The organism is Pseudomonas fluorescens (genome assembly GCF_018614655.1).
Taxonomy (GTDB): domain Bacteria; phylum Pseudomonadota; class Gammaproteobacteria; order Pseudomonadales; family Pseudomonadaceae; genus Aquipseudomonas; species Aquipseudomonas fluorescens_BX.
The window spans coordinates 56,923-172,265 of sequence record NZ_JAGGOG010000004.1; the positions used below are offsets into that span (position 1 = coordinate 56,923).

Here is a 115,343-nt window from a genome sequence, read left to right on the forward strand (position 1 = left end):
GCACTTGCTGGGTGAAGCAAAAACACTCGGTCTTGTGGAAGTACATCGCCGCTTCTGCGGGCGAAATGCTCGGTATCGCCTGGGCGGTCATCGGCTTGTCGGTGGGGTTGTAGGCCACGAACAGCATCTCGTTGACCGCGCCTGGGTTGACCACGATCTCGTCAGCCTTGGAGTGAAACTCCCAGACCATGTCGATGGCATTGGTGGAAAGAAACTGCACCCGCACCTGGCGTGACGGATCAACGATCTGCTCACCCTCGTACTGCCCGGCAGTCTTGCCGTTGATGCCGAACGCCTTGCACATCACGTCGTAGATCGGCACCAAGGCAAAGCCGAAGGCGAACATCGCCATCACCAGGATCAGCAAGCGGGTGACCAGGCGCTTGATAGGCACCGACTCAGACATGGCGCTCACCCGAAACGAACGCGGTAAGTGTGGGAGCGGGCTTGCTCGCGAAAGCGGTTTCACAGCCAATGAAAATATTGACTGACACACCATCTTCGCGAGCAAGCCCGCTCCCACACTTACCGCGTTCCAACCGCAATAACGTATTCATTTGACCTCCGGCGGGGTCGTGAAGGTGTGATACGGCGCAGGCGAAGGAATGCTCCACTCCAGCCCGTCGGCCCCATCCCATGGTTTGGCCGGCGCGGGTTTGCCGCCACGGATGCACTTGATGACGATGAACAGGAAGAAAATCTGCGTCGCACCAAAGGTGAAGGCACCGATGGAGGAGACCATGTTGAAATCAGCAAACTGTAGGTTGTAGTCCGGCACCCGGCGCGGCATGCCGGCCAAGCCGACGAAGTGCATCGGGAAGAAGGCCATGTTCATCCCCACGAACGACAGCCAGAAATGCAGCTTGCCCAGGGTTTCGTCGTACATGTGGCCGGTCCATTTCGGCAGCCAGTAGTACGCCGAGGCGAAGATCCCGAAGATCGCCCCAGGCACCAGTACGTAATGGAAATGCGCCACCACAAAGTAGGTGTCGTGGTACTGGAAGTCCGCCGGGGCAATGGCCAGCATCAGCCCGGAGAAGCCGCCAATGGTGAACAGAATCACGAAGGCCACGGCAAACAGCATCGGCGTCTCGAAGGTCAGAGAGCCTTGCCACATGGTACTGACCCAGTTGAACACCTTCACCCCGGTGGGCACAGCGATCAGCAGCGTGGCGTACATGAAGAACAGCTCGCCCACCAGCGGAATGCCCACCACGAACATGTGGTGCGCCCACACGATAAACGACAGGAAGGCGATGCTCGCCGTGGCATAAACCATCGAGGTATAGCCAAAGAGAGGCTTGCGCGAGAAAGTCGGAATGATCGAGCTGACGGCACCGAAGGCCGGCAGGATCATGATGTACACCTCGGGATGACCGAAGAACCAGAACACATGCTGGAACAAGACCGGGTCACCGCCACCGGCAGCACTGAAGAAGCTGGTACCGAAGTGGATGTCCATCAGCATCATCGTCACGCAACCCGCCAACACCGGCATCACCGCAATCAGCAGGAACGCGGTGATCAGCCAGGTCCAGACGAACAGCGGCATCTTCATCAGGGTCATGCCGGGTGCGCGCAGGTTGAGGATGGTGGCGATCACGTTGATCGCGCCCATGATCGAACTGATACCCATCAAGTGGATGGCAAAGATGAAGAAGGTCACGCTTTCCGGCGCATAGGTGGTGGAGAGCGGGGCGTAGAAGGTCCAACCGAAGTTCGGCCCACCGCCCGGCATGAACAGGGTGGAGACCAACATCAGGAACGCCGCCGGCAGTAGCCAGAAGCTGAAGTTGTTCATCCGCGGCAAAGCCATGTCCGGCGCGCCGATCATCAACGGGATCATCCAGTTGGCGAGGCCGACAAACGCTGGCATCACCGCACCGAAGACCATCACCAGGCCGTGCATGGTGGTCATCTGGTTGAAGAACGCCGGCTCAACGATCTGCAAGCCAGGCTGGAACAGCTCGGCCCGAATCACCATGGCGAACGAGCCACCGAGTAGGAACATGGCAAAGCTGAACCACAGATACATGGTTCCGATGTCTTTGTGGTTGGTGGTCAGCACCCAACGCATCAGGCCTTTGGCAGGGCCGTGAGCGTGGTCACCGGCATGACCGTGGTCATCGATCACAGCGCTCATGGCCTTTCTCCTGCAAACGAGTGGGCGGGACGGTTCAGGGAATACGCAATGAAGGAGGTCATTTGCTTTGCGCCTGTTTCAGAGCCAGCACATCTTTGGGAGTGACCATGTCGCCCTTGTTGTTGCCCCACGCGTTGCGTTCGTAGGTCACGACCGCCGCGATATCAACTTCCGAGAGCTGCTTGCCGAAAGCGGCCATGGCGGTGCCTGGCTTGCCGAAGTACACGCGATGCAGGTGATCCTCTTTGGCGCCGATGGCAATCGGCGAGCCCTTGAGCGCCGGGAACATCGGCGGCAAGCCCTGGCCTTCGGCCTGGTGACAGGCCACGCAGGTGGTGTGGTAGACCTTGTCACCACGGGCCACTAACTCTTCAAGGGTCCACTCCTTGGAGGTCAGCTCCTTGAGCTGGGCGGCTTCGGCTTTACGCTCGCCGAGCCAGGTGTCGTAGTCGGCCCTGGATTTGACGTCGACCACAATCGGCATGAAGCCATGGTCCTTGCCGCACAGCTCAGCGCACTGACCACGATAAATGCCGGGCTTCTCGACCCGGGTCCAGGCCTCGTTGACGAAGCCGGGGATGGCGTCGCGCTTGACCGCAAAGGCCGGTACCCACCAGGAATGGATCACGTCGGCAGCCGTCACCAAAAAGCGCACCTTGGCGCCCACCGGCAGTACCAGCGGCTGGTCGACTTCCAACAGGTAATGTTCGCCTTTGACGGCCTGGTTATGGATCTGCTCGGCAGGCGTAGCCAGGTTGCTGAAAAACTCGACGTCTTGCCCCAGGTATTTGTAATGCCACTTCCACTGATAGCCGGTGACCTGGATATCAATATCCGATTCAGTGCTGTCGTAGATGTTAATCAGGGTCTTGGTGGCCGGAATAGCCATCGCCACCAGAATCAGAAAAGGCACCACCGTCCAGAGAATCTCGACCGTTGTGCTCTCGTGAAACTTGGCCGCCACCTGACCGGTTGAACGTCGATGAACGATCATCGACCAGAACATCGCGCCAAACACGATGATGCCGATCACCACACAGATCCAGAAAATGGTCATGTGCAGGTCGAACACAGCGTGACTGACTTCAGTGGCCCCTGGCGCCATATTCACTGTCCAGGCGGCCTGCGCCTGGCTGAATACTGACCACAAGAGTAAGCCCATCCAAACATGTGGATGTCGCGTCATTGCGGGTTCCCCTTATCGTTCTTGTTATCCCGCCGGTTTGCACCTGCGGCCAAGGGAGCGGCTTCCAAATTGCAAACACACCGCCAAGCCTTGCCTGCTTATGCAGTCTGGCGTCATCAGCTAATTGCGTACAAACCCGAGTATAGACACCGACCGCCACCCCGCAATGTGAGGGGGCAAATGAGCGAAAATGGACGAACGGAGCCAGCAAACCGGCAGATGGCGGGGGTTATCCGACGAACGATGGCATTTCGATATAACACCGGCGCATAACCATGAAATAATTATGCCAAATGCGTCTTAGCCGCTCGTATAAACGAGCTACCTTATCATCTCCCTTTTCCTACCCCTGTATTCCCGGAGCTTTCATGAACACCGCCGCATTGCGCGAGCAGATTTCCCGTGCCCATCAACACGAAGCCAGCACTGGCCAGCTTGCTCAACAGCTGGAGGTCCAGTTACCCCATCTGCACCCCGCGATTTCCCTGCCCGATGTTGACGCCAAGGGTGTGATGACGCGTTTTGTCACCGCCTATATCGACCAAGTCCCAGAGTTGCTCGACGCAGCCAACGATGTGGCCCGTGAAGCCGGTATTGAAAGCCAGATCAAGCCGGTGCTGAAAATCGCCGAGCAGTTCTTCCTTCAGCCGCTGGCGATCCTGGATGGCCACGAAGGCCTGGACGGCTTGCTGGACGAAGCTTACCTGGCTCATCGCCTGGTGGAAGAGGTTAACGATCTGTATATCAAGCATTTCGGCCAACCGCTGATTCCGCTGGATACCACCGTGGCCAATCTGATTGCCCACCAATTGATCGGTGAAACATTCGCCAACCAATTGGATGAAGCCGTGCACCATGCGGTGGACGAGATGCTCAATGAAGACAGCTTCGCCCTGGAGTCGGTCGAAGCCTACCGCGACAAGCTCAAGAGCCCGGACACCGAAGCAGCCTGGAAGCGCTGGCCGTCCCTGTCACGGCAGTTGGGCGTGGAGCTGGAGTTGGATCAGCCGGCGTAAACTTACGACTGGCAAAGATCAAAAGTGGGAACCGGGTTTGCCCGGCTCCCACAGCGTTCAAGCAGCAGCCGACCCTATTCCCCTCGTCGTGCGCACCCGCCCTTCCAACCGACGTTTCAACCCCCGCGCCTCAATCACCAGCCTGGAGCCCTTGGCCGCATTGGCACGCCCCCATTCCTCGAGCAGTTCAAGGCAGGAATGATCGATGTAACTCAGGTTATTGAGCGGTACATGCACGGTGGTACCCGCGGGTATCGTCGATAACACCTGAGTCAACGCCGGCACCTTGAGAAAGGTCGCGGCACCGGTCAGTCGCAGCTCCATTTCGCCGTCTTGAGGCAAGTCGATCAAGCCTATCTTCAGTCGAGAAGCTTTCCATGCCAGTTTGACCAAGGTCAGACCGAAGCCCACCAACACACCGGTCAGCAAGTCCGTGAAGATGATCGCCAAGGCCGTGGCGGCGTAGGTGAACATCGGCATCCGACCATAGCGGCCCAAGCCACGAAAAGCCTTGATGTCCACCAGCTTGATGCCGGTGTACACCAACACACCCGCCAGGCTCGCCACCGGAATGCTTTGCAGCACACTGGACAGCAGCAACACAAAAGCCAGCAACCACACACCGTGGAACATCGCCGACAAGCGCGTGGTGGCACCTGCCTGCACGTTGGCCGAGCTGCGCACGATCACCCCGGTCATGGGCAGCGCGCCCACCAGGCCACAGAGCATGTTGCCTACGCCTTGCGCCGACAGTTCCTTATCAAAATCGGAACGCTGACCGTTATGCATACGGTCGACGGCCGCCGCCGAAAGCAGGGTTTCGGCGCTGGCGATAAAGGCTACGGCGAAAGCTGCAATCAACAAACTGGGATCCGCCAGGTTCAGGAGGTCGCTGGGGCGTAGCCAATCGATGGCGTCTGCCAGGTTGTCCGGCACTTCCACACGCTTGACCCGCAAGGCCAGCACCAGGCTGGTTACCGTCGCCAAGCCCACGCCCAAGAGGGCACCGGGCACGAAACGCAGCTTTTGTGGACGGAATTTGTCCCACAGCCACATCACCAGAATCGTCGATAACCCAAGCAAACCGGCCTGCCAGCCAAGCCCACCGCCCAAGGTCGGAATGGCCTGAACCAGAGCCGCCGGGAAGCCGACAAGATTATCCAGGCCGGACGGTTTCGGCACGCCGTCGAACATCACATGGACTTGTGAAAGGACGATCAGTACCCCGATCCCTGCCAGCATCCCATACACCACCGCCGGGGCGGTCACACGGAACCAGCAACCCAGGCGCAAACGCCCGGCCACCAACTGCAGGAAGCCCGCCAGCAACAGGATCGGCCCGAGCATGGCCATGCCATGCTGTCGCACCAGTTCGAATACCAGCACCGCCAATCCGGCCGCCGGACCACTGACTTGCAATGGCGAACCGGCCAGCCAACCCACTACCAGGCCACCAATAATCCCGGTAATCAAACCTTTGGCCGGTGGCATACCGGAGGCGATGGCGATCCCCATGCACAAGGGCAGGGCGACCAGAAACACAACCACGGACGCCAGCAGCTCCCGTGGCAGCACAGCTTTTAGTTGAGCAGCACGCATAATGACTCTCCCGAGGCATTCGCCGGGCATGACAAGGCCTGGCTGCACAAATGGCAGCCATCGCGTTACCCGGCAGGGGAATGTTTTAGAAGCGCGCTTTAGGCGTCGCCGAAGGAATCGGTAGGGTACCGTTCAACGGAAGGAACGCCGCTTGGTCCGCATCGTAGGCTCTGATTTCGCTGGTCTCGATGTCATAGACCCAACCATGGATAAACAAATGACCGTTGGCCATGCGCGAGGCCACCGACGGATGTGTACGCAGGTGCTGCAACTGGGCGATGACGTTTTCTTCGGTCAACACATGCATGCTTTCGTTTTCGTTGGCACAATCACAGTTGTCCTGGACCATGGTCTTGGCGACCTCGGCATGCCGCAGCCAGGCTTTGACCGTGGGCATCTTTTCCAGGCTCTGGGGGTTGAGTACCGCGCGCATGGCGCCGCAATCGGAGTGGCCGCAGATAATGATGTGCTGCACGCCAAGGGCCAGTACCGCGTACTCGATGGCCGTGGAAACACCACCGTTCATCTGCCCATAGGGCGGCACAACGTTACCCACGTTACGGGTCACGAACAAATCACCCGGGGAGCTTTGGGTAATCAATTCCGGAACGATGCGCGAGTCGGCGCAGGTAATGAACATCGCTCGTGGGCTCTGGGCCGTGGCAAGCTTCTTGAAGAGTTCTTCCTGCTGAGGAAAGATCTCGTGATGGAAGTGCAAAAATCCTTCAACAATGTGCTGCAGCGCTGCATCGGCGGATTCCGCCTCGTAAGGGGCTGAAGCCGACGCAGCCAACGGCTGTTTATCCTTGTCACTCATGATTCATCCTCTTGATTGGAGTAGGGCCGTTTTCCAGTGCGGTTCAGCGCCGAACCCGCAGCGCCGACTCACTAGTCACTCGATGAACACCGTACCCGCCGAAACTTAACTCAAACTGAATGAACCGCTCTAGGTCGCGGGTTTCAGTGATGTCAAAACGCGACTATTCCTACACGGAAGTTCACTTTCACCTGGTAGTTTACAACAATGCCATCTGCCTGCCCGGAGGACAAAACGCCGTGCAATCCAGATTAAAGCCTTCCCTGCGATTGAGCCCCAACCGTTTGATCGCCTTGGCAAAACGTTGCGCCAGTAGATCGGCAAATGGCCCTTCACCGCGCATCCGTACTCCGAAGCGACTGTCATAGACCTCACCGCCCCGCACCTGCCGCACCAGGCTCATCACGTGGGCCGCCCGCTGCGGATAATGCGCCGCCAGCCACTCCTCGAACAGCGGTGCCACTTCCAGGGGCAGGCGCAACATCATGTAGGCCGCACTTTGCGCCCCGGCGGCATGGGCCTCGGCCAACAGGCTTTCCAATTCACTGTCATTGATCATCGGGATCATGGGTGAACACAGCACACCCACCGGAATCCCCGCCTCACGCATCACTCTGATCGCGCGCAACCTGGCCTTGGGCGCCGCCGTACGCGGCTCGAGGATGCGCTTGAGCTCGTCGTCCAGGCTGGTGAGGCTGATCATCACCGCCACCAACCGCTGGCGGGCCAACTCGGTCAACAGGTCGAGGTCGCGCAGGATCAGCGACCCCTTGGTGATGATCGTCACCGGGTGGCGATAGCGCAGCAGTACTTCCAGGGTTTGCCGGGTGATCTTGTATTCACGTTCGATGGGTTGATACGGGTCGGTATTGGACCCCAGGTTGATCGGCGCACAGGTGTAGCCCGGTTTCGACAGTTGCTGTTCCAACACGTCGGCGGCATTGGTCTTGGCGATCAGTTTGGTTTCGAAATCCAACCCCGGTGACAGGTCCCAATACGCATGACTGGGCCGGGCGTAGCAGTAGATACAGCCATGCTCGCAGCCTCGGTATGGATTGATGGACCGATCAAACGGCAAATCTGGCGAGTTGTTGCGGGTAATGATGGTTTTCGCCATCTCGAGGCGGACTTCGGTGCCCTGGGTCTGCGGCACTTCCTGAAACCAGCCGTCGTCCTCAGCCACGCTGACGGTGGGCGCAAAGCGATTGTGCAGGTTGGTGGCAGTGCCGCGCCCGCGGGGTGGCAACGCAGTGGACATGAAAACGCCTCTATACTGTTTTTATATACAGTATAGAGGCGCGATGCTTCTGACCAGTGCCGTTGGGCGGCAAGGGTTGAATCAGTGCTTCTGTGTCACCTGGCCCAGATCATCACCCGACGTGGTCTGCATGTCGTTCTTGCGCAATCCCGCCACTTCGCTGGCTTTCACCGGAGCGCCTTTGTTGCCCCAACTGCCGCGAATGAAACTGACCACGTCCGCCACTTCCTGATCCGACAACCGCCAGGCAAATGCCGGCATGGTGAAAGTCGAAGGCGCGGTGTGAGTCGCCGGCAACGTCCCGCCATTCAACACGATGTTGATCAGCGATGTGGCATCTGCCGTCTGCAATACCGGATTGCCTGCCAGCGCCGGGAATACCCGGGTGTAGCCATGGCCATCGGTGCGGTGACACGCCGCGCAGTTGTCGATATAGACCGACGCCCCAGGCTTGCTGTCATCCCCCTTCCACAGTGCGTCCGCTACCTGCTTGTCGTACTGATGCGGCTGATCCTTGGGATCAACGGCCGGCAAGCTCTTGAGATAACGGGCGATAGCCGTCAGGTCTTCTTCCGACATGTACTGCATGCTGTGGACCACAACGTCGCTCATGCCGCCGAATACCGCGCTGCGATCGCTGCGACCGGTCTTGAGGAATTGCACCAGTTGCTCTTCGCTCCAACTGCCCAGGCCGTCCTTGTGATCGCCACGCAAGCTTTTAGCGATCCAGCCTTCCAATGGCGCGCTGCCAGAGAGAAAGGCACTGCCTTCAGAGGCGCTCAAGGCTTTTTCCTGCATGGTCAGCGCCCGTGGCGTATGGCATGCACCGCAGTGGCCAAGGCCCTCAACAAGGTATGCACCGCGGCTGATCACCGGATCGGCAGCGGCCTGACCCTGAGCGTCAGAGACAGCGGGGGCAAACATCCAGCGCCAGGCCGCCAAAGGCCAACGCATGCTCAGGGGCCAGGGAATATCACTGTCCTTGTTCTCTTGCGCGACCGGTTCAACGCCCTTCATGAAGTACGCATACAACGCCTGCATGTCGCTTTCGCTGACCCGCGCATAAGACGGGTAGGGCATTGCCGGGTAAAGAGTACTACCGCTTTTGGCGACACCATGGCGCACGGCCTTGTCGAAGTCTTCGAAGCTGTAGTCACTCAGGCCGGTTTTGTCCGGGGTGATGTTGGTGGAATAAATCACGCCAATCGGGGTTTCCATCGGCAGGCCACCGGCAAAGGGTTTGCCACCCTTGGCGGTATGACAGGCCACGCAGTCACCGGCACGGGCCAGGTACTCGCCCTGTTTGATCAAGTCGGTTTCAGCCGCGCTCACCGAATAGCTGCTGAACAGCGCCAGGGAGGCGATAACGAATGCTTTCATGGTCATCGCTCCTTATGCCTGAACCAGTGGGCCGGGGTTTTTCAGGTACTGCTCGCGAATCGCCCGCGCCGACCAATAGGTCAGAGCAGCCACCAGGCCTGTAGGGTTGTAGCCCAAGCCTTGTGGGAATGCAGATGCACCAGGGACAAACACGTTGTGCACATCCCAGCACTGCAGGTAGCGGTTCAAGGCGCTGGTTTTCGGATCGGTGCCCATGATCGCGCCACCGTTGAGGTGGGTAGTCTGGTAGGCCGCCGTATTGAAGTGCTCACCGACTTTCTTGCCCAACAAAGCAATCGCCTTGGGGTTCATCGCTTCGGCGATCTTGCTCATTTTATCGACCATGAAGCGGTTCATCTTGATGTCGTTTTCCTGCCAATCGAAGGTCATGCGCAGCAGCGGCAAGCCGTAGGCATCGCGGTAAACCGGGTCCAGATCAAGGTAGTTACCGCGGTAGGATTGATGAGCACCGTGGGCATCCATCGACACCTGATGGGTGTAGTAATCGGCAGTGGCACGCTTCCATGCACTGCCCCAGGCCGGTGTGCCAGGCGGGTTGGACGTACCGGCAATCGGCCGGCTGCCCGCCTGGTTGACCCACATCGGTGAGCCACCGACGAAGCCGTGGGGCCCGTGGTCGAAGTTGTCGGCGTTGAAGTCATCCACCGCCACACCGTTGCCACCGGCGCCGATGAAGTTGTTGGTGTGCACGTCCTTGTCGAAGAATGCCTTGATGGTGGCCATGTTCTGGTAGGCGAAGTTCTTGCCCACCACGCCCTCACCGGAAATCGGATCGTAGGGTTTACCGATGCCCGACAGCAGCATCAATCGTACGTTATGAAACTGGAAGGCACCGAGGATCACCAGGTCCGCCGGCTGCTCGATCTCACGCCCCTGGGCGTCGATATAGGTCACGCCGGTGGCCTTGCTCTTGGTGCTGTCGAGATTGACCTTCAGCACATGGGAATTAGGCCGCAGTTCAAAGTTAGGCACCTGCTTCAAGGCCGGCAGGATGTTCACGTTCGGCGAGGCCTTGGAATACATGTAGCAGACATAACCACTGCAGAAACCGCAGAAGTTGCACGGCCCCATCTGCGCGCCATAAGGGTTGGTGTAAGGCCCCGAGGTATTGGCGGACGGCAGGTTGTAGGGCTTGTAACCGACGGCATTGGCGGCCTGCTGGAACAGCTGCGCCGAGTAGGTATTTTTCTGCGATTCCAGTGGGAAAGCATTCGAACGATCGGGCGCATAGGGGTTGCCGCCCTTACCTTCACCCACTAATTGCCCCTTCACCGTCCAAGCCTGGCCGGAGGTCCCGAAGACCTTTTCCGCATAGTCAAAAAACGGCTCCAACTCTTCATAGCTGACGCCGAAGTCCTGGATGGTCATGTCCTTGGGAATGAAACTTTTCCCGTAGCGCTCTTCGTAATGGCTGCGCATGCGCAATTCGATAGGGTCGACGCGAAAGTGCACGCCCGACCAGTGCAAGCCGGCGCCGCCCACACCGTTACCCGGCAGGAAAGCGCCCAGTTGGCGATTGGGCAAGGCAACGTCATTCACACTATGGCGAATGGTCACCGTCTCTTTGGAGATGTCCTGAAAGAGCTTTTTGCGAACGCTGTAGGTCAGTTCGTCGATGACCTGGGGATAGTTGCCGTCCGGGTAAGTGTCCTGCATCGGCCCACGCTCAAGCGCAACGACGTGCAAACCCGCTTCGGTCAGTTCCTTGGCCATGATCGCGCCCGTCCAGCCAAAGCCTACGATGACCGCATCCACTTTCTTCATGATGGTTGCCATGCTTTACGCCCTCTCGCCACGGATAGAAACAGCCGGGAAGGGGTATTGCTCGTTGCGTTCAACCCAATCCATGAAGTCGGCGCGTGCGCCGGGGAAGCCGATCATGGTCCAGCCGACCATGCCTTTGTTGCCACCGTGGATCGGGTCGCAGAAGAACCCTTCCTTGGTGTTTTGCAGCAACAGGTTGAAGAAAATCTTTGGTGGCACCGTGTCGAAATGCGCAGCCATTTCAGCGCCGCCAGCCTCCAGACGCTTGAGCATATCGTCCTGGGTAGCGCTGTCTTGTCCAGCAAATACTTTACCGTTGAACGCCTTCGACCACTTATCCGTCGCGGCAATACCCAGGCGATAGATCTCCTTGGGTACCAATTTGCTTTGCCAGCCCATCTCAGGCGCAGCGTCGGCGTTAAACGGGCCCTGCATGAACCACAGAGCACCACTGGCATAAGGGGTATTCATCTGGCGGTCGATGTATTCCGGCGCGCCAGCTTCCAGCGCACCTGGGCCTTGGGCATCCGCCGGGATCAGCCGTGCAACAGCCGCATTGATAAACGCCCACTCTTCGGCCGTGAAATAGCTCGGCTCGTAGGCCTTGCTGCTGACAGGAGCCTTGGGCTCGCTGGCTCGAGCGGGTTCGGAAGACGCCATCAGCACCGAACCACCCAGGCCCGTACTGGCAACGGTGACCACAGGGATCAAGGTCAAGGATTTGCGCAAAAACTCACGCCGGGGGTTGTCTCGATCTTGATCAGACATGGTGGCACCTCATCATGTGGTCACGGGGTTATCAGCCGCTTCAAGGAGCGGCTTGTCTTTTTGGCAGTAAATGGGATCCAGCCGACCCCGAAAAATAGAACACTGCAGCAATCAATCGTTACAAATGATAGCAGCCTAAGGATCAAGAGGAATCGATTCAGCCTGGAAATCTTACCGATCCACGGTAAAAACATTCGCATCAGCACGGATATTCATGATTCTTTGACGAGCACCTCACACGACGTTGACCCCCCATAGGCGAACCTGAACTCCATCAGCCATTTCCCTATTCGGTTACGCCGCGCATGTTCAAGAATCATTTGCTGCCTGCACTTTGCCTGTCGTTCATGACACTGTTTGCGGCAGTTCACGCCCGAGCCGACGACGCGCCCCCCACCCGCCCGGCGGAATGGGCTCAGCCTGTGGCCAAGCAATACAACCTGTATCAAATGTCTCCCACGCTCTACCGCAGTGCTTTGCCCGACAGCACTGCCCTTCCCGTATTGGAAAGCCTCAAGATCGGAACGGTGATCAACTTCCTGCCGGAATCAGACGACAGTTGGCTGAAAAAGCCTGATATCAAACAGGTGCAATTGCCTTATCGCACCAACCATGTCGACGATGCCGACATCCTGGCGGCCCTGCGTGCCATCCAAACCGCAGAGGCCAACAGCCCGGTCTTGATGCACTGCAAGCATGGTTCGGACCGCACAGGATTGATTTCGGCGATGTACCGAGTGGTGGTGCAGGGCTGGAGCAAAGAAGATGCCCTGAACGAAATGACCTTGGGTGGTTTCGGCGACAGCTCCCACTTCAAGGATGGCGTTCGCTACATGATGAAGGCCGATATCGACAAACTGCGCACGGCGCTGGCCAATGGTGATTGCAGCACCAGCGCGTTTGCGCTGTGCTCGATGAAGAGTTGGATTAATACGGCGAGCAGTGGCTCCTGACCCTAAACCAAGGTGTCCGGCATCACACCAAGAAATGCCTGCAATGAATCACGCAGTGATCGCGAATTCCCCGGAGCCAATACGGCCTCGCGCAAGCCACGTCCCGTTTTCGGGTTGAACAACCCCTCGCGTTGGAACCGTTGAAAAGCTTCTTTTGCGAGAACACCTGACCATCGGTAGGAATATAGGCTGGCCGCATAACCTTGCATGATGTGAGTCAGTTGATTGGCCGGTCGCAAGCCAGACAACTCGGTGAGATGGCCGACGCGCGCAGCCGCATCATCGAGCACCTGCTTGACGCTGCGCCCATCGCCCCATGTCCTGTGCAACTCGAAATCGAATAGGGCACTGATCAACAACTCGGCCGTGTCCCAGCTGCGTTGAATAGTGATATGGGCCAGCTGTTTATCTGCCAGGTCGTTCGGCAGGCGCTCGCCTGTCTGATAGTGACGGGACAGCCAGATGAGTACTTCTGGATGGAAACACCACTGCTCCAGAAACTCGCCAATAAACTCCGAAGTATCACGCCCATAACCCGACAAACTCGAAATCTCCCGGGATTCGGCACTTGTCAGCACTTGTTGCAAGCAGTGCCCAAACTCATGGAACAGAATTCTAAGCTGCGTGTGATCAAGCAAATAGGGAAGGTCAGGCGGCCCTTGCATGAAGTTGCACTGCAAGACCGCAATCGGACGCGTCAGTAAACCCTCTGCGTCTTTGTGTCGATCACGCAATGCAACCGTGTTTGGAACCTGATCTGACCCTTCGCGCCAAAAAGGCTCGAAGAACACATAGCCGATGACCTCGTTATATTCCCTCACCTCGAACAGGCGAACCGACGCAGCCCACGTGTCAGAATCCGTGCGCTCAACGATCTGCACGCCAAACAATTGTTGGAGGAGCCCACATAAACGAAAGAGCGTGTCATCCAACGTAAAATATTCACGTAACTGTTCCGGCGAAACACCCGCAACTTGCTGGCGAATCCTTTCCGAGAAAAAAGCGTAGTCCCACAGCTTCAGGTCGAAGACGCCATAGGTAGCGGCAATAGCCTGTAGTTGCAGGCGCTCACTGGCAAAGGCGGATTGCTCGTTCGCCAGCTGTTTCTGGAAGAAACCCAATACTTGGTCGGTGGACTCAACCATCTGATTTTCAAGCGCCAACTGGGCAAAGTTGTCGTAACCCAGCAATTTGGCTATCTCATGACGCCCTTCCATCACCACCACCAGGTGGTCGCTGTTATCGTACAGCCCCGCGTGGGGTCCGATATCAGACGCTCGGCTAAAAAAAGCTTCACACACTTGCTGGCGCAACGTCCGGTTCTGGGCGTCAGTGATCAAACGCCGAACCGTCTCGGCCTCCAGTGTGACCAGCCATCCCGTCAATCCTTGCGCACGAGCCTTGGTCGCCATCGAGTCCTTGATTCTTGTTGGCACGCCCTCGAGCAATGCCTCATCCTCGACATGCTTGCTCCACGCAGCGGTCGCTTGAATGAGCCGTTCGGAAAAATCGCTTTCAAGCTGTGCATTGGTCGCCGTCAAGTAAGTCAAACGGTCACGGTCAGTTGCCGGCAACGTGACACCTGATTGCCGATACCGCGACAGAGTTTTCTTCAGTATGCGTTGACGTGACGGATCGAAAAGCGCCGCTATCGGGCTCTCATCAAGGCGTACGTACAGAGCATACAGCTGCGCATTGACGGCCAGTTCGGCTCTATAACCGTTCATCTGCCCATGAAAGTCGCTGGCAGCGCTCTTCCAGCCACTGTCGACAGTAGAGCCCAGTACAGTGACCATGTTTTGGGCAACATCGAGACGAGCGTAAATGTCATCCATGGCCAGCACCAAGTCATCCCATGTAGGGATCAGGGCCTGGGTTTGGATGATTTCGCCCACCTGACGGCGGCTGTCGGCAATCAGCGCCTGCGCTGCCCAAGCAAGATGTTCAGTGCGAACCTGCGAGAAAGATGGCAGGTCAGAGACCTGTAACAACGGATTATGGTCGGGCATGGGTTCGATCCTTATCATCCTTGGACTGGAACTCAAAAGTCTAAGAAGAACGAACCCGGGCAAAGCAGTATCTATGTACATCGCCTTGCGCCTCGGAGGGGCGAAAGACGATGGGTATTTCAGTCAGTCTTTTTTCAGCTTCGGATTGGGGAAAAACTGCACCGCCTGCACCTTGGGATCCGGCACCTTCAACGCCGACGTATTGACCCGCGTGCCCAATTCCTTGGGCACCGAAAGACCTTGTTCATTGAGCGTGTCGGAATAACCGCAGGCCACGCATTCGCGGTGCGGCACGTCGTCCTCGCTCCACATCATCAACTTGTCCGGCTCGCTGCACGCCGGGCAGACTGCCCCGGCGATAAAGCGCTTTTTAGTTTTCACAGGTCCTTCACTCATGCTGCTGCGTCCTCGGTCAGGCCGCTGTGGCGCAAGAGTGCGTCAATCGACGGCGCACGTCCGCGGAAGTCGACGAACAGCACCATCGGCGCCTGAGAACCACCACGAGCCAGGATCGCTTCACGGAAGGCACGGCCGGTTTCGGCGTTGAGCACACCGTCTTCCTCAAACTTGGAGAACGCATCCGCCGACAGCACTTCCGCCCACTTGTAGCTGTAGTAACCCGCGGCATAACCGCCGGCGAAGATATGGGCGAAGCTGTTAGGGAAACGGTTGTAGGCCGGCGGACGCATCACCGAGACTTCGTCACGTACGCCCTCAAGCACTTGCAACACGCTGCGCCCATCGCCGTGGGTGGCGTGCAGTTCGAAGTCGAACAGGGAGAATTCCAACTGACGAACCATCATCAGGCCGGACTGGAAATTCTTCGCCGCGAGCATTTTTTCCAGCAGGTCCTGAGGCAGCGGTTCACCGGTTTCGTAGTGACCGGAAATCAGCGCCAGGCCTTCCGGCTCCCAGCACCAGTTCTCCATGAACTGGCTCGGCAACTCCACCGCATCCCAGGCCACACCGTTGATACCGGACACACCCGCGTGTTCAACACGGGTCAACAGGTGATGCAGGCCGTGGCCGAATTCGTGGAACAGCGTAGTCACTTCATCGTGAGTCAGCAGGGCAGGCTTGCCACTGTCGGCCGGGGTGAAGTTGCACACCAGGTTAGCCACCGGGCTTTGCAATACGCCATCGAGGGTGCGGCGGCGATCGCGGGCACCGTCCATCCAGGCGCCACCACGCTTGTTGGCGCGGGCGTACAGATCGAAGAAGAAGCGGCCAACGTGCTGGCCGTTTTCCTTGATTTCGAACAGGCGAACGTCCGGGTGCCAGGTGTCGAAGCCTTTCTGCTCGGCGATCTCGATGCCGTACAGGCGTTGGACAATAGCGAACAAGCCGCCCAGCACCTTGTCGATGGGGAAGTAGGCGCGCAAGGCTTCCTGGGAAACGCTGTAACGCTGTTCACGCAGTTTTTCACCGTAGAAACCGCTGTCCCAACTTTGCAGGTCCGGACAGCCTTGTTCGGCGGCGTAGGCCTTGAGCTGTTGCAGATCCAGGGTGGCGAACGGCTTGCTACGCTTGGCCAGGTCCCGCAGGAAGCTCAACACCTGGTCGCTGGACTCGGCCATTTTGGTGGCCAGGCTCAGTTCGGAGAAAGACGCAAAGCCCAGCAGTTGAGCCAGTTCCTGACGCAAGTCGAGGATCTGCTCCATCACCGGGCCGTTATCGTTCTGACCGGCATTCGGGCCTTGGTCCGACGCTCGAGTGCAGTAGGCTGCATAGACTTCTTCGCGCAGGGCGCGGTCGTGAGCGTAGGTCATCACCGCGTAGTAGCTGGGGAATTCCAGGGTGATCAGCCAACCATCAAGGCCCTTGGCCTGGGCAGCGGCGGCCATTTGTGCCTTGGCCGAATCGGTCAGGCCGGCGAGGGTGGCTTCGTCGGTGACGTGCTTGGTCCAGGCTTGGGTAGCGTCCAGCAATTGATTGGAGAAGCGGCTGCCCAACTCCGACAGCTTGCTCTGTACTTCGGCGTAACGTTTTTGCTGAGCTTCAGGCAGGTCGATACCCGACAGACGGAAGTCCCGCAGCGAGTGTTCCAGAATGGTTTTTTGCGCCACATCGAAATCGGCAGCTTCCGGGCTATTGGCCAGGGCTTCGAAGGCCTGGAACAGCTCGCGGTTCTGGCCCATCTCGGTGGAATAGGCGCTCAATGCCGGCAGGCAGGCCTCGTAGGCTTCGCGCAGTTCGGCGCTGTTGCACACGGCGTTGAGGTGGCTGACCGGGCTCCAGGCCGCGCCCAGGCGGTCATTGAGTTCGTCCATGGCCAGGATCAGCCCGGCCCAGGTCGGATTTTTACCCTGGCTTTGCAGGATGCCTTCGATGGCGACACGGTTGTCGGCCAGGATCTGTTCGATGGCCGGTTGCACGTGCTCGGCACGGATCGCCGAGAACGGCGGCAGGTCGTAGGACTGCAGAAGAGGGTTGTTCGCGCTCACGGTGGGCACCTTGGCTGAAGAAACATGTATGAACAAAGATGGGGCCATCTTAATTACAATCAATGTCCACCGCAGCTATCAGCAGAAGAGAGAGAGCCTATCGTGACCCTTCGCACCTACCAGAACCACACGCCGGCCTTGAGTGCCGGGGCTTTTGTCGATGCATCGGCGGTGGTGATCGGCGATGTCGAAATCGGCGCCGACAGCTCGGTCTGGCCGCTGACGGTGATTCGCGGCGACATGCACCGTATCCGTATCGGTGCACGCACCAGCGTCCAGGACGGCTGCGTGCTGCACATTACCCACGCCGGCCCCTTCAATCCTGACGGCTTCCCGCTGCTGATCGGCGACGACGTGACCATCGCCCACAAGGTCATGCTGCATGGCTGCACGGTGGGCAGCCGGATCCTGATCGGCATGGGCAGCATCGTGATGGACGGCGCGGTGGTGGAAGACGATGTGATCATCGGCGCCGGCAGCCTGGTGCCGCCGGGCAAGAAACTCGAGAGCGGCTTTTTGTATGTCGGCAGCCCGGTGAAACAGATCCGGCCGTTGACTGACAAGGAGCGCGCCTTTTTCACCTACAGTGCCGCGAACTACGTGAAGCTCAAAGACCTGCACCTGGCCGAAGGCTTCGACCAATGTTAAGGACACCCATGCATTACCAAACCGTTTTGTTCGACCTGGATGGCACCCTGACCGACCCTCGGGAAGGCATCACCCGCTCGATCCAATACGCCCTCGCTAAACTGGGGATCGATGAGCCGGACCTGACCAAGCTGGAACACTTCATCGGCCCGCCGCTGCTGCAGGCGTTCATGCAGTTTTACGGCTTCGATGAGGCCAAGGCCTGGGAGGCGGTGAATTTTTACCGCGAGCGTTTCAAGGTCACCGGGCTGTATGAAAACCGCGTGTTCGAGGGTGTCATGCCGCTACTTGAGGCGTTGAACGGCCAGGGCCGGCAGCTGTATGTCGCCACCTCCAAACCCTGGGAGTTTGCCCGTGAAATCGCCCGGCATTTTGATTTCGCCAAGCACTTCAAAGTGATCTACGGCAGCGAGCTGGACGGCACGCGGACCAACAAGGTCGAGCTGATTGCCCACCTGATGGCCGAAGAAGGCCTGGACCCAGCCAGCACCCTGATGATCGGCGACCGCAAACACGACCTGATCGGCGCCCACCACAATGGGCTGGATGCGGCGGCCGTGGGGTATGGGTTTGGCAGCCGTGAGGAGTTGAGCGCAGAGTCGCCGGCCTGGCATTTTGAAACCTTGGCCGAGCTGCATCAGGCGTTTATGAAGAAAGATTTTTCGTAGCAGCACTTCAGCCTTCCAATTGGCTCAGCGCCACCTTGCGCTTATCCACCGGCAATCCACCCAGCTTCTCCACCGCCGCATAAAACTTCAGCCAGTCCCCGCCCGACTGCCGAAACAGTGCTGCAAACGCTGGCACCCACCGGTCATACAAGCCGAACGGCAACAGCCGTGCATTGTTCATCGGCGCATTAACCCAGGTGTCGTAGCGCTTATCACCGCGCCATTGCCCATCGCGCATCTGCCGGTAGTCGCTGCGAAAGCGCTCAAACTCAGCGGCTTTGGCGAGACGCATGTTGTCTGCTGACAATGGCTGCAGATACACGCGCTCCAGTCGCCCGCGGGTGTCGAGAATCAGCTGGATAAACTGATCCCGCTGTTTCAACGCCGACTCACTGGCCGGTGGCAACCCGCGAGCAGCACGCCACTGGCGCGTACCTTCCTGCTCGACGAAGGTGGCAAACGACTCGTTGAACTCGGTGTCATCCCTCACATAAAACCGCTGATGCGCCAACTCATGAAAGATCAATGTGGCCAGGCGCTCATCGCCCCAGCTCATCATCGAACTCATGATCGGGTCATTGAACCAGCCCAAGGTCGAATAGGCTTCGACACCACCCACCGACACGTCCATGCCTTGCTGCTGCAGCAACGCCGCCTCGCCACGGGCGGCGCCCTGGCTGTAATAACCCCGGTAGGCCACACAACCGGCAATCGGAAAACAGTGAGTCTGTGGCAATAAGGAAAATTCGGACGTGGCGAAGACATTCCAGACGACAAAGGGCCGGCCAATATCAGCGTAGAGGCGGTAGCTTCGGTTGTCCGGCAAGTGCAGGTGCTGACTGGCGAAAGTGCGGGCCTTCTGCGATTGGGCCAGGTGAGCGCGCAGGAGCTGTGGCCGCGAGGGGTCCGCGATTACTTGGGCTACTGGCTCCCGGGCACGCAACAGTTGCCATTGGCCGCTCGCCAACTGGCCGTAGTAACCCACGCTCGAACAACCGTTGAGCAGCCAAAGCATGAGACCCGGAAACAAAAACCGGAAATGACGATCAAGTAACCCATGACGTGAACACCAACGCCCAACCATTACCACCACCTCGGAGAGTCTGCCCGCCAGACTATCTCGCTTGCACGGAGTTTTGCCATGCGCATGTTCATGTTGACCGGTAGTGTGCTGATCCTGACCGGTTGCGTCGGGTTACCGGACCCCGATCCGGCCCAGGCCTGGATTGACCTCGACAGCGGCCAAGAAGCGGCGCTGCACGCGCTGGAAGTCGATGACAAGACCACCACTGATAAACGTTATTTCGAAGTGCCACCAGGCCGCCATGAGTTAACCGTGCGTTATCAATTCCCCGTCGAGGCCAGCAACATAGGCCCCGATGCGCAGCGCCTGTGGCGTGATTGCCGGCTCAACCTGACGTTCAAGGATTTCAGCGCGGGCGAGCGCTACCAGGTGCAGGCCGGTAGCACCGGTTTCAGGGCTTGGGCAAAACTGTATGACCAGGATCACAAGGTCATCAGCCAAGCCAAACCCGCGGGCTGCCAACAGAGTTGATCGGCGCTATGCTGGGGCTATTCCTAGCGTCGAGTGCTTACCATGCGTCAGCTTTTGCTTTCAATTGCCGCGATTTTTCTAAGCGCCTGCACGTCGACGCCCATCCCGCCGGTCGACCCACAGCAAGCCTGGATCGACTTCGCCACCCCGACACCCGGGGCCAAGTTGGTAATGGCTCAACGTCTGGATGGAAAAACTCTGAGCGACGGGCGCTTCTTCCAGGTCCCGCCCGGCAGCCACGAATTGATGGTGCGCTTTGATTTCGAAGTGCCTACCGGCGGCAGCTTCGGCGGGCTGGGGCAAATGGGTGAGCGGACCTGCTTCATTACCGTGCAATACGACCATTTCGAAGCCGGCCAGCGGTACCGCCTGGAAGGACGGTCGTTGGCCTATACCCCGAACATCCGGCTGTACAACGCGGCGCGCCAGTTGCTGGCTGAGGAACGCAGCGTCAACTGCCTCTGATCAGTCGTTGTTCCTTTGATAAACAATGGCTTTGGTGCCGTTTTCACAGGTACCAACGACCATGGCGCTATCGTGCTTATCCGCTTCTTCCTTGCTGACGATTTCCAGGGTGTAGGACGGAACGGCATTGGCCTGGATCTTGACTTCGATCTCTTTGCGAAGCTCTTCACAGTCCTTTGGCGCGGCCAGGGCCGAAGTCGCCAATGCACCGCAGATAATCGCCAAGGCAAAACGTTTCATGAGTGAAGCTCCCTAAATGCATTGCGCACGAGTGTGCGCTCACGCTGCAGTCATCTATTCGACCACATTTGCATAGGCAGGAGCGAGGGGGACGCCTAGTTCTTGCTCGCTCCTGCAAGGGGCTTGGATCAACTAACCAGGGTGCCATCCAATGTGATCTTGGCATTCAACACCTTGGACACCGGGCAACCTTCCTTGGCCTTCTTGCTCAGCTCATCGAACTGCGCCTGGCTGGCCCCGGGGATTTTCGCCTTGAGGGTCAGATGCACCGCCGTGATCGCAAAGCCGCCATCCACCTGGTCCAGGGTGACTTCGGCCTCGGTGTCGATGCTGTCGGCCTTGAGCCCGGCATCCCCGAGAATCATGGAAAAGGCCATGGAGAAACACCCCGCATGGGCAGCCCCGATCAGTTCTTCAGGGTTGGTACCCTTGCCGCCTTCGAAACGTGCCTTGAAGCCGTAGGGCGCTTCACGGAGTACGCCGGTCTCCGTAGAAATCGAACCGATGCCGGTTTTCAGATCACCTTCCCAATGAGCCGATGCTTTTTTCTGGATACTCATAGCTGTCTCCTCAACTGTGGTTTTGCGTCTGTAAGGGTTCTGAGGATAGAAGCTCTGGCAAAGTTCATCTTGTCGGACAGACCCACTTATCGAGTAGGCAAATTCGTATCAGCTATTGAATCTCGGGTATATGCCCTCATTGCATAGAGCATGCACATGAAGCGGCAGGTTTTGGCTCATCAAAAAAGCCTGCGCACCCCTTGGAGAAGCAGGCTTATGAAACCGCTGTCCGACGTGAAGTTCTCAACCCTCGACCTGGTGCCCGTGCGGGCCAACGGCAGTCCGGCGCAATCACTGCGCAATTCCCTGGACCTGGCCCAGCATGTGGAGAAGTTCGGCTACAACCGCTTCTGGGTGGCCGAACACCACAACATGGACGGCATCGCCAGCTCGGCGACCTCGGTATTGCTGGGCTATCTGGCCGGCGGCACCTCGACCATCCGGGTCGGCTCCGGCGGTGTGATGCTGCCCAACCACGCGCCGCTGGTGATCGCCGAACAATTCGGCACCCTGGAAAGCCTCTACCCGGGCCGTATCGACCTGGGCCTGGGCCGCGCGCCCGGCTCCGACCAGATGACCGCCCGCGCCCTGCGCCGCGAACGCTCCGGCAGCGCCGATGACTTCCCGGAAGATGTGACAGAACTGATGGCGTACCTGGGCCCGCGCACTCCGGACCAACGGGTGATTGCTGTACCAGGCACCGGCACCAACGTGCCCGTATGGCTATTGGGTTCGAGCCTGTTCAGCGCGCAACTGGCGGGCGAGCGCGGTTTGCCCTACGCCTTCGCCTCCCATTTCGCACCACGCCTGATGCACGAGGCGATTCGCGTCTATCGCAACCACTTCAAGCCTTCGGCGGTGTTGGATAAGCCCTACGTGATGCTCGGCATCCCGCTGGTAGCCGCCGACACCGATGAGCAGGCCGATTACCTGGCCACCTCGGTTTACCAGCGAATCCTCGCCTTGATGCGTGGGCAAAGCCTGGTGCAGCGCCCACCGGTGAAAACCATGGACGGTCTGTGGTTGCCTCATGAGAAAGACGCCGTAGGCAGCTTCCTCGGACTGGCGATGGTGGGCAGCCCGGCGAAAATTCGCGCCAAGCTGGAAGTGTTGATCGAGCAAACCGGCGCCGATGAACTGATCTTTACCTGCGACTTGTACGAGCACGCTGACCGGATTCATTCCTACGAGCTGCTGTCGCAGGTGATGAAGGGTTAAGCGCGAGGCATAAAAAAACCGACGCACCTGCGTCGGTTTTTATGTCTGAAACACGGGATCACCCGCGTTTGTAGACGATTTCCTTGGTGTCACCGTCGCAGGTGCCAACGACCTTGCCGTCAGCCGCAGCGCCTTTATCGACTACTTCCAGGGAATACCCTGTAGCACCTTTGGCATCGATTTTCGCTGCAATTTCGCTTTTCAGCTCTTCACAGGGTTTGGCCGCCAGAGCGGTGCCCGCACCTAACAAACCTATCGCCAAACCTGTTACCAAAAAGAAATTTTTCATCCGTTACTTTCCTTGCGCTGGTTGAAAAGAGCGCACCGACACGTAGCGCATCGGCCCCCTATGGTTGTAGCGCTGCTTATGGCAATCGGCCAGCGCGCAAGTTCAACCCACGCAATCAACTATTGGCAATGCGGAAACCCACCTTGAGGGTGACTTGGAAATGCGCCGCCTTGCCATCCTTGATGTGGCCACGGGTTTCGGTCACTTCAAACCACTCCAGATGCTTGATGCTCTTGCTGGCCTCGGCCAGGGCATTGTTGATGGCGTCTTCAATGCTGGTAGGGGACGAGCCCACCAATTCGACTTTCTTGTAGGTGTGATGATCAGTCATGGCAGTTTCTCCTTTAGTCGTTAATCAAGCCTAGCAGTGATTCCTCGTACTGCTTCTGGCGACCGTTCCCACTCGAAAGTTCAGATTTACTGCACTTTCTGAAACCGCCGCAGTCGGAATCAACACACGCCACTCAATCACTCCTGGAGAGCCCACATGGCCAACACCTCGTTACGCAAAGCGTCATTGGAAAGCATGGAAGCCGAGATTTCGAGCCTGCTCAAATCCCTCGAGAGCCTCAAGGACGATGCGTCCGACGAGTCGCGCAAAACTTTGAAGGCTCTGAAAAGCAATGCCGAGAACGCCCTCAAGCACTCGCGTCATCTGATCAGCGATGCTTATGAAGAAAGCAAAGTTAAAATCCGTGAAACCGGTGTCGCCACCCGGGACTACGCCCAAGAACACCCATGGACTACTGCAGGCGTCGCCATCGGTGCGCTGGGCCTGCTGGCTGCTTACCTGCTGTGCAAACGCGGCGACTAAACGTCTTGCCGCGCCAGCTCAGCCTTGAGCCATTGCGCCAGTTGCCGAGCGCGCCCGTCAGCGGCGCGCTTGGGTAGCCACAACGCCAGTTGCGCCGGGGTTTCACTGAAACCCCATGGCGCAACCAGGCGCCCCGCCCGCACGTCTTCCGCCACCAGCGGCTCAGGGGCAATCGCCACACCCAGGCCGGCCACGGCGGCTTCCAGCAAATAATACAAATGCTCGAAACCCTGCCCGTACTTCAACGCGCCGGACTCGATCCCGTGGTGCTGCGCCCAACTGGGCCAGGCTTGCGGACGCGAGGTGGTGTGCAGCAGGGGTTCGCCCAGCAGCGACTCGGCAGGCGCCTGGCGCAGACGCTCATAATGAACAAAACGCGGGCTCATCACCGGGCCGATACGCTCACGGGCTAATTCGTAGACCTGCATATCAGCAGGCCATGGCGGTTCGGCAAACACCAGCAGCGCGTCCAGCCCCGGGCGCCGGGGATCGAGATCGCCTTCACCGGCCGACAGGTGCAGACGCAAATCCGGCAGCTCGGCGTTCAGGCGCCCCAATCGGGGAATGAACCAGCGGGCCAGCAAACTTCCTGAACAACCCAGCACAAACGGCGCGTCCGCACTGCTTTGCGTGAGTTCTGCACACACCTCCCTCAAGCGCTCAAACGCCTCAAAACTGGCGTCTCGCAACCGGATGCCTGCATCTGTGAGTTTAAGGCCGCGTCCATCCTTGACGAACAAGCTGACGCCCAGGTGTGCTTCCAACACTTTCAGCTGTCGGCTGACCGCACCATGGGTCACATGCAACTGCTCAGCGGCCTGACTGACGCTGTTGAGCCGGGCAGTGGCCTCGAACGCGCGCAGAGCGTTGAGTGGCGGAAGGTCTCGATTCATCTGTGAGTTTTCCTGACAGGTTACGGCGATCTTATCGGTTTTCACCGCAAAGCGTCAGGGGTAGAGTGGCCGTCATTGTTTTCTTATTCCTCTTTTCAAATAGCAGCCCTGGAGCGTCCCCATGACTCAGACCCAGACCGATTTACGCAACGGCCCTGACGCCAATGGCCTGTTTGGCGCGTTCGGCGGCCGCTACGTGGCGGAAACCCTGATGCCGTTGATTCTCGACCTGGCCCGCGAATACGAAGCGGCAAAGATCGATCCGGCCTTCAACGAAGAACTGGCCTACTTCCAGCGCGACTACGTCGGACGTCCAAGCCCGCTGTACTTCGCCGAACGCCTGACCGAGTTCTGCGGCGGCGCCAAGATTTACCTCAAGCGCGAAGAGCTGAACCACACCGGCGCTCACAAGATCAACAACTGCATCGGCCAGATCCTGCTGGCGCGGCGCATGGGCAAGAAACGCATCATCGCCGAGACCGGCGCCGGCATGCACGGTGTAGCCACTGCCACCGTCGCCGCGCGCTTTGGCCTGCAATGCGTGATCTACATGGGCACCACCGACATCGAGCGCCAACAGGCCAACGTGTTCCGCATGAAGCTGCTGGGCGCCGAAGTGATCCCCGTGGTTGCTGGCACCGGCACCCTCAAAGATGCAATGAATGAAGCCCTGCGTGACTGGGTAACCAACGTCGACAGCACCTTCTACCTGATCGGTACCGTGGCCGGTCCACACCCGTATCCGGCCATGGTCCGCGACTTCCAGGCGGTGATCGGCAAGGAAACCCGTGACCAGTTGCAAGCCCAGGAAGGCCGTCTGCCCGACAGCCTGGTGGCATGCATCGGCGGCGGCTCCAACGCCATGGGCCTGTTCCACCCGTTCCTGGATGACACCCGCGTGGAAATCATCGGCGTCGAAGCGGCTGGCCATGGCATCGAAACCGGCAAACACGCCGCCAGCCTCAACGGCGGCGTACCGGGCGTGCTCCACGGCAACCGTACCTTCCTGCTGCAGGACGACGACGGCCAGATCATCGACGCCCACTCGATTTCCGCCGGCCTGGATTACCCCGGCATCGGCCCTGAACACGCCTGGTTGCATGACATCGGCCGTGTTCAGTACACCTCGGTGACTGATAACGAAGCCCTCGACGCCTTTCACAAATGCTGCCGCCTGGAAGGGATTATTCCTGCACTGGAAAGCGCCCACGCCCTGGCCGAAGTCTTCAAGCGCGCACCGACCCTGCCCAAGGATCACCTGATGGTGGTCAACCTGTCCGGCCGTGGCGACAAAGACATGCAAACCGTGATGCACCACATGGAACAGTCTCAGCAGGAGAAACACTCATGAGCCGCCTGCAAACACGTTTTGCGCAACTGAAAGAACAAAACCGCGCCGCCCTGGTGACCTTCGTCACCGCCGGCGACCCGGGTTATGACACTTCACTGGCAATCCTCAAGGGCCTGCCGGCGGCCGGTGCCGACGTGATCGAGCTAGGCATGCCCTTCACCGACCCGATGGCCGACGGCCCGGCCATTCAACTGGCTAACATCCGTGCGCTGACTGCCAAGCAGAACCTGGTGAAAACCCTGCAGATGGTCCGCGAGTTCCGCAAGGACAACAGCGACACACCGCTGGTGCTGATGGGCTACTTCAACCCGATTCACATGTACGGCGTGCCGCGCTTCATCAGCGATGCCAAGGAAGCGGGTGTTGATGGCCTGATTGTGGTCGACATGCCGCCGGAACATAACGGCGAGCTGTGCGACCCAGCCCAGGCTGCCGGTATCGACTTTATCCGCCTGACCACGCCGACCACCGACGATGTGCGCCTGCCGACCGTGCTCAACGGCAGCTCCGGCTTTGTGTACTACGTGTCGGTTGCCGGTGTGACGGGTGCCGGCGCTGCCACTCTGGAGCATGTTGAAGAAGCCGTTACGCGTTTGCGTCGCCATACCGACCTGCCCATCAGCATCGGTTTTGGTATCCGCACCCCGGAGCAGGCCGCAGCCATCGCGCGCCTGGCGGACGGTGTGGTGGTAGGTTCGGCACTGATCGACCACATCGCCAATGCCAGCAATGACCAGCAGGCGATCGATGGGGTTTTGAGCCTGTGTGCCGCGCTGTCGGAAGGTGTTCGCAACGCTCGCAAGTAAGCGGCCTGTAAGCGGTAGGTAAAGTTCCTGATACAGAGGAATCATGCCGCTAAATCACGGCCTAAGCAGCAAGACCAAGGGATTTCGAACCTCGTTTGAAATCCCTTTTTGTTGTTCGCGCCGTGAGGAATACCCAATGAAGATGCCCAAACGTTTGATTGTCGGTGCAGGCGTGCTGATGCTCGGTGCCAGTGCCTTGGTGCAAGCGGCACCACCTGACCAACGCGGCGGCCCTGATCACGGTGGCCCCCAAGGCCAATATGAGCAACGGGGCGACGATCATCGTGGCCCCCAGGACAACCACCGTGGCGGCCCACCCCAGGACTTCGGTCCCGTGCGACAAGTCATCCGCGACAACCACAACGATTTCCGCCGAGGCGCACCGCCGCCTCCCGGTGTTCGTCTGGTCAGAGGCCAGCCACTGCCGCGTAACTACTACGGCGAACGCCTGGACAATCGTGCGCTGGCGCGCCTGCCGCAATACCCCGGCTACGAATGGCGGCGCTCAGGTGGGGATGTCGTGTTGATCGCGATTGGCACCAGCATCGTCTATCAGATTCTGGACGGTGCTCTGTACTAGAACCCATCTGGAGAACAAACGGCCGAGGGGTTGCTTAAACCCTCGGCCGTTTCATTTTCTGCGCTAGGCTCAATAGGCGGGCTTCATAGGTATCCGGGCCCGTAACGCACTTCATGCCTATTGCTATCTAACTGCCCCGCAAGCTCGCACCTGCATTTCTTGCCATTTCGGTCGTTAAGTTTAGTCGCATCAGAAGTCATTCTGACTCTTTGGAGTACATCATGGCATTTGATCTCATCACCCCCTCGGACCGTCGCCACTCCACCCTGCAGAAAGGTTTCAACCTGCGCTGGCCCATAGGCAATGTGCAGGGAGAATCGTCACCCAATGGCGCGGAACGTATCTATGTCTGCCACGACGAACAAGGCATTGTCGACGCTGCCGCCCAAGCCTTGGCCATTCCTGGTGGGCGCGTTACCGTACGCAGCGGTGGCCATTGCTATGAAGGGTTTGTCTCCAACCGAATGCCCGACGATCCCGCCGAAGTGCTGTCGATTCTCGACATCGGGCCGTTGAACGCCATGGCTTATCAGGCCGACGGGCAAGTCGGCTCCGTGCTTGTACCGAATGCACCTTATCGCTATCAGTTTCGCCTCGCGGCCGGCAGCCAGAACTGGGATGCCTATGTCGCGCTGTACAAAACGGCTGGTAAAACCCTTCCCGGCGGTTCGTGTTATTCCGTTGGTGCAGGCGGCCATATCTGTGGCGGCGGATACGGTTTTCTGTCACGCAAGCACGGCCTGAGTTGCGACTGGTTGTCCGGCGTCGATCTTCTGGTGCCAAACCCGCAAGGCACTGGGCTGCAGCCCATCCACGTATCCCGGGAAAGCACGAACCCCGACGAGCTGGATCTGTTTGCTGCCTGCTGCGGTGCCGGTGGTGGTCAGTTCGGGATTATTACCAGTTATTATTTCAAGACATTGCCGGAAGCCCCCAAAGAGGTTTACTGGCTGGTGCTGGAGTGGGACTGGGCCGACCTGACTCCCTACGTTCTCAATCGCCTGCTGGCAGCCTATCAAGCCTGGTTCGTCGACAACCAGGCAAACCCCGACACCTGGGGTCTGGCGACCAAACTGGAGATGCGTCATCAGCACACTGGCAACGTGACATTGGGCATTCACTATGTGGACAAGAATGGACTGCTTGAGGACATGGCGCCCTTCGATGATTTCGTCAGCCGCCTGCTCGCCGCCGCCGGGATAAGGGCGACCGAATCCATCACACCGTTCTACGTTGTTCACCTGCCGCGGGGCAGCCAGGCCGGACGCACGATCGACTCACTGGAGGTGGCGCATCAAGTGGCCAGGCGCATGGATTGGCTGGCCTTCACCCAATCGGTCAACGGCTCCGGCGACAACCAACGAGGCCGCTACAAGTCGGCCTACCAGAAAGGTATTTTTACGCCTCAGGTGCTCACCGCGATCTGGGCGACCCTGACCCGACCAGACCCAGAGAACTTCCTGACCCAGAGCCTGATCCAGATCCAGTCCTTTGGCGGTCGCATCAATGAAATGGATGGCCCGGTACGAGCGCAGACCTCGGCGGCCCAACGCTCGTCCTACCTCAAGTGGCAACCGCAATGTTACTGGCGTGACGCGTCTGCCGAGTCGGACCAGGCCCACGCAGGGTAGATCCGTGGACTCTATTTCCAGGCCTTCTCCGACACTTCGGGCGTACCCGTCAATGATCAGTTCGAGGGGTGTTACATCAACTATCCAGACTTGGACATGATGTTCCTGGGAGGCGATCCGGCCAACGGGAAAAACGACCAGTGGTACCGGATCTTTTTCCCGAACACCATCATTGAAAGCCGCCTGCGCCGCACCAAGAAACGCTGGGACCCTCACAATATCTTCCGTAACGAAATGTCGGTCCCGATAGCGCCGTAACCTGGATAAAACGGGCGACCTCAGGTCGCCCGCTCGTCCTTCAATTCAATACGTTCAACCTTGCCCACCAGCAGCACATAGGACAACGCACCCAGCAGCGCGAGTACTGAGATGTACGTGATAGCCGGTGCAAACGAATCCCCGCTGGCCAGAAAGCCGATAACAATCGGCGTGGTAATCGCCGCGAGGTTGCCAATGAAATTGAACACGCCGCCCGTTAACCCCAGCAACCGCGCAGGCGCCAGGGTCGACACCAATGACCAGGTGATCGACGCCAGACCATTGCCGAAGAATGCCACTGCCAAGAACGCAATCACCCAACCTGTCGAGTCGACAAAGTTGGCCCCAATGATCGCCGTGGAAATCAACAGTCCGCTAATAATCGGCAGCTTACGGGCAAAACCCACCGAAGCGCCGCGACGAATCAGCCAGTCGGAAAACAAGCCGGAACACAGTACGCCGACAAACGCCGCCAGGAAGGGCAGGGACGCCAGCAGGCCAGACTTGATGAAGTCCATACCGCGATATTTCACCAGGTAGGTGGGGAACCACGTCAGGAAGAACCACAGCGTGGAGTTCAGGCAGAACTGCCCCAGGTAAATGCCCCAGAGTTTGCGTTTGCTCAACACAATCCCCAGATCAACCCAACTGAAGGAGGCCTTGCGTTTGGCCGTTTGCGAAGACAGATCCACCAGTCCGCCGCCTTCGCGGATCAATTCGATTTCAGCGCTGTTAACCCCCTTGAAATCCCGGGGCTCACGGTACACCGCGTACCAGATCAACGCCCAGAGAATACCCACGGCCCCGGTGCTGAAAAACACTACTTGCCAGCCATAGTGATGCTGCATCCAGGCCAGTACCGGTGTCAGGAACGCCAGCCCGACAAACTGCCCGGAGGTATAGAAACCAATGGCCGTGGCGCGCTCACGCTCGGGAAACCAGCTGGTGACCACGCGGCTGTTGATGGGATAAGCCGGGGCCTCCAGAGCACCCACCGCCATGCGCAAAACGAACAGCGCAATGAAGCTCGCGGCAAAGCCAAGCATGACGGTGGCAATAGACCATAGCAACAAGGCCACGGTGTACAGAATACGTGGTGGAACCCGGTCCACCAGCCACCCACCAGGAATTTGCATGGCGGCGTAGGTCCAGCCGAAGGCGGAGAAGATCAACCCCACATGCACCGGGTCGATACCCAGGTCAGAGGTCAGGGCTGGGGCGGCAATCGACAGGTTGCTGCGGTCCAGGTAGTTGATCACCACGGTGATAAACAGCAGGACCATGATGAAATAGCGCTTTCGGCTGGGCGTGACCAGCTTCGCCTGCCCTGTGAAGGATTCAGGTTGCATGGGGGGTGCCTCTTTTTATGTTTATTGAGGGACTTATTGGAGAAACCGAGTCAAAGGTGGTGCGGGCTTGCTGTAGCCGCTGCCGAGGTACGAGGCTGCGATGCGTGTCCGCAGGACCGCCCAAAGGGCCGCTACGTCGGAATGCCGCACCAAACCCATCGCAGCCTCGTGCCTCGGCAGCGGCTACAGCAAGCCCACACCGACCCGTTCCTTCAGATGACTCGCGCGGGGTTTACCACTCCGCAAAACTGCCATCGGCGTGGCGCCAGATCGGGTTGCGCCAACGATGACCGATGGCGGCGCGCTCGATCACGTACTCCTCGTTGATCTCGATACCCAGGCCTGGCCCGTTAGGGATTTTCACGAAGCCCTGGTCGTAGTCGAAAACCCCCGGATCGCGGACGTAATCAAGCAGGTCATTGCTCTCGTTGTAGTGAATGCCCAGGCTCTGCTCCTGGATGAATGCGTTGTAGCAAACCGCGTCCAGTTGCAGGCATGCCGCCAGGGCAATCGGGCCCAGCGGGCAGTGCAGGGCCAGGGCCACATCGTAGGCTTCGGCCATGTTGGCGATCTTGCGGGTTTCGGTGATGCCGCCGGCGTGGGAGGCATCCGGCTGGATGATGTCGACGTAGCCTTCGCTGAGCACTCGCTTGAAATCCCAACGGGAAAACAGCCGCTCGCCGAGGGCTATCGGGGTGCTGGTCAGGGGCGCCAGTTCTTTCAGCGCTTCGTAGTTTTCGCTGAGCACCGGCTCTTCGATAAACATCAGTTTGTAAGGGTCCAACTCCTTCATCAGCACCTTGGCCATGGGCTTGTGCACTCGGCCATGGAAGTCCACACCGATACCGACGTTAGGCCCCACCGCATCACGTACGGCGGCAACGTTGGCCAGGGCCTGGTCGACTTTTTCAAAACTGTCGAGAAATTGCAGCTCTTCGGTACCGTTCATTTTCACGGCGGTAAAACCGCGAGCGACAGCCTCTTTCGCGGCACGGGCGGTATCCGCAGGGCGGTCGCCACCGATCCAGGAATAGACACGGATCTTGTCCCGCACCTGACCACCCAGCAGGTCACTGACCGACACCCCGAGGGCTTTGCCCTTGATGTCCCACAGCGCCTGGTCGATACCGGCCAACGCACTCATGTGAATCGCGCCGCCACGGTAGAAGCCGCCGCGATAGAGCACGGTCCAGATGTCTTCAATGTTGCGTGGGTCTTTGCCGATCAAGTAGTCGGAAAGCTCTTCCACAGCGGCGGCCACGGTATGGGCACGGCCCTCGACCACGGGTTCGCCCCAACCGGTCACGCCCTGGTCGGTTTCTATCTTGAGGAAGCACCAGCGCGGCGGGACGATGAAGGTCGTCAGTTTGGTGATTTTCATCTTCTTATCGCTCTTGTAGATGGAGAAAGGTAATCAGCCCAAGGCGTTCCAGGCCGAGACGTAGGCTTGGGCGCGGCTCGCCACTTGATCGGCGCTCATGCCCGGCTTGAATAACCCGGAGCCCAGGCCGAAACCTTTGACGCCCGCGTCGAAAAACACCTGCATGTTCTCTGGTGTAATTCCGCCTACCGGCAGCAACACCGTGCCGGCCGGCAATACCGCGAGCCAGGCCTTGACCACCGCCGGGCCCATTTGCTCGGCAGGGAACAGCTTCAATACATCGGCGCCTTCAGCCAGCGCGGCGAAGGCTTCAGTGGGCGTGGCGACCCCGGGTGACAGGTACAAACCTGCCGCTTTGGCCGCCCGCAATACCTTGGCATCGCTGTGGGGCATGACGATCACTTGACCGCCGGCGGCTTTCACCTGCGTCACCTGTTCGGGGGTCAACACGGTACCGGCACCGATCAGGCAATCAGCCGGCAAGGTATCGCGCAGGGTGCGAATGCTGGTGTACGGATCCGGTGAGTTGAGTGGCACTTCGATCACCCGAAAGCCGGCTTGGTACAGCACCTGGCCGATGCCCGCGGCCTCTTCAGGACGCACGCCCCGCAGGATCGCGATCAAACCGTTATGTGTCAGTGCTTGCTTGAGCATGTCGAGCCTCTAGTCAGGTTGAACGGATGCAGGAACCAGCCCGGCGGCGACCGCCAGCTGCCACAAACCGCGCTCGGTGGCCTCTTGTGCCAGGGTCACGTGGGTGAAACCGCAAAGTGCGAGCGCACGCTGGTAGCGGGTGCACAGTTGAGTGTTGCCCACCAGAACGATATCGGGCTGCGGGTCGCTATTGAGTGCCAGCAATTCATGACCAATCAGCAGCCCGGACAAATAGTCCGCTTGCTCACGGCCCGCCAGCTCACCGGTCAACCCCAGCGTGCGCGCACTGAACAGGGTCGATAGCGGCCCACGTTGGCCATCCGCCGACAACACGACCTGCACGCCTCGATCAAATGCCTCGGCCTGAAACTGCGCGGACGGCTGCTGGGTACGTCCCAGAATGCTGTGCTGGCTAAGCACGGCGAACAGCTCGCCGGTCATGAAGGTGTCGAAATGGGTGATACAGCCTTCCACCACCTCGACCCATTTTGAATGGCTGCCCGGCAGGCCGATCAACCGTCGGTTGGTCAGGTCGAGCGGCAGGCTTTGCAACACCCCCAACACCTGGGTTTCCTCGCCACGCATTACGTTAGGCAAACTGCCGCGCTGGATCACACCGGGCACGATATGCACATCGACGCCCCGCAGGCTGCGCACAACGTGCAACGCCTGGCCGAGGGTGGCGACATCGGCCGGCGTGTCGCGATAAGCCGCCTCACTCCAGCCCTGCGCGCTACCCACCATGCCGCAGGCGATGACAGGAAGCGTGGGCAGCTCATCCAGCCAATCGCCACACGCGGCGTCAAATGCCAATTCGAAACCATTGCTGCACAAAACCCCGGCGATCTGCCGAGGCTCGGTAGGCAGGTGCATGATCCCTGACGCCAATGCGCGTCGTTCGAGGACAACGCCTGCGGGGCCGAGCTTATAAGCACGAAGGGAACTGGTTCCCCAATCGAGCGCGATCAATTGCGCCTGCATCGCTTCACCTGAAGTGTTCTGAGCGGATGAGGCGAATATAAACCCAAGACCGACAACTTCTCAATATATAAATATCAATCCCATATATAGGGAGAAAACTTAAAATATCGACAAATCCAATGTCCGCATAGCCCCCATCCAGATCGCATGCTCGGTATGGTCCTTCAAGTCATCACCTGTATCCGGATGCAGAAACACCACCAGACCATTGCGATTGAGCGCCAGCCACGGCAACACCACCCCGATGTATTCCGGCTCGAACGCCAACTGGCAACTCCAATCCGGGTGCGGCCCCACCGGGCGTTCATGCACTCGGCCCATGCGCAGCGGGAACAATTGCGCGGCCTCTTCGCAGAGCTTGCGCGCCTGTTCGATCGTGCTGGCGTCGAAATAGATATGGGCGTGGTAGCCCTTGATACGTTGCATGACAGCCTCCGGACTCAATGATCGGTAAATCCTAGACCGCAATGGAAGGCAGGGCCAAGCCGGTCAGGGATTGGGCGCTGCGGGCCTGTTCCGCCACCAGCCAGTCAACGAAGCGCTCGATCAACTGGCCCCGGCGTTTGCGCTGGGGGAGCACCACGTAATAACCAAAGCGCGAGACCACGGTGTCGCCAATCGGCCGGCACAGCCACTTCTGTTCCAGCAAGTTATCCACCAGGTGCCGCCAGCCGATGGCCACACCCTGGCCGGCAATCGCCGCCTGGATCAACAGCGTGTAGTTATCGAAGCGTAGTTGGCCAGGCGTGGGCGCGGCGGTGATGCCCAGTTCGCGGAACACGCCGCTCCAGTCGAACCACTGGCTGTTGTTTTCCTGGCGCAGATGCAGCAAGGGAAACGCCTGCAAGCTTTGCACGGTCAACGGGGTAGCGTGGTCCTTGAGCAACTGCGGGCTGCACACCGGAAACACTTCCTCGTTGAACAGCCACAGGCTCTCACCCTGCTTGAAACGGCCGTCGCCAAACAACACGGCCACATCGATATCGCTGCGCAACGTAGCGTGATTGCGCTCGCTGGTGACCAGGCTCACATCCACCTGCGGGTTGGCTTCATGAAAGCGATGCAGACGCGGCATCAGCCAGTAGGCGGCGAAGGCAAAGTCGGTCGCCACTTGCAGCACTTCGTGCTGGTCCTGTTGGATGATGGTGCTCAGGCCCTGGTTAATGTTCTGCAAGCCGGCCTGCACATGCTCGAACAGCAACGCACCGGCATCCGTCAGTTCAATACCACGGTAGATGCGATCAAACAGGCGCACCGCCAGTTGTTCTTCCAGGCGCTTGATCTGCTGGCTGATGGCAGGCTGGGTAGTGCCCAGTTCCATCGCCGCCGCCGTAAAACTGCGTTGCCGCGCTGCCGCTTCAAAGGCGCGCAGCAGATCCAGTGACAGGTTGCCGAGGGATTCATACATAAGCTGTGCTTATCCTAGACATTGCTTTTCATGGGCTTTACCACGTTTTACATGGCCTGCATGCTCAATCGCATAAACATTGACTATGGAATGCCGCGAAACCATGAAGCGCAAGAACATTCTTTTCATCATGGCCGATCAAATGGCCGCGCCGATGCTTCCGTTCTACGGTCCTTCGCCTATCAAACTGCCGAACCTGAGCCGCCTCGCCGCCGAAGGTGTGGTGTTCGACGCCGCCTATTGCAACAGCCCACTGTGTGCACCCTCGCGCTTTACCCTGGTGAGCGGGCAATTGCCGAGCAAGATCGGCGCCTACGACAACGCGGCGGATTTCCCTGCCGACGTACCGACCTATGCCCACTACCTGCGCCGCCTCGGCTACCGCACTGCGCTGTCGGGCAAGATGCATTTCTGTGGCCCTGACCAACTTCATGGCTATGAAGAGCGCCTGACCAGCGACATCTACCCGGCCGACTATGGCTGGGCGGTGAACTGGGATGAACCGGACGTGCGCCCCACCTGGTATCACAACATGTCGTCGGTGCTGCAAGCCGGGCCGTGCGTGCGCACCAACCAGCTGGATTTCGACGAAGAAGTGGTATTCAGGGCTCAGCAATACCTGTTCGACCATATTCGTGAGGATGGCGACCAGCCGTTCTGCCTGACCGTGTCTATGACCCACCCACACGACCCGTACACCATTCCCAAGCCGTTCTGGGACCTGTACGACGACAACGACATCCCATTGCCTGCAACCCCGCCACAGGCTGATCTCGACCCTCACTCCCAGCGCCTGCTCAAGGTCTATGACCTGTGGGACAAACCGCTGCCCGTGAACAAGATCCGCGATGCCCGCCGCGCCTACTTCGGCGCCTGCAGCTACATCGACAGCAACGTCGGCAAGCTGCTGCAAACCCTGGAAGACACCGGCCTGCCAGAAGACACCATCATCATCTTCTCCGGCGACCACGGCGACATGCTCGGCGAACGAGGGCTCTGGTACAAAATGCACTGGTTTGAAATGGCCGCCCGGGTGCCGCTGCTGATCAGTGCGCCAGGGCAATTCAAGGCAGGTCGCGTGACAGCAGCGGTCTCCACCGCCGACCTGCTGCCGACCCTGGTGCAACTGGCCGGTGGCGAGCTGGAAGCCAACCTGCCGCTGGATGGCCGCTCACTGGTCCCGCACTTGCAAGGGCAGGGCGGGCATGACGAAGTGTTCGGCGAATACATGGCCGAAGGCACCATCGGGCCGCTGATGATGATCCGTCGGGGCGCTTACAAGTTCATCTACAGCGAAGACGATCCGTGTCTATTGTTCGATGTACACAATGACCCACGCGAGCTGGAGGAACTCAGCCAGTCACCGGAACACCGGGCGCGGTTCGATGCATTCCTTAATGAAGCGCGGGCCAAATGGGACATCCCGGCGATCCACCAGCAGGTGCTCGCCAGCCAACGCCGTCGTCGCCTGGTCAGCCAGGCGCTGACCCAGGGCAAGCTGAAGAGCTGGGACCACCAGCCACTGGTAGATGCCAGTCAGCAATACATGCGCAACCATATCGACCTTGACGATCTGGAGCGTAAAGCACGTTACCCACAACCCTGCCAAAACCAATAAAACCAAAGGGAAGGCCATGATGAAGTTATCCACAGCACTGGGCGTCGGACTGCTGGCATTCAGCAGTGCCAACGCTTACGCGGACTCGAGTTGCGAGACGGTGAAAATGGCCGATCCAGGCTGGAGTGATATCGCCGCGACCAATGCCATTACCGGATTTTTACTGACCGGCATGGGCTACAAGACCAAGGTCGATACCCTCGCGGTACCGATCACCTTTGGCGGGCTCAAGGACGGCCAGGTGGATGTGTTCATGGGTAACTGGATGCCCGCGCAGCAAGGCTTCTACGACAAGTTCGTGGCCAATGGCGATGTGGTGCAACTGGCGAAGAACCTCGAGGGCACCGAGTTCACCCTCGCCGTGCCGGACTATGTGTGGGACGCCGGGGTGCATGACTTTGCCGACCTCAACAAATTTGCCGACAAGTTCGGCAAGAAGATCTACGGCATCGGCTCGGGTGCGCCGGCGAATATTTCGCTGCAAGAGATCATCAAGAAGAATGACTTCGACCTGGGTCAGTGGAAGCTGATCGAATCCAGCGAACAGGCGATGCTCGCCGAAGTGTCCCGGGCGGTGAAGAAACAGCGCTTCGTGACCTTCCTCGGCTGGACGCCGCACCCGATGAACGTGCAGTTGAAGATGCGTTACCTCAAGGGTGGGGAGAAGTACTTTGGCGATACAGGCAGCGTGTATACGTTGACGCGCAAGGGTTATGCACAGGCTTGCCCCAACGTGGGGAAACTGCTGACCAACCTGAGTTTCACCCAGGAGATGGAGAACAGCATCATGGCCGAAGTAGTAAACAAGAAAGTCAGCAATGCTGATGCGGCGAAGGCGTGGATCAAGGCGAATCCGGCGGTGCTGGATAAGTGGTTGGACGGGGTTAAAACCGTGGATGGCCAGGACGCGTTGACGGCGGTAAAAGCCAAGCTCTAACGCCCGTCCCCTATCAGTAGGTGAACCCGACGTAGCAGCTGTCGAGCCTAGGCGAGGCTGCGTCTGCGGTGTGTCAGATACACTGCGAACGCAGCCTCGCCTAGGCTCGACAGCTGCTACGCAGAGCCAACTGATACCCTGATTCAACCCTTTTCAACCTGAGCACCCCATGCCCCGGCCCAACCGCCATACCCTCTTCCCGTTCCTGAGCTGGCTCCCGCGCCAGACCCGCGCCAGTGTCGGACGAGATGCCATCGTCGGGCTCAGCGGCGCAGTCCTGGCGTTACCGCAATCCATTGCCTACGCACTGATCGCCGGCCTCCCACCGGAATATGGGCTCTACGCCGCCATCATCCCAGTGTTGATCGCCTGCCTATGGGGCTCATCCTGGCATTTGATCTGCGGCCCGACAGCGGCGATCTCCATCGTGCTCTATGCCAGCATCAGCCCGCTGGCAGTACCCGGCTCTCAGGACTACATCACCTTGATCCTGCTGCTGACCCTCCTCGCCGGGGTGTTTCAGTGGTTGCTGGGCATGCTGCGCTTCGGCGCGCTGGTGAATTTCGTTTCGCACTCCGTGGTGCTGGGCTTCACCCTCGGCGCCGCGGTGGTGATTGCCTTGGGGCAGTTGCCCAATCTGCTGGGCCTGGACCTGCCGAGCGAGGCCACGGCGGTCAACAGCCTGCTGGCGCTGATCAACCATGCGGGGGAGTGGGATCGTCCCTCGCTCGTGCTCGGGCTGGGCACCTTGGCCGTGGGTGTATTGCTCAAGTTAGTGGTGCCGCGCTGGCCGACCTTGTTGATTGCCCTGGCCCTGGGCAGCCTGGTGGCCTGGCTGTGGCCGGCGATGTTCGGGCACGTCGCGCTGGTCAGCGCCTTCGTTGGCAAACTGCCGCCGTTCAGCCCGCTGCCGATGGATCTGGACATGGTCCTGCGTCTGCTGCCCAGTGCCGTGGCGGTGGGTATGCTGGGGTTGGTAACCAGCCTGTCGATTGCTCGCTCGTTGTCGGCGCGTTCGCAACAATTGCTCGACGCCAATCAGGAAGTCCGCGCCCAGGGACTGTCGAACATCGTGGGCGGATTTTTCTCCGGGTATCTGTCAGCCGGCTCCTTCACCCGTTCGGGCCTCAGTTACGAGGCGGGCGCCTGTTCGCCATTGGCGGGCGTATTTTCTGCGCTGTGGGTCGCGTTGTTTGCGTTGTTCGGCGCCGCGCTGATCGCCCACATCCCGATCCCGAGCATGGCCGCCAGCATCTTGCTGATTTGTTGGGGGCTGGTGGACCATCGGGGCATTCGGGCGTTGTTCCGGGTCAGCCGTGCGGAGTTTGTGGTGATGAGCCTGACCTGCATCGCCACGCTGCTGCTGGAGTTGCAGACGGCGATCTACGCCGGGGTATTGGCGTCGCTGTTTTTCTACCTCAAACGCACGTCGCAGCCACGGGTCCAGCAATGGCGTGATGGCGAGGAAGATGTGTTGCGGGTGGGTGGGTCGATCTTTTTTGGAGCCAGCCACTACCTGCAAGTACGCCTGCAAAGCTTGCAGGGCCAGCGGGTCGTGATCGAGGCGCAGCAGATCAACTTTATCGACTATTCCGGCGTGGAAATGCTGCACCAGGAAGCGCGGCGACTGAAGGGGCTGGGGCGCAGCCTGACGTTGCGTCGGGCCAGGCCGCAGGTGGTGGAAGAGCTCAAGAAGCTGGACGGGGCCGATAAATGCCCCCTCCACTTTGAAGACTGAACACGGTTAAAAATGTGGGAGCGGGCTTGCTCGCGAAAGCGGTGGGTCAGTTGATAAAAATTTGACTGACCCACCGCTTTCGCGAGCAAGCCCGCTCCCACATTTAGATTTGTGTCAGGCCAACTGCCGCCGCAACTCAGCCAGCACTGGCGCCGACTCCGGTCGCACGCCGCGCCACAGGAAGAACGCTTCGGCGGCCTGTTCCACCAACATGCCCAAGCCATCCATCGCCTGCGCAGCACCATTTTCACTGGCCCAGCGGCAGAACGCCGTAGGCTCCTTGGCGTACATCATGTCGTAGCAAAAGGTCCTGCCCGGTTCGATCAAGCTGCCGGCAATCAGCGGAACATCACCCGACAGGCTGGCCGAGGTGGCGTTGATGATCACGTCCACGGGCTCGCGCAACCAGTCAAAACCACTGGCGGATACGGGACCAAGATAATCAAACAACGCCGCCAGCAATTCGGCCTTTTCCACAGTACGGTTGGCAATGATCAACGAGGCCGGCAGTTCAGCCAGCAACGGTTCCAGCGCACCACGCACCGCGCCGCCCGCGCCCAGCAGCAAGATGCGCTTACCTTGCAGGCTCAAGCCCGCGTTGACAGTCAGGTCCCGCACCAGGCCGGCACCGTCGGTGTTGTCGCCCAACAGGCTGCCATCTGCGAGTTTACTTAGGGTGTTTACCGCGCCGGCGCGTTGGGCACGTTCTGTCAGGGTGTTGGCCAGGCGATAGGCTTCTTCCTTGAACGGCACGGTGACGTTGGCACCACGGCCTTGCTGGAAAAACTCACGGGCACAGCCAGTGAAATCCTCCAGCGGCGCCAGCAAGGTGCTGTAGTCCAGCTGTTCGCCGGTCTGCTCAGCGAACAGGCGATGAATCAGCGGCGACTTGCTGTGACCGATAGGGTTACCAAAGACGACATAGCGATCCATCAGACCGCTGCCTTGGGCGCAACAACACCCAGCCAGTCGCGGTCCTGCAGGAAGTAGTCGGTCAGGCGTGCCTCTTCGCTGCCGGCCTCTGCTTTCCAGTCATAGCTCCAGCGCACTTGCGGCGGCAGGGACATCAGGATCGACTCGGTGCGGCCACCCGATTGCAGGCCAAACAGCGTGCCACGGTCATAGACCAGGTTGAATTCGACGTAGCGGCCACGGCGGAATTCCTGGAATTCGCGCTGCTGTTCGGTATAGGCCGTGGCTTGGCGGCGCTGAACGATCGGCAGGTAAGCGTCGATGTAGGCATCGCCAATGGCGCGTATGAAGGCGAAGCAGGTGTCGAAGTCCCACTCGTTCAAATCATCGAAGAACAGGCCGCCGATGCCCCGGGGCTCGTTGCGGTGCTTGATGTGGAAGTAGCTGTCGCACCAGGCCTTGTAGCGCGAATAAACGTCCGGGCCGAAGGGTGCACAGGCCTGCTCGGCCACACGGTGCCAGTGGATGCAGTCTTCTTCGTTGCCGTAGTAGGGCGTCAGGTCGAAGCCGCCACCGAACCACCACACCGACTCTTCACCTTCTTTTTCAGCAATGAAAAAGCGCACGTTGGCGTGGGAAGTCGGCACGTGAGGGTTATGGGGGTGAATCACCAACGACACGCCGAGGGCCTCAAAACCACGGCCGGCGAGTTCCGGGCGGTGGGCACTGGCGGACGGCGGCAGGCCGCTGCCGAAGACGTGGGAAAAGTTGACGCCGCCTTTTTCGATCACCGAACCGTTTTCGATCACACGGGTACGACCGCCACCGCCGGCAGGCCGGGTCCAGGCGTCTTCGATAAAGCGAGTGTCCGTCTCGAAGGTTTCCAGGGCGCTGCAAATGCGGTCTTGCAGGTCGAGCAGGTAGGCTTTAACAGCCTCGGTGCGAGTAGTCATGGCATCACCTTGAATCGGGCAAAGCTACGCGAGGCCATTGGGCGTCGGCGGCAAATGGGCGCACAGGATACCACCGCACCGGGTTGCACCGCAGTTGACGAAGATCAAGCTTAGGAGTCCGATAGGAGCCCTTCGCGACATTGACTTGAGGAGAGTGCAGATGGCCAAACGTATCCAGTTCCGTGCCCATGGCGGCCCCGAAGTGCTTGAGTATGTCGACTACACGCCGGCAGAGCCGGGCCCGCTGCAGGTTCGGGTAAGCAACAAGGCCATTGGCCTGAACTTCATCGACACTTATTTTCGCAGTGGTCTGTACGCACCACCGGCGTTGCCATCCGGCCTGGGCGCGGAAGGCGCCGGGGTGGTGGATGCGGTGGGCAGTGAAGTGACTCAATTCAAGGTCGGTGACCGTGTGGCCTATGGCAGCGGCCCGTTGGGCGCCTACAGCGAGCTGCATGTGTTGCCGGCTGCCAACCTGGTGCACCTGCCGGACGACATCAGCTTCGAACAGGCCGCAGGCGCCATGCTCAAGGGCCTGACCGTGCAGTACCTGCTGCGCCAGACCTATGAGTTGAAAGGTGGCGAAACCATCTTGTTCCACGCCGCTGCCGGTGGCGTCGGTTCCCTGGCCTGCCAGTGGGCCAAGGCCCTGGGCGTGAAGCTGATCGGTACCGTCAGCTCACCGGAAAAAGCCGCGCAGGCCAAATCCCTCGGCGCCTGGGAAACCATCGACTACAGCAAGGAAAACGTCGCACAACGTGTGCTGGAGCTGACCGACGGCAAGAAATGCCCGGTGGTGTACGACGGCGTGGGCAAAGACACTTGGCTGACCTCGCTGGACAGCGTGGCGCCACGGGGCCTGGTGGTCAGTTTTGGTAATGCGTCGGGCGCGGTGGATGGGGTTAACCTGGGGATTCTCGCGGCCAAGGGCTCGCTGTACGTGACCCGGCCGACACTGGCGACCTATGCGAGTAATCCAAAGGATTTACAGGTGATGGCGGATGATCTGTTTTCGATGATCAAGAGCGGCAAGGTGCGCATTGATATCAATCAGCGGTATTCGCTGGCGGATGCGGCGAAGGCGCAGACGGAGTTGTCGGCGCGGCGGACTACGGGGTCGACCATTCTCTTGCCTTGATACTTTAGATTTTCAGTGGCTCTGAGGGCCTCTTCGCGAGCAAGTCGAATCGTCGCACCGCCGCTCCCACATTTGACCGCATTCCAAAGATGGAGCTCGGTCAAATGTGGGAGCGGCGGTGCGACGATTCGACTTGCTCGCGAAGGCCGCGCATCGGTCTCAAGACGGGCGCACAATCTCACCACTCGCCAGATCCCGAATCAGGCTCGGGTTCTTGCGCCCACCCAGATTCCCACCCAGCACCAGATCCACCTGCCCACGGAAATACTGCTCCACGCGAATCCGCGTGCGCGCCGCCGGGCGGCCCTGAGGGTTGGCCGAGGTGGAGATCAGCGGCCCAACCAGCGAGCACAAATCCCGCACCAGTGGATGATCACTGACCCGCAACGCCACCGTGTCATGCACCCCGGTGATCCACTCAGGCAGCAAGTCCTGATGAGGCACCAGCCAGGTATTGGGACCCGGCCAGGTGCTGGCCATACGATCTATCCACAGGTCAGGGAAGTCTTCGAAGAGAAAATCGAACTGGCGGATGTTATCGGCAATCAGGATCAGGCCCTTATCCACTGAACGGCCCTTGATCGCCAGCAAGCGATCCACCGCTTCCTCGTTCCAAGGGTCGCAGCCCAGGCCCCAGACCGCCTCGGTTGGATAGGCAATTACCGCGCCTGCACGAATTTCTCGCGCGGCTTCCCGCACACGCCACCTGTTGACCATTGCTCACTCTCCGAACTAAAGCTCTGCGCAGTTTACCGATCTTCGTTACAAAACCTAGCTGCGCGCAAGCCAGCGACCGCTTTCACAGATAACCCGGCCCTCCAGTTCCAATTCCGTGAGAGTCGCCAGCACATGGGACAGCGCTTGGCCGCTGGCAACCGCCAAGGCTTCGCTGGTGTGGGGAGCGGCATGCAGCAGCGCCACCAATGGATGAGTCACCGCGATCGGCGCCGGGCGGGACAACGCCTGCCAGCCCCGCAGGCCCTCAAGAATGTGTTCGATGGTCTCCACCAGCATTGCGCCATCGCGAATCAACTGGTGACAACCCTTGGCGCCCGGATGGTGGATGGAACCGGGGATCGCATACACCTCGCGCCCTTGCTCTGCCGCCAGCCGAGCGGTGATCAGCGAACCACTGGCGACGCTGGCCTCCACCACCAATACCCCCAGGGACAAACCGCTGATGATGCGATTGCGCCGTGGGAAGTTGCCTGCCTGAGGAGCGGCGTCCAAGGGGAACTCGGAAACCACCGCGCTGCCCTGGGCAATCATCGCCGCAGCCAGACGTCGATGGCGCTGTGGATAAAAATTTTCCAGCCCGGTGCCCAACACGCCGATTGTCTGCCCACCGACATCCAATGCCGCCTGGTGCGCCGCGCCGTCTATTCCCAGCGCCAAGCCGCTGGTGATGACAAAACCGGCACTTGCCAGGCTGCGGGAAAACGCCGCCGCAGTGTCCATGCCAGGCCAGGATGCGCGACGGCTGCCCACCATGGCCAATTGCGGCTTTTCCAGGATGGTGGGGTCGCCGGCGACAAATAACAGCGGTGGTGCATCTGCAATTTCTGCCAGTAGTGCGGGGTAGTCCGGCAGGTCCCACATCAGCAAATGCTGGGCCGGACGCTCAAGCCAGGCCAACGCGGCACTGGCGCCATCGCGAACTTCCTGGCTACGCCGGGCCTCGCTGCAAACCATCGGTAAACCCAGGGAGCGCCAGGCGCTGGCTGGCGCGCTGATGGCTTTCGAGGCCGAGCCAAAGGCCTCGATCAACTTTTTGAAACGTTTTGGCCCAAGCTCCGGCAGCCGGTGCAAACGCAAGCGTGCTTCCAGTTCTGCCGGGGAAAGGGTACGGGTATCGGTCGATGACATGTGATCATCCTTGATCGCAACAAGCTGTGGATAACTCTGTTGGTAACTTATTTAGCAGGCTAATTATTGTGTTTGTTCAGGACTCTCGAAACGGTCCATCACTGCCAGTGAGCGTGAGGCGCTAAGGACCAGTCCGTAACTGAGTTTTTCATAGGTGCGAAACACCAAGAGGGTACCGGCACGTTCATCCGGGATCTTCACCACATCGCCCGTGACTCGGTCGCGTACGGTTTCCCCGCTCTTTGTCACCGACAGCAAATGGCCTTCCATCAAGCCGTCGCGGCGCCCCCTGTTCAGGGTGACCGCATCGAGCACACCAATCTGCGTCACGCCCCGGGGCACGTCGATGATTCGCCCTGCAATACGGTGCGCAGGCACTTGGGCCAGTAGGTCCGACAGGGAGGCAGAGGGCTGCGCGGCGAGCAAACGATCCCCCGGTCGCACCTCCTGGGTCACGCGTTGCACGGCCAGGGTCGTCACATCGCCCGCCATCACAAAACGGGCGGTACCGATATCGTCGGCGTTGATTCCCAAGAATTCCTGGCTGTCAGGGTCGGTGTAAACCTTGCCCCGGCGGAAGATTCCATAGGTGGGTTGCACAGGGTCCAGAACGCCCCGGGCGTGGATTCGCTCACCATTGGCACCCAACACCCGTCCAGCCTCTGCGGCAATAATGTAAGGCGCGGTGTCCAGAATGCCCGGGGTGTCGAGTATCCGGTTGTGCAGCAAAAAGCGCTGAATAGCCTTTCGGGTCTGGTTGTCCAGTGCCTGGGGCTGCTGTGGAGAAGTGTCGTCGGATAGCGCCGGTACATGGGCGTCGGCGGTCATGGCCCACAACAGCAAGACGAGTAGCGATTTCCTCATGGGGTGAATCTCCTTTATTATGTACGTTCGCGTGAAACGCCTTGGCCTTAGCGGCTTTCGGACGTTTTCCACCGGCACTCCCGGGGTCCATCCCCGATGCCGACTTGCCTTTACCTCACATGTGCAGCAATTACGCTTATGGCTATTTTGAACATCCTCGAGTTTCCGGACTCACGCCTGCGCACTATCGCCAAGCCAGTGGCCGTAGTGGACGCCAAGGTTCGTCAGTTGGTCGATGACATGTTTGAAACAATGTATGAGGCCCCGGGCATCGGCCTCGCCGCGACCCAGGTCGACGTGCATCAGCGCGTCGTGGTCATGGACCTGTCCGAAGATCGCAGCGAGCCTCTGGTGTTTATCAACCCTGAGTTCGAGACCCTGACCGACGAGATGGGCCAGTACCAGGAAGGCTGCCTGTCAGTGCCGGACTTCTACGAGAACGTCGACCGTCCGCAACAGGTCAAGATCAAGGCCCTGGACCGTGACGGCAAGCCGTTCGAGCTGATTGCCGAAGGCCTGTTGGCGGTGTGTATCCAGCATGAATGCGATCACCTCAACGGCAAGTTGTTTGTCGATTACCTGTCCACGCTTAAACGCGACCGGATCAAGAAGAAGCTGGAAAAGAAACATCGCCAGCAAGCTTGATTCCTTTCTTTCAAAGGCTTGCTCCGGCAAGCCTTTTCTTTTGTGAGACGTTTCCATGACCGAGCCACTGCGCATCGTTTTTGCCGGTACCCCAGAGTTTGCCGCCGAACACCTCAAGGCCCTGCTCGATAGCCCCTACGAGATCGTGGCGGTCTATACCCAGCCGGACCGTCCGGCCGGTCGTGGGCAAAAACTGATGCCCAGCCCGGTCAAGCAGTTGGCTCTGGAGCACAACATCGTCGTGCTGCAACCGCCGACCCTGCGCAACGTCGACGCCCAAGCCGAGCTCGCCGCGCTGAAACCCGACTTGCTGGTGGTGGTGGCCTACGGCTTGATCCTGCCCCAGGCGGTGCTGGATATCCCGCGCCTGGGCTGCATCAACAGCCACGCATCCTTGCTGCCACGCTGGCGCGGTGCGGCACCGATCCAACGTGCCGTCGAAGCCGGTGACGCGATGAGTGGCGTGACCGTGATGCGTATGGAAGCAGGCCTGGACACTGGCCCGATGCTGCTGAAAGTCACCACACCGATCAGCGCTGAAGACACCGGCGGTAGCCTGCATGATCGTCTGGCCGAAATGGGCCCGCCCGCCGTCGTCCAGGCCATCGCCGGTCTGGCGGCAGGCACCCTGGAAGACGAAATCCAGGACGATAGCCTCGCCACCTACGCCCACAAATTGAACAAAGACGAAGCACGCATCGACTGGAGCCGCCCGGCCGTAGAGCTGGAGCGCCTGGTACGTGCTTTCAACCCGTGGCCGATCTGTCACAGCACGCTCAATGGCGAAGCCTTGAAAGTACTGGCTGCCAGCCTGGCCGAAGGCAAAGGCGCACCGGGCGAGATCATCGGCGCCAGCAAGGACGGCCTGTTGGTCGCCTGCGGTGAGCAGGCGTTGTGCCTGACCCGTCTGCAATTGCCCGGTGGCAAGGTGCTGAACTTCAGCGATTTGTTCAATAGTCGCCGTGAGAAATTTGCCGCAGGCATCATCCTGGGCCAAGCGGTGGAAGCCCAATGAACCCACGTCTGGCCGCCGCCAAGGCTTTGGCCGCCGTACTCAACGGCAAGGCCTCCCTCAACAGTTCGTTGCCAACCCAGCTGGATAAAGTCGAGGACCGTGACCGCGGCTTCACCCAGGACCTGGCGTTTGGCACCGCCCGCTGGCAGCCGCGTCTGTCGGCGCTGGCGGCCAAGCTGCTGCAAAAGCCGTTCAAGGCGGCAGATTCCGATGTCGAAGCGCTGCTGCTGGTGGGTCTCTACCAATTGCTCTACACCCGCGTCCCGGCCCACGCCGCCATCGGTGAAACCGTGGGTTGCGCCGACAAGCTGAAAAAAACCTGGGCCAAGGCCTTGCTCAACGCGGTGCTGCGCCGCGCCCAGCGCGAGAGCGAAGCCCTGCTGGCAGAACTGGAACACGACCCGGTAGTGCGCACCGCCCACCCGCGCTGGCTGCAAAAATCCCTGAAGGCCTTCTGGCCTGAGCAGTGGGAAGCCATCTGCGCGGCCAACAACGCTCATCCACCGATGATTTTGCGGGTCAATCGCCGTCACCAGACACGCGATGCCTATCTCACATTGCTAAGCGAAGCCGGTGTAGCGGCCAGTGCCTGTGTCTACAGCCAGGACGGTATCGTTCTGACAGAGCCTGGCGACGTGCGTAGCCTGCCTGGCTTTGCCGAAGGCTGGATCAGTGTGCAGGACGAAGCCGCCCAACTGGCCGCGGACCTGCTGGACCTGGCGCCCGGCCAACGGGTGCTGGACGCCTGCTGTGCACCGGGGGGCAAGACTTGCCACATCATGGAGGTCGAGCCTGGCCTCGCCGGCGTGGTGGCCGTAGACCTTGAAGCCAAACGCCTGGTACGCGTGCGGGAAAACCTCGCACGCCTGGGCCTGAGCGCCGAATTGATTGCCGCCGACGGCCGCGATACAGCCGCCTGGTGGGACGGCAAGCCGTTCCAGCGCATCCTGCTGGACGCACCGTGTTCCGCCACCGGGGTGATTCGTCGCCACCCGGACATCAAGCTGACCCGCCAACCCGACGACATCGCCGCCCTGGCCGTGTTGCAAGGCGAGCTGCTGGACGCGTTGTGGCCCACCCTGGAAGTCGGCGGCATCCTGCTTTACGCCACCTGCTCGACGCTGCCTACCGAGAATACCGAGGTCATCGAAGCCTTCCTCGCCCGCACCAGCGGCGCACGGGAATTGGACCTCGACATCCAGGCCGGGATCAAGCAGCCTCATGGGCGCCAGTTGCTGGCCCAGGAAGGCGGCCATGACGGCTTCTATTACGCCAAGCTGATCAAGATTGCCGCCGCACGCGGCTGAATAGTTTTAAGGGAGTGACCGGATGAAAATCATCATCCTCGGCGCAGGGCAGGTCGGCGGCACGCTGGCCGAGCATTTGGCCAGCGAAGCCAACGACATCACCGTGGTCGACACCGACGCCGAGCGCCTGCGTGACCTCGGTGACCGCCTGGACATCCGCACCGTGCAAGGTCGTGCGTCGTTCCCCACGGTGCTGCGCCAGGCCGGCGCGGACGACGCCGACATGCTGGTGGCGGTAACCAACAGCGACGAGACCAATATGGTCGCCTGCCAGGTGGCGCACACCCTGTTTCACACCCCGACCAAAATCGCCCGGGTGCGTGAGGCGGCCTACCTGACCCGCGCCGGCCTGTTCGACAACGACGCGATTCCGGTGGACGTACTGATCAGCCCGGAGCAGGTGGTCACCCACTACATCAAGCGCCTGATCGAGATTCCCGGCGCCTTGCAGGTGATCGACTTCGCCGAAGGCAAGGCGCAACTGGTGGCGGTCAAGGCCTACTACGGCGGGCCGTTAGTGGGCCAGCAACTACGGCAGTTGCGTGAGCACATGCCGAATGTCGAGACGCGGGTAGCCGCGATCTTCCGTCGCGACCGACCGATCCTGCCCCAGGGCGATACAGTGATCGAGGCTGACGACGAGGTTTTCTTCATCGCCGCCAAAGCGAATATTCGTGCAGTCATGAGCGAAATGCGCCGCCTCGAAGAAAACTACAAACGCATTGTCATCGCCGGTGGCGGGCAGATCGGCGAGCGCCTGGCCGAGGCCATCGAAAGCCGCTATCAGGTGAAGATCATCGAGATGAACCCGGCGCGCTGCCGGTACTTATCCGACACCCTCGACAGCACCGTCGTACTGCAAGGCAGTGCGTCGGACCGCGACCTGCTGCTGGAAGAAAACATCGCCGATGCCGACATCTTCCTGGCCCTGACCAACGATGACGAAGCCAACATCATGTCGTCGTTGCTGGCAAAACGGCTGGGGGCGAAGAAGGTGATGACCATCATCAACAACCCGGCCTACGTCGACCTGATCCAGGGCGGCGATATCGACATCGCCATCAGCCCGCAACTGGCGACCATCGGCACCTTGCTCGCCCACGTGCGGCGCGGCGATATTGTCAGCGTGCACTCGTTGCGCCGAGGCGCGGCGGAAGCCATCGAGGCAATCGCCCACGGTGATTCGAAGTCGAGCAAAGTGATTGGCAAGGCGATCCGTGACATAGGCTTGCCGCCGGGCACCACGATTGGCGCAATCATTCGCGATGAAGAAGTGATCATCGCCCACGACGACACCGTGATTGCCACCGGCGACCATGTGATTCTGTTCCTTGTGGATAAAAAACATATCCGCGACGTGGAGAAGTTGTTCCACGTGGGGTTGAGCTTTTTCTGATCTTGTAGCCGCTGCCACAGGCTGCGATCGGCCCGCAGGGTCGTAAAATTTCCAGATCGCTGAAGACCTTTGGTCTTATCGCAGCCTGCGGCAGCGGCTAAAGGTCTATACGGAGTTCACAACATGCTCGAATCCCTGGAAAAAATGCTCGCCAAGGGTGTGGATAACTCATTGCTGCGGTTTGGTTTGGGCAAGGGTTATCTGGATCTGAAAGATAACGCCAAGGCGGCCGAGCATTTGCAGAAGTGCGTCGAGTTTGACCCGACGTATTCGGCGGCGTGGAAGTTGTTGGGGAAGGCGCAGGTGGGGTTGGGGGATCAGGCTGTGGCGCGGTTGGCGTGGGAGCAGGGGATAGCAGCAGCCCAGGCCCACGGTGACAAGCAGGCCGAAAAAGAGATGGCGGTATTCCTGAAGAAACTCGATCGCCAAGCCCGCTCCCACATTTCGCCGGCGTCAACCTAGAGTCAGAAGTAGATCAATACCACCGCGCCTCACCCGGTGGCCGTTTCTTGAAGCGCTTCATGCTCCACATGTACTGGCTCGGGTAGGCACCGACATAGCGCTCCACCACCTTGCTCATTGCTGCGCAGGATGTGGCCGTGTCGGTGCTGTACATGTCTTCCGGCGCCGCTTCCAAAATCACCTTGTAGCCCGAACCGTCCGGCAGCCGCAGCGCATGCAGGAACACACCCACTGCCTTCCCGCCCGCCAACATGTTCGGCACAAACTTGCTGGTCAGCGCCTGGGTCGCAAAGAACGGCACGAAGATCCCGGCCGATTCCGCCGGCTCCGGGTCAGCGGGAATGCCCACCTGGCCACCTTTGCGCACTTCCTTGATCACACTGAGGATGCCTTCCTTGGTGGATGCGGCGACTCGGTTGCCCAATTGCACCCGTTGTTTGCGCAGCAAGTCATCCACCGCCTTGAGCTTGGGCGGACGGTAGAAAATGATCGGTTTGCACTGGCTGCAATAGAAGTGGTTCAACACTTCCCAGTTTCCCAGATGGCTGGTGATGCCCACCACGCCTTTGCCCGACGCCAGGGCTTCGTGCAGCACTTCCAGGCCTTCAACTTCGCGCACCAGGTCGATGGAGCGCTGGGCCGGCCAGATCCAGGCGCAGGCGCTTTCCGTCAACGACTTGCCGATGTCCATCAGGCTCTGGCCTACCAGGCGCTCGCGCTCGGCCTGGTCCATGTCCGGGAAGCATTTGGAGAGGTTGATTCGTACCGTTTCGCGGGAGCGGTTAGGGGTTTTCCACATGATCCAGCCAATGGCCGATCCCACGGCTTGCACGGCGCGCCAGGGCAGCAGGGCAAACAACCGAAGAGCGCCTACCAACAAGGCGCCTTTAAACTTTTCCACAGGTCACTCCTGATCTTGTGTGGTGCGCAAAGCGGTCATTCTAACCGCCGTGGACCAAGGTGGCGTAGCGATCACAGTCCCGAGTGTGGTCCATGACCATGCCCGAGGCCTGCATGAACGCGTAGCAGATGGTCGGTCCAACAAAAGTAAATCCGGCTTTTTTCAGCGCGCGGCTCATGGCTTCGGCCTCTGGCGTAATCGCCGGGACTTCGCTGCGGTCCTTGAAATGATTGACCTTGGGTACACCGCCAACAAACGACCAGAGCAAACCCACCGGATCCTCCAACGCCAGCCAGGCGGCGGCATTGCGCCGGGTGGCGTTGAGCTTCAGGCGGTTACGCACGATGCCCGGATCGAGCATCAGTGCCTCGATTTCTTCATCGCTCAACTGCGCCAGACGCGGTGCATCAAAGCCAAACAAGACCTTCCGATAATGCTCGCGTTTGCGTAAAACGGTGATCCAGGACAGGCCCGCCTGGAACCCTTCGAGCAAAAGCAGTTCAAACAAACCCTGCGCATCGCGCAGCGGCGTTCCCCACTCCTGATCGTGATAAGCCATGTATAGCGGATCTTCAGAACACCAAAAGCAGCGTGGCATAAGGCTCCAGTGAGTGGTGGCGGGGCCGAATCGGGTATACTCCCGCTCTTTAAATCGCAGCCCAAGTAACAGGTGAATTTCGTGAGCCAGCCTACGCCAGCCGTGCGTACCTTCCAAGACTTGATCCTCGCCCTCCAGCAATACTGGGCCGAGCAAGGTTGTGTGGTACTTCAGCCCTACGATATGGAAGTAGGCGCCGGCACTTTCCACACCGCAACATTCCTGCGGGCCATCGGCCCGGAAACCTGGAACGCCGCTTATGTGCAGCCCAGTCGTCGCCCGACTGACGGCCGCTACGGCGAAAACCCTAACCGTCTGCAGCACTACTACCAGTTCCAGGTGGTCTTGAAGCCTAACCCGGACAATTTCCAGGAGCTGTACCTGGGCTCGTTGAAACATGTCGGTCTGGACCCGCTGGTCCACGACATCCGTTTCGTCGAAGACAACTGGGAATCGCCGACCCTGGGCGCCTGGGGTCTGGGCTGGGAAGTCTGGCTCAACGGTATGGAAGTCACCCAGTTCACCTACTTCCAGCAAGCGGGCGGCATCGAGTGCTACCCGGTAACCGGCGAGATCACTTACGGTCTCGAGCGTCTGGCCATGTACCTGCAAGGCGTGGATTCGGTCTACGACCTGGTGTGGGCTGACGGTCCGTTCGGCAAGGTCACTTATGGCGATGTGTTCCACCAGAACGAAGTGGAGCAGTCGACCTACAACTTCGAACACGCCAACGTCGAGAAACTGTTCGAGCTGTTCGACTTCTATGAAAGCGAAGCCAAGCGCCTGATCGAACTGGATCAACCGCTGCCATTGCCAAGCTACGAAATGGTCCTGAAGGCATCCCACACCTTCAACCTGCTGGATGCCCGCCGTGCCATCTCGGTTACCGCGCGCCAGCAATACATTCTGCGTGTACGCACCCTGGCGCGTTCTGTCGCCCAAGCCTACCTGCTGGCTCGCGCCAAGCTGGGCTTCCCGATGGCAACCCCGGACCTGCGTGATGAAGTGTTGGCTAAGCTGGAGGCTGCACAATGAGTGCTCAAGATTTCCTGGTTGAACTGGGCACCGAAGAGCTGCCACCCAAGGCACTGAACACCCTGGCCGATGCATTCCTGGCCGGGATCGAAAAGGGCCTGCAAACCGCCGGCCTGAAGTTCGAAGCGAAGAAAGTCTACGCCGCGCCACGTCGCCTGGCCGTGTTGCTCACCGCGCTGGAAACCCAGCAGCCGGACCGCAGCATCAACCTCGACGGCCCGCCACGCCAGGCGGCCTTCGATGCCGAAGGCAATCCGACACAGGCTGCCCTTGGTTTTGCCAAGAAGTGCGGCGTCGAGCTGAGCGAAATCGACCAGAGCGGCCCAAAGCTGCGTTTCAGCCAGGTCATCAAGGGCAAGCCAACCGCCAGCCTGTTGCCGACCATCGTCGAAGACTCCCTGAACGACCTGCCTATCCCTAAGCGCATGCGCTGGGGTGCTCGCAAGGAAGAGTTCGTGCGTCCGACCCAGTGGCTGGTGATGCTGCTCGGTGACCAGGTCATCGATTGCACCATCCTCGCTCAGAAGGCTGGCCGTGACTCCCGTGGTCACCGCTTCCACCATCCGGAAAGCGTACGCATCACTGCGCCCGCCAACTACCTCAACGACCTGCGTGCCGCTTACGTGCTGGCCGACGCCAACGAGCGTCGCGAGCTGATCAGCAAGCGCACCGAAGAGCTGGCCCGTCTGCAGGAAGGCACCGCCATTGTGCCGCCAAGCCTGCTGGACGAAGTGACCGCGTTGGTCGAGTGGCCGGTGCCGCTGGTGTGCTCGTTCGAAGAGCGTTTCCTCGATGTGCCGCAAGAAGCGCTGATCACCACCATGCAGGACAACCAGAAGTATTTCTGCCTGCTGGACGCCGATGGCAAGTTGCTGCCGCGCTTTATCACCGTGGCCAACATCGAAAGCAAGGACCCACAGCAGATCATCGCCGGTAACGAAAAAGTCGTTCGCCCGCGCCTGACCGACGCCGAGTTCTTCTTCAAGCAAGACAAGAAGCAGAAGCTGGAAGACTTCAACCTGCGCCTGCAAAACGTGGTGTTCCAGGAAAAACTGGGCAGCGTCTACGACAAGGCTGTACGGGTTTCCAAGCTGGCCGCCTACATCGCGCCACGCATTGGCGGTGACGCCGCTTGGGCGGCACGTGCAGGCCTGCTGTCCAAGTGCGACCTGGCCACCGAGATGGTCGGCGAGTTCCCGGAGATGCAAGGTGTTGCCGGTTACTACTACGCCCTCAATGACGGGGAGCCACAAGATGTCGCCCTGGCCCTGAACGAGCAGTACATGCCGCGCGGCGCTGGCGCCGAACTGCCAACCACCCTCACCGGTGCGGCCGTGGCCATCGCTGACAAGCTGGATACCCTGGTGGGTATTTTCGGCATCGGCATGCTGCCTACCGGCAGCAAAGACCCGTACGCCCTGCGTCGCGCGGCCCTGGGCGTGCTGCGCATCCTGATCGACAAAAAACTCGACCTCGACCTGACCCAGGCCGTGGTGTTTGCGGTCGGCCAGTTCGGTACCAAGGTCAAGCAAGCCGGCCTGGCCGAGCAAGTGCTGGAGTTCGTGTTCGACCGTCTGCGTGCCCGTTACGAAGACGAAGGCGTGGACGTGTCGGTGTACCTGTCGGTGCGTGCCCTGCAACCCGGTTCGGCGCTGGACTTCGATCAGCGCGTACAGGCCGTACAGGCCTTCCGCAAATTGCCGGAAGCCGGTGCCCTGGCCGCCGTGAACAAGCGTGTGTCGAACCTGCTGAGCAAGGCCGACAACCTCGGCAATGCCGAAGTCGACCCGGGCCTGTTTGCCGATGCCAAGGAGTTCTCCCTGAACTCGGCCATCGCCAAGGCGGAAAACGCCGTGAAGCCGCTGATTGCCGAGCGCAATTACGCCGAAGCACTGGCACGCCTGGCCAGCTTGCGTGAACCGGTGGATGCGTTCTTCGAAGCCGTGATGATCAACGCCGAAGACGCGGGTGTGCGGAAAAATCGCTACGCCATGCTGGCGCGCCTGCGTGGGTTGTTCATCAACATCGCTGACATTTCCGTGCTGGGCTGATCATGTTGAAACTGCTGATTCTCGATCGGGACGGAGTGATCAATTATGACTCCGACGCTTACATCAAGTCGGTGGAGGAGTGGATTCCACTGCCCGGCTCGGTCGAGGCCATCGCGCAGTTGAGCAAGGCCGGCTGGACGGTGGCAGTCGCCACCAACCAGTCCGGCATTGCCCGCGGCTACTACGACATCGCCACCCTGGACGCCATGCATGCGCGTTTGCGCACGTTGGTGGCAGAGCAGGGCGGTGAGTTGGGGCTGGTGGTTTACTGCCCTCACGGGCCGGATGAGGGCTGCGCATGCCGCAAGCCCAAACCGGGCATGCTAAAAACCATTGCCGAATATTACAATGTGCCGTTGACTGGCCTATGGTTCGTCGGGGACAGTCTCGGTGACTTGGAGGCGGCCAAGGCCGTCGACTCACAGCCCGTTTTGGTAAAAACCGGGAAAGGCGAAAAGACCCAGGGTAAAACCCTGCCGGTAGGCACCTTGATTTTTGACGATCTGGCGGCCGTTGCCGCAGAACTTATCAACAACTAGCAGCCCTTCTGACTTCCTGACCAAGGACTGTTCGGGAGCGCGCTTTTAACAGGCGGGCGTAGCCCCGCAACGGTAAATGCCGCCATGTCGATTTTGCAGGCCATCAGAACCTTCTTCTTTTACCTGCTGTTGGGCACCAGTTCGTTTCTCTGGTGCACCCTGAGCTTTTTTATCGCGCCTTTTTTGCCGTTCAAGGCACGCTATCGTTTCATTAATGTCTTTTGGTGCCGCTGCGCGTTGTGGCTGACCAAGGTGTTCCTGAATATTCGTTTCGAGATCAAGGGCGCCGAAAACGTCCCGGACCAGCCTTGCGTAATTCTGTCCAACCACCAAAGCACCTGGGAAACCTTCTTCCTGTCTGCCTACTTCTCACCGCTGAGCCAGGTGCTCAAGCGTGAGTTGCTGTACGTGCCGTTCTTCGGCTGGGCCATGGCCATGTTGCGACCGATCGCCATCGACCGCGACAACCCCAAGGCAGCGCTCAAGCATGTGGCAAAGAAAGGTGATGAGCTGCTCAAGGACGGGGTGTGGGTACTGATCTTCCCGGAAGGTACGCGTGTACCGTATGGCACCGTTGGCAAGTTCTCGCGCGGTGGTACAGCGCTGGCAGTCAATGCCAATCTGCCCGTGCTGCCGATTGCCCACAACGCCGGCAAGTTCTGGCCGAAGAGTGGTTGGGCCAAACGTGCGGGCACCATCACCGTAGTGATCGGCGAACCGATGTATGCCGAAGGCGAAGGGCCGAGAGCCATTGCGGCGCTCAATGACCGCGCTGCAGCATGGAATGAGGCCCAACAACGGGCCATGGGTTCATTGCCTCCGCTGCCTGTTGAAATTGATTCGGCGGCAATTTGAATTTCTGTGGATAACCTGTGTACGGCTTGTTGGCGAATTGGCGTTTTTATCTCATAACTTTCTGATTTAATTACATATTTCTCAAGCTCATAAAACAACGAAAAAGGTGCATAAGTTTTTTACGCATAAAAAAACCGGCTCTCGCAGCCGGTTTTTTATGCACAGGTAAAAAGCGTGCCAACTCACTCGGTCCACAACGGCAATTGCAGGCTGAATGTGGTGCCTTTCCCTACCTCACTCTCACACTCGACACGTCCGCCATGGCGGTCCACTACCGCCTTGACCATGGTCAACCCCAACCCCAAGCCTTCGCTGCCTTGGGACGACGCAAAGCGCCGGTACTGACCAAACAAGACAGGCAAGTCCTCCGGGGCAATACCAGGGCCCTGATCGCTGATTCGACATGTCAGCCACTCGCCAGCACACCTTAGGCTCAACGTTACCGTGGTCCCGGGCGGGCTGTATTTGACCGCGTTCTCCAGCACGTTGAACAGAGCACGAGTCAGCAGCGATTGATCCGCCGAGACCATTTCTTCACCGGCCTCATCCAGGTCGTGAACCAAGTGGATACCCTTGAGTTGGGCAATTAGCGCCACTTGATCAAACGCGTCGAGCACGAGCATGGCGAACAGACTGGGCTGGAACTGATAGCCATCGGATTCAGCCTTGGCCAGTTGGACAAATGATTCAGTAAGGCTCAGCGCCCGTCGTACCTGCTGTTCGATCTGGGCAAATACTGGCGCGGCGCCTGGGGATTCGTGGCGCTGGACATCCAGCAAGGCCAAGATCGCCGAGTGGGGTGCGCGCAGGTCATGGGACAGAAAGCGCAACAGGGTTTCCCGTTGCTGCTGGGCATCACGCTCGATACTCAAGTCCGTCATGCTCAGCAGCCAGCCCAGGGCCACATCACCGTCTGCCTGCCGCAAGGGGGCCAGGTCCAGGCGGAGGCTGCGTTGTTGGGTGTCACGAAACTCGACGAGTTCCAATGTCGACAACGAAGGACGAAGGCCATCCTGCAGCGGCGGATACCCCAATTCAGCCAGTTGTCCGAGCAGGTTTTCGGCAATCAACTCATTACCAAACACGTCTCGGGCAATCCGGTTGGCCAGCAGGATGTTCCCCACCGGGTCGGTGATCAACGTGGCCACCGGCAAGCACTCCAAACCATCGGCCATGAAGCGACGGGTATCGCGGGTACGGCTGACGGCTTGTTCCAGGGCAAAGATCCGCCCTTGCAACACATCGCCCTTGCTGGCGGGCGCACGACGGCGTTCCGGCAGCACCTTGGGTTCGTTGTCCAGGCGGGCCAGTTCCCAGCCGAAATACGCCAGGATCACGCTCAGGCGGCGCCAGTTCCAGATCAGGTAGGCCAGCAGCAAGCCGATCAGACACGCTGCAGGCGACCACCAGCCACCCAAGCGCAACAAGCCCCAGGAACTGAGGAGGGTGACGCTCATGCAGCCCAAGGTCAGCCACAGTGCGTAGCGAGGGCGGAACAGCAGCAAACCCAGCAGCAGGGCCACCATGGCGGTGGCCATCAACGCTGCCAGCCAACCGGGCAACACTACGATGCTGCGCTCTTGCAGAAGGCCGTTGAGGATGTTGGCCTGAATCTCGACGCCAGCAGTGGTGCCCACGCTGGCTGACAGCGGCGTGACATAGCGGTCGCCCATACCGGGCGCAGTGGCACCCACCAGAATCAGACGATCGCGCAAAATCTCAGGCGGAACCTCTCCGCGCAACACGCTGACATAGGGGACGCTGGCAAAGCCGGCACTGGCATCAATGAAGGGAATCCGAATGGCATTCTCCCGCTGCCAATCGGCACGCTCCGATGGCTCGGACAAGCCCGGCATCGAGGTGTCCTGTCCAGCCAGTTCGAACGCCAGCCACGCCAATTGTGGCGTCATTTGGCCGGGTGGACCTTCACGCAAATAGAGGCTGCGAACAATCCCATCGCTGTCGGCTTCCACATTGATATGGCCAACACCCCGGGCACAATCACGCAGCGGCAACACGGGTTGGATCTGCGCTACAGGCTGGCCGTAGCGGGGCATCCCTTCACGAATCAGTGGCAGTAATACATTACCGGCGTTGCAGATAGCTTCGGCCAAACGTTGATCGTTGGCGGGCTCACGGGCCGGCTCGCTGAAAATCACATCAAACAGAATGCCTGCGGGTTTGGCAGCACTCAGGCGATCAATGAGGTCGGCGTGTACGCGCCGCGACCACGGCCACTGACCCAGCTGTTTAAGGCTGCGGTCATCAATGGTCACCAGCAGAATGCGTGGATCAACCGATAAGGGGCTGAAGCGGCGGAGGCTGTCATACAGCAGGTTATTGAGGGCAAGTCCCGGGCTGAGGGACAGGAATGCTGTCATGGGCAACAACAGAAGACTAATCCACAGCCACTCACGCACCAGGCCGTTGAACAGCCGCTGAGCCTGGGTCGGCTGGCGCTTCTCAGCCCTGCGCCACAGCCTCACCGGTCAACCGCCGGAGGTCTGCGGTACACCCGTCGCGGGCGGGTAGTAGAAGATGTCGTAGACCCCGGTGGCTCCCTCCAACCCCTGTTCATCATAAGCAGACAAGCGCACGTGATAGAACGACGCTTTCAGCCCAGTGAAGCTCATTTGCGGCTTACTGGAGAAGTTTTCCTGCTTGATGTTCATGAACTCCTTATCGGTAGCGACCTGGGCCCGATAACGTTGAGCGCCCGGCAGCGGTCGCAGGAACAGGGTCCAGACTGGCGCGTCACCCTTCTGACCATCCTGGCCCACAAGGGTAGGAGGGTCCAGCAGCTCCACTGGCTTGAGCTCCCCTTGTTTCTTGAACACCAACCCTTGGCGAGCCCCGACCTTCACTTCGCCCGCCACCGGACCGATCACCGGTTTCTTTTTAACGGACTTAGTGGTGGGCGGCGTCTGGTCACGATTGACCGCCACCTGCCCGTTGAGCACTTCGACCACCGATTGTTCGCCATCGTTGCGAACCCGGAAGTGCGTACCGCGTACACCCAATACGCCCACCGGGGTCACGATCTGGAAACGGTCATAATCGCTGGCACGCTTGATCACATAGGCTTCGACCTGGCCCTGCTCAAGAATGACCTGAGGGACCGCCTGTTCCTCTACCAGGTGCAAGCGGACCTGGGAGTTGGAAGGCAGCACGATTCGCGAACCATCTCCCAGCAACAGGCTGACAAACGCCGAAGGAGAGGTTTTTACGCTCTCCTGCTCATCAATGACCATGCCTTCCATCAGAACGCTCGGCACACCTTTGTCATCCAGTTTCCAGGCTTCGCCCGTCAGATGCTGGACGACGGCCGGCAACGGCTGCGCACGACATAGCAGATTGTCATCAATGTAGGGCGCGCGAGGAAGAGCGGGGCGCGCAATGGCGGGCAGACTGGCTGCGCCCAGCGTAACGATCAGGCCTGAGCCCAACAGTGTGGAAAAGAGGTGGCGGTATCGGCAGGAAAAGAAGGTCATGGCGCTCATCAAGATTCTAGTTCTAATGGGTCATCAGAAAGCACTTTCAGAAAGCGTCTTGCAGCAGGGAAGACCTTGAATACCGCCTACGATACCCGATGATGCATCGCACTCGATAGCCGTAATGTTCGGGGCGTGGGATCCACTGCAGAGGATGACACGTCCCTGTGTCGAATCCGGCCTTGTGTCCTGGTCCGGATATACATCGAAGAAGCACGGTCCTTCTCATCCCTCCGACAACAGTTCGTGGCGGACCTCGGACTGTGGTTGACACATCCTGTGTCGGAGCGCCTCCCGCGCTCCAATATGTGTGTCACTCAGCGGGAGAGAATTTACCTACAGCAGAGGTGCATCAGGGGAATCTGCAACATTTGTTCAGATTCAACACCACTAGAAGACCCAGCGCTGGTTCTCCTGAGTCACGCTGGCTCGCTGGAAGGACGAGCTCGCGAAGCCCATTCCATCGCCTGGTTCACTTAATGTCTGCCGCTGGTCAAACGGGGTAGGCGCCACTGCCGGGCTGGAGGCTCCTACCGTTTCGGTCCCCAGACCCGCCGCAATCACCAACAAAACCATCCGCCCCCACACATTGACCCGCTCCATAACGATCGCTCGTCCCGACACAGCATAAAGCCTGATTGCCATTGATCCTTTTCCTGACGGTCTCGAGCCGGTATCTTCCCAGCTGGGTATTGATGATTTCCAACGGCTTAACGGCCATTTGATATCAGCGTACCTATAGATCCAGGGGGCTTGAGAATTTGGCGATAATTGTTCAGATTCAACAGCTAGAATTTACGCATACAGCCCTTATCGAAACAGGCCGACAACTAGCCGCACTCTTCAAGAAGAAAGGACCCCTCCCATGCGTGTCGCAATACTGGATGACGAACCTGCAGAATTACGGCGGGTGGAACAGACACTGCGACAAATCCCCACCGCCTCGGAACAGCCATGGACGCTGCATTGCTTTGAGAGCGGTGAAGACCTACTGCGCCAACTGCGCCGTGAAACGTTCGACCTGTTGATCCTGGATTGGCAACTCCCTGATTTAAGCGGTCTGGCGCTGTTGCGCTGGACGCGTGAGCACATGGAGGTACCACCCGCTGCCATCATGCTCACCAGCCGAGATGCCGAGAGCGATATCGTTCAGGCGCTGAACAGCGGCGCGGATGATTACGTCAGCAAGCCCTTTCGCCCCAACGAGCTCAAGGCTCGCGTGACAGCTGTCCTGCGACGCCACGGCTTGCAGAAGTCTGCCGCTGGCGAAGTACTCACCTTCAATGACCTGACATTCGATGACGCCGAGCTGACCGTCACTCGGGCCGGCAAGCCCATCAGCCTGACCGAGCGCGAGTACCGCTTGGCTCGCTGCCTGTTTGCTAACCTGGCGCGTCCGCTATCCCGGGAGTACCTCTATGAACGGTTCTGGACCCATGAAGAGATGGTGTCCTCACGCCCGCTGGATACGCATATCTATCGTCTGCGCAACAAACTGGGGCTTACCGCGGATAGGGGTTGGCAGTTGCTGACGATCTATGGATATGGGTATCGGTTGGAGAGTGTGACGACCACTGACAACTGAGACGTTTTTTGATGTTCCACGTGGAGCATTTCTAAAAACCTCAATTCTCGTCCAATAAAAAAGGCCAACGCTAAGCGTTGGCCTTTTTAGTTTTACCGGCTGAGAACCCGATCAGAAGTCCAGGTTGGAAACAGCCAGGGCGTTGCTCTCGATGAAGTCACGACGAGGCTCAACCGCATCACCCATCAGGGTGTTGAAGATTTGATCCGCACCAATGGCGTCTTCGATGGTCACCCGCAGCATACGGCGCTGGGCTGGGTCCATGGTGGTTTCCCACAGCTGATCCGGGTTCATTTCGCCCAGACCTTTGTATCGCTGAATGGTGTGACGTTTGGTGCTTTCGGCCATCAACCAATCCAGCGCTTCCTTGAACTCCTTGACCGCTTTCTTGCGTTCGCCACGCTGAATATAAGCACCGTCGTCCAGCAGGGTACTCAGTTGCGCGCCGAGGGTCACAACGGTCTTGTAATCGTTGCTGCCGAAGAAATCGCGGTTAAAGGTGACGTAGTTAGACAGGCCGTGGGAGATCAGTTCGACCTCTGGCAGCCAGACGTTACGTTCACGGTCTTCACGCAGGCTGGCTTTGTAGACCAGACCGGATTTCTCCACTGTACGCAAGCGAACTTCGTACTGGGCCAGCCAATCCTGCATGTGTGCATGATCGCCCAACTGTTCCAGACTGACGGCTGGCAGGTAGATGAAGTGCTCGGTCAGCTCCTGAGGGTACAGGCGCGACAAACGCTTGAGAGTCTTCATCACCATGCGGAAGTCGTTTACCAAACGCTCCAGCGCCTCACCGGAGATCCCAGGGGCCTCATCGTTCAAGTGCAGGCTGGCATCTTCCAGGGCCGACTGCGTCATGTACTCTTCCATGGCGTCGTCGTCTTTGATGTATTGCTCTTGCTTGCCCTTTTTCACTTTGTACAACGGTGGCTGAGCGATGTAGATGTAGCCACGTTCGATCAGCTCCGGCAACTGACGGAAGAAGAACGTCAGCAACAGGGTACGGATGTGCGAACCGTCGACGTCAGCATCGGTCATGATGATGATGTTGTGGTAACGCAGCTTGTCGATGTTGTACTCGTCACGGCCAATGCCACAGCCCAAGGCCGTGATCAAGGTGCCGACTTCCTGCGAGGAGATCATCTTGTCAAAACGTGCCTTCTCGACGTTGAGGATCTTACCCTTCAACGGCAGGATGGCCTGGGTGCGACGATTACGACCCTGCTTGGCGGAGCCGCCAGCAGAGTCACCTTCCACCAGGTACAGTTCGGAGAGGGCAGGGTCCTTCTCCTGGCAGTCCGCCAGTTTGCCCGGCAGGCCCGCGATGTCCAACGCGCCTTTACGACGGGTCATCTCACGGGCTTTACGCGCCGCTTCACGAGCGCGTGCGGCATCGATCATCTTGCCGACAACCAGCTTGGCTTCGTTCGGGTTTTCCAGCAGGAAGTCGGAGAAGTATTTGCCCATCTCCTGTTCTACTGCGGTCTTCACTTCCGAAGACACCAGTTTGTCTTTGGTTTGTGAGCTGAACTTCGGATCAGGAACCTTGACCGAGATGATCGCAGTCAGACCTTCACGAGCGTCATCACCAGTGGTGGCGACTTTATGCTTCTTCGCCAGACCTTCTGCTTCGATGTAAGTATTCAGGTTACGCGTCAGCGCGGAACGGAAACCCACCAGGTGAGTACCGCCGTCACGCTGTGGAATGTTGTTGGTGAAGCACAACAGGTTCTCGTTGAAGCTGTCATTCCACTGCAGGGCGATTTCCACGCCGATGCCGTCTTCACGCTGGACATTGAAGTGGAACACCTGGTTGACCGCAGTCTTGTTGGTGTTCAGGTATTCAACGAACGCCCGCAGGCCACCTTCATACTTGAACAGCTCTTCCTTGCCGCTGCGCTCATCCTTGAGGACGATACCAACACCGGAGTTAAGGAACGACAGCTCACGAATCCGCTTGGCCAGAATGTCCCAGCTGAAGTGGATGTTCTTGAAGGTTTCGTCAGAAGGACGGAAATGAATCTGGGTACCGGTGGTTTCGCTCTCGCCGACGATTTTCATCGGTTCTTGCGGAACGCCGTGAACGTAAGTCTGCTCCCAGATCTTACCGCTACGACGCACGGTCAGCACCAGCAGTTCGGAGAGGGCGTTCACCACGGAAACACCTACACCGTGCAAACCGCCGGATACTTTATAGGAGTTATCGTCGAACTTACCGCCGGCGTGGAGCACGGTCATGATGACCTCTGCCGCCGAAACGCCTTCTTCTTTATGCACATCTACCGGAATGCCGCGCCCGTTGTCGCGCACGGTGATGGACTCGTCCGGGTGGATGATGATACTGATGTCGTCACAGTGACCGGCCAAAGCTTCGTCGATCGAGTTATCGACCACCTCGAACACCATGTGGTGCAGACCGCTGCCATCATCGGTATCGCCGATGTACATACCGGGACGTTTGCGTACGGCATCCAAACCTTTAAGCACTTTAATGCTGGTCGAGTCGTACGTATTTTCTTCGCTCATGCCTTCACTCCCGATGGTCGTGGGTCTGGGTGATACGGCCTTGTTCCACGTGGAACAAAGCGACTGGCGTTTCCGTCTGCCAGCCTTCCCTCAATAATTCGTGGTCTACACAGGTGATAAACACCTGGCAGCGTAAGTCTTCCAACAAGCGGCAAAGCGCGCGGCGGTGCTGCTCATCCAATTCGGACGGCAAGTCATCCACCAGATAAATACACTGACCTCGCCGGGCCTGGCTAACCAGATGCCCTTGGGCGATACGCAGCGCACACACCACCAGCTTCTGCTGACCGCGAGACAAGATATCTGCGGCATTATGTGCACCTAATCTAAGGCGCAAATCAGCCCGCTGTGGTCCGGCCTGGGTGTGGCCAATTTGCTGATCCCGTTGCAAGGACGTCGCGAGCACTGTACTCAGCTCTCGCTCTTTGTCCCAACCGCGGTAATAGCTCAGCGTTAAACCTTCGAGCTCCAACAACTCGCTCAAGGTCTGCTCAAAGACTGGTTTCAAGGCTTTGATATAGGCGCGGCGGTATTCATCTATTTCAGCGCTGGCCAGGCACAGTTCCCGGTCCCAGGCAGCTTGTGAAGCGGCGTCAAGTGTACCATGCCGCAGCCATGAGTTCCGCTGCCGCAGGGCCTTCTGCAGGCGCTGCCAAGTGGCCATGAAGCGCGGTTCCACGTGGAACACTCCCCAATCGAGGAATTGCCTGCGGATTTTCGGTGCACCTTCCAACAGCCGAAAGCTGTCGGGGTTGATCAGTTGCAATGGCAGAATCTCCGCCAACTGCGCCGCACTGCGAGCGTTCTGCCCATCAATACGAATCTGAAACTCTCCTTGGCGATCACGAGATATCCCCAGACTGCTATGCCCACCTTCGGCCAATTCGACCTGGCCAAATACCGTGCACGCCAATTGCTCGTATTGAATCACCGGCAATAAACGGGCACTGCGAAAGGAACGGGCAAGGCCCAGCAAGTGGATGGCTTCCAGCACGCTGGTTTTACCACTGCCGTTGGCGCCATGGAGGATATTGATGCGAGGAGAGGGGGAGAAGGTCACCGGGTGCAAATTGCGCACCGCGGTGACCGAGACACGACTAAGGGACATCTAGCTTCTGCTGAACATGATTACAGGCGCATCGGCATGACAACGTAAGCCGAGTCATCGTTGTCGGACTCTTGAACCAGAGCGCTGCTGTTGGAGTCGGACAGAATCAGGCGAACCTGTTCGGTGGTCATCACACCCAGCACGTCCAGCAAGTAGCTGACGTTGAAGCCGATTTCCAGGTTGCCGCCGTTGTAGTCGACGCCCACTTCTTCTTCCGCTTCTTCCTGCTCCGGGTTGTTGGCCTGGATTTTCAGCTGACCATTGGCCAGTTGCAGACGAATACCTCGGTACTTTTCGTTGGACAGAATCGCGGTACGGCTGAAGGCTTCACGCAGGGCCTGACGATCACCGATCACCAGCTTGTCGCCACCTTTAGGCAGCACACGCTCGTAGTCCGGGAACTTGCCATCTACCAGCTTGGAGGTGAAGGTGAACTCCCCGGTGGTCGCACGGATGTGGTGCTGACCCAAGACAATGCTGACATTGCCGTCCGGCTCGGTGAGCAGACGTGCCAGTTCGAGGATACCTTTGCGCGGCACGATGACCTGGTGACGATCCGGTTGACCAATATCGGCCTTCATCGAGCACATGGCCAGACGGTGACCGTCGGTGGCTACGGCGCGGATGATGCCTTCCGATACTTCCAGCAACATACCGTTGAGGTAGTAACGCACGTCCTGCTGGGCCATGGCGAAGCTGGTGCGCTCGATCAAGCGACGCAGTCGGCTTTGCTCCAGGCTGCAGGTCAACGAACCCGGACCTTCTTCCACGGTCGGGAAATCGTTGGCCGGCAAGGTGGACAGTGTGAAACGGCTGCGACCCGCCTTGACCACCAACTTCTGCTCGTCAACCTTGATGTCGATCAGTGCATCGTTGGGCAGGCTTTTGCAGATATCCATCAGCTTGCGCGCCGGCACGGTGATCTCGCCAGGTTCGGCGGGCTCTTCCAGTTGGACACGACCAACCAGTTCGACCTCCAGGTCAGTACCGGTCAGCGACAGTTGCTGGCCTTCGACAACCAGCAATACGTTGGAAAGCACCGGCAAGGTCTGTCGGCGCTCGACGACACCTGCGACCAGTTGCAGGGGTTTCAACAGGGCTTCGCGTTGAATGGTGAAATGCATGGTCTAGTCCCTTGCCTTAATAAGCTGCGCTGGTGTTCATCAAGTAGTCAGTGTACGCAGCAGGTTCTTGTAGTCCTCGCGAATATCCGCGTCGGATTCCTTAAGTTCGTTGATCTTGCGGCACGCATGCAAGACCGTAGTGTGGTCGCGACCGCCAAACACATCACCGATTTCCGGCAGGCTGTGGTTGGTCAGCTCCTTGGAGAGCGCCATGGCCACCTGACGAGGACGTGCTACCGAGCGCGAACGGCGCTTGGACAGCAGGTCGGAAATCTTGATCTTGTAGTACTCGGCCACCGTGCGTTGAATGTTATCCACACTGACCAGTTTGTCCTGTAGCGCCAACAGATCCTTCAGGGATTCGCGAATCAGCTCAATGGTGATATCGCGCCCCATGAAGTGCGAGTGAGCGATGACCCGCTTGAGCGCGCCTTCCAATTCACGCACGTTGGAGCGAATGCGCTGGGCGATGAAGAATGCCGCGTCGTGGGGCAGATCGACTTTTGCCTGATCGGCCTTTTTCATCAGGATCGCGACCCGGGTTTCCAGCTCCGGCGGCTCTACCGCAACGGTCAGGCCCCAGCCAAAGCGCGATTTCAAGCGCTCTTCCAGGCCTTCGATTTCCTTTGGATAGCGGTCACTGGTCAAGATGACCTGCTGGCCACCTTCAAGCAAGGCGTTGAACGTGTGGAAAAACTCTTCCTGGGAACGTTCCTTGCGGGCGAAGAATTGAATGTCATCGATCAACAGTGCGTCAACGGAACGGTAGAACCGTTTGAACTCGTTGATTGCATTGAGCTGCAAGGCCTTGACCATGTCAGCCACGAAGCGCTCCGAGTGCAGGTACACAACCTTGGCATTCGGGTTCTTCTTTAATAGATGGTTACCCACAGCGTGCATCAAGTGAGTCTTACCCAAGCCAACGCCACCATAAAGGAACAGCGGATTGTAGCCATGCTTGGGATTGTCGGCGACCTGCCAGGCAGCCGCACGGGCCAACTGGTTGGATTTACCTTCGACAAAGTTCTCGAATGTGAACGTACGGTTCAGGTAGCTGGTGTGCTTGAGCGCACCTTCGACCTGCACAGTGCGCTGTTCGGCCCGAATCGGGGCCTGCTGTGAGCTGGCACCTGCCATCGGATCGAAACTGTCACGGGATGGCTCTTCGTTCATCGGCGCGTTTTTCTGCGCCGATGATTTGGAACGGGCCGCAGCAGCAGGCGCGACCGGCGTGTTGTTGACCGGTGCCGCCGCAGCCTGGGCTTGCGATGCAGCAGCCGCCAGCGGCGCGTTCGGTGCAGCACGAGGTGCGGAACTGCGCTTGCTACCTATTAATAAGGAAAGCACTGGGGAAAGCCCGTTGCCATGTTCATCGAGCAATTCGAGAACGCGGCTCAGGTACTTCTCGTTGACCCAGTCGAGAACAAAGCGATTGGGTGCGTAGACACGCAACTCGTCGCCTTCGGCTTCGACCTGTAGCGGACGGATCCAGGTGTTGAATTGCTGGGCAGGCAGCTCATCGCGCAAAAGCTCCACGCACTGCTGCCAAAGTTCCACTGACACGGATATCCCCTAAGTTGAAAGCCGGTGAGGCAAAAACAGCCGCCATTGTAGCGGCCAGCCGCCCACTTATCCACATGTAGGTTGCTCACAGGCCACCAAGAATCAATGCCTTAACCGTAAAAAAGGCGACAAATGGTCTGTGCATAAGCTCTGTGGATAAGCCACCCTAAGCTCGTTGTACAAGTGGGGGTGAAAGTCTGTGGGTAACTGGCCTGTGGATAACTAGCCATTCCACACACAGCTTATCCGATAGCGCAGCACAGGCAGAGCACCGTTTCTCCCCTGTGTTGTCATTCTCTGTACATCACGTAGAACATGGTCTGAAGGCAGTTATCCACAGGAGATGGCCTCCCTAGCTTTTATAAGCTTTACAGAAAAGCTTTAAATAACTTCCTTCTTTATTTTTATATCTATGGCATTGCTCATGAAAGCCCGACGGGTTGAAAACGTCCCAGATACCTAATTGAAGGAAAAGCTGGTTGGAAATTGACCTAGAGGCTTGCTTTCTCTAGAATCGCCGGTCTCTTAAAACGGGGGCCATTCCGGCCCGTTGTGGACGAACCAGGTAACACGCCATGAAACGTACTTTCCAACCCAGCACTATCAAACGCGCCCGTACCCACGGCTTCCGTGCCCGCATGGCCACCAAGAACGGTCGTGCCGTCCTGTCGCGTCGTCGCGCCAAAGGTCGTGCGCGTCTGGCAGTTTGATAATCCGGCACTGGTGGTGAGTCAGGACTTCAGTCGGGAAAAGCGTCTGCTAACCCCCCGGCATTTCAAGGCAGTCTTTGACTCCCCCACCGGCAAGGTTCCGGGGAAAAATCTCCTGCTCCTTGCGCGTAACAACGATCTTGATCACCCCCGTCTTGGGTTGGTGATTGGCAAGAAGAGCGTAAAGCTCTCCGTTGAGCGCAATCGCCTCAAGCGTCTGATGCGCGAATCGTTTCGCCTCCACCAGGACACTCTGGTTGGTTGGGATATTGTTATCGTCGCGCGCAAAGGCTTGGGGGATGTAGAAAACCCCGAATTGATTCAGCATTTCGGCAAGCTCTGGAAACGTTTGGCTCGTACCAACAAGCCAGCACCAGCAGTCGGCACCGAAACTGTAGGGGTAGACAGTACTGATGCGTAAACTGGCCCTCGTTCCGATCCAGTTTTATCGCTATGCCATTAGTCCCCTGATGGCAAACCACTGTCGTTTCTACCCCAGTTGTTCCTGCTACGCGTTGGAAGCCATAGAAAATCATGGCCTTCTGCGCGGTGGCTGGCTGGCCTTTCGTCGTTTAGGTCGCTGTCATCCGTGGAATCCCGGTGGTTATGACCCGGTTCCACCTATCCCTACCTCCCGTTCTTCTTCGATGGCCGAGTAATCATGGATATTAAACGCACGATCCTGATCGTCGCCCTGGCAATCGTGTCCTACGTCATGGTTCTTAAGTGGAACCAGGACTATGGCCAGGCTGCCCTGCCGACTCAGAATGTTGCTACCAATCAGGCTGCACCGGCTATTCCGGACGCCCCGTTGGGTAACAATGCTGCCGCCAGTGCCGATGTACCCAGCGCGAATACCAACACCAGCGCACCTCTGGAAACTCCAGTCGTTACCAATAAAGACCTCATCCACGTCAAAACGGATGTGCTCGACTTGGCTATCGACCCACAAGGTGGTGATATTGCCCAGCTGAAGCTGCCGCTGTATCCACGTCGCCAAGACCATCCAGATGTTCCGTTCCAACTGTTCGATAACGGTGGTGAACGTACTTATCTGGCTCAAAGTGGCCTGACTGGCACTGACGGTCCGGATGCTCGTGCTACCGGTCGTCCGATTTATTCGACCGAACAAAAGACTTATCAACTGGCTGATGGCCAGAACCAATTGAACGTCGACCTGAAATTCAGTCACGACGGCGTCAACTACATCAAACGCTTCAGCTTTACCCGCGGCTTGTACGATCTGAAAGTCACTTATCTGATCGACAACGAAAGCGCCAAGCCATGGACGGGCAACCTGTTTGCCCAACTCAAGCGTGACGCCAGCTCTGATCCATCTTCCAGCACCGCTACTGGCACCGCTACTTACCTGGGCGCTGCCCTGTGGACAAGTAGCGAGCCGTACAAAAAAGTGTCGATGAAAGATATCGACAAGGGCTCGCTGAAAGAAACCGTTCAAGGTGGTTGGGTTGCCTGGTTGCAACACTACTTCGTGACCGCATGGATTCCGGCCAAGGGTGATGCCAACCTGGTTCAAACCCGCAAAGACAGCCAAGGTAACTACATCATTGGTTTCACTGGCCCGGTATTGACCGTCGCACCAGGTGCCAAGGCAGAAACCAGCGCTACCCTGTATGCCGGTCCGAAAAGCCAGGCTGTGCTCAAAGAGTTGTCCCCAGGTCTGGAATTGACTGTGGATTACGGCTTCCTGTGGTTCATTGCCCAACCGATTTTCTGGCTGCTGCAACATATCCACAGCATCGTCGGTAACTGGGGCTGGTCGATCATCTTCCTGACCATGCTGATCAAGGGGATCTTCTTCCCACTGTCGGCTGCCAGCTACAAGTCGATGGCGCGTATGCGTGCCGTGGCCCCTAAACTGGCCGCGCTGAAAGAACAACATGGCGATGACCGGCAGAAAATGTCGCAAGCCATGATGGAGCTGTACAAGAAAGAGAAGATCAACCCGTTGGGTGGATGCTTGCCGATTCTGGTACAGATGCCGGTATTCCTGTCGCTGTACTGGGTACTCCTGGAAAGCGTGGAAATGCGCCAGGCCCCGTTCATGCTGTGGATAACTGACCTGTCGATCAAGGACCCGTTCTTTATCCTGCCGATCATCATGGGCGCGACCATGTTTATCCAGCAGCGCCTGAACCCTACACCTCCGGATCCGATGCAGGCCAAGGTAATGAAAATGATGCCAATCATCTTCACCTTCTTCTTCCTGTGGTTCCCGGCTGGTCTGGTTCTGTACTGGGTGGTCAACAACGTGTTGTCGATCTCTCAACAGTGGTACATCACACGTAAGATCGAAGCGGCTACCAAAAAAGCCGAGGCGTAACTTACTCTGTGGATAACCACTCAAGACGCCCCCTAGTGGGGCGTTTTGCTTTCCGTCACTTTTGTCTGGGTACCCGTTGATGAGCGCTCCTCGTGAAACCATCGCCGCCGTTGCCACCGCTCAAGGTCGTGGTGGTGTCGGTATCGTCCGTATTTCCGGGCCGCTCGCCCGCGTGGCGGCACAGGCCATCAGTGGCCGTGAGCTGAAACCAAGGTACGCCCATTACGGCCCGTTTCTGGGCGGTAACGAAGAAGTCCTGGACGAAGGTATTGCCCTGTATTTCCCAGGACCCAACTCCTTTACCGGTGAAGATGTGCTGGAGCTGCAAGGCCATGGCGGCCCGATTGTCCTGGACATGCTCCTGCAGCGCTGCCTGCAACTGGGTTGCCGCCTGGCCCGACCGGGTGAATTCAGCGAACGCGCGTTTCTCAATGACAAGCTTGACCTGGCTCAGGCTGAAGCGATCGCAGACCTGATCGAGGCCAGTTCTGCACAAGCTGCCCGCAATGCGTTGCGCTCGTTGCAGGGCGCGTTTTCCCTACGTGTGCATAACCTCACCGAGCAGTTGATCAGCTTGCGGATCTACGTCGAGGCGGCCATTGATTTTCCGGAAGAGGAAATCGACTTCCTCGCCGATGGCCATGTGTTGGCCATGCTCGATAAGGTCCGTGACGAGTTATCCACCGTTCTTCGCGAAGCCGGGCAAGGTGCATTGCTGCGTGACGGGATGACCGTAGTGATTGCCGGTCGGCCAAATGCCGGTAAATCCAGCCTGCTCAATGCCCTGGCCGGACGTGAGGCAGCCATCGTTACAGAGATCGCCGGTACCACGCGGGACATCTTGCGCGAACATATCCACATCGACGGCATGCCACTGCACGTCGTGGATACCGCAGGGCTGCGCGATACCGATGACCAGGTGGAAAAAATCGGTGTGGAACGAGCGCTCAAGGCCATTGGCGAAGCCGACCGGGTGTTGTTGGTGGTGGATGCCACCGCTCCGGAGGCTGTGGATCCTTTTGCCCTATGGCCGGAATTCCTCGAGCAGCGGCCGGATCCGGCCAAAGTTACCCTGATTCGAAACAAGGCAGACCTCACGGGAGAGCCAATTGCCCTGGAAGTCAGTGAGGATGGCCACGTGACCATCAGCCTCAGTGCTAAGTCGGCAGGCAATGGTCTGGAACTGCTGCGCGAGCACCTCAAAGCGTGCATGGGCTACGAACAGACGTCGGAAAGCAGCTTCAGTGCTCGCCGCCGGCACCTGGAGGCCCTGCGACATGCCAGCACTGCCCTTGAGCATGGACGGGCGCAGCTTACGTTGGCTGGAGCAGGAGAGCTGCTTGCCGAGGATTTGCGTCAGGCTCAACAGCTGCTGGGGGAAATTACTGGCGCATTCAGCTCCGATGATCTGCTGGGCAGGATCTTTTCCAGCTTCTGTATCGGTAAGTAAATAGTCCTACGTTACTCACAGACAGGCCATTCGTGCCTGTCTGTTTTGCCCGTTTCAGGGTACTCAACTCCAACTTTTGATAAACGCTATCGGTAGCGGCGGCTTTTTTGTGGGCGCTATTTACGGTGGCCGGCGATTTTCTGTGGATTAAGCCCTGTGAATAACCGCCCTTGTGCCCAGTTGATAACAGGGCTTGAAAACTGAGTAAAACTCCATCTGTGGATAACCACCTGTTTAATCCACAGGCTTAAACCACTTATCCAAGGGCCTCCTTGGTACCTAACCACAGACTTTTGAATCTCTGTACACAGCGTAAAATATAGCCTGTAGGATTCTATCCACAGAAATGTGGCTCAATAGAAATAAACATAAAAACAAAGATTTAATAAATTTCTCTCTTTTAATTTCTATTGTCTGTGATTCATCCACAGCTGGTTAAATTTTGTGCAAAGGGTTCTTTAGGAAGGGCGAAGTCCCTATACTTGCCAACGCGTTCGAAAACCCAAGCTCGAACGCCTATTCCTAATTACCTACAGAAAGCAGGCACGAGGTGCGTGGTGGATTTCCCTTCCCGTTTTGAAGTGATCGTCATCGGCGGCGGTCATGCCGGTACCGAGGCAGCACTGGCCTCAGCACGCATGGGGGCAAAAACCCTGTTGCTGACGCATAACGTGGAAACCCTCGGTGCCATGAGCTGTAACCCCGCCATTGGTGGGATTGGCAAAAGCCATCTGGTCAAGGAAATCGATGCCCTGGGCGGCGCGATGGCCATGGCCACCGATAAGGGTGGTATTCAATTTCGCGTATTGAACAGCCGCAAAGGCCCGGCCGTGCGAGCCACCCGGGCTCAAGCCGACCGGATCCTGTACAAGGCCGCTGTCCGCGAAACCCTGGAAAACCAGCCGAACCTGTGGATATTTCAACAAGCCGCCGATGACCTGATCGTCGAGCAGGATCAGGTACGCGGTGTTGTCACCCAAATGGGCCTGCGTTTCTTCGCAGAATCCGTGGTGTTGACCACCGGTACCTTCCTCGGTGGACTTATCCACATCGGTATGCAGAACTATTCCGGTGGTCGTGCCGGTGATCCACCGTCAATCGCCCTGGCTCATCGCCTTCGAGAACTGCCACTGCGGGTGGGCCGCCTGAAAACCGGCACACCACCGCGCATCGATGGCCGTTCTGTGGATTTTTCGGTGATGACCGAGCAGGCCGGTGATACGCCGATTCCGGTGATGTCGTTCATGGGCTCCAAGGAACAGCATCCCAAGCAGGTCAGTTGTTGGATTACCCACACCAACGCCCGAACCCACGAAATCATTGCCGCGAACCTTGACCGCTCGCCCATGTATTCCGGGGTGATCGAAGGCATTGGTCCGCGCTATTGCCCATCGATCGAAGACAAGATCCACCGCTTTGCCGACAAGGAAAGCCATCAGGTCTTCATCGAGCCAGAAGGCCTGACCACTCACGAGCTTTATCCGAACGGAATTTCCACTTCCCTGCCGTTCGACGTGCAAATCCAGATCGTGCAGTCGATTCGCGGTATGGAAAACGCTCATATCGTGCGGCCTGGCTATGCCATCGAATACGACTATTTCGATCCGCGTGACCTGAAGTACAGCCTGGAAACCAAAGTCATCGGCGGTTTGTTTTTTGCCGGGCAAATCAATGGCACTACCGGTTACGAAGAGGCCGGCGCCCAAGGTTTGCTGGCCGGAGCCAACGCAGCATTGCGTGCACAAGGCAAAGACAGCTGGTGCCCGCGTCGCGATGAAGCGTACATCGGCGTGTTGGTCGACGATCTGATTACCCTGGGAACCCAGGAACCGTACCGGATGTTTACTTCCCGGGCCGAATACCGCCTGATTCTGCGTGAAGACAACGCCGACCTGCGCTTGACCGAAAAAGGTCGCGAACTAGGCTTGGTGGATGACGCGCGTTGGGCCGCCTTCTGCAAAAAACGCGAAAGCATTGATCTGGAAGAGCAGCGCCTGAAAAGTACCTGGGTTCGCCCGGGCACCGAGCAGGGCGATGCCATTGCTGAAAAATTCGGTACGCCGCTGACTCACGAGTACAACCTGCTGAACCTGCTGTCCCGTCCGGAAATCGACTACGCTGGTCTGATCTCGGTAACGGGCGGCGGTGCAGAAGATCCACAGGTCGCCGAGCAGGTCGAAATCAAGACCAAGTACGCGGGCTACATCGATCGCCAGCAAGACGAGATCGTTCGTCTGCGAGCCAGTGAAGATACCAAGCTGCCTGTGGATATCGATTACACGAACATCTCGGGTCTCTCCAAAGAGATCCAAAGCAAGCTGGGGATAACTCGGCCGGAAACTCTGGGCCAAGCGTCGCGTATCCCGGGCGTCACCCCGGCAGCCATTTCGCTGTTGATGATTCATTTGAAAAAACGCGGCGCGGGCCGTCAGTTGGAGCAAAGCGCTTGAGTTCGTTGGTCACCTTGCAACACGCCGAAGAGTTATCCACAGGTGCTCGCCAACTTGGCGTCAACCTGACCGAGGCCCAGCACGAATTGCTGCTGGGCTATCTGGCCCTGTTGATCAAATGGAACAAGGCTTACAACCTAACGGCGGTGCGGGATCCAGATGAAATGGTTTCCCGGCATTTGCTCGACAGCCTTAGCGTCATGCCGTTTATCGAAAATGGCCGCTGGCTCGATGTTGGCAGCGGCGGCGGCATGCCGGGCATCCCGTTGGCGATCCTGTTTCCCGAGTCGCAAGTGACCTGCCTGGACAGTAACGGCAAGAAAACCCGCTTCCTGACTCAGGTTAAACTCGAACTCAAGCTGGACAACCTGCAAGTTATCCACAGCCGCGTCGAAGCCTTCACGCCTGAACAGCCTTTCAACGGAATTGTGTCCCGGGCGTTCAGCAGCATGGAGAACTTCAGCAACTGGACCCGCCATCTTGGCGACCGTGATACGCGTTGGCTGGCAATGAAGGGCGTTCATCCAAGCGACGAGCTGTTAGCATTGCCGGCAGACTTCCACCTCGATAGCGAACACGCCTTGGCCGTACCCGGTTGCCAAGGCCAACGCCATCTGCTGATACTGCGCCGCACGGCATGATTGGGAACACAAGCAAGAATGGCTAAGGTATTCGCGATAGCGAACCAGAAAGGTGGAGTGGGCAAAACCACCACCTGCATCAACCTCGCAGCATCGCTGGTCGCTACCAAGCGTCGGGTGCTGTTGATCGACCTCGATCCACAGGGCAACGCCACCATGGGTAGCGGTGTGGATAAACACGGCCTGGAAAACTCGGTCTATGACTTGCTGATTGGCGAGTGTGACCTGGCCCAGGCCATGCACTATTCCGAGCACGGCGGTTATCAACTGCTGCCGGCCAACCGCGATTTGACTGCGGCGGAAGTGGTGCTGCTGGAAATGCAGATGAAAGAAAGCCGTCTGCGTAGCGCCTTGGCGCCGATCCGCGATAATTACGATTACATTTTGATCGACTGCCCACCGTCGCTGTCGATGCTTACGCTCAACGCATTGGTCGCCGCCGATGGGGTGATTATCCCCATGCAGTGCGAGTACTTCGCCCTGGAAGGCTTGAGCGACCTTGTGGATAACATCAAGCGCATCGCTGAACTGCTCAACCCGAACCTCAAAGTCGAAGGCTTGTTGCGGACCATGTATGACCCGCGATTGAGCCTGATGAACGATGTGTCGGCGCAGCTCAAGGAACACTTTGGTGAGCAGTTGTACGACACCGTGATTCCACGCAACATTCGTCTGGCCGAAGCGCCAAGCTATGGCATGCCCGCGCTGGCGTACGACAAGTCATCCCGTGGTGCCATTGCCTACCTGGCCCTGGCGGGCGAGATGGTTCGCCGCCAACGCCGCAACTCACGCACCGCTGCAGCCCAGCCAACTTAAGGAATCCTCATGGCCGTCAAGAAACGAGGTCTCGGACGTGGACTGGATGCACTGCTGAGTGGTCCGACTGTCACTTCGCTTGAAGAACAGGCGGTACAGGCCGACCAGCGGGAGCTGCAGCACCTGCCGCTGGACCTGATCCAGCGAGGCAAATACCAGCCGCGCCGAGACATGGATCCGCAGGCACTGGAAGAGCTGGCGCAATCGATCAAGGCCCAGGGCGTGATGCAGCCGATCGTGGTTCGCCCGATTGGCGGTGGCCGCTTTGAAATCATTGCCGGTGAACGCCGCTGGCGTGCCAGCCAACAAGCTGGCCAGGAAACTATCCCGGCGATGGTCCGTGATGTGCCGGATGAAACCGCCATCGCCATGGCGTTGATTGAAAATATCCAACGCGAAGACCTCAATCCGATCGAGGAAGCGATCGCCCTGCAGCGCTTGCAACAGGAATTCAAGCTGACTCAGCAGGAGGTTGCTGATGCCGTGGGTAAATCCCGCGTCACCGTTTCCAACCTGCTACGCCTGATTGCCTTGCCGGAAGTGATCAAGACCATGCTTTCCCACGGAGACCTGGAAATGGGTCACGCCCGTGCATTGCTCGGTTTGCCGGAAAATCAACAAGTTGAAGGGGCGCGACACGTTGTCGCACGAGGTCTCACCGTTCGTCAGACTGAGGCGCTGGTTCGCCAGTGGCTCAGTGGCAAACCTGCACCGGTCGAGACGGCCAAAACTGATCCGGACATCGCACGCCTGGAGCAGCGCCTGGCCGAGCGCCTAGGCTCTGCGGTGCAAATTCGCCACGGGAAGAAAGGCAAAGGGCAATTGGTCATCGGATATAACTCATTGGATGAGCTTCAGGGCGTCCTTGCCCACATCCGCTGAAACAATTGCTTATGTAGCGCGCAGTCGGAAATCACTACCCGGCAGTTGAATAGGGGCAGAACCGCCCCTATACTCTGCGCGCATTTTGTCGGCACAAATTATGCCAAGTTATTGATTTCCGGCAGCCGACTATTGAGGAGCAAGAGTGATGGAAACCCGCACGCCAAACACGTCGCCGTTCCATCGCTTGGCCGTTTTCCCGGTTTTAGTGGCCCAATTTGTCATTTTATTGATTGCCACTTTGGCGCTTTGGTATTGGCATGGAGTCGTTGCCGGGTATTCAGGACTCTGCGGAGGCCTGATAGCCTTGCTGCCCAATATGTATTTTGCTCACAGGGCCTTTCGGTTTTCCGGCGCCCGAGCAGCCCAAGCCATCGTCCGGTCTTTTTATGCCGGCGAGGCGGGGAAACTGATTTTGACGGCAGTGCTGTTCGCACTGACCTTTGCAGGTGTGAAGCCATTGGCGCCGCTAGCTGTATTCGGTGTCTTCGTGTTGACCCAACTGGTCAACTGGTTCGCTCCCCTGCTTATGAAAACAAGACTTTCGAGACCTTAGGGCGTTTGAGGCAACCATGGCAGAAACAACCGCTTCGGGCTATATCCAGCACCACTTGCAGAACCTGACCTTCGGTCAGCTACCCAATGGCGGCTGGGGCTTTGCCCACACCGCAGCAGAAGCCAAAGAAATGGGCTTCTGGGCATTCCACCTGGATACTCTGGGCTGGTCTGTCGCATTGGGTCTGATCTTCGTCCTGATTTTCCGCATGGCGGCAAAGAAGGCGACTTCCGGTCAGCCAGGTGCTTTGCAGAACTTCGTTGAAGTATTGGTCGAATTCGTCGATGGCAGCGTGAAAGACAGCTTCCATGGCCGTAGCCCGGTGATTGCACCGTTGGCGCTGACCATCTTCGTCTGGGTCTTCCTGATGAACGCTGTCGACCTGATACCGGTCGACTGGATTCCTCAGCTGGCCATCCTGATCACTGGCGATGCACACATTCCATTCCGTGCCGTATCGACCACAGACCCTAACGCCACCCTGGGCATGGCCCTGTCGGTGTTCGCGTTGATCATTTTCTACAGCATCAAGGTCAAGGGCATCGGCGGCTTCATCGGCGAACTGACCCTGCACCCGTTCGGCAGCAAGAACATTTTTGTTCAAGCCCTGCTGATCCCGGTGAACTTCCTGCTGGAATTCGTGACCCTGATCGCCAAGCCGATTTCCCTGGCTTTGCGACTGTTCGGCAACATGTATGCCGGCGAGCTGGTGTTCATTTTGATCGCTGTGATGTTCGGCAGCGGTCTGCTCTGGCTTAGCGGCCTGGGCGTAGTTCTGCAGTGGGCATGGGCGGTGTTCCACATCCTGATCATCACCCTGCAGGCGTTTATCTTCATGATGCTGACCATCGTCTATCTGTCGATGGCGCACGAAGAGAACCATTAAGACCAGTCTCGACTAGTCTGATGTCCTTCCCGGTCAAACGGGAAGGTGGCCTGAAAGGGCTATGAAACGATTTGTTTTACCGCTTTAAAATCTAAAAAACCTAAACCATACGACGTAAAAGTCGGGAGGAAAGATGGAAACTGTAGTTGGTCTAACCGCTATCGCTGTTGCACTGTTGATCGGCCTGGGCGCCCTGGGTACTGCCATTGGTTTCGGCCTGCTGGGCGGCAAGTTCCTGGAAGGCGCAGCGCGTCAGCCAGAAATGGTTCCAATGCTGCAAGTTAAAATGTTCATCGTTGCCGGCCTGCTCGACGCCGTGACCATGATCGGCGTTGGTATCGCTCTGTTCTTCACCTTCGCGAACCCTTTCGTTGGTCAACTCGCTGGCTAATCACTCGAATTTTTCGAGTTGATTGGGGTGATGGACAACGAATGAGCGAGGTGTTGGCGTGAACATTAATGCAACCCTGATTGGCCAATCCGTTGCGTTCTTCATTTTTGTAGTGTTTTGCATGAAGTTCGTGTGGCCTCCGGTCATCGCGGCTTTGCACGAACGTCAGAAGAAGATCGCTGATGGATTGGACGCTGCCAGCCGTGCAGCTCGCGACCTGGAGTTGGCCCAAGAGAAAGCGGGCCATCAACTGCGCGATGCGAAAGCACAGGCAGCTGAAATCATTGAGCAAGCCAAGAAACGCGGTAATCAGATCGTCGAAGAGGCTGTTGATAAAGCCCGCGTCGAAGCTGAACGTGTGAAGGCTTCGGCTCATGCCGAGATCGAACAGGAACTGAACGGCGTCAAAGACGCGCTGCGTACCCGACTGGGTGCTCTGGCGGTCGGCGGTGCTGAGAAGATCCTCGGTGCCACAATCGATCAAAACGCGCACGCGGAGCTGGTTAACAAACTGGCTGCTGAAATTTAAGCGAGGGCGATCATGGCAGAATTGACCACGTTGGCCCGACCTTACGCTAAGGCAGCCTTCGAGCACGCCCAGGCCCACCAGCAGCTGGCCTCTTGGTCAGCCATGCTCGGCCTGGCTGCAGCAGTGTCGCAAGACGACACTATGCAGCGCGTGCTCAAGGCCCCGCGACTGACGAGCGCAGACAAGGCCGCCACGTTTATTGACGTGTGCGGCGACAAGTTTGATGTAAAAGTGCAGAACTTCATTCACGTCGTTGCCGAAAACGACCGTCTCCCGCTTTTGCCGGAGATTGCCGCTCTTTTCGACCTGTACAAGGCCGAGCAAGAGAAGTCGGTAGACGTTGAAGTCACCAGTGCTTTTGCATTGAACCAAGAACAGCAAGACAAACTCGCCAAGGTTCTCAGTGCACGACTCGACCGGGAAGTGCGCCTGCAAGTTGCGGAAGACAGGTCCCTCATCGGGGGTGTTGTCATTCGCGCCGGCGACCTGGTTATCGATGGCTCGGTTCGCGGCAAACTCGCGAGCCTTGCCGAAGCATTGAAATCTTGAGTTTGAAGGGGCAGCAGAGCAATGCAGCAACTCAATCCTTCCGAAATAAGTGAAATTATCAAGGGCCGCATCGACAAGCTCGATGTGACCTCCCAAGCCCGTAACGAAGGCACTGTCGTCAGCGTATCTGACGGCATCGTGCGGATTCACGGTCTGGCCGACGTCATGTACGGCGAGATGATCGAGTTTCCGGGCGGCGTCTTCGGTATGGCTCTCAACCTTGAGCAAGACTCTGTAGGTGCCGTTGTATTGGGCGCTTACCAGTCTTTGGCTGAAGGCATGAGCGCCAAGTGCACTGGCCGCATCCTCGAAGTTCCGGTTGGTAAGGAACTGCTGGGTCGCGTAGTCGACGCACTGGGTAACCCAGTTGACGGCAAAGGTCCGCTGAACAACACCGAGACCGATGCGGTCGAGAAAGTTGCTCCAGGCGTGATCTGGCGTAAGTCGGTAGACCAGCCTGTACAGACTGGTTACAAGGCTGTCGATGCCATGATTCCTGTCGGCCGTGGCCAGCGTGAGCTGATCATCGGTGACCGTCAGATCGGTAAAACCGCTCTGGCGATCGACGCGATCATCAACCAGAAAGACAGCGGCATTTTCTGCGTCTACGTAGCCATTGGTCAGAAGCAATCGACCATCGCCAACGTGGTTCGCAAGCTGGAAGAAAACGGCGCCCTGGCCAACACGATCATCGTGGCTGCCAGTGCTTCGGAATCTCCTGCGCTGCAGTTCCTGGCACCGTACTCCGGTTGCACCATGGGCGAATACTTCCGCGACCGCGGTGAAGACGCGCTGATCGTTTATGACGATCTGTCCAAGCAAGCAGTGGCTTACCGCCAGATTTCCCTGCTGCTGCGCCGTCCACCAGGCCGTGAAGCTTACCCAGGCGACGTGTTCTATCTCCACTCCCGTCTGCTGGAGCGCGCATCCCGCGTTTCCGAAGAGTACGTAGAGAAGTTCACCAACGGCGCAGTGACCGGCAAAACCGGTTCCCTGACCGCACTGCCGATCATCGAAACCCAGGCTGGCGACGTTTCCGCGTTCGTTCCGACCAACGTGATTTCCATCACCGACGGTCAGATCTTCCTGGAATCGGCCATGTTCAACTCCGGGATCCGTCCTGCTGTGAACGCCGGTGTTTCGGTATCCCGTGTGGGTGGTGCCGCTCAGACCAAGATCATCAAGAAGCTCTCCGGTGGTATCCGTACCGCTCTGGCTCAGTACCGTGAACTGGCGGCATTTGCCCAGTTCGCTTCTGACCTGGACGAAGCGACCCGTAAGCAACTTGAGCATGGTCAGCGCGTTACCGAGCTGATGAAGCAGAAGCAATACGCCCCAATGTCGATCGCTGACATGGCGTTGTCGCTGTATGCCGCTGAGCGTGGGTTCCTGACTGACGTCGAAATCGCCAAGGTCGGCAGCTTTGAACAAGCGCTGATTGCTTACTTCAACCGAGATCACGCCGATTTGATGGCGAAGATCAACGTGAAGGGTGACTTCAATGACGAAATCGACGCTGGCATGAAAGCCGGTATCGAGAAGTTCAAGGCCACCCAAACCTGGTAAGCCGCAGCGGGAGCCGCGAGGCTCCCGCTTGCTAACCTGATAGGTGTTACATGGCAGGCGCAAAAGAGATTCGCAGTAAGATTGCGAGCATCAAAAGCACGCAAAAGATTACCAGCGCCATGGAAAAAGTGGCGGTCAGCAAAATGCGCAGGGCACAAATGCGCATGGCTGCTAGCCGTCCTTATGCGGAGCGTATCCGCCAGGTAATTGGGCATTTGGCTAACGCCAACCCGGAATACCGCCACCCGTTCATGATCGACCGCGAAGTCAAGCGTGTGGGTTATGTGGTAGTGAGCAGTGACCGTGGTTTGTGCGGTGGTCTGAATACCAACCTGTTCAAGGCCCTGGTCAAGGACATGGCGGTAAACCGCGAAAAAGGCGTCGAGATCGATCTGTGTGTTGTTGGTAGCAAGGGTGCGGCCTTTTTCCGCAACTTCGGCGGTAACGTCGTTGCAGCTATCAGCCACCTGGGTGAAGAGCCGTCGATCAATGATTTGATCGGCAGTGTGAAGGTGATGCTGGATGCGTACCTGGAAGGCCGGATTGACCGCCTGTCCGTGGTATCCAACAAGTTCATCAACACCATGACCCAGCAGCCGACCGTGGAGCAGTTGATTCCATTGGTGGCGACCCCGGATCAGGAACTCAAGCACCACTGGGACTACCTCTACGAACCAGACGCCAAAGAGCTGCTTGACGGCTTGATGGTGCGCTACGTGGAGTCGCAGGTGTACCAGGCGGTGGTCGAGAACAACGCGGCTGAACAAGCTGCGCGGATGATCGCGATGAAGAACGCTACCGACAACGCCGGTGATTTGATCAGTGATTTGCAACTGATCTACAACAAGGCGCGTCAGGCTGCGATCACCCAAGAGATCTCGGAAATCGTCGGCGGCGCTGCCGCGGTTTAACGGTTCAAATATTCAGAGGATCCAGCTATGAGTAGCGGACGTATCGTTCAAATCATCGGCGCCGTTATCGACGTGGAATTCCCACGCGACAGCGTACCGAGCATCTACAACGCTTTGAAAGTCCAAAGCGATGCCGGCACCACTCTGGAAGTTCAGCAGCAGCTGGGCGACGGCGTGGTTCGTACCATTGCAATGGGTTCCACCGAGGGCTTGAAGCGCGGTCTGGAAGTCACTGACACTGGCGCAGCCATTTCCGTACCGGTCGGTAAAGCGACTCTGGGCCGGATCATGGACGTGCTGGGCAACCCGATTGACGAAGCTGGCCCGATCGACACTGAAGAGCGCTGGGGCATTCACCGTCCTGCGCCGTCGTTCGCAGAGCAGGCAGGCGGCAACGACCTGCTGGAAACCGGCATCAAGGTTATCGATCTGGTTTGCCCGTTCGCCAAGGGCGGTAAAGTCGGTCTGTTCGGTGGTGCCGGTGTAGGCAAAACCGTAAACATGATGGAACTGATCCGTAACATCGCCATCGAGCACAGCGGTTATTCCGTGTTTGCTGGTGTGGGTGAGCGTACTCGTGAGGGTAACGACTTCTACCACGAGATGAAGGATTCCAACGTTCTGGACAAAGTGGCACTGGTTTACGGTCAGATGAACGAGCCGCCGGGTAACCGTCTGCGCGTAGCACTGACTGGCCTGACCATGGCCGAGAAGTTCCGTGACGAAGGTAACGACGTTCTGCTGTTCGTCGACAACATCTACCGTTACACCCTGGCCGGTACTGAAGTATCCGCACTGCTGGGCCGTATGCCTTCGGCAGTAGGTTACCAGCCGACCCTGGCTGAAGAGATGGGCGTTCTGCAAGAACGTATCACTTCGACCAAGGAAGGTTCGATCACTTCTATCCAAGCGGTATACGTACCTGCGGATGACTTGACCGACCCGTCGCCAGCGACCACCTTCGCCCACTTGGACGCCACCGTTGTACTGTCCCGTGACATCGCCTCCCTGGGTATCTACCCAGCGGTCGATCCACTGGACTCGACGTCGCGCCAGCTGGATCCGAACGTGATCGGCCAGGAGCACTACGACACCGCTCGCGGCGTTCAGTACGTGCTGCAGCGTTACAAAGAACTGAAGGACATCATTGCGATCCTGGGTATGGACGAGCTGTCGGAAACCGACAAGCAGTTGGTATCCCGCGCTCGTAAGATCCAGCGCTTCTTGTCGCAGCCGTTCTTCGTGGCTGAAGTCTTCACCGGTGCTTCGGGCAAATACGTTTCCCTGAAAGACACCATTGCTGGCTTCAAAGGCATCCTCAACGGTGACTACGACCACTTGCCAGAACAAGCGTTCTACATGGTCGGCGGCATCGAAGAAGCGATCGAGAAAGCCAAGAAACTGTAATTCCGGCGCCCGGTAACGGGCGCTAATCAGGTTGAGGCAAGCAGATGGCTATGACATACCATTGCGATATCGTCAGCGCGGAAGGGGAAATCTTCTCCGGCCAGGTAGAGATGGTGATTGCGCACGGCGAGCTGGGTGACCTTGGTATTGCCATGGGTCACGCACCGTTGATCACCAGCTTGAAGCCAGGTCCGATCACTCTGACCAAGCTAGGCGGGGAAAAGGAGGTGTTTTACATCTCTGGTGGTTTCCTCGAGGTTCAGCCGAACATGGTCAAGGTACTTGCCGATACCGTGCAACGTGCCGCTGACCTGGATGAAGCCTCCGCTCAGGAAGCCGTCAAGGCTGCCGAGAAGGCCCTGAACGAAAAAGGCGCAGATTTCGACTACGGTTCTGCTGCTGCACGTCTGGCCGAGGCCGCAGCCCAGCTGCGCACCGTCCAGCAGATCCGCAAGAAGTTCGGTGGCTAAGCCGTCGCGCCTCATGTGTGATTGATTAAAAAGGGTAGCTTCGGCTACCCTTTTTCTTTTTTCGCAAAACACTTCTTTGGTCTGAAGCCGGACCGCCCAGGATTGGTAGCCATTCATGTCTCTTGAAATCGTAATTCTCGCCGCAGGCCAGGGCACCCGTATGCGTTCGGCGTTGCCCAAGGTGCTGCACCCGGTTGCCGGAAACTCCATGCTGGGACATGTTATCCACAGTGCCCGGCAATTAGAGCCGCAACGCATCCATGTGGTGATTGGCCATGGTGCCGATGTGGTGCGCGAGCGCCTGGCGGCGGACGACTTGAATTTCGTATTGCAGGACAAGCAATTGGGTACCGGTCACGCCACTGCGCAAGCGGTGCCCTTCATCAAGGCCGACACCGTGTTAATCCTCTACGGTGATGTGCCGCTGATCGAAGTGGAAACTCTGCAGCGTCTGCTCAAGCACGTGGTACCGGGCCAGATGGGTTTGCTGACCGTCGAGCTGGATGACCCTACCGGTTACGGCCGTATCGTGCGCAACGCCGACGGTAAGGTTACTGCCATCGTTGAACATAAAGACGCCAGTGAGGCCCAGCGCGCCATCACTGAAGGGAATACCGGAATTCTCGCGGTACCCGCCGACCGCCTGGCTGACTGGATGGGCCGCCTGTCCAACAACAACGCCCAGGGCGAGTACTACCTGACCGACGTGATTGAAATGGCCGTCAACGACGGCCTAGTGGTTGCCACCGAGCAGCCTCACGATCCGATGGAAGTCCAGGGCGCCAACGACCGCAAGCAACTCGCGGAACTGGAGCGTCACTACCAACTGCGCGAAGCTCGCCGACTGATGGCCCTGGGTGTGACCTTGCGTGATCCGGCACGTTTTGACGTGCGTGGCGACGTCACCGTGGGCCGCGATGTGCTGATCGATATCAACGTGATCCTCGAAGGCCGGGTGGTTATCGAAGACAACGTGGTGATCGGTCCTAACTGCGTGATCAAGGACAGTACCTTGCGCCAAGGCGTTGTGATCAAAGCCAACAGCCACATTGATGGCGCAGTCATGGGCGAGGGCAGCGATGCCGGTCCGTTCGCGCGCTTGCGTCCGGGTAGTGTGTTGGGCGCCAGGGCTCATGTGGGTAACTTCGTCGAACTGAAAAACGCCAAGCTGGGTGAGGAAGCCAAGGTCGGCCATTTGACTTACCTGGGTGATGCGGTGATCGGTGCCCGTACTAATATTGGTGCCGGTACGATCACCTGCAACTACGATGGCGCCAACAAGCACCAGACCACCATTGGTGAAGATGTGTTTATCGGTTCCAACAACTCGTTGGTAGCGCCGGTAACCATCGGTGATGGCTCAAATACTGCCGCGGGTTCAACCATCAACCAGGATGTGGATAAGTCACAGCTGGCGGTGGCCCGTGCACGTCAGCGCAACATCGACGGTTGGAAGCGCCCGGTAAAAATCAAAAAGACCTGAGTTATCCACAACCTCGAATACAACATATCCCTAATGTGGGAGCGGCGGTGCGACGATTCGACTTGCTCGCGAAGGCCATCTGTCAGTTGCTACCTGTGCTGACTGATACACCGCTTTCGCGAGCAAGTCGAATCGTCGCACCGCCGCTCCCACATTTGGTCTGTGTGGTTTCAAAAATTTTATGGCTGCCGCTTGACGATTCTGAGCCAATAGGTTTTGATTTCCTTCGTTATCTTTCGAAACGAAACTTAAAGCCATCATGTCGAAACGAAATACACCCCAACGTCGCCACAATATCCTTGCCATGCTTACCGAGCAGGGTGAAGTCAGTGTGGACGAATTGGCCAAGCGTTTCGAAACCTCGGAGGTGACCATCCGCAAGGATCTGGCCGCCCTCGAGAGCAACGGTCTGTTGCTGCGTCGCTATGGTGGTGCGATCACCATGCCTCAAGAGTTGGTGGGTGATCTCGCCCAGCCCATTTCGGTCTACAAGCGCGCCATCGCGCGTGCGGCCGTGATGCGACTGCGCGAGCACGCACGAATCATCATCGACAGTGGGAGCACCACCGCCGCCATGATCCCCGAGCTGGGCCAACAGCCCGGCCTGGTAGTGATGACCAACTCGCTGCATGTGGCCAGCGCCCTGAGTGAACTGGAGCACGAGCCGGTGCTGTTGATGACCGGCGGCACCTGGGACCCTCATTCGGACTCGTTCCAGGGCCAGGTCGCCGAGCAAGTGCTGCGTTCCTACGATTTTGACCAGTTGTTTATCGGTGCTGACGGCATCGACCTGGAGCGCGGCACCACCACCTTCAACGAGTTACTGGGCCTGAGCCGGGTCATGGCCGAGGTCGCCCGCGAAGTGGTGGTCATGGTCGAGTCCGATAAGATCGGCCGCAAGATCCCCAACCTGGAACTGCCTTGGAGCAGCGTCCATACCCTTATTACCGATGATCGCCTGCCGCTTGAGGCCCGCGACCAGATTCAAGCCCGCGGCATTACGCTGATTTGCGCGGCAGTCATCTAGGAGAGAAACCATGTGTGGAATTGTTGGCGCAGTCGCTGAACGCAACGTCACTGCCATTTTGCTAGAAGGCCTCAAACGCCTGGAATATCGCGGCTACGACAGCGCCGGTGTGGCGCTCTTCACCAACGCCGGCAAGCTGGAACGCATGCGTCGTCCGGGCAAGGTCAGTGAGCTGGAGCACGCTCTGGCTGGTGAGCCGCTGGTAGGCCGTCTGGGCATCGCCCACACCCGTTGGGCCACCCACGGTGCGCCGTGCGAACGCAATGCCCACCCACATTTCTCCGGTGACCTGGCGGTTGTTCACAATGGCATCATCGAAAACCACGAAGTGCTGCGTGAACAGCTCAAGGCTCTTGGCTATGTCTTCACCTCGGACACCGACACCGAAGTCATCGCCCACCTGCTGAACCACAAGCTCAAGGACCACAGCGACCTGACCGTAGCCCTCAAGGCCACCGTCAAGGAATTGCATGGTGCCTACGGTTTGGCCGTGATCAGCGCCAGTCAGCCGGACCGCCTGGTCGCCGCCCGCAGTGGCAGCCCGTTGGTGATTGGTCTTGGCCTGGGTGAGAACTTCCTCGCCTCCGACCAATTGGCCCTGCGTCAGGTTACCGACCGCTTCATGTACCTGGAAGAAGGCGACATCGCCGAGATCCGCCGTGAAAGCGTGCAAATCTGGGACGTCGACGGCCGCACCGTCGAGCGCGAAGCTGTGCAGTACCGCGATGGTGCCGAAGCGGCTGATAAAGGCGAGTTCCGCCACTTCATGCTCAAGGAAATCCATGAGCAACCGTCCGTGGTGCAACGCACCCTGGAAGGCCGCCTGAGCCAGAACCAGGTACTGGTCAATGCCTTCGGCCCGCAAGCGGCCGAGCTGTTCGCCAAAGTGCGCAACGTGCAGATCGTTGCCTGTGGTACCAGCTACCACGCCGGTATGGTTGCCCGTTACTGGCTGGAAGAGCTGGCCGGCATCCCGTGCCAGGTCGAAGTGGCCAGCGAGTTCCGCTACCGCAAGGTGGTGGTGCAGCCGGACACGCTGTTTGTGACCATCTCCCAGTCCGGCGAAACCGCCGACACCCTGGCTGCGTTGCGCAATGCCAAAGAACTCGGCTTCCTGGGCAGCCTGGCGATCTGCAACGTCAGCATCAGCTCCCTGGTGCGCGAATCCGACCTGACCCTGCTGACCCAGGCCGGTCGTGAAATCGGTGTGGCGTCGACCAAAGCCTTCACCACCCAATTGGTGGGTCTGCTATTGCTGACTCTGTCCCTGGGCCAAGTGCGCGGCACTCTCGCTGAAGGCGTTGAAGCCACCCTGGTGGAAGAATTGCGCCGTCTGCCGACTCGCCTGGGTGAAGCCCTGGCGATGGACAGCACCGTGGAAAAAGTCGCCGAACTGTTTGCCGACAAGAACCACACCCTGTTCCTTGGCCGTGGCGCGCAGTACCCCGTGGCGATGGAAGGCTCCCTGAAACTCAAGGAGATTTCCTATATCCACGCCGAAGCCTACCCGGCCGGTGAACTGAAACACGGCCCGTTGGCCCTGGTGGATGACGACATGCCTGTTGTCACCGTCGCACCGAACAACGAACTGTTGGAGAAGCTCAAGTCCAACCTGCAGGAAGTCCGCGCCCGTGGCGGTCAACTGATCGTGTTCGCTGACGAAAAGGCCGGCATGACCAATGGTGAAGGCACCCACGTCATCAACATGCCGCACATCCACGACACCTTGTCGCCGATCCTCTACACCATTCCGCTGCAACTGCTGTCGTACTACGTCGCGGTGCTCAAGGGCACGGACGTTGACCAGCCGCGTAACCTGGCGAAATCGGTGACGGTGGAATAAGCCTTTAAAAGCGTGCAGATACATAGATAAAACCCCCGATATTCGGGGGTTTTTCTTTTGTGCAGTGGTTTTATTCATCAGGTCGCTAAGGCGTGATTGGTACATGACCCTGCAACGGGTCTTGCGGGCGCTGATGGTGAGCGCTCTCAAGACCCAATCACCCTAAGGCACAAACTCCACCCGCAACCCGCGGCTGGCGCTGCGGCCTTGGTCATCACTGACCCGCAACCGATACTCGCCCGATTTTCCCGGCCGCCAATTCAAGGTGGTCTGGGGCGGGCCTTGACCAATCAGGGTCTGGTCGGCAAACCAGTACAGGGTTTGTGCGTCACTGGCCGCGTTGGCGCTCAGTGGAATACTTTCCTGTGGCTGGGACAGGCGCAGGTGATAGCTGACCTGCGTAAGCGGTGAGCGGATCTGCGGTGCTTCGCTCTGGTCGCCGAGGCGATTGGGCTGGCAGCTTTTCATCACGGAGGGTGGCGTGCGGCGTGGCAGCCCGGCGGCGCGGAACAACCGTTGTACATCGCTGGGCCAGAATTCGAAGACTTCTTCGCGGGTGTACTGCGGATCAAACGGTGGGCACGCGGCCTTGCCCGTGCGGGTGTCGATCAGCACCGGGCGATGCAGGTTGGAGACCCGGATCGGCGACACGCCGGGGATGTACCAAGTCTTACGGGTGCGAGGGCACCAGCGGTTGGGCAGTTCGCCGGAGGCGGCGCAGATGTCGATGCGGATCAGACCGGTAGGCGGCTTGTCCGGTTTGTCGGCCACAGTGGGCAAGGCCAGGGGCAAGGCGTCGGCGATCCGGAAGAACAGCGGCGCAGCGGTTTTCGCGCCGATAAATTCCGGGTTCGGGCGCCCGTCGAAATTGCCCACCCACACCACCAGCACATACGGCCCCACCAGGCCGGCGCTCCAGGCATCGTGAAACCCCCACGAGGTACCGGTTTTCCAGGCGGTGCGCCAACGCTTCGCAGGCAGGCCGTCCGGGCGCGGATTGCGCCGCAGCATGTCACGCACCATAAAGGTCGCTTGGGGTGTGAGTAACTGTGCCCCGGTGACCTGAGGCTGTTCCACCAAATAGCGCAGTGGCCTCAAATGCCCATCCCCCGCCAGCATTACGTACAGGCCTGCCAGTTCCTCGGGTGTCATTTCCCCGCCGCCCAGCGCCAGAGCCAGGCCGTAATGGCTTTCACCCCGCAGGCCCTTGATCCCGGCCCGTTGCAGCAAACCGTACAACGATGGTGACTTGACCTGATTGGCCAACCACACAGCCGGAATATTGCGGCTACGGATCAACGCATCGCGCGCCGTCAGTGGCCCGACAAAACTGCCGTCGAAGTTTTCCGGCTGGAAGTAGCCGAAGTTACTGGGCATGTCCTTGAGGATGCTCATGGGATGGATCACCCCTTGATCCAGCGCCAACCCATACAGAAACGGCTTGAGGGTGGACCCCGGCGACCGTCGCGCCAGCACCCCGTTGACCTGGCCATGGATGCCTGTGGATAAGTAATCCGCCGAGCCCACCAGCGCCTTGACGCTCTGGTCGCGACTGTCGATCAGGATAGCCGTGGCGTTTTCCACGCCATTGCTGCGCCGCTCGGCGATAAAGCCGGTGATCAGGCGTTCAAGCAGTTGCTGAAGTGGCAAGTTGAGGGTGCTGTTCAACTCGTTGCCAGTCTGGGAGGCCAGTAACTGTTCGCTCAGGTGCGGCGCCAGAAACGGGATCTGCTGCCGGGTGCGTGCTTCCAGCGGCAACTCCAGCAAACTGTCGTTACGCGCGTCTTGTGGATAAGTTTCGCGCCAGTCGGCCATCAACCGCAGCCGGGCGTTTTGCAGTGATGGCCCAAAGCGCGCGCGCCGTCCCGGCTGCTGGGGAATCACCGCCAGCGCCAGGGCTTCAGACAAGGACAACTGCGCCGCCGCCTTGCCGAAATAAATCCGGCTGGCCGCCTCGGCGCCTTCGATATTGCCGCCCATGGGCGCGAGATTAAGGTAGGCCTCAAGAATGTCGTGCTTGCTGTAACGGGCTTCCAGCCACAGCGCCAACACCATTTGCTGCAGCTTGCCCGGTACTTGGCGTGTGTTGAGATCCCACAATCGCCGCGCCAATTGCATGCTCAAGGTCGAACCGCCCTGACGCTGGCCGCCGCTGTAGGTCGCCATCGCCGCCCGCAGCAACGCTGGCGGATTAATTCCGGGGTGCCAGTAGAAGTTGCGGTCTTCCTTGAGCAACAGTGCTTCCACCAGCGATGGCGAAATCCGCTCCAACGGCAGCCACAGACGGTATTGGCCGTCGGCGGCCAGGGTCATGCGCAGCAGCGAGCCATCGTCGGCCAGCACCACCCGTGAAGAGGTGGCCGCTTGCTCCAGCGATGCGTGGGGCCACAAGCGCAGCCCCGCAAGGATCACTACAACCGCCAGCCCGGTCGCCAGTAGCGGTTTAAGGTTTGACGATTTCAAGCTGGCCTACTTTGCCGCGCCCTTGCAGGGTAGTTTCGTACATACCTTCGGCGTAGGCCGGTGGCGTGTTGAAGATCCCCGCGTTGGTGGCGCGCACGCGGTAGACGAAAGTGCCCACATCCCGCAGCGCAGTGCCGTACAACACCACTCGATCATCCCGCACATCGACGTAGTCCGGCTGCCAGTTGCTCAGATCAGTCTCGCCGATGGGCGCTTGCCAGGCCTCGGCTTCTTCGCTGTCTTCGCTGCTTTCCACGTACTCCGAATCGTCGCCTTCGCTTTCTTCGGAACTGGCGGCTTCAGGTTCTGGCGGCAAGTTATACACAGGCTCGACCCCCCCGGGCAGCAAGTCGACCACGGCCACTTGTTGCACCTGATCCCGATCGGTTGCCCGTAGGCGCAGACGCACCAGGAACTCATCGCCCACCGCAACCTTGCTCACCGGCTTGCCTTCCAGGTCGAGGTACTCGTGGATGATTTCCAGGCCCTTGTTGATCGGCTTGAGGGTGGTGCCCCGATCAAAACCGGCTTCGCTGAGCATGTAGAACGCTGGTGGGCCGTCGGATTTTTCCATCAACAGCTTTTGCGTGGTGCCAGGCACGGCAGCGCGCGGCGGTTGGCCGGCCATCTGCAACAGTTGTTGCTGCTTGTCTGCCAGCCAGGCGGTGGCCTTGAGGGTCATGTCGCTTTGCGCACGCTGGCCATAGTTGTCCAGGGCCCGCAGCAACAGCGCCGCCGACAGCGAGTTGTAGCGCTGTTCGTTGAGGCGCTTGCCGAGTTTATCCAGCAAGGTCGCGGGCACGTCGTCCAGCAACTCAGGGAAGTGCCGGGCGAGCAGATGCAGGTGTTCGGCGTCGTGTACCAACGGGTCGTAATACAGGCCGTCGCTGTCCCACTTATCGGTCAATGAACGCCATGGGACCTTGCGGAACAGCGCATCGGCCTGGGGATCCTGCTTGAGCAACTTGTAGCTGGCGGCCAGGTACGCGGCGCCAATGTCGTTCTGCCAGGTGTCTTTGAAGTAGCTTTCATAGCGCTCGCGGATATCGCTCAAGGCGCCGCTGACCAGAATCCCCTGACGACTCAACAGGTAACTGGCGTAGGCGCGATTACGCAATTCCGACAGGCCTTCGCTCGGGCCGTTGGCCAGGTCGGTGAGGTAGGCGTTGGAACGCACCAACACGTCTTCCGGCACCGGCAGGCCGCGTTCCTTGGCTTCGATCAGGAAGTCGGTGGCGTACAGGCTGGCGTACGGCGCTACATCCGGGTTGGCCGCCCACAAACCGAAGCCGCCGGCCTGGTTTTGCCGCTGACGAAGCATACGTACCGCGCCGCTGAAGGCCTGTTCGGCCTCAGGCGCGTTACCGCCCCAGATCAACGCCGGCATGGCCTTGGAGACCAGTTGCTCGGTGCAGGCATAGCCATAGTCATCCAGGTAATGCTTGAGACCGTTAGCCCACACCAGCGGCGAGGCGGCCACGCCCAATTGCACGTCCCGCAGCTGTGTGTACAGCTGGCGGGTGGGTTTCAGCTCTTTGCTGGCAGTGTCGAAACGACCCAGGCTCAGGGCGACCCGATGTTCGCTCAACGGCCGGATCGAGGTGGTTTCCGCCACCTGGATACGCTTGCCATCAGGCAGCACCGCGACGAAACGCAAGTCCGCCGAACCGAGGTTTTCCAGGACCTTGATCTTGAACTCGGCGACGCCTTCCTTGCGCGGTTGCAGCGCCAGCGTACTGGCCTTGTCGCCCTGGACTTGCAGGCCGTCACTGGTCTGCAATTCGAACTTCACATCCGCTGCCGCTTCGAGGTTGCTGAATACCCCGGCGCTGACGCTGAACACATCTCCCGGCGCCACAAAAGCCGGCACGTTCGGCGTGATCACCAACGGTCCACGTACTTCGGTGTTGGCTTCGCTGACGCCCACACTGTCGGCATCTACCGCCACCGCAAACAAGTGCAGCTTGCCATTGAAGCTGTCCGGCACCTGGTAATGCAGCACCGTTTCACCGGCCGGCAGATCCACCAGTCCTGACCACCAGGCCACAGGCGGCTGGTGTTTACGTTTGAATGGATTCAGGTGTGAGGCCAAGGCGTTTTCCGTATCGCCTCCTGGCGCTGCACCACTGAGCAGGCGGCTGAATTCCGGCAGGATCAGGTCAAGAATCTGACTGGTACCGACTTCCAGTGCGCGTTTCTGGAAGAAGAAGCCCAGCGGGTCCGGCGTCTGGTAGCGCGCCACCTGCAGGATGCCTTCGTCCACCGCGTAGATCACCGCACGGGAAGGGCGGTCGGTGTTGACCTTGATGTCCAGGGTCTGCCCCGGCTCGATCTTCGCTGGGCCTTCGACTTTCAAGGCCATGCGCCGCGCATCCAGGTTGATGCTGAATGGCACCACGCCGTAGGACAGCGGGCTCATATAGACCTCGGACGAACCCATGTCCCGCACAAACTGCACGTTGACGTAGGCATTGCCCTCAAGCCCTGCCGGCACCCGAATGTGTTGCACGCTGTTGGTGCTGTCGGCCTTGAACCACTGTTGGGTGTAGACCTTGTCCCGCTCGATGGTGATCAACCCGGCGCCGGTGTACGGCGCGCGGATGCTGATGGCGATCTCATCGCCAGTGGCGTAGCTGCGTTTATCCAGGCGCAGTTGCAGCTCGGCGTTGCGCTCCAGGGAGCGCGAGGTGTTGCCACGGCCAGCGATGCTGTAATCGATCTGGTTCAGCAGGTTGCCGTTGGCATCTTTGAGTTGCAGGGTGAAATCGCCAGGGGTGGACGTGTTCAGCGCCTGTTTGGCGCCTTCTTTGGTCATCACCACAGGCGAGGCCGGCTGGCTGATGTTCTTGATCCGCGACTCGTACTTGTAGGTGCCGTTGGATTGTTTCACCAGCACCGAGACATAACGATGCTCGACCACTTCACTGGTCAGGCCGTCCACCGCCATTGGCGTGAGGTCGGGCGCTACGGCCAGCCATTGCACCTGACGTGGCGCGTCCTTGGCAACGAACGACAGCGAATCCTGACTCTTCACACCCACGAGATACGGTGCCGACGACACCAACAACGCGCTTTGCGCGGCGACGTTGCGCCCGCCCTCGGCTTCGAACACCTGGGTCATGACCTGCAGACGGTAGGTGCTGTTGGCGTAGCGTTGCAGGTTAAGGTCGAGTACGGCCTGGCCGTTGTCGTCGACGGTGGTTTCGGCCAGGTCTTCGGAGTTGGCCTCTTCCAGTGAGTCATTGAGGCGGAAGCGGTAATCAGGGTAGCGATCGAAGGCCGCGAGCGTCGGGCTCAGGGACATTTTTGCGGTGACACGCCGGCCAGACGCCGGGGCGCCGAACAGGTGCATCGCAGTGACCTTGGCCACCACTTGGTCCGGAGGGATCCAGCCTTGCACAGGCGTGTCGTGCAGGCTCAGGCTGACTTTCATGCGGTCTGGTTCAAAGTCGCGGACTTTGAAGCTGACACTGCCCAGGTCAGTACGAGTCTGTTTCTCGCCGATCAATTGCAGAGTGGCCGTGTAATCACCGGCAGGGGCGACTTCACTGCTGGGGAAATCAAAGGTTTCAAAGCCGCTGGTGGAGAGCTTCAGGGGTTGGCGAATCACTTCCAGCCCGCGTGGGTCGGTGATTTGCAGTTCAACCGGCAAGCCTTGCAGGTCGCCTTTCCAATTGCCACTGCGCACGATCATGCCCAGGTGTGCGGTTTCGCCCGGCCGGTACAGGCCGCGATCGGTAAACAGGTAGGCGCTGAGGCGATTAATCGCCCCGTCTTCTTCCAGGCCTCCGACGTCAAAACGAGAAAGATCCAACTGTTGGGACTGGCGGGCAATGGGCAGGAAGGATTGGTCGTTACCGCGGCTGACCACATACATCAGTGGCGTTTTCTCACGGCGCAGTTCATCCAGCTTGGCGAAGTGGGCGTGGCCCTCGGCGTCGGTGTGACCACTGCCGACCGGCAAACCATTGCGGCCGATGATATCGACCTGGGCGTCGGCGACAGGCGAGCCGTTGCCAATGGACTGCACGTACACGTCATGGCTGCCGTCGCTGGAGCGCTTGGCGATGATCCCAAGGTCAGTGACCACGATAAAACGCAGGTCGCTGGTACTGTTACGGGAATAGTCGAAGGTGTATTCGGCCGGGTCGTCCTGGGGGCTTAGCTTGAGGACGAATATGCCTCGGCGACCGCCGTTGGCGGTGAGGTAGCTGCTCAGGTCGACGTTGTCGTAGAGGGTTTTCGACGGGTCGGCAGCCGACAGTGGAATATCCAGGGACTGACGTTCCACCATCCGGTCGAAGTAGTCGTTGGAGAAATTCGGCCGGGCAAAACTGCCACTGCTCTGGTCCACCAAATGCTGCAGTTGGTTAGGCAGCACGCGGGCGATTTCCACGTGGGCGCCCGGAACACCACGGGCCATAAAGCCCAGGCGTTTTTCGCCGTTGAGGCTGAGCAAGGCGCCGTCAGACAGGAACTGCAAGGTGCGCGGGTAAGCCGGCATGCTGATCAGGGAGGCGGTTGGATTTTTCGCCAGGTAGCCGCCGATGGCTTCCAGGTTGGCCGGTACCCGCACATACAGGGCACGACCGGCCGGGGCCTTGAACTTGAAGGCGTGCAGGGTATTGAGGGGCTCGACGCTGGGAACGTGGGTCAGCTTGACGGGCGTACTGCGGGCCAGCAGCTTGTCGTCGATATCCTTGGTGTTCCAGGGCTGAGTATCGTCCTGGGCTTTTTCCGGCAACAACCAGGCCTGGACTTTAGTGGCGATGGTCTCATCGGCCACCGCACTGGAGCTGCTGAACATCATCACCGGCTCGGGCTCGCCGCGCTCGTTGTCGACAAAGCTGACTTCAGCACCGGTAAAGGTCAGGCGATAGCGCCCGGGTACGGTGACTTCCGCCAGCAGCGGCGCAGAGCTGGCGTTGCCGCCGTCGCGCGCTTTGATGCCTTCGTCGATCTTGGCGCTGACCGGGGTGCTTTCCAACGGCGTCGCCAGCGCGGCGGAGCGCACATAGGCATTGAGTTTGGTGTCGTCGAAGGTGATTTCCGGGAGGTTCGGCAGTTGGGCGTCGCGATAGGCCAGGCCCTTGCCGAGGACCACCGAAACGCGTTTGCGCAGGCTGTCTTCATCCACCGGGTGGGAAAAGCGGAAGGTCGCCACCAGCTGTTTCAGGGTCGGGTTGGCCGGGTCTTGATACAGCTCGTTTTGCGCCAGTTTGGCGTGGAACGGTTGGGTGGAGAATTGGGCGCTGTATTGGTCGAGCAAGACACCGCCCGCCAGCAGGTCGTTCTTGGCCAGATCGATGCTGTAGTGGGCGTCGATGGGCCAGTCTTTATCCGGGGCGAACAACAGCGTGCGGTCATCGGTCCAGCGCCACGTGCCCTGGATAGCGGGTTTGATCACGATGCCCTGGCTGACCGTCTTGCCGATGTTTTGCAGCGGCGCCACTGACTCGGCGAAGCGCACTTGCAAGTTATCCACAACCGGTGGTTGTTGGGTGTAGTCGGTCAGGTTCGGCTTATGCAGCGAATAACCCACGGTGTGGGGCTGCGGCAGGTTGGAGTACCAGTGCCAGCCGTAGAAGCCAGCGGCCGCCAACAACACCAGGCCCAGCACGCCGCCGGCGGCCTGACGCGGGTGGGCACCAGCCTGGTGGCCGACGCTGACCAACCCATTGCCAACGGCTTTCAGCCAGCGTGGCGGCTGCCATTGGCCGAACAGGCTGCGCAGCAACCATCGGACGGCGCCGAACAGAACACTCACCACTGAAATTAATGCACCGAAAAGTCGGCGACTGGTCGTTTTGAACGAGTCAAACATGGTGAGCATCCCTGGCTATGTGCGGCATATCTTACACGCGTCTTTGATACAAAAGATGACGTAGATACACCGCGCAGCCAGTGTTTTTTGCGGTTATGCGACTCAGGCTGGCTGGAGGAAGGTTAGACGGACAGCAAAGGCGATCAACAGGCTGCTTTGCGATTCAGACGGTGAAGATGCCGGGGTACATCCCCGGCTGAAGGTTGCTTTATTGAGGGTGCAGGCAATCCAGCGATCTATCCACCATCACCTTGGCCATTTCTACCAGGTGCATCGCTGCTCGGGATGAGCCGCTCAATTGATCAGCGGATTCGCAAGCCACTGCGCAGTTGAGCAGCGCGGAGGCATGGGCGAGGGCATCTTCGAAGCTGAGTTCAGGGTGAGGGATAAAGAAGGCGAAAGGTGGGGCGGGCGTTACTTTGACCATTGCGATAACTCCAATGTAGGCGATTGGAGCTGCCAGTAGTCGCGACTAAACGATGGGTGGCAGCTGTACGCAGGTTAGTCGACCGGAACATTGGGAACCCGGCGCACCCGAAGATGCCCTGCGCACAGCCACCATAAAGCGTTGGCGGAAAAAAACGCCAGGCTTGCGATGGCGCTTGTGCGCCCAATGTAAATGCTTTCCGAGCGACTAAACCCGGTCACTGAATTGACAGTGACGGGCGCAGACTAGACGCCGAAAAGGCAGGGCACAAGCGCTGGGGATTCTCTCGGAAATGTCCTTCGAAGGAAAGGGAAGGGGCGTTCAGCGGGGTAGTTTCAGACGTTATCGCGTTTAAGTCGGTGAGAGCTTGCCACCACTTTTTACTTGTCTTGCGTATTCAATGAGCGATGTCTTTTCGTAGCCGTAAAAGCTCAAATCAGATGTGAAAATAAATCGGAAAAATAAATCTGATTAAATGCCATTAAGCGTCTTATCGTCCAGCTACCATTGGCCAATATTTAGAGTGTCAATTGTAAAAAAATCGGAAAAGGTCCCCGAGCGGATTTCAAAACATTCTCTGGGCTTCACAACCGAGTGGCGAGCGATCAACTGACAACGTTGATCGAGATGGGGGTGGTCGAAGCACCTTCAGCGAAGTCGCGTTCTGTCTTTCCCGGGCTGCCTGTGTGGTTCGCGCAATTGATATTTCCGGATCTGCACAGGCGTTTCCATTGAGGCCCAACAGGCACTGATCGTTCCCACTGGAAGGGAACGATCAGTGAGGCAGATCAGGTCCACCAATACCGCACGAGATGAAAGAATATCGGCGCGGCAAAACACACCGAATCCAGCCGATCGAGCATCCCGCCGTGGCCTTCGATCATGTGCCCCCAATCCTTCACCCCGCGGTCGCGCTTGATTGCCGACATCACAATCCCGCCGGCAAACCCCAGCAGATTGATCAACAGCGCAATCAAGAACGACTGCCACGGGTTGAACGGGGTGGTCCACCACAGCGCCGCGCCGATCAGCGATGACAGCAGGATCCCGCCGACAAAGCCTTCCACGGTTTTCGACGGCGACAGGTTGGGCGCAATCTTGTGTTTGCCGAACAGCTTGCCGCACACGTACTGCAACACGTCCGACAGCTGCACCACGATCACCAGGTAGGCGATCAGCAGCAGGTTGCGACCTTCATAGCCGACGATATCCAGGGTGAGCAGCGCCGGTACGAAGGACACGCAGAACACCGCGATCATCAAGCCCCATTGGACCTTAGACGCGCGTTCCAGGAAGTGCGTGCTGTCACCGCCCAACGAGGCCAGGATCGGCAGCAGCAGGAACACGTAGACCGGAATGAAGATCGAGAACAGCCCGTACCAGTCGAAGTAGATCAGCAGGTATTGCAGCGGCAAGGCCAGGTAGAACGCGGCCACCAGTGCCGGGTAATCGCTGCGTCGGGTTGGCGTGAGGGTAAGAAATTCCCGCAGTGCGTAGAACGACACCGCGTAGAACAGCAGGATCACCGCACCGGTGCCGAGCCAGAAGGCAATACCGATTAGCACCACCATCACCCACCAGGCGTTGATGCGGGCGTTGAGGTTGTCGATCACCGCATTCGGGGTGCCACGTGTACGCAACTTGAGGATCAGACCGATCAGCGAGGCCAGCACCAGAATCGCGCCGATCCCGCCGAACAACATCAAGGTTTGGCTATTCATGTCAGGAATGCTCCGGGGCGAGGGCGAGCAAGGCGTCGCGGGTACGGGCGAGGAACAAGGCTTTGTCTTCTCCGTCTTCCAGTTGCAGCGGCACGCCGAAGCTGGTGGTGCACAGCAACGGCAGCGGCAGGACGCGGCCCTTGGGCATGACGCGGTTGAGGTTGGCGATCCACACCGGGATCAACTCAGCCTGTGGGTAACTTTTCGCCAGGTGATACAGGCCACTCTTGAACGGCAGCAGGCCGTCTTCCAGGTTGCGTGTCCCTTCCGGGAAGATGATCAGCGAGTCGCCGCCTTCCAGTGCAGCGAGCATGGGCGCTAAAGGGTTATCCACAGGGTCCTTGCGCTCTCGGTCGATCAGTACGCCGTTGAACACGCGGCTGATGATGTAGCGACGCAGGGCGCTCTTGTTCCAGTAGTCGCTGCCGGCCACCGGGCGCGTGAATTTGCGCAGGTGCTGCGGTAACGATGCCCAGAGCAACACGAAGTCGCCATGGCTGCTGTGGTTGGCAAAATAGATGCGTTGCACCGGGACCGGCGCGCAACCGAGCCATAGGCTGCGGGCGCCGGTGACGGTGCGGGCCATGGAGGTAATCAGGGTGGCGACCACGGGTTCGAACATAAGGATTCCTTATCCAGCGAAGGGCAGCCAGGGGCTGGCCAGGATGACGGCCAATGTGAGCAGCACTTGCGCGGCCAGCAGGTACACTTGCTTGCGCAATAGTTTGAGGGCGCCACGACGGCGCTCGGTCCAGGGCCGAGCGGCGCGGCTGGCCGGTTGCAGGCCGAGGCTTTGCAGGGTTTGGTCGAGGTCGGGTGTGCGGTCTTTATTACGGGCCAGCAGCGCGAACAGGTCGGCGTCAAAGGCCACCCGCAACGCCCAGTACTTTTGCAGCAGGCCGAGAATAATCATCCACAGGCTCAAAATCAGGCAGATCGGCGTGACGGTGGCCATCAACAACTGAGCCAGGCCGAACAATACGCCGAGTAATGTCAGACCTGTGGATAACTGATCCAGCGAACGACCCCGGCGCAGCAGGCTGGCGACGACCTGTAATTCCATGTCAGCGCGCATAAGACAGGCCCTCCAAGGCTTCACGATGGGCAGGATGCAGAACCACCTGGGCGCGTGCTGTACGAATCATGGCCACGGCCTCCTCGACAGTGGCCGCACGACCGCTATTTAACAACCACGCGGCGACGGCGGTGGCGCTGCGGGAGTAACCCAGGGCGCAACACACCAGAAGCGGCCCGTGTTGGCGCAGGCGTTCGATGGCTTGCGCCGCATCCAGGCATTGCGCGGTAGTGGGGGCGGTCAGGTCCAGGACGGGCACGCTGTAATAGGCTCGGCCCTGTGGATCAAGGGGCAGCTCGGCGCAGAGATCGACAATGGCCTTGAACGAACCCAGCTCGCTGCCTGTGGGAATCCGCCCCAGCCAAACGTTATCCACAACCTGATCGGGCTGTGGATGTTTGCGCGTCCACAGCCGTGAATTGACCCAGGCAGCAGCCAGATAAGGCGCAAACAGCCAGCGCGCCGCCGGGCTGAGTTGTCCATCGGCGCGTTTCTGAAAGCCCGAAGCGCCCAGTACCAAATAACTCGCCTTCACCAACCCCAGGGAAACCGCCGGCCACAGTAGCCACAGCCAGCCGCCACCCAGTACAAACGCCAGGATCACCAACGCCAAAGACCCAACGCCATAACGCAAGCCCAGCCGCCAACGCTGCGGGTCTCGCGTGAGCCGCGCACTCAACAGTGGGCTCGGGTGTTCCAGTGGCCATAGCCACACGCACAACCAGCCCAACAGAGCCCCTGTGGGTAAGTCGATAAAGTGGTGTTGATAAGTGCTCAGCACTGAAATACCGATCAGGGCAAACCAGCCGTGGACCAGCCAGCGCCACAGGCCTTGGGTATGCCGTTGGAACATTATCCACAGCACCACGAGCAGGGCGATATGCAGCGAAGGCGCCTGATTGAACGGCTTGTCGAAGCCCGCGAGCACGGCAAACAGCCAGCCGAACACGCCGTCCAGTTCCGGCCGCTCAAAGGTGAAGCGCAACGGCCAGATCAGGAAGCAACTGACCGCAACCACTTGGGCCGTCAGCAGGCGCAGGGCGTGTTGTTTCAGCTCATGGCGAGTAGAGGGCAGCAGCAGGGAGAAGCCGTAGAGCAGATCAATCGACCAGTAGGGGACGATGGTCCAGGCCCAGAACGGGATATGGGTTTCCCAGCCAAACACCATCGTGCCGACATCGCTGCGTTGGCTGGTGACCCACGTGGCAAACCCATAGGTGCTGAAAAACAGCGGTGCCAACAGCAGCAGCCACAGCACCGCCGGTTTTAACAGGCCCGGTTCGCGCATGGTCAGATCTTCTGTGCCAGAGACACGCTGAAAATGCCCCATTCATCTACTCGTTGGGTGATCTTGCGAAAACCTGCGGCTTCCACCAGTTGATCCATTTCCGCCTGGGTGCGCCGACGCATCACCCAAGCCTGGCCCTGACGATGACTGGTGAGGGCGCGCGCGATCAATTCCAGCTGCGGGTGCCACGGTTGGCCGGTGTAGACCAGGTAACCGCCGGGCTCCACCGCTTCGGCCAGCCCGGCCAGCGAACCGCCGACCATGGCGTTATCCGCGAACAATTCATACAGGCCAGACACTACCGCCAAGGTTGGCTTGGGCTCCAGCGCCGCAAGGTCTGCGCGGTCAAAGGCATCGCCTTTGACGAACTGGGCGATGTCGCCCAGGCCTTTCTCACGAATCAGTGCGCCACCGTCGCGCACATTAATATCGCTGTAGTCGCGCAGCAGGATCGATTCCGGCAGCGGTGTAACACCCTGCAAGGCTTCCAGAATGTAGCGGCCATGGCCGGCGGCGATGTCGACGATCCGCACCTCGCGGCCTTCAGCACGCAGTTTGGCCATGGTCAGGCGCAGCAGCTCTTCGACATTCAACTTGCGCTGACGAATGCCGCGCCAGCCGATGGAGTTCAGGTAGTTGGTGTCGATCATCCGCCCCAGTGCGCCCTTGCCGGTGGGCGTGTTGCGGTACACATAGTCCAGGGTACTGCCGGAGTCGAAGCCGGTGTCGAAGCCCAGCTTCACCCCATCCGACAGTTTGCTGCCCAGGCCCATGCTGGCGCGGGTCATGCGCCAGTACAGGTCACGCAGCGAGTTGTGGGGCAGCGGCGCGGCGAGGGATTCGGATTCGGCGCAGGTCAGGCCGATCTTGTCGGCGTCCAGCAGTGAGGCGCGGTCCAGCGGGTGTTCGAAGTTCTGCAGGATAAAGCGCTTGGCGCTGCTCAAGGCTACGGCGCGGTCACGTTCACCCAAGGTGTCGTGAAAGAAGCCGGGGAGGATGTGCATCTCTTTTTTCAGGCTGCCGAGGCGGTCGAAGAACTGCTGCTGCGGTTTGCGGTGGACCACAAAGTCCGAGCCGGAAACCAGTAACTGGGTCGGCACCTGAATCGCCTGGGCATCGGCTACCACTCGGTCAGCGGCTTCATACAGGCCCAACAACACATTCACCGAAATCGCCTTGGTGATCAGCGGATCGCTGTCGTAGGACGCCACGCGTTCCGGGTCATGGCTGAGGAGCTTGGCCTTGACGTAGCTGTTGACGAAAAAGTTGCCGCGAAACCTGCGCATCAGCGCCAGGCCAGACCGGGCGAAAGGCACGTAGAGCTTGACCTTGAAGGCCGGCGAGGCGAGCACCAGGGAGCGGATTTTCGGTGCGTAATCATGGACCCACGTTGCCGCGATCACCGCGCCCACGCTTTGGGCGATGACGGCGAGGTTTTCTTCCTCGATGGCATAGGTGGCGTGGATGTGGTCACAGAAGGTCTGCACGTCCCGGGCGCTGGTGGCGAAGCTCGGGCTGTCGCCACGCTCACCTGGGGATTGGCCGTGGCCGCGGGCGTCCCAGGCGAAGAAGTCGAACTGCGGCAGGTCCAATTCATCCACCAGGTGGGCGATGCGCCCAGAGTGTTCATGGCCGCGATGGAACAGCAGGATCGCCTTGCGCGGCGTTCCGTCTGTCGCTGCAGTGGCGGGCCAGTGACGGTAGAAAAGCTCCACACCGTCATGGGTGCTGAAGGTGTGTTCTTGCTGTTCGCGCATCGCAAAATCCTTATGCAGAAGGAGAGGTCGATTCTTCTTTCAAGCCTTGGCGTACACGGTTGACTAAGGTATAGGCCAACAACGCAGCGACGAGCCACATGACCGCGTCGACCCAAACGGCACCGAGCCAGCCGAGCGCAACGCCGGTGGCCAGTACGCCGAGGACAAACGCCCGGTCACTTTTGCCCATGGGGCCGTCATAGCGCCGCGAAGCGCCCACCATCGGCCCAAGTACGCCGGCGTACTCGCTGAACACCGCCAGCAAGGCCACCAGCAGCACCGGTGCCAGGCTCACACCAGGGATCAGTGCAAATGGCAGGATCAGCGCGCTGTCGGCGATCACATCACAGAGTTCGTTGAGGTAGGCGCCGAGTCGCGACTGCTGGCCGAATTCCCGGGCGAGCATGCCGTCGATGGCGTTGAGGGCCATGCGCAGGATCATCCACAAAGGGATCAGCGCAAAGAGCCACAGGTGCTGGGCAAAGCTGGCAATCAGCAAACCCACCAGCAAGGAAATGACCCCGGCCAGCACGGTGATCTGGTTGGCAGTGGTGCCGTTGTCGTAGAGGCGCTGGACCAATGGCCGCAGCAGGTTTTGAAAACGCGGTTTGAGTTGATAGATCGAAATCATGAAGGTGGCGCTTCCTTGTCCGTTGACCCGCGAAACACTTTTTCCGGAGTGTGACGACTTATCACGGCGGACACTAGTGATGGCTCGTGTTTATAGGGGTTTTGCCGTTCTTCATGTGCAATCAAACAAAAATTTCACGCTATGTGTTATATGGTAACGAATTGTGTACAAGCGGACGTGTGTGGATGCGAGTGGATCTAGAAGCTGAAGGCGCTGCCGTCGACGGGTTGCCGCGTTTTCAGCAAGGGATGTTTCATGCCCGGCGTTTGCGTCAGGCCGGTATCGGCCTGACGGCACTGGCCATCAGCGGCTGGGTGCTGGCGCTGTTCGTGGCGTTGTTTGCGCCGCTGTCGATCTGGCCGGTGATGCTTATCAACTGTTCCTCGGCATTGCTGGTGCTGGTGGCCGGGTTGCAATCCGCCTGGTGGGTGGCCGACTGGCGGGCCCAAGCCTTGGAAGGGGCGACAGCGCCACTGATTGACTCGCCGGTGACCGTGGAAGATCCCGGTTGGTACGACCGACTGCTTGGCCGCATCAGCAGCGGTTGGGGTGACCTGCTGGTGCAGATCGGTGCGCCGGTCCTGTGGCTGTGCGGCTGGTCCCTGTTGGCATTGGCCAGCATTGTCGAATTCTGGAACCTGGCATTACCTCCCGCCGCAGTCGGCCAGGCCGCGAGTGTCGGTGCGGCGGTTGCGTTGCTGCTGGCTTTTGGTTTGTTGGTATTTGAGCGACGCCTGGCTCAGGAAAGCACCGCCCAGTGGCCGGAAGCCGGGCAACTGGCGCAGTTGAGCCGGGTGGCGATCATCTGCCTGGTGGTCAGTGCAATCTGTCTGTTATTTGCCGGTGAAGAATCCATCTGGCCACTGCGCCTCGCGGTGTTGATCGGCTTGCTGCCGGCACTGGTGGCGCTGGAGTTTCTGCTGCGGGGCGTGCTGTCGCTGTTCAGCCCGCGCCAGGAACGCCTGGAACCTCGGTTGATGGCGCAAAGCTTTATTGCCGACATGCTGCGCTGGCCGCCGCAACCCTTGCTCGCCTTGCAGCACGAATTGCACAACCGTTTTGGCATCGACCTGCGGCAGATCTGGGCGTTTACCTACATGCGCCGGGCGTTTCTGCCGGTGTTGGTGGTGGTGCTGGCGGTGGGCTGGTTGCTCACTGGCGTGCATGAAGTTGCGCTGCAAGGCCGTGGGATTTATGAGCGATTTGGCAAACCGGTGGAGGTCTTCGGGCCGGGCTTGCATGTGGGTTTGCCTTGGCCGTTGGGTCGGGTGCTGAGCGTGGAAAATGGCGTGGTTCACGAGTTGGCCACCAGCGTCGGTGAAACGGCCACCACCGAGTTGGCGCCCGCCGAGGGCCCGGCACCGTTGATTGCCAACCGCCTGTGGGACGCCAGCCATGTAAATGACAAATCCCAGGTGATCGCCAGCAGCAGTGGCGACAAGCAGAGCTTCCAGATCGTCAACATGGACGTGCGCTTCGTCTACCGTATCGGCCTGACCGATCAGGCCGCGCTCGCCGCGACCTACAACAGTGCCGATGTGCCCACGCTGATCCGCAGCACCGCCAGCCGCATCCTCGTGCATGACTTTGCCTCGCGCACCCTCGATGAATTGCTGGGTGAACAGCGCACCGGTCTCGCCGATGAAATAGGCCAGGCCGTGCAAACCGATTTGCAGAAACTCGACAGCGGCGTGGAAATCCTTGCCACGGTGGTGGAAGCCATTCACCCGCCTGCCGGTGCAGCCAACGCTTACCACGGCGTACAGGCGGCGCAGATTGGCGCTCAGGCGTTGATTTCTCGTGAGCGCGGTGCGGCCAGCGAGCAAACCAACCAGGCACAGTTGCAAGCCAGTACCGCCCGCGATTTGGCTCAGGCCACAGCCCATGAGGTCAACGCAGGTGCCCAAGCGGCGGATCTGCGCTTTGCTGCTGAACAAAAGGCCTACGCCAATGCCGGCCAGGCGTTTGTGCTGGAGCAGTACCTCAGCCAACTGAGCCAGGGCCTGGCCCATGCCAAGTTGCTTATTCTTGATCATCGTCTGGGGGGCAGCAGTGCACCGACGATTGATCTGCGTTCTTTTACTTTGCCGGCCGACCCTTCGGTGCCGCGTAAAGCCGTTCAATAAGGAGTCTGTCTGTTGAGCGCTCATTCTCACGATCATGGTCACCACCACGGCCACCACCATCATCACCATCACGATGAAGAGCAGGAAGCCGGCCCGTTCCCATGGCGCCGCATGGCCTGGGCGGTGTTGCTGGTGCTGTTTGCTGTCGCTGCCGCGAGCCTGGTGCAGGTGCGCTCCGGCGAAGCCACGGTGATCACCCGCTTTGGCAATCCTGCGCGGGTACTGTTGGATCCGGGGCTTGGCTGGCGCTGGCCGGCGCCGTTCGAAGCGGCGATCCCGGTGGATTTGCGCTTGCGTACTACCTCCAGCGGCTTGCAGGACGTGGGTACGCGGGATGGCTTGCGGATCATCGTGCAGGCCTATGTGGCCTGGCAGGTCCAGGGCGATGCCGACAACGTGAAACGTTTTATGCGTGCGGTGCAGAACCAGCCGGACGAAGCGGCACGGCAGATTCGTACTTTTGTCGGCTCGGCCCTGGAAACCACGGCCAGCAGTTTTGACCTGGCCAACCTGGTGAACACCGATGCCAACCAGGTGCATATCGCCGACTTCGAGGCGCAATTGCGCCAGCAGATTGATCAACAATTGCTCACCACCTACGGCGTGCGCGTGGTGCAGGTGGGTATCGAACGGCTGACCTTGCCTTCGGTGACGCTGGCGGCCACCGTCGACCGCATGCGTGCCGAGCGCGAAACCATTGCCACCGAGCGCACCGCCGTCGGCAAACGTGAAGCGGCGCAGATTCGCTCCGCCGCCGAGCGGGATGCGCGAATCGTTCAGGCCGATGCCACGGTGAAAGCTGCCGATATCGAAGCCCAATCCCGCGTCGAAGCGGCGCAAATTTATGGCCGGGCCTATGCAGGAAATCCACAGTTGTACAACTTGCTGCGCTCCCTCGACACCCTGGGCACCGTGGTGACGCCGGGCACCAAAATCATCTTGCGCACTGACGCTGCGCCGTTCCGTGCGTTGGTGGACGGACCCAAGGACGTTCAGCCATGAGTGAGGCGTCCAAAGACCCGGACAACCTCGACAGCCCGTGGATCCAGGCCGGGCGCCTGACTTTCCTCGCGCTGTACGCGGTGACCGTGCTGGCGGCGCTGGCCTGGGTATTTTCCAATGTGCGGCAGATCGACCCGCAGAACCGTGCCGTGGTGTTGCACTTCGGTGCGCTGGACCGGATTCAGAATGCGGGGCTGTTGTTGGCCTGGCCGCGTCCGTTCGAGCAAGTCGTGCTTTTGCCGGCGGCCGACCGCGTGATCGAGCGTCGGGTGGAAAACCTGCTGCGCTCCGATGCCGCGATCCAGGCCGACCGCGTGGCCAGTCTGGCCACGCCCTTGAGTGATGCATTGGCCGGCTCTGGCTATCTGCTGACCGGCGATGCCGGCGTGGTGCAACTGGATGTGCGGGTGTTCTACAAGGTGACCGAGCCTTACGCCTTTGTGTTGCAGGGTGATCATGTGTTGCCGGCGCTGGATCGGTTGGTCACCCGAAGCGCCGTGGCCCTGACAGCAGCGCGGGACCTGGACACCATTCTGGTCGCTCGCCCCGAGCTGATCGGCGCCGACAACCAGGCCGCCGAGCGTCGCGAACGCCTGCGCGGTGATCTGGTGCAAGGCATCAATCAGCGCCTGGTGGACTTGGCATCTACCGGCCTGGGTTTGGGCATCGAAGTCACTCGGGTTGATGTGCAATCGAGCCTGCCGAGCCCGGCGGTAAATGCGTTCAACGCGGTACTGACCGCCAGCCAGCAAGCCGATAAGGCCGTGGCCAATGCCCGCACCGACGCCGAGAAATTGACCCAGGGCGCCACCCAGGACGCCGACCGCCTGGTGCAAGTGGCTCACGCCCAAGCCAGCGAGCGCCTGGCCAATGCTCAGGCACAAACCGCCACCGTCGCCAGCCTGGCCCAGGTGAAAGACCCTGGCCTGTTGCTGCGCCTGTACCGCGAACGCTTGCCGAAGATCCTCGGTCAGGCCGGCTCGGTGACCACGGTCGACCCTAAAGACGATTCCCGCCTGATTATTCAAGGAGCTGAACAATGACTGCTCATGCAGCTCCCATGCTGACGTCGGCCGAACAACGCAGCGCTGCCCGCCAATTGACCTTGGCCATGCTGGCCCTCGGCTTGCTCGCATTGGGCCTGGTCTGGCGCTGGCTGTCCCCGGATCAAACCGGCGTCAGCCAATTGTTGCTGGGCGTCGCCTCGTTACTGGTGGCCGTACCGGTGATGCGTTCGGCTTGGTACAGCCTGCGTTACCCGAGCCTGCATGGCATCACTGACCAATTGATCGCTCTGGCGATGTTGGGTGCCTGGGCCACCGGTGACCTGCTGACCGCCGCCTTGCTGCCGATCATCATGATCTTCGGTCACGTGCTGGAAGAGCGCAGCGTGATCGGTTCCCAAGAGGCCATTCATGCCCTGGGCAAGTTGACCCGCAGCCATGCCCGTCTGGTGCAGGCCGACGGAACCATTGTGGAAGTGGACAACGGCACCTTGAAGACCGGCGATATTGTTGAGGTGCGGGCCGGCGACCGAGTGCCGGCCGATGGCGTGGTGCTGTCGGGCCAGGCGAGCCTCGATACCGCGCCGATTACCGGTGAGTCGGTGCCGCTGGAAGCCAGCGTCGGGGTGCAGGTGTTTGGTGGCGCGATCAACCTCGATGGCTTGCTGCGCCTGGAAGTGACCCGTACCGGCAACGAATCGACCCTGGGCAAAGTCATCGCCCTGATGCAAAGCGCCGAGCGCTCCAAGCCGCCGATCACCCGGCTGTTGGAGCGGTATGCCGGCAGTTACATGGTGTTGGTATTGCTGCTGGCGGCAGTCACCTGGTTTGTGACCAATGATGCTCAGGCCATGCTGGCGGTGTTGGTGGCGGCGTGTCCGTGTGCGTTGGTGTTGTCGGCGCCGGCCACGGCAATTGCCGGGATTGCCGTGGCGGCGCGCCATGGGATTCTGATTCGCAGCTCGGCGTTTCTCGAAGAGCTGGCAGACCTGACGTCCCTGGTGGTCGACAAGACCGGCACCCTGACGTTTGGCACCTTGCGTTTGCAGTCCATTGAGACCTCGGCGCCGGATCACCAAGTGCTACTGAACCTGGCGGCCAGCCTCGGCTCGGCCAGCAGCCACCCGGTCAGCCGGGCGTTGGCCGGGCTCGCGACGCAAGAGCAGATGCTGGTGCTGTCGGATATTCGTGAACGTCAGGGTTTGGGCGTGGTGGCGCAAACCGAGCAGGGCGAAGCAGCCCTTGGTCGGCCGGAGCTGTTTGAGCAACTGGGTATTGCGACCACGACCGTGCCCAACCATGACGGCCCGATTGCCGGACTGGCGCTTGATGGACAATTCCTCGCTTGGTTGTTGCTTGCTGACAGCTTCAAGCCGGAGGCGCGCCAGGCCATGAAGGAACTGCGAGAGCTGGGTCTTGGTCGTCAGTTGCTGCTGACCGGCGACCGCCAGAGCGTGGCCGACAGCCTGGCGCTGGAAGTAGGCATCAGCGATGTCGAAGCCCAGGCCTTGCCCGAAGACAAACTCAACCGCGTGCTGGGAGAAATCGGCAGTGGTTTCCGCCCGATGGTGGTGGGCGACGGGATCAACGATTCCCTGGCCCTCAAGGCCGGTGTGGTGGGCGTGGCCATGGGCGCGGGCGGGGCGGATATCGCCCTGGCCTCGGCGGACGTGGTGTTGATCGGCAGCGACCTGCGGCGTCTGGGCACCTGCGTGCGGCTGAGTCGCCAATGCCGGCACACGTTGCAGGTCAATGTGATCATCGGCTTGGGCTGGACCCTGGCGATTGTAGTGTTCGCAGCCTTTGGTTGGCTGGGCGCAGCGGGGGCAATGATTGCGGCGCTGCTGCACAACCTCAGTACCCTGCTGGTGTTGGGTAACGCCGGGCGTTTGCTGCGGTTTCAGGAACCGTTGATGAAGCTTGAGGAATAAATTTCAGAAATTGTTCGAGCATGATGTAACGGCACCAGGGCACCTCACTCTAGTGCTGTGTCGGGACTGAACGATCCGTTTAGCCGACTCCATTACCGATCATGAGGAATACAACAATGAGCATTAAATCCGCTGTTGCTGGTGCTGCCTTCGCTATCGCTGCTGCTGGCATGTTTGCCGGTGTCGCTACCCAGGTGCAGGCTGCAGATGCCCAGGTTCATTGCTACGGCGTGACGTCCTGCAAAGGCATGAACGATTGCAAGACCGCCGAAAACGCCTGTAAAGGCCAGGGTGTTTGCAAGGGTCACGGCTTCAAGGCAATGACCAAGGCTGCTTGTGATGCGGCTGGCGGCAAAGTCGGCGAATAACCGGCAATAGAGTGCAACCGCAGCGGGCCCCCGCCGCTGCGGACACTTCTCCCAGGAGTTCGCGATGTCCACCTCCTTCCCGACTCTGGGCTACGGCCTGGGTTTACGCAGCGAGTACTACCAGCAGATTCTTGAACAATCCCCTGCCGTGGATTGGTTCGAGGTGATCTCCGAGAATTATCTGGTCCAGGGCGGTAAAGCCTTGTACTACCTGGACGCGATAGCCGAGCGTTATCCCCTGGTGATGCATGGGGTGTCCCTGTCCATCGGTGGGCCCCATGCCCTCGATATCGACTACCTGAAGCAAATCAAACAACTGGCCGAGCGGGTCCAACCGGCGTGGATTTCCGACCACCTGTGCTGGAGCCGTGGCAGCGCGCACCAGTTGCATGACCTGCTGCCACTGCCTTACACCGAAGAAAGTCTGTACCACGTCGCCAATCGTGTGCGGCAGGTGCAAGAGGTATTGCAGCGTCCGCTGGTGCTGGAAAACGTCTCCAGTTATGTGCGATCCAAGGCGGACGAATTCACTGAGTGGGAGTTCCTCAACGCCCTGACCCACCTCAGCGGTTGCCAGCTGTTGCTGGACGTCAATAACGTCTATGTCAGCTCCCGCAACCATGGCTTTGATGCCTGGACGTTTATCCGCAACCTGCCACCCGAGAGCATCCGCCAACTGCATTTGGCCGGGCACATGGATTATGGCGACTACGTGATCGATACCCATGATCACCCGGTGTGTGATCCGGTCTGGGCGCTGTATCAACAGACCCTGGAACACCTGGGCCCGGTCTCGACTTTGCTGGAACGTGACGACCACTTTCCACCCTTTGAAGAGTTGCTCGTCGAGTTGGCCAAGGCCCGGGAGCTGGGTGCGACGGCCTTGGGCAGGAGATCTCTATGCGCCTGACCGACTGGCAGTTGGCGTTTGAACAACATTTGTTATCAGAGACCGTCAACAGCAACTTCAGCGCGACGTTACTCGGCGGCCCGACGCTGGATGTCGACACGGGGCTGGCGATCTACCACAACGCCTACCATGCACGATTGCAGGACGTGTTGCGCGATGATTTCAGTGCCGTGTGGTTCTGGCTGGGGGACGAAGAGTTTGCGCTGTTGAGCACGGCCTATATTCGCCGCTATCCCTCGGCTCATTACAGCCTGCGCTGGTTCGGTGAGCGGTTTCCCGAGTTTATCTTCGAGCATCTGGTCGCCGAGCAAGGCGCGCCGTTGGCCGAGCTGGCACGTCTTGAATGGGCGTTTACCCTGGCCTTCGATGCACCACAGGGCGAGCCGCTGATGTTGCAGGACATGGCGCAGCTGCCTCCCGAGGACTGGCCTGGGTTGCAGGTGCAGTTGGCGCCTTCGGTGCAGCAGATGCTGTGTCATTTCAACAGTGTGGCGGTCTGGCGATCGAGCAAGAACCAGGCGGACTTTCCTGGCAGTGACGCGTTGACCGAGGCTCAGGTTTGCCTGATCTGGCGCCATCAGAATGTATGCCAGTACCGCACCCTGGAACCGGCTGAAGCCTGGGCTTTGATGGGCATGGTGACCACCGGATGGAGTTTTTCAGAACTGTGCGCCGAGTTGGCAGTCACTTATCAAGAGGGCGCGCCATTGCAAGCGGTTACCTGGTTGAAACAGTGGGTCCAGGACGGTTTGCTCCAACTGCGGGCACCATAGAAAAGGGCTATCAATTCGATAGCCTCCTACTTTTCTCTGGATGGTCTACCCTCTCTTCAGACGTCTGAAACAAGGGGGACTACTCATGCTCGCGCAACTTCCACCGGCCTTACAGAATCTTCAGCTTCCGCTGCGTCTGCGACTCTGGGACGGCCATGAATTCAACTTGGGCCCGGAGCCCAGCGTCACCATTGTGGTCAAGGACCCCATGATGGTCACGAAGCTGACTCATCCCACGCTCGACTCTCTGGGCGAAGCATTTATCGAGGGTAAATTGGAGCTGGAAGGCTCCATCGCCGAAGTGATCCGGGTATGTGACGAGTTGAGTCAGGCCCTGGTTGATGACGACGAGGGGAGTCGTCCGGTGCGCTCGATTCACGACAAGGCCACTGACGCAGCCGCTATTTCCTATCATTACGACCTGTCGAATGCGTTCTACCAGCTCTGGCTGGACCGCGACATGGCCTATTCCTGCGGGTATTTCGAGACCGGCAGCGAATCCCTCGATCAAGCCCAGCAAGATAAATTCCGTCACCTGTGCCGCAAATTGCGGCTGCAGCCGGGGGAGTATTTGCTGGACGTGGGTTGCGGTTGGGGAGGGCTGGCGCGGTACGCCGCGCGGGAGTTCGGGGTCAAGGTGTTTGGCATTACCTTGAGCAAGGAACAGTTGGAGCTGGCCAAGGAACGGGTGAAAGCCGAAGGACTGGAAGATCAAGTGGAACTGCAACTGCTTGATTACCGCGACCTGCCGCAAGACGGTCGTTTCGACAAGGTGGTCAGCGTGGGCATGTTCGAACACGTCGGTCACGCCAACCTGGCGCAATATTGCCAGACCTTGTTCGGTGCGGTGCGCGAGGGTGGCTTGGTGATGAACCATGGTATTACCGCCAAGCACACCGATGGCCGACCTGTGGGCCGTGGCGCCGGGGATTTTATTGAGCGCTATGTGTTCCCCAACGGCGAGTTGCCGCACTTATCGATGATGACTGCCGAAATCAGCGAGGTGGGGTTGGAAGTGGTCGACGTGGAAAGCCTGCGCCTGCACTACGCCCGCACCCTGGATCATTGGAGCGAGCGCCTGGAAGACAATCTGGAAGCGGCGGCGAAGATGGTGCCGGAGCAGGCGTTGCGGATCTGGCGGTTGTACCTGGCGGGCTGTGCGTATGCGTTTGCCCGGGGCTGGATCAACCTGCATCAGATTCTGGCGGTGAAACCTCATGCCGATGGTAGCCATGAGTTGCCGTGGACGCGGGATGATCTGTATCGCTGAATGGGAACACTGAAGGGCTAATGTGGGAATGGGCTTGTGTGGGAGCGGGCTTGCTCGCGAAGGCGGTGGGTCAGTCAGATATGTACCAACTGATCCACCGCCTTCGCGAGCAAGCCCGCTCCCACATGTGTTTCGGGGTGAGCCTACAAAATCGGTGAAATAAGCCGCGCGACCCGCATGCCCAGTTGTTGCAGGCGGTGGGTCTGGCGGTTTTCTTCCTGGCTGATTTCATGGGCCAGGGCGAAGTCGTCCATCAGCATTTTTTCCACTTCGCTGGCAAAGGCTTCATCCACTGTCAGCAACATCACTTCGAAGTTGAGCCGGAACGAGCGGTTGTCCAGGTTGGCACTGCCGATGGCGCTGATCTCGCTGTCCACCAACACCACTTTCTGATGCAGGAAGCCCGGCGTGTAGCGGAACACCCGCACTCCGGCGTGCACCGCTTCAATGGCGTACAGGCTGGACGCGGCGTAGACGACGCGGTGATCAGGTCGGGACGGCAGTAGCAAGCGCACATCCACTCCGCGTAATACCGCCAGCCTCAGCGCGGAAAATACCGCTTCATCGGGGATAAAGTACGGGCTGGTGATCCACACCCGCTCGGTGGCCGCATGAATCGCCTCGACGAAAAACAGCGAGCAGGTTTCATAGGGGTCGGCCGGGCCGCTGGCCAGCAATTGGCAGAGCACACCGTCATCCAGGTAGGTGTCGGGAAGGAGCAGCGGCGGCAGTTCCCGCGCCGCCCAGAACCAGTCTTCGGCAAACGACTCTTGCAGGCACGCCACGACCGGGCCGCTGACCTGTACGTGAGTATCACGCCAGGGCGCCAGGGGCGGACTCTTGCCCATGTATTCATCACCCACGTTGTGGCCGCCGACAAATCCGGTGATGCCATCGACCACGACGATCTTGCGGTGGTTACGGAAGTTGACCTGGAAGCGATTGAGCCAGCCGCTGCGGGTGGCGAACGCTTTTACCTGCACGTTCGCGTCTCGCAGCGACTGCACATAGCGATGGGGCAGGGAATGGCTGCCAATACGATCGTAGAGCACGTAAATGGCGACGCCTTCGGCGGCTTTTTCCTTGAGCAGGGTTTGCAGTTGGCGGCCGAGCTCATCGTCATGAATGATGAAAAACTGGATCAGCACCGCCGTTTTCGCCGAACGAATCGCCTCGAAAATCGCGCCGAAGGTGGCGTCACCATTGATCAGCAAGCGCACCTGATTGTTCGCCAGGCAAGGCATGCGGCCCAATTTGGGCATGGCTCGCAAGGAGGCATAGGCGCGGGAGTTACGGGCGGTCAGCGCTTCCTCGACCCAAGGCCGCCAGTTCAGCTCGGTGATTGCCTTGTGCATTTCCTGGTTGGCCTGACGGCGGGCCTGAATATAGGCGTCGAAGGTACTTCGGCCAAAGATCAGGTAGGGAATCAGTGTGAGGTAAGGAATGAACATCAAGGACAGGGCCCAGGCAATCGAGCCTTGGGCGGTCCTGACGGTCAACACCGCGTGGATGGCGGCGAGGGTGCCCAAAAAGTGCAACGTGGCAATAAAGTAGCCGAGCAGGTGCGGGCCAAAAAAATCCATGGAGAACATGACTCCTGACAATCCAATGCGTAACAGACCATGTTCGGCCATGAATGTCGCTATTTTATTTGCTGTGCAACACTGGCGGCTTTGCGGCGTCTAAAGCCGACAATTGTCCAGGAGTTACCCGATGAAGGCTCGTCTGCTTGGTTTGGCCATGGTTATTGGTTTATCGCTGCCGGTGGCGGCACAAGCGCAGATGCTGGCGCCGGGCTTGTGGGAATTGACCACCAGCAACATGAAAGTCGATAACCAGGCCCTGCCGGACCTGTCGCTGATTCTCGGTCAACTGAAGCAACAGATGACCCCGGAACAACGCGCGATGTTGGAGAAACAAGGCATCACCATGGCCGGCAAAGGTGTTCAGGTCTGCCTGACTCCCGCCCAGGTGGCGTCCGATTCGATCCCGCTGACCGACCCACAGTCGGGCTGCAAACAGGAAGTGACGGACAAGACCGGCAACCAGTGGAAATTCCGTTTCAGTTGCCCGAAAGCCCAGGGCACTGGCGTGGCGACATTCCAGAGTCAGAAAGCATTCACCACCACGGTTAACGGTACGTTCAATGCCACAGGCATTCAGCAAAACGGCAGCCTGGACACGAGTGCGCAATGGCTGGGCAGCAATTGCGGCACCGTCAAACCCCGCGCTTAACGCTGGAAATGCAGAGGTAAGCCCTGGCAACTGTCGTGCACCCGTGCGTCGTGCCAGGCCAGGTGGCCGGAAACCAGAGTGGTGCTGACGCTGTGGCGAAAGCTGCGCTCGGCGAAGGGCGTCCAACCGCAGCGAGCGAGGATCGGCTGGCTGCTGACAGGCTTGCCATGGGGTTCGGGTTTGATCAGCACCAGATCGGCCCAGTAGCCTTCGCGCAGGTAGCCGCGATCGGGAATGGCAAACAGGTCGGCGACGCGATGGCTGGTTTTCGCCACCAGCGTGGTCAATGG

At 59.2% G+C, this 115,343-nt stretch carries 105 protein-coding genes (2 of these 105 only partly in view); 57 read left to right on the top strand and 48 right to left on the bottom strand.

Translation table 11 applies throughout. The features are described 5' to 3' along the window. From J7E41_RS05155 to coxB, 3 genes are all read right to left on the bottom strand, one after another. Positions 1-406 carry the 5' portion of a cytochrome c oxidase assembly protein gene (locus J7E41_RS05155; RefSeq protein WP_155582264.1) on the bottom strand. It extends 146 nt beyond the left edge of the window, so the window shows 406 of its 552 coding nt (coding positions 1-406); its start codon is at positions 404-406; its stop codon lies off the left edge, out of view. A gap of 147 nt (positions 407-553) precedes the next feature. Further along, entirely contained in the window at positions 554-2,143 is a 1,590-nt protein-coding gene (gene ctaD, locus J7E41_RS05160; RefSeq protein ID WP_214990609.1) for a cytochrome c oxidase subunit I, read from the bottom strand. 58 nt (positions 2,144-2,201) lie between these two features. Next, positions 2,202-3,329 (bottom strand): cytochrome c oxidase subunit II, encoded by a 1,128-nt coding sequence (coxB, locus tag J7E41_RS05165; protein ID WP_214990611.1) that lies wholly within the window; start codon positions 3,327-3,329, stop codon positions 2,202-2,204. Positions 3,330-3,697: 368 nt separating this feature from the next. Here coxB and J7E41_RS05170 point away from each other — a divergent pair, with 368 nt between their 5' ends. Beyond that, positions 3,698-4,345, top strand: coding sequence for a hypothetical protein (locus J7E41_RS05170; protein ID WP_214990613.1), 648 nt, complete (start codon positions 3,698-3,700; stop codon positions 4,343-4,345). A gap of 57 nt (positions 4,346-4,402) precedes the next feature. Here the strand turns inward: J7E41_RS05170 and J7E41_RS05175 are convergent, their stop codons facing one another. The 6 genes from J7E41_RS05175 to J7E41_RS05200 all read right to left on the bottom strand — a co-directional run bounded on the left by J7E41_RS05175 (position 4,403) and on the right by J7E41_RS05200 (position 11,952). Beyond that, positions 4,403-5,944: a SulP family inorganic anion transporter gene (locus tag J7E41_RS05175; protein WP_214990614.1), complete on the bottom strand. Its 1,542-nt coding sequence runs from the start codon at positions 5,942-5,944 to the stop codon at positions 4,403-4,405. Between the two features lie 85 nt (positions 5,945-6,029). Next, complete coding sequence (locus tag J7E41_RS05180; RefSeq protein ID WP_214990617.1) at positions 6,030-6,761, bottom strand: carbonic anhydrase; 732 nt, start codon at positions 6,759-6,761, stop codon at positions 6,030-6,032. Between the two features lie 199 nt (positions 6,762-6,960). After that, positions 6,961-8,019: a PA0069 family radical SAM protein gene (locus J7E41_RS05185; RefSeq protein ID WP_214990619.1), complete on the bottom strand. Its 1,059-nt coding sequence runs from the start codon at positions 8,017-8,019 to the stop codon at positions 6,961-6,963. A gap of 81 nt (positions 8,020-8,100) precedes the next feature. Then, positions 8,101-9,399, bottom strand: coding sequence for a cytochrome c (locus J7E41_RS05190; RefSeq protein WP_214990621.1), 1,299 nt, complete (start codon positions 9,397-9,399; stop codon positions 8,101-8,103). Between the two features lie 12 nt (positions 9,400-9,411). Next, entirely contained in the window at positions 9,412-11,196 is a 1,785-nt protein-coding gene (locus J7E41_RS05195; protein ID WP_214990623.1) for a GMC family oxidoreductase, read from the bottom strand. Positions 11,197-11,199: 3 nt separating this feature from the next. Continuing rightward, positions 11,200-11,952: a gluconate 2-dehydrogenase subunit 3 family protein gene (locus tag J7E41_RS05200; RefSeq protein WP_214990625.1), complete on the bottom strand. Its 753-nt coding sequence runs from the start codon at positions 11,950-11,952 to the stop codon at positions 11,200-11,202. A 305-nt stretch (positions 11,953-12,257) separates the two neighbouring features. Between J7E41_RS05200 and J7E41_RS05205 the strand changes: the two genes are divergently transcribed. After that, a complete protein-coding gene (locus J7E41_RS05205) occupies positions 12,258-12,905 on the top strand; it encodes a dual specificity protein phosphatase family protein (RefSeq protein WP_214990627.1) in 648 nt (215 codons plus the stop codon). 2 nt (positions 12,906-12,907) lie between these two features. Here J7E41_RS05205 and J7E41_RS05210 read toward each other — a convergent pair whose 3' ends face one another. The 3 genes from J7E41_RS05210 to prlC all read right to left on the bottom strand — a co-directional run bounded on the left by J7E41_RS05210 (position 12,908) and on the right by prlC (position 17,358). Next, positions 12,908-14,914, bottom strand: a complete 2,007-nt coding sequence (locus J7E41_RS05210; protein WP_214990630.1) for a M3 family metallopeptidase — start codon at positions 14,912-14,914, stop codon at positions 12,908-12,910. A 123-nt stretch (positions 14,915-15,037) separates the two neighbouring features. Then, on the bottom strand, positions 15,038-15,310 hold the full coding sequence (locus tag J7E41_RS05215; RefSeq protein ID WP_169357192.1) for a YheV family putative zinc ribbon protein: 273 nt from the start codon (positions 15,308-15,310) through the stop codon (positions 15,038-15,040). Continuing rightward, on the bottom strand, positions 15,307-17,358 hold the full coding sequence (gene prlC, locus J7E41_RS05220; protein ID WP_353049388.1) for an oligopeptidase A: 2,052 nt from the start codon (positions 17,356-17,358) through the stop codon (positions 15,307-15,309). The genes J7E41_RS05215 and prlC overlap by 4 nt, the downstream gene beginning before the upstream one ends. A 102-nt stretch (positions 17,359-17,460) precedes the next feature. Here prlC and J7E41_RS05225 point away from each other — a divergent pair, with 102 nt between their 5' ends. Both J7E41_RS05225 and J7E41_RS05230 read left to right on the top strand, forming a co-directional pair. Next, positions 17,461-18,006 (top strand): gamma carbonic anhydrase family protein, encoded by a 546-nt coding sequence (locus J7E41_RS05225; RefSeq protein ID WP_214990634.1) that lies wholly within the window; start codon positions 17,461-17,463, stop codon positions 18,004-18,006. Between the two features lie 8 nt (positions 18,007-18,014). Further along, positions 18,015-18,674 carry an HAD family hydrolase gene (locus J7E41_RS05230; RefSeq protein WP_214990636.1) on the top strand — a complete coding sequence of 220 codons (660 nt, stop codon included), beginning with the start codon at positions 18,015-18,017 and terminating at the stop codon, positions 18,672-18,674. Between the two features lie 7 nt (positions 18,675-18,681). Here the strand turns inward: J7E41_RS05230 and J7E41_RS05235 are convergent, their stop codons facing one another. Beyond that, positions 18,682-19,689, bottom strand: a complete 1,008-nt coding sequence (locus J7E41_RS05235) for an aminopeptidase (protein ID WP_251029340.1) — start codon at positions 19,687-19,689, stop codon at positions 18,682-18,684. Positions 19,690-19,815: 126 nt separating this feature from the next. On the opposite strand from J7E41_RS05235, the gene J7E41_RS05240 reads away from it, so the two are divergent. After that, positions 19,816-20,229, top strand: coding sequence for a hypothetical protein (locus J7E41_RS05240; RefSeq protein WP_214990639.1), 414 nt, complete (start codon positions 19,816-19,818; stop codon positions 20,227-20,229). Between the two features lie 42 nt (positions 20,230-20,271). Next, positions 20,272-20,694, top strand: a complete 423-nt coding sequence (locus tag J7E41_RS05245; protein WP_214990640.1) for a hypothetical protein — start codon at positions 20,272-20,274, stop codon at positions 20,692-20,694. Here J7E41_RS05245 and J7E41_RS05250 read toward each other — a convergent pair whose 3' ends face one another. Together J7E41_RS05250 and J7E41_RS05255 are read right to left on the bottom strand one after the other, a co-directional pair. Then, complete coding sequence (locus J7E41_RS05250; protein ID WP_214990642.1) at positions 20,695-20,934, bottom strand: DUF1161 domain-containing protein; 240 nt, start codon at positions 20,932-20,934, stop codon at positions 20,695-20,697. Between the two features lie 128 nt (positions 20,935-21,062). Then, entirely contained in the window at positions 21,063-21,494 is a 432-nt protein-coding gene (locus J7E41_RS05255; RefSeq protein WP_214990644.1) for an OsmC family protein, read from the bottom strand. A gap of 216 nt (positions 21,495-21,710) precedes the next feature. Between J7E41_RS05255 and J7E41_RS05260 the strand changes: the two genes are divergently transcribed. After that, positions 21,711-22,712, top strand: a complete 1,002-nt coding sequence (locus J7E41_RS05260) for an LLM class flavin-dependent oxidoreductase (RefSeq protein WP_214990646.1) — start codon at positions 21,711-21,713, stop codon at positions 22,710-22,712. A 58-nt stretch (positions 22,713-22,770) separates the two neighbouring features. On the opposite strand, the gene J7E41_RS05265 is transcribed toward J7E41_RS05260, so the two are convergent. Together J7E41_RS05265 and J7E41_RS05270 are read right to left on the bottom strand one after the other, a co-directional pair. Further along, entirely contained in the window at positions 22,771-23,001 is a 231-nt protein-coding gene (locus J7E41_RS05265; protein WP_214990648.1) for a DUF1161 domain-containing protein, read from the bottom strand. A gap of 115 nt (positions 23,002-23,116) precedes the next feature. Further along, positions 23,117-23,332 (bottom strand): dodecin, encoded by a 216-nt coding sequence (locus tag J7E41_RS05270; RefSeq protein ID WP_029290270.1) that lies wholly within the window; start codon positions 23,330-23,332, stop codon positions 23,117-23,119. A 156-nt stretch (positions 23,333-23,488) separates the two neighbouring features. Here J7E41_RS05270 and J7E41_RS05275 point away from each other — a divergent pair, with 156 nt between their 5' ends. Continuing rightward, on the top strand, positions 23,489-23,815 hold the full coding sequence (locus J7E41_RS05275; protein WP_093514268.1) for a DUF883 family protein: 327 nt from the start codon (positions 23,489-23,491) through the stop codon (positions 23,813-23,815). On the opposite strand, the gene J7E41_RS05280 is transcribed toward J7E41_RS05275, so the two are convergent. After that, a complete protein-coding gene (locus J7E41_RS05280) occupies positions 23,812-24,708 on the bottom strand; it encodes a LysR family transcriptional regulator (protein WP_214990649.1) in 897 nt (298 codons plus the stop codon). The two genes, J7E41_RS05275 and J7E41_RS05280, sit on opposite strands and share 4 nt — an antisense overlap. Before the next feature lie 121 nt (positions 24,709-24,829). On the opposite strand from J7E41_RS05280, the gene trpB reads away from it, so the two are divergent. From trpB to J7E41_RS27945, 5 genes are all read left to right on the top strand, one after another. Continuing rightward, positions 24,830-26,059 carry a tryptophan synthase subunit beta gene (trpB, locus tag J7E41_RS05285; protein WP_214990651.1) on the top strand — a complete coding sequence of 410 codons (1,230 nt, stop codon included), beginning with the start codon at positions 24,830-24,832 and terminating at the stop codon, positions 26,057-26,059. After that, entirely contained in the window at positions 26,056-26,865 is an 810-nt protein-coding gene (gene trpA / locus J7E41_RS05290; RefSeq protein ID WP_214990653.1) for a tryptophan synthase subunit alpha, read from the top strand. The genes trpB and trpA overlap by 4 nt, the downstream gene beginning before the upstream one ends. Before the next feature lie 136 nt (positions 26,866-27,001). Next, positions 27,002-27,445, top strand: coding sequence for an anti-virulence regulator CigR family protein (locus tag J7E41_RS05295; protein ID WP_214990655.1), 444 nt, complete (start codon positions 27,002-27,004; stop codon positions 27,443-27,445). 221 nt (positions 27,446-27,666) lie between these two features. Then, positions 27,667-29,076: an FAD-binding protein gene (locus J7E41_RS05300; protein ID WP_251029341.1), complete on the top strand. Its 1,410-nt coding sequence runs from the start codon at positions 27,667-27,669 to the stop codon at positions 29,074-29,076. Between the two features lie 75 nt (positions 29,077-29,151). Continuing rightward, a complete protein-coding gene (locus J7E41_RS27945; protein ID WP_353049389.1) occupies positions 29,152-29,334 on the top strand; it encodes a BBE domain-containing protein in 183 nt (60 codons plus the stop codon). Positions 29,335-29,354: 20 nt separating this feature from the next. On the opposite strand, the gene J7E41_RS05305 is transcribed toward J7E41_RS27945, so the two are convergent. The 6 genes from J7E41_RS05305 to J7E41_RS05330 all read right to left on the bottom strand — a co-directional run bounded on the left by J7E41_RS05305 (position 29,355) and on the right by J7E41_RS05330 (position 35,107). Continuing rightward, entirely contained in the window at positions 29,355-30,683 is a 1,329-nt protein-coding gene (locus tag J7E41_RS05305) for an MFS transporter (protein ID WP_214990657.1), read from the bottom strand. Positions 30,684-30,915: 232 nt separating this feature from the next. Further along, positions 30,916-32,064 carry a galactonate dehydratase gene (gene dgoD, locus J7E41_RS05310; protein WP_214990659.1) on the bottom strand — a complete coding sequence of 383 codons (1,149 nt, stop codon included), beginning with the start codon at positions 32,062-32,064 and terminating at the stop codon, positions 30,916-30,918. Positions 32,065-32,097: 33 nt separating this feature from the next. After that, entirely contained in the window at positions 32,098-32,718 is a 621-nt protein-coding gene (locus J7E41_RS05315) for a 2-dehydro-3-deoxy-6-phosphogalactonate aldolase (protein ID WP_214990662.1), read from the bottom strand. A 9-nt stretch (positions 32,719-32,727) separates the two neighbouring features. Continuing rightward, positions 32,728-33,699: a 2-dehydro-3-deoxygalactonokinase gene (locus J7E41_RS05320; protein ID WP_214990664.1), complete on the bottom strand. Its 972-nt coding sequence runs from the start codon at positions 33,697-33,699 to the stop codon at positions 32,728-32,730. Between the two features lie 99 nt (positions 33,700-33,798). Further along, the gene (locus J7E41_RS05325) at positions 33,799-34,125 is read right to left on the bottom strand and encodes a DOPA 4,5-dioxygenase family protein (protein WP_214990666.1); all 327 of its coding nucleotides are present in this window, start codon (positions 34,123-34,125) and stop codon (positions 33,799-33,801) included. Between the two features lie 31 nt (positions 34,126-34,156). Further along, positions 34,157-35,107, bottom strand: a complete 951-nt coding sequence (locus J7E41_RS05330; protein WP_214990668.1) for a choline sulfate utilization transcriptional regulator — start codon at positions 35,105-35,107, stop codon at positions 34,157-34,159. A gap of 103 nt (positions 35,108-35,210) precedes the next feature. Here J7E41_RS05330 and betC point away from each other — a divergent pair, with 103 nt between their 5' ends. The 3 genes from betC (at position 35,211) to J7E41_RS05345 (ending at position 39,400) form a co-directional block, all read left to right on the top strand. Then, entirely contained in the window at positions 35,211-36,725 is a 1,515-nt protein-coding gene (gene betC / locus J7E41_RS05335) for a choline-sulfatase (RefSeq protein ID WP_214990670.1), read from the top strand. Positions 36,726-36,741: 16 nt separating this feature from the next. Further along, positions 36,742-37,662: a choline ABC transporter substrate-binding protein gene (gene choX, locus J7E41_RS05340; protein WP_214990671.1), complete on the top strand. Its 921-nt coding sequence runs from the start codon at positions 36,742-36,744 to the stop codon at positions 37,660-37,662. A gap of 169 nt (positions 37,663-37,831) precedes the next feature. After that, on the top strand, positions 37,832-39,400 hold the full coding sequence (locus J7E41_RS05345) for a SulP family inorganic anion transporter (RefSeq protein ID WP_214990674.1): 1,569 nt from the start codon (positions 37,832-37,834) through the stop codon (positions 39,398-39,400). A 114-nt stretch (positions 39,401-39,514) separates the two neighbouring features. Here the strand turns inward: J7E41_RS05345 and aroE are convergent, their stop codons facing one another. Together aroE and hemF are read right to left on the bottom strand one after the other, a co-directional pair. After that, the gene (gene aroE / locus J7E41_RS05350) at positions 39,515-40,333 is read right to left on the bottom strand and encodes a shikimate dehydrogenase (RefSeq protein WP_214990675.1); all 819 of its coding nucleotides are present in this window, start codon (positions 40,331-40,333) and stop codon (positions 39,515-39,517) included. After that, positions 40,333-41,265 carry an oxygen-dependent coproporphyrinogen oxidase gene (hemF, locus tag J7E41_RS05355; RefSeq protein ID WP_169357169.1) on the bottom strand — a complete coding sequence of 311 codons (933 nt, stop codon included), beginning with the start codon at positions 41,263-41,265 and terminating at the stop codon, positions 40,333-40,335. The genes aroE and hemF overlap by 1 nt, the downstream gene beginning before the upstream one ends. A 160-nt stretch (positions 41,266-41,425) precedes the next feature. Here hemF and J7E41_RS05360 point away from each other — a divergent pair, with 160 nt between their 5' ends. Beyond that, positions 41,426-42,403, top strand: a complete 978-nt coding sequence (locus J7E41_RS05360; protein WP_214990677.1) for an NADPH:quinone reductase — start codon at positions 41,426-41,428, stop codon at positions 42,401-42,403. 159 nt (positions 42,404-42,562) lie between these two features. Here J7E41_RS05360 and J7E41_RS05365 read toward each other — a convergent pair whose 3' ends face one another. From J7E41_RS05365 to J7E41_RS05375, 3 genes are all read right to left on the bottom strand, one after another. Next, entirely contained in the window at positions 42,563-43,120 is a 558-nt protein-coding gene (locus J7E41_RS05365; RefSeq protein ID WP_169357167.1) for an L-threonylcarbamoyladenylate synthase, read from the bottom strand. A gap of 54 nt (positions 43,121-43,174) precedes the next feature. Continuing rightward, positions 43,175-44,269, bottom strand: a complete 1,095-nt coding sequence (gene dprA, locus J7E41_RS05370; RefSeq protein ID WP_214990679.1) for a DNA-processing protein DprA — start codon at positions 44,267-44,269, stop codon at positions 43,175-43,177. A 63-nt stretch (positions 44,270-44,332) separates the two neighbouring features. Beyond that, on the bottom strand, positions 44,333-45,133 hold the full coding sequence (locus J7E41_RS05375) for a peptidoglycan-binding protein (protein ID WP_214990680.1): 801 nt from the start codon (positions 45,131-45,133) through the stop codon (positions 44,333-44,335). Between the two features lie 138 nt (positions 45,134-45,271). On the opposite strand from J7E41_RS05375, the gene def reads away from it, so the two are divergent. From def to J7E41_RS05400, 5 genes are all read left to right on the top strand, one after another. Further along, on the top strand, positions 45,272-45,778 hold the full coding sequence (gene def, locus J7E41_RS05380) for a peptide deformylase (RefSeq protein ID WP_155582304.1): 507 nt from the start codon (positions 45,272-45,274) through the stop codon (positions 45,776-45,778). Positions 45,779-45,833: 55 nt separating this feature from the next. Then, the gene (fmt, locus tag J7E41_RS05385; protein ID WP_214990682.1) at positions 45,834-46,793 is read left to right on the top strand and encodes a methionyl-tRNA formyltransferase; all 960 of its coding nucleotides are present in this window, start codon (positions 45,834-45,836) and stop codon (positions 46,791-46,793) included. Then, entirely contained in the window at positions 46,790-48,100 is a 1,311-nt protein-coding gene (gene rsmB, locus J7E41_RS05390) for a 16S rRNA (cytosine(967)-C(5))-methyltransferase RsmB (protein ID WP_214990684.1), read from the top strand. The genes fmt and rsmB overlap by 4 nt, the downstream gene beginning before the upstream one ends. Before the next feature lie 22 nt (positions 48,101-48,122). Beyond that, entirely contained in the window at positions 48,123-49,496 is a 1,374-nt protein-coding gene (gene trkA / locus J7E41_RS05395) for a Trk system potassium transporter TrkA (protein ID WP_155582307.1), read from the top strand. A gap of 123 nt (positions 49,497-49,619) precedes the next feature. Continuing rightward, on the top strand, positions 49,620-49,958 hold the full coding sequence (locus tag J7E41_RS05400; protein ID WP_214990686.1) for a hypothetical protein: 339 nt from the start codon (positions 49,620-49,622) through the stop codon (positions 49,956-49,958). Positions 49,959-49,971: 13 nt separating this feature from the next. Here J7E41_RS05400 and J7E41_RS05405 read toward each other — a convergent pair whose 3' ends face one another. After that, positions 49,972-50,859, bottom strand: a complete 888-nt coding sequence (locus J7E41_RS05405; RefSeq protein WP_214990688.1) for a lysophospholipid acyltransferase — start codon at positions 50,857-50,859, stop codon at positions 49,972-49,974. 40 nt (positions 50,860-50,899) lie between these two features. Further along, a complete protein-coding gene (locus J7E41_RS05410) occupies positions 50,900-51,457 on the bottom strand; it encodes a DNA-3-methyladenine glycosylase I (protein WP_214990690.1) in 558 nt (185 codons plus the stop codon). 81 nt (positions 51,458-51,538) lie between these two features. Here J7E41_RS05410 and glyQ point away from each other — a divergent pair, with 81 nt between their 5' ends. The 4 genes from glyQ to J7E41_RS05430 all read left to right on the top strand — a co-directional run bounded on the left by glyQ (position 51,539) and on the right by J7E41_RS05430 (position 55,937). Further along, on the top strand, positions 51,539-52,492 hold the full coding sequence (glyQ, locus tag J7E41_RS05415; protein WP_003213601.1) for a glycine--tRNA ligase subunit alpha: 954 nt from the start codon (positions 51,539-51,541) through the stop codon (positions 52,490-52,492). Continuing rightward, the gene (glyS, locus tag J7E41_RS05420) at positions 52,489-54,543 is read left to right on the top strand and encodes a glycine--tRNA ligase subunit beta (protein WP_214990691.1); all 2,055 of its coding nucleotides are present in this window, start codon (positions 52,489-52,491) and stop codon (positions 54,541-54,543) included. The genes glyQ and glyS overlap by 4 nt, the downstream gene beginning before the upstream one ends. Further along, a complete protein-coding gene (gene gmhB, locus J7E41_RS05425; protein ID WP_214991366.1) occupies positions 54,543-55,082 on the top strand; it encodes a D-glycero-beta-D-manno-heptose 1,7-bisphosphate 7-phosphatase in 540 nt (179 codons plus the stop codon). The genes glyS and gmhB overlap by 1 nt, the downstream gene beginning before the upstream one ends. An 84-nt stretch (positions 55,083-55,166) precedes the next feature. Further along, positions 55,167-55,937 carry a lysophospholipid acyltransferase family protein gene (locus tag J7E41_RS05430; protein ID WP_214990693.1) on the top strand — a complete coding sequence of 257 codons (771 nt, stop codon included), beginning with the start codon at positions 55,167-55,169 and terminating at the stop codon, positions 55,935-55,937. Positions 55,938-56,119: 182 nt separating this feature from the next. Here the strand turns inward: J7E41_RS05430 and J7E41_RS05435 are convergent, their stop codons facing one another. Together J7E41_RS05435 and J7E41_RS05440 are read right to left on the bottom strand one after the other, a co-directional pair. Beyond that, entirely contained in the window at positions 56,120-58,423 is a 2,304-nt protein-coding gene (locus J7E41_RS05435) for a CHASE2 domain-containing protein (protein WP_214990695.1), read from the bottom strand. A 3-nt stretch (positions 58,424-58,426) separates the two neighbouring features. Next, on the bottom strand, positions 58,427-59,428 hold the full coding sequence (locus J7E41_RS05440) for a FecR family protein (protein ID WP_214991368.1): 1,002 nt from the start codon (positions 59,426-59,428) through the stop codon (positions 58,427-58,429). A gap of 865 nt (positions 59,429-60,293) precedes the next feature. Here J7E41_RS05440 and J7E41_RS05445 point away from each other — a divergent pair. Continuing rightward, entirely contained in the window at positions 60,294-61,013 is a 720-nt protein-coding gene (locus tag J7E41_RS05445) for a response regulator transcription factor (RefSeq protein ID WP_169357156.1), read from the top strand. 111 nt (positions 61,014-61,124) lie between these two features. On the opposite strand, the gene gyrB is transcribed toward J7E41_RS05445, so the two are convergent. From gyrB to dnaA, 4 genes are read right to left on the bottom strand one after another with little or no spacing between them, the layout of a single operon-like run. Then, positions 61,125-63,542 carry a DNA topoisomerase (ATP-hydrolyzing) subunit B gene (gene gyrB / locus J7E41_RS05450; protein ID WP_155582314.1) on the bottom strand — a complete coding sequence of 806 codons (2,418 nt, stop codon included), beginning with the start codon at positions 63,540-63,542 and terminating at the stop codon, positions 61,125-61,127. Between the two features lie 4 nt (positions 63,543-63,546). Further along, positions 63,547-64,650 carry a DNA replication/repair protein RecF gene (gene recF / locus J7E41_RS05455; protein WP_214990697.1) on the bottom strand — a complete coding sequence of 368 codons (1,104 nt, stop codon included), beginning with the start codon at positions 64,648-64,650 and terminating at the stop codon, positions 63,547-63,549. 20 nt (positions 64,651-64,670) lie between these two features. Then, a complete protein-coding gene (gene dnaN, locus J7E41_RS05460) occupies positions 64,671-65,774 on the bottom strand; it encodes a DNA polymerase III subunit beta (protein ID WP_003213582.1) in 1,104 nt (367 codons plus the stop codon). 39 nt (positions 65,775-65,813) lie between these two features. Continuing rightward, positions 65,814-67,337: a chromosomal replication initiator protein DnaA gene (gene dnaA, locus J7E41_RS05465; protein ID WP_214990699.1), complete on the bottom strand. Its 1,524-nt coding sequence runs from the start codon at positions 67,335-67,337 to the stop codon at positions 65,814-65,816. A gap of 575 nt (positions 67,338-67,912) precedes the next feature. Between dnaA and rpmH the strand changes: the two genes are divergently transcribed. The 21 genes from rpmH (at position 67,913) to glmS (ending at position 88,248) form a co-directional block, all read left to right on the top strand. Next, positions 67,913-68,047: a 50S ribosomal protein L34 gene (gene rpmH / locus J7E41_RS05470; RefSeq protein WP_003213577.1), complete on the top strand. Its 135-nt coding sequence runs from the start codon at positions 67,913-67,915 to the stop codon at positions 68,045-68,047. Positions 68,048-68,060: 13 nt separating this feature from the next. Then, positions 68,061-68,468 carry a ribonuclease P protein component gene (gene rnpA / locus J7E41_RS05475; protein WP_377663161.1) on the top strand — a complete coding sequence of 136 codons (408 nt, stop codon included), beginning with the start codon at positions 68,061-68,063 and terminating at the stop codon, positions 68,466-68,468. Further along, a complete protein-coding gene (gene yidD / locus J7E41_RS05480; RefSeq protein WP_077430980.1) occupies positions 68,461-68,706 on the top strand; it encodes a membrane protein insertion efficiency factor YidD in 246 nt (81 codons plus the stop codon). The genes rnpA and yidD overlap by 8 nt, the downstream gene beginning before the upstream one ends. A 2-nt stretch (positions 68,707-68,708) precedes the next feature. Continuing rightward, positions 68,709-70,391 (top strand): membrane protein insertase YidC, encoded by a 1,683-nt coding sequence (gene yidC / locus J7E41_RS05485; RefSeq protein ID WP_214990701.1) that lies wholly within the window; start codon positions 68,709-68,711, stop codon positions 70,389-70,391. A 79-nt stretch (positions 70,392-70,470) separates the two neighbouring features. Then, positions 70,471-71,841: a tRNA uridine-5-carboxymethylaminomethyl(34) synthesis GTPase MnmE gene (mnmE, locus tag J7E41_RS05490; protein WP_214990703.1), complete on the top strand. Its 1,371-nt coding sequence runs from the start codon at positions 70,471-70,473 to the stop codon at positions 71,839-71,841. A 557-nt stretch (positions 71,842-72,398) separates the two neighbouring features. Beyond that, complete coding sequence (mnmG, locus tag J7E41_RS05495) at positions 72,399-74,291, top strand: tRNA uridine-5-carboxymethylaminomethyl(34) synthesis enzyme MnmG (protein ID WP_214990705.1); 1,893 nt, start codon at positions 72,399-72,401, stop codon at positions 74,289-74,291. Then, positions 74,288-74,932, top strand: coding sequence for a 16S rRNA (guanine(527)-N(7))-methyltransferase RsmG (gene rsmG / locus J7E41_RS05500; RefSeq protein WP_214990706.1), 645 nt, complete (start codon positions 74,288-74,290; stop codon positions 74,930-74,932). The genes mnmG and rsmG overlap by 4 nt, the downstream gene beginning before the upstream one ends. Positions 74,933-74,950: 18 nt before the next feature. Continuing rightward, a complete protein-coding gene (locus tag J7E41_RS05505) occupies positions 74,951-75,748 on the top strand; it encodes a ParA family protein (protein WP_214990708.1) in 798 nt (265 codons plus the stop codon). Between the two features lie 9 nt (positions 75,749-75,757). Then, complete coding sequence (locus J7E41_RS05510; protein WP_214990710.1) at positions 75,758-76,630, top strand: ParB/RepB/Spo0J family partition protein; 873 nt, start codon at positions 75,758-75,760, stop codon at positions 76,628-76,630. 148 nt (positions 76,631-76,778) lie between these two features. Continuing rightward, positions 76,779-77,186: a F0F1 ATP synthase subunit I gene (locus tag J7E41_RS05515; RefSeq protein ID WP_214990712.1), complete on the top strand. Its 408-nt coding sequence runs from the start codon at positions 76,779-76,781 to the stop codon at positions 77,184-77,186. Positions 77,187-77,202: 16 nt separating this feature from the next. Continuing rightward, positions 77,203-78,072 (top strand): F0F1 ATP synthase subunit A, encoded by an 870-nt coding sequence (atpB, locus tag J7E41_RS05520; RefSeq protein WP_214990714.1) that lies wholly within the window; start codon positions 77,203-77,205, stop codon positions 78,070-78,072. Between the two features lie 133 nt (positions 78,073-78,205). Beyond that, complete coding sequence (gene atpE / locus J7E41_RS05525; RefSeq protein ID WP_002555987.1) at positions 78,206-78,463, top strand: F0F1 ATP synthase subunit C; 258 nt, start codon at positions 78,206-78,208, stop codon at positions 78,461-78,463. A gap of 58 nt (positions 78,464-78,521) precedes the next feature. Next, entirely contained in the window at positions 78,522-78,992 is a 471-nt protein-coding gene (locus J7E41_RS05530) for a F0F1 ATP synthase subunit B (RefSeq protein WP_169357146.1), read from the top strand. A gap of 12 nt (positions 78,993-79,004) precedes the next feature. Continuing rightward, a complete protein-coding gene (locus J7E41_RS05535) occupies positions 79,005-79,541 on the top strand; it encodes a F0F1 ATP synthase subunit delta (protein ID WP_169357145.1) in 537 nt (178 codons plus the stop codon). Between the two features lie 21 nt (positions 79,542-79,562). Further along, positions 79,563-81,107, top strand: a complete 1,545-nt coding sequence (gene atpA, locus J7E41_RS05540; RefSeq protein WP_169357144.1) for a F0F1 ATP synthase subunit alpha — start codon at positions 79,563-79,565, stop codon at positions 81,105-81,107. Positions 81,108-81,157: 50 nt separating this feature from the next. Beyond that, positions 81,158-82,018, top strand: a complete 861-nt coding sequence (gene atpG, locus J7E41_RS05545) for a F0F1 ATP synthase subunit gamma (protein WP_169357143.1) — start codon at positions 81,158-81,160, stop codon at positions 82,016-82,018. Between the two features lie 27 nt (positions 82,019-82,045). Beyond that, a complete protein-coding gene (atpD, locus tag J7E41_RS05550) occupies positions 82,046-83,425 on the top strand; it encodes a F0F1 ATP synthase subunit beta (protein WP_155582325.1) in 1,380 nt (459 codons plus the stop codon). A 44-nt stretch (positions 83,426-83,469) separates the two neighbouring features. Continuing rightward, positions 83,470-83,895 carry a F0F1 ATP synthase subunit epsilon gene (locus J7E41_RS05555; protein ID WP_214990715.1) on the top strand — a complete coding sequence of 142 codons (426 nt, stop codon included), beginning with the start codon at positions 83,470-83,472 and terminating at the stop codon, positions 83,893-83,895. Positions 83,896-84,010: 115 nt separating this feature from the next. Further along, positions 84,011-85,378 (top strand): bifunctional UDP-N-acetylglucosamine diphosphorylase/glucosamine-1-phosphate N-acetyltransferase GlmU, encoded by a 1,368-nt coding sequence (gene glmU / locus J7E41_RS05560; protein WP_214990717.1) that lies wholly within the window; start codon positions 84,011-84,013, stop codon positions 85,376-85,378. 256 nt (positions 85,379-85,634) lie between these two features. Beyond that, entirely contained in the window at positions 85,635-86,405 is a 771-nt protein-coding gene (locus tag J7E41_RS05565; RefSeq protein WP_214991372.1) for a DeoR/GlpR family DNA-binding transcription regulator, read from the top strand. Between the two features lie 10 nt (positions 86,406-86,415). After that, a complete protein-coding gene (gene glmS, locus J7E41_RS05570) occupies positions 86,416-88,248 on the top strand; it encodes a glutamine--fructose-6-phosphate transaminase (isomerizing) (protein ID WP_214990719.1) in 1,833 nt (610 codons plus the stop codon). 162 nt (positions 88,249-88,410) lie between these two features. Here the strand turns inward: glmS and pbpC are convergent, their stop codons facing one another. From pbpC to J7E41_RS05615, 9 genes are all read right to left on the bottom strand, one after another. Next, a complete protein-coding gene (gene pbpC / locus J7E41_RS05575; protein ID WP_251029345.1) occupies positions 88,411-90,711 on the bottom strand; it encodes a penicillin-binding protein 1C in 2,301 nt (766 codons plus the stop codon). Next, positions 90,692-96,535 (bottom strand): alpha-2-macroglobulin, encoded by a 5,844-nt coding sequence (locus tag J7E41_RS05580; protein WP_214990722.1) that lies wholly within the window; start codon positions 96,533-96,535, stop codon positions 90,692-90,694. Before J7E41_RS05580 ends, pbpC begins: the two co-directional genes overlap by 20 nt. A 208-nt stretch (positions 96,536-96,743) precedes the next feature. Beyond that, entirely contained in the window at positions 96,744-96,962 is a 219-nt protein-coding gene (locus J7E41_RS05585) for a DUF6124 family protein (protein WP_214990724.1), read from the bottom strand. A gap of 788 nt (positions 96,963-97,750) precedes the next feature. Next, positions 97,751-98,683 carry a phosphatidate cytidylyltransferase gene (locus tag J7E41_RS05590; protein WP_214990727.1) on the bottom strand — a complete coding sequence of 311 codons (933 nt, stop codon included), beginning with the start codon at positions 98,681-98,683 and terminating at the stop codon, positions 97,751-97,753. A gap of 1 nt (position 98,684) precedes the next feature. Beyond that, positions 98,685-99,305: a lysophospholipid acyltransferase family protein gene (locus J7E41_RS05595; RefSeq protein ID WP_214990728.1), complete on the bottom strand. Its 621-nt coding sequence runs from the start codon at positions 99,303-99,305 to the stop codon at positions 98,685-98,687. Positions 99,306-99,314: 9 nt separating this feature from the next. Next, complete coding sequence (locus J7E41_RS05600) at positions 99,315-99,758, bottom strand: hypothetical protein (protein ID WP_214990730.1); 444 nt, start codon at positions 99,756-99,758, stop codon at positions 99,315-99,317. Further along, positions 99,748-101,046: a phosphatase PAP2/dual specificity phosphatase family protein gene (locus J7E41_RS05605; protein ID WP_214990732.1), complete on the bottom strand. Its 1,299-nt coding sequence runs from the start codon at positions 101,044-101,046 to the stop codon at positions 99,748-99,750. Before J7E41_RS05605 ends, J7E41_RS05600 begins: the two co-directional genes overlap by 11 nt. Before the next feature lie 2 nt (positions 101,047-101,048). Continuing rightward, positions 101,049-102,803 carry a bifunctional alpha/beta hydrolase/class I SAM-dependent methyltransferase gene (locus tag J7E41_RS05610; protein ID WP_214990733.1) on the bottom strand — a complete coding sequence of 585 codons (1,755 nt, stop codon included), beginning with the start codon at positions 102,801-102,803 and terminating at the stop codon, positions 101,049-101,051. Positions 102,804-102,813: 10 nt separating this feature from the next. Next, complete coding sequence (locus tag J7E41_RS05615; RefSeq protein WP_214990735.1) at positions 102,814-103,434, bottom strand: CDP-alcohol phosphatidyltransferase family protein; 621 nt, start codon at positions 103,432-103,434, stop codon at positions 102,814-102,816. Positions 103,435-103,619: 185 nt separating this feature from the next. Between J7E41_RS05615 and hflK (J7E41_RS05620) the strand changes: the two genes are divergently transcribed. From hflK (J7E41_RS05620) to cfaB, 8 genes are all read left to right on the top strand, one after another. Continuing rightward, a complete protein-coding gene (hflK, locus tag J7E41_RS05620) occupies positions 103,620-105,560 on the top strand; it encodes a protease modulator HflK (RefSeq protein ID WP_214990737.1) in 1,941 nt (646 codons plus the stop codon). 9 nt (positions 105,561-105,569) lie between these two features. Continuing rightward, positions 105,570-106,562: a protease modulator HflC gene (gene hflC, locus J7E41_RS05625; RefSeq protein ID WP_169357949.1), complete on the top strand. Its 993-nt coding sequence runs from the start codon at positions 105,570-105,572 to the stop codon at positions 106,560-106,562. Then, positions 106,559-107,605 carry a protease modulator HflK gene (hflK, locus tag J7E41_RS05630; RefSeq protein WP_214990739.1) on the top strand — a complete coding sequence of 349 codons (1,047 nt, stop codon included), beginning with the start codon at positions 106,559-106,561 and terminating at the stop codon, positions 107,603-107,605. Before hflC ends, hflK (J7E41_RS05630) begins: the two co-directional genes overlap by 4 nt. Beyond that, positions 107,602-109,497, top strand: coding sequence for a cation-translocating P-type ATPase (locus J7E41_RS05635; RefSeq protein WP_214990741.1), 1,896 nt, complete (start codon positions 107,602-107,604; stop codon positions 109,495-109,497). Before hflK (J7E41_RS05630) ends, J7E41_RS05635 begins: the two co-directional genes overlap by 4 nt. Positions 109,498-109,613: 116 nt before the next feature. After that, entirely contained in the window at positions 109,614-109,865 is a 252-nt protein-coding gene (gene bufA2, locus J7E41_RS05640; protein WP_214990743.1) for a BufA2 family periplasmic bufferin-type metallophore, read from the top strand. 64 nt (positions 109,866-109,929) lie between these two features. Further along, positions 109,930-110,775 (top strand): MNIO family bufferin maturase, encoded by an 846-nt coding sequence (gene bufB, locus J7E41_RS05645; RefSeq protein ID WP_214990745.1) that lies wholly within the window; start codon positions 109,930-109,932, stop codon positions 110,773-110,775. Beyond that, positions 110,766-111,548, top strand: a complete 783-nt coding sequence (locus tag J7E41_RS05650; RefSeq protein WP_214990747.1) for an HvfC/BufC N-terminal domain-containing protein — start codon at positions 110,766-110,768, stop codon at positions 111,546-111,548. Before bufB ends, J7E41_RS05650 begins: the two co-directional genes overlap by 10 nt. Before the next feature lie 85 nt (positions 111,549-111,633). Continuing rightward, the gene (cfaB, locus tag J7E41_RS05655) at positions 111,634-112,818 is read left to right on the top strand and encodes a C17 cyclopropane fatty acid synthase CfaB (protein ID WP_214990749.1); all 1,185 of its coding nucleotides are present in this window, start codon (positions 111,634-111,636) and stop codon (positions 112,816-112,818) included. A 143-nt stretch (positions 112,819-112,961) separates the two neighbouring features. Here cfaB and cls read toward each other — a convergent pair whose 3' ends face one another. Continuing rightward, positions 112,962-114,401 carry a cardiolipin synthase gene (gene cls / locus J7E41_RS05660; RefSeq protein WP_214991376.1) on the bottom strand — a complete coding sequence of 480 codons (1,440 nt, stop codon included), beginning with the start codon at positions 114,399-114,401 and terminating at the stop codon, positions 112,962-112,964. Positions 114,402-114,531: 130 nt separating this feature from the next. On the opposite strand from cls, the gene J7E41_RS05665 reads away from it, so the two are divergent. Next, positions 114,532-115,053: a DUF3617 domain-containing protein gene (locus J7E41_RS05665; protein WP_214990751.1), complete on the top strand. Its 522-nt coding sequence runs from the start codon at positions 114,532-114,534 to the stop codon at positions 115,051-115,053. On the opposite strand, the gene J7E41_RS05670 is transcribed toward J7E41_RS05665, so the two are convergent. Then, positions 115,050-115,343, bottom strand: partial view of a dihydroorotase gene (locus tag J7E41_RS05670; protein ID WP_214990753.1) — the 3' end only. The gene runs 1,044 nt beyond the window's last position; only the last 294 of its 1,338 coding nucleotides appear in the window; the start codon falls outside the window, past its right edge; its stop codon occupies positions 115,050-115,052. The two genes, J7E41_RS05665 and J7E41_RS05670, sit on opposite strands and share 4 nt — an antisense overlap.

Coding starts and splice junctions, on each gene's coding strand:
- J7E41_RS05295 (WP_214990655.1), top strand. CDS start 27,002: ATGAAGATGCCCAAACGTTTGATTGTCGGTGCAGGCGTGCTGATGCTC.
- dgoD (WP_214990659.1), bottom strand. CDS start 32,064: ATGAAAATCACCAAACTGACGACCTTCATCGTCCCGCCGCGCTGGTGC.
- bufB (WP_214990745.1), top strand. CDS start 109,930: ATGTCCACCTCCTTCCCGACTCTGGGCTACGGCCTGGGTTTACGCAGC.
- coxB (WP_214990611.1), bottom strand. CDS start 3,329: ATGACGCGACATCCACATGTTTGGATGGGCTTACTCTTGTGGTCAGTA.
- J7E41_RS05605 (WP_214990732.1), bottom strand. CDS start 101,046: ATGCGCGAACCGGGCCTGTTAAAACCGGCGGTGCTGTGGCTGCTGCTG.
- aroE (WP_214990675.1), bottom strand. CDS start 40,333: ATGGATCGCTATGTCGTCTTTGGTAACCCTATCGGTCACAGCAAGTCG.
- betC (WP_214990670.1), top strand. CDS start 35,211: ATGAAGCGCAAGAACATTCTTTTCATCATGGCCGATCAAATGGCCGCG.
- atpD (WP_155582325.1), top strand. CDS start 82,046: ATGAGTAGCGGACGTATCGTTCAAATCATCGGCGCCGTTATCGACGTG.
- atpG (WP_169357143.1), top strand. CDS start 81,158: ATGGCAGGCGCAAAAGAGATTCGCAGTAAGATTGCGAGCATCAAAAGC.
- J7E41_RS05555 (WP_214990715.1), top strand. CDS start 83,470: ATGGCTATGACATACCATTGCGATATCGTCAGCGCGGAAGGGGAAATC.
- J7E41_RS05185 (WP_214990619.1), bottom strand. CDS start 8,019: ATGTCCACTGCGTTGCCACCCCGCGGGCGCGGCACTGCCACCAACCTG.
- J7E41_RS05595 (WP_214990728.1), bottom strand. CDS start 99,305: ATGTTCGAACCCGTGGTCGCCACCCTGATTACCTCCATGGCCCGCACC.
- J7E41_RS05240 (WP_214990639.1), top strand. CDS start 19,816: ATGCGCATGTTCATGTTGACCGGTAGTGTGCTGATCCTGACCGGTTGC.
- J7E41_RS05345 (WP_214990674.1), top strand. CDS start 37,832: ATGCCCCGGCCCAACCGCCATACCCTCTTCCCGTTCCTGAGCTGGCTC.
- J7E41_RS05400 (WP_214990686.1), top strand. CDS start 49,620: ATGCTCGAATCCCTGGAAAAAATGCTCGCCAAGGGTGTGGATAACTCA.
- J7E41_RS05270 (WP_029290270.1), bottom strand. CDS start 23,332: ATGACTGATCATCACACCTACAAGAAAGTCGAATTGGTGGGCTCGTCC.
- atpE (WP_002555987.1), top strand. CDS start 78,206: ATGGAAACTGTAGTTGGTCTAACCGCTATCGCTGTTGCACTGTTGATC.
- yidD (WP_077430980.1), top strand. CDS start 68,461: ATGCGTAAACTGGCCCTCGTTCCGATCCAGTTTTATCGCTATGCCATT.
- J7E41_RS05510 (WP_214990710.1), top strand. CDS start 75,758: ATGGCCGTCAAGAAACGAGGTCTCGGACGTGGACTGGATGCACTGCTG.
- cls (WP_214991376.1), bottom strand. CDS start 114,401: ATGGATTTTTTTGGCCCGCACCTGCTCGGCTACTTTATTGCCACGTTG.
- J7E41_RS05515 (WP_214990712.1), top strand. CDS start 76,779: ATGGAAACCCGCACGCCAAACACGTCGCCGTTCCATCGCTTGGCCGTT.
- J7E41_RS05445 (WP_169357156.1), top strand. CDS start 60,294: ATGCGTGTCGCAATACTGGATGACGAACCTGCAGAATTACGGCGGGTG.
- gyrB (WP_155582314.1), bottom strand. CDS start 63,542: ATGAGCGAAGAAAATACGTACGACTCGACCAGCATTAAAGTGCTTAAA.
- atpB (WP_214990714.1), top strand. CDS start 77,203: ATGGCAGAAACAACCGCTTCGGGCTATATCCAGCACCACTTGCAGAAC.
- dnaN (WP_003213582.1), bottom strand. CDS start 65,774: ATGCATTTCACCATTCAACGCGAAGCCCTGTTGAAACCCCTGCAACTG.
- recF (WP_214990697.1), bottom strand. CDS start 64,650: ATGTCCCTTAGTCGTGTCTCGGTCACCGCGGTGCGCAATTTGCACCCG.
- J7E41_RS05590 (WP_214990727.1), bottom strand. CDS start 98,683: ATGAATAGCCAAACCTTGATGTTGTTCGGCGGGATCGGCGCGATTCTG.
- rsmB (WP_214990684.1), top strand. CDS start 46,790: ATGAACCCACGTCTGGCCGCCGCCAAGGCTTTGGCCGCCGTACTCAAC.
- J7E41_RS05275 (WP_093514268.1), top strand. CDS start 23,489: ATGGCCAACACCTCGTTACGCAAAGCGTCATTGGAAAGCATGGAAGCC.
- J7E41_RS05580 (WP_214990722.1), bottom strand. CDS start 96,535: ATGTTTGACTCGTTCAAAACGACCAGTCGCCGACTTTTCGGTGCATTA.
- yidC (WP_214990701.1), top strand. CDS start 68,709: ATGGATATTAAACGCACGATCCTGATCGTCGCCCTGGCAATCGTGTCC.
- trkA (WP_155582307.1), top strand. CDS start 48,123: ATGAAAATCATCATCCTCGGCGCAGGGCAGGTCGGCGGCACGCTGGCC.
- J7E41_RS05615 (WP_214990735.1), bottom strand. CDS start 103,434: ATGATTTCGATCTATCAACTCAAACCGCGTTTTCAAAACCTGCTGCGG.
- J7E41_RS05320 (WP_214990664.1), bottom strand. CDS start 33,699: ATGCAGGCGCAATTGATCGCGCTCGATTGGGGAACCAGTTCCCTTCGT.
- J7E41_RS05205 (WP_214990627.1), top strand. CDS start 12,258: ATGTTCAAGAATCATTTGCTGCCTGCACTTTGCCTGTCGTTCATGACA.
- J7E41_RS05305 (WP_214990657.1), bottom strand. CDS start 30,683: ATGCAACCTGAATCCTTCACAGGGCAGGCGAAGCTGGTCACGCCCAGC.
- J7E41_RS05280 (WP_214990649.1), bottom strand. CDS start 24,708: ATGAATCGAGACCTTCCGCCACTCAACGCTCTGCGCGCGTTCGAGGCC.
- J7E41_RS05375 (WP_214990680.1), bottom strand. CDS start 45,133: ATGAGGAAATCGCTACTCGTCTTGCTGTTGTGGGCCATGACCGCCGAC.
- J7E41_RS05650 (WP_214990747.1), top strand. CDS start 110,766: ATGCGCCTGACCGACTGGCAGTTGGCGTTTGAACAACATTTGTTATCA.
- J7E41_RS05215 (WP_169357192.1), bottom strand. CDS start 15,310: ATGAGTGAAGGACCTGTGAAAACTAAAAAGCGCTTTATCGCCGGGGCA.
- J7E41_RS05210 (WP_214990630.1), bottom strand. CDS start 14,914: ATGCCCGACCATAATCCGTTGTTACAGGTCTCTGACCTGCCATCTTTC.
- glmS (WP_214990719.1), top strand. CDS start 86,416: ATGTGTGGAATTGTTGGCGCAGTCGCTGAACGCAACGTCACTGCCATT.
- J7E41_RS05245 (WP_214990640.1), top strand. CDS start 20,272: ATGCGTCAGCTTTTGCTTTCAATTGCCGCGATTTTTCTAAGCGCCTGC.
- J7E41_RS05600 (WP_214990730.1), bottom strand. CDS start 99,758: ATGCGCGCTGACATGGAATTACAGGTCGTCGCCAGCCTGCTGCGCCGG.
- glyS (WP_214990691.1), top strand. CDS start 52,489: ATGAGTGCTCAAGATTTCCTGGTTGAACTGGGCACCGAAGAGCTGCCA.
- J7E41_RS05635 (WP_214990741.1), top strand. CDS start 107,602: ATGACTGCTCATGCAGCTCCCATGCTGACGTCGGCCGAACAACGCAGC.
- J7E41_RS05300 (WP_251029341.1), top strand. CDS start 27,667: ATGGCATTTGATCTCATCACCCCCTCGGACCGTCGCCACTCCACCCTG.
- hflK (WP_214990739.1), top strand. CDS start 106,559: ATGAGTGAGGCGTCCAAAGACCCGGACAACCTCGACAGCCCGTGGATC.
- J7E41_RS05200 (WP_214990625.1), bottom strand. CDS start 11,952: ATGTCTGATCAAGATCGAGACAACCCCCGGCGTGAGTTTTTGCGCAAA.
- J7E41_RS05365 (WP_169357167.1), bottom strand. CDS start 43,120: ATGGTCAACAGGTGGCGTGTGCGGGAAGCCGCGCGAGAAATTCGTGCA.
- J7E41_RS05230 (WP_214990636.1), top strand. CDS start 18,015: ATGCATTACCAAACCGTTTTGTTCGACCTGGATGGCACCCTGACCGAC.
- J7E41_RS05505 (WP_214990708.1), top strand. CDS start 74,951: ATGGCTAAGGTATTCGCGATAGCGAACCAGAAAGGTGGAGTGGGCAAA.
- J7E41_RS05170 (WP_214990613.1), top strand. CDS start 3,698: ATGAACACCGCCGCATTGCGCGAGCAGATTTCCCGTGCCCATCAACAC.
- choX (WP_214990671.1), top strand. CDS start 36,742: ATGATGAAGTTATCCACAGCACTGGGCGTCGGACTGCTGGCATTCAGC.
- cfaB (WP_214990749.1), top strand. CDS start 111,634: ATGCTCGCGCAACTTCCACCGGCCTTACAGAATCTTCAGCTTCCGCTG.
- fmt (WP_214990682.1), top strand. CDS start 45,834: ATGACCGAGCCACTGCGCATCGTTTTTGCCGGTACCCCAGAGTTTGCC.
- J7E41_RS05430 (WP_214990693.1), top strand. CDS start 55,167: ATGTCGATTTTGCAGGCCATCAGAACCTTCTTCTTTTACCTGCTGTTG.
- hemF (WP_169357169.1), bottom strand. CDS start 41,265: ATGACTACTCGCACCGAGGCTGTTAAAGCCTACCTGCTCGACCTGCAA.
- J7E41_RS05190 (WP_214990621.1), bottom strand. CDS start 9,399: ATGAAAGCATTCGTTATCGCCTCCCTGGCGCTGTTCAGCAGCTATTCG.
- J7E41_RS05255 (WP_214990644.1), bottom strand. CDS start 21,494: ATGAGTATCCAGAAAAAAGCATCGGCTCATTGGGAAGGTGATCTGAAA.
- J7E41_RS05535 (WP_169357145.1), top strand. CDS start 79,005: ATGGCAGAATTGACCACGTTGGCCCGACCTTACGCTAAGGCAGCCTTC.
- glmU (WP_214990717.1), top strand. CDS start 84,011: ATGTCTCTTGAAATCGTAATTCTCGCCGCAGGCCAGGGCACCCGTATG.
- J7E41_RS05585 (WP_214990724.1), bottom strand. CDS start 96,962: ATGGTCAAAGTAACGCCCGCCCCACCTTTCGCCTTCTTTATCCCTCAC.
- J7E41_RS05315 (WP_214990662.1), bottom strand. CDS start 32,718: ATGCTCAAGCAAGCACTGACACATAACGGTTTGATCGCGATCCTGCGG.
- def (WP_155582304.1), top strand. CDS start 45,272: ATGGCTATTTTGAACATCCTCGAGTTTCCGGACTCACGCCTGCGCACT.
- dprA (WP_214990679.1), bottom strand. CDS start 44,269: ATGTCATCGACCGATACCCGTACCCTTTCCCCGGCAGAACTGGAAGCA.
- J7E41_RS05250 (WP_214990642.1), bottom strand. CDS start 20,934: ATGAAACGTTTTGCCTTGGCGATTATCTGCGGTGCATTGGCGACTTCG.
- ctaD (WP_214990609.1), bottom strand. CDS start 2,143: ATGAGCGCTGTGATCGATGACCACGGTCATGCCGGTGACCACGCTCAC.
- J7E41_RS05360 (WP_214990677.1), top strand. CDS start 41,426: ATGGCCAAACGTATCCAGTTCCGTGCCCATGGCGGCCCCGAAGTGCTT.
- atpA (WP_169357144.1), top strand. CDS start 79,563: ATGCAGCAACTCAATCCTTCCGAAATAAGTGAAATTATCAAGGGCCGC.
- J7E41_RS05175 (WP_214990614.1), bottom strand. CDS start 5,944: ATGCGTGCTGCTCAACTAAAAGCTGTGCTGCCACGGGAGCTGCTGGCG.
- bufA2 (WP_214990743.1), top strand. CDS start 109,614: ATGAGCATTAAATCCGCTGTTGCTGGTGCTGCCTTCGCTATCGCTGCT.
- J7E41_RS05410 (WP_214990690.1), bottom strand. CDS start 51,457: ATGCCACGCTGCTTTTGGTGTTCTGAAGATCCGCTATACATGGCTTAT.
- trpA (WP_214990653.1), top strand. CDS start 26,056: ATGAGCCGCCTGCAAACACGTTTTGCGCAACTGAAAGAACAAAACCGC.
- J7E41_RS05195 (WP_214990623.1), bottom strand. CDS start 11,196: ATGGCAACCATCATGAAGAAAGTGGATGCGGTCATCGTAGGCTTTGGC.
- J7E41_RS05265 (WP_214990648.1), bottom strand. CDS start 23,001: ATGAAAAATTTCTTTTTGGTAACAGGTTTGGCGATAGGTTTGTTAGGT.
- trpB (WP_214990651.1), top strand. CDS start 24,830: ATGACTCAGACCCAGACCGATTTACGCAACGGCCCTGACGCCAATGGC.
- J7E41_RS05610 (WP_214990733.1), bottom strand. CDS start 102,803: ATGCGCGAACAGCAAGAACACACCTTCAGCACCCATGACGGTGTGGAG.
- J7E41_RS05260 (WP_214990646.1), top strand. CDS start 21,711: ATGAAACCGCTGTCCGACGTGAAGTTCTCAACCCTCGACCTGGTGCCC.
- J7E41_RS05235 (WP_251029340.1), bottom strand. CDS start 19,689: ATGCTTTGGCTGCTCAACGGTTGTTCGAGCGTGGGTTACTACGGCCAG.
- mnmE (WP_214990703.1), top strand. CDS start 70,471: ATGAGCGCTCCTCGTGAAACCATCGCCGCCGTTGCCACCGCTCAAGGT.
- J7E41_RS05330 (WP_214990668.1), bottom strand. CDS start 35,107: ATGTATGAATCCCTCGGCAACCTGTCACTGGATCTGCTGCGCGCCTTT.
- J7E41_RS05180 (WP_214990617.1), bottom strand. CDS start 6,761: ATGAGTGACAAGGATAAACAGCCGTTGGCTGCGTCGGCTTCAGCCCCT.
- J7E41_RS05440 (WP_214991368.1), bottom strand. CDS start 59,428: ATGACCTTCTTTTCCTGCCGATACCGCCACCTCTTTTCCACACTGTTG.
- hflK (WP_214990737.1), top strand. CDS start 103,620: ATGCGAGTGGATCTAGAAGCTGAAGGCGCTGCCGTCGACGGGTTGCCG.
- rpmH (WP_003213577.1), top strand. CDS start 67,913: ATGAAACGTACTTTCCAACCCAGCACTATCAAACGCGCCCGTACCCAC.
- J7E41_RS05325 (WP_214990666.1), bottom strand. CDS start 34,125: ATGCAACGTATCAAGGGCTACCACGCCCATATCTATTTCGACGCCAGC.
- J7E41_RS05665 (WP_214990751.1), top strand. CDS start 114,532: ATGAAGGCTCGTCTGCTTGGTTTGGCCATGGTTATTGGTTTATCGCTG.